This is a genomic window from Roseicyclus salinarum (assembly GCF_029624655.1).
In the GTDB taxonomy this organism is placed as follows: Bacteria; Pseudomonadota; Alphaproteobacteria; order Rhodobacterales; family Rhodobacteraceae; genus Roseibacterium; species Roseibacterium salinarum.
Genome location: NZ_JARRSA010000007.1, coordinates 55,835 through 164,907 on the forward strand (window position 1 = coordinate 55,835; position 109,073 = coordinate 164,907).

The window sequence follows — 109,073 nt, forward strand, 5'->3', positions numbered from 1 at the left end:
GGCCGACCTGACATCGGTCCTGTGCCTCGTGGGCTCCGTCTTCGCGGTGATCTCGCGCTATGCGCTCGTGTTCTGGAACCAGGGCCTGCACCAGGGCGCGACCCTGTCGCTCGACGCCGAGCAGAACATCGCCGACGTGTTCTGGTATCCGCTGGTGATCTCGCTCGCGGGCTTCGGCTTCCTGTTTCTCGCGCTGGTCCTGTTCCGCACCCGGACCGAGATCCGCGCCCGCCGCCTCAAGGCGCTGATCGCGCAGGAAAGGATGGCCTGATGCCCGATCTCGGACGCTACGCCGTGGAGGTCCTGTCGGCCTACGCCGCCTCGATCGCGCTTCTTGCCGTGATCGTGATCGCCTCGGTCTGGAAGGCGCGCCGCGTCCTGCGCAAGCTGGCATCGGTGGAAGAGCGGCGCGGAAAATCCTCATGAAGTTCAACTGGCTGATGGTGCTGCCGCTGATCCTGTTCCTCGGGGTCGCGGGAATCTGGTTCTGGCAGCTGCAGAACAACCAGTTCGCCCAGCAGCAGGGCGTGGACACCACCGCCCTGCCCTCCGCGCAACAGGGTCGTGCCGCGCCCGGCCTCGACCTCGAGCCGCTCGCCGACAACACGCTCCTGACCCGCGACATGCTGGAGGGACACGGCCTCGTCGCCGTCAACTTCTTCGCCAGCTGGTGCCCGCCCTGCCGGGCCGAGCATCCCGTCCTGACGGCGCTGGCCGAACAGGGGCTGCCGCTTTACGGCGTGAACTACAACGACCGCGTGTCCCAGGCGCTCGGCTTTCTCGACGAGCTGGGCAACCCGTACGACGCCATCGGCCGCGACGACCGCGCGGGCAACGGGCTGAACTGGGGCATCGTGGCGATGCCCGAGACCTTCTTCATCGACGACGCGGGCATCGTCGTCCTGCATTTCCGCGGCCCGGTGACGCGCCGCGCGATCGAGAACCAGATCGCGCCGCGGCTGGCCGAGGCCGGACATGCCCTGCCCGAGCTGCCGCCCCTGACCGAATGATGCCCCTTTCCGCAGCCGGCGCGCCGCGATAGATCCGGGCGCAGGCAAGGAACGGGACGCTCCATGGACAATCTCAAGGGCATGGGCTGGATGACGCTGGCCATGCTGGCCTTCGCGCTGACGGACATGGTCATCGTGATCCTGTCGCGCGAAATGCCGGTGGGGCAGATCCTGTTCCTGTTCGGCCTCGGAGGCGCGCTCGTCTTCGGCTTCATCGCACGGCTCTACGGCCATGTCTGGCTGTCGCCGATCCTGCTGACGCGTCCCGTCATGCTGCGCAACCTCGCCGAGGCCTTCGCCACGGCAAGCTTCGTGGCCGCGCTCGCGCTTATCCCGCTGTCGACGCTCAGCGCGATGATCCAGGCCAATCCGCTTCTGGTGACGCTGGGCGCAGCGCTGTTTCTCGGCGAGAAGGTGGGATGGCGCCGCTGGGTGGCGATCTCCATCGGACTTCTCGGCGTTCTCGTCATCATCCGACCCGGCACGGCGGCCTTCGACCCGTCGATCCTGCTGGCCGTCCTCGCCGTCATCGGCCTCAGCCTGCGCGACCTGGCCACGCGGCCCGTGCCCCGCAGCGTGCCGACGACGCTTCTGGCGAGCTACAGCTTCGCCGCCGTCGCGCTTACGGGCGTGGGCATCATGGCCGTCACCGGCACCTTCGGCCTGCCCCGGACGGAGCTCTGGTTCGTGACCGCGGGCGCGGTCGCCTTCGGGCTCGTGGCCTACTTCTCCATCACCGCCGCGATGCGGGTGGGCGACATCTCGGCGGTCACGCCGTTCCGCTACTCCCGCCTCGTCTTCGCGCTGATCATCGCCATCGTGGTCTTCGACGAGAACCCCGACGCCGCGACCCTGATCGGCGCCGGCATCGTGATCGCCACCGGGCTCTACACCTTCTGGCGCGAGGCGCAGATCCGCCGGGCGAACGCGGCCTGACGCCTTTTCTTGCCGCCCGCCCTCGTCTAGGAACGTCTCGACAGACAGCACCGCGAGGGACAAGGCCACATGAGCAGCATCATCGACATCCACGCCCGCGAGATCCTCGACAGCCGGGGCAACCCGACGGTCGAGGTCGACGTCACGCTGGAGGACGGGACCATGGGCCGCGCCGCCGTGCCCTCGGGCGCGTCGACCGGCGTGCACGAGGCGGTCGAGAAGCGCGACGGCGACAAGAACCGATACATGGGCAAGGGCGTCCGCGAGGCGGTGGCGAGCGTGAATGGCGAGCTGGCCGAGGCGCTGATCGGCTTCGACGCCGCCGAGCAGGAGGCGCTGGACGCCACAATGATCGAGCTCGACGGCACCGACAACAAGGGCCGTCTCGGTGCGAACGCCATCCTCGGCGTCAGCCTCGCGGTCGCCAAGGCCGCCGCGGAATTCACGACGCAGCCCCTTTTCCGCTACGTCGGCGGCACCGCGGCGCATGTCTTGCCCGTGCCGATGATGAACATCATCAATGGCGGCGAGCACGCCGACAACCCCATCGACATCCAGGAATTCATGATCATGCCCGTGGGCGCCGAGAGCATCTCGGAGGCGGTGCGCATCGGATCGGAAGTGTTCCACACCCTCAAGAAGGAGCTTTCGGCGGCCGGCCTGTCGACAGGCATCGGCGACGAGGGCGGCTTCGCGCCCAACCTCTCCTCGACCCGCGACGCGCTCGACTTCATCCTGCGCTCGATCGAGAAGGCGGGCTACACCCCAGGCGACGACGTCATGCTCGCGCTCGACTGCGCCGCGACGGAATACTTCAAGGACGGCCGCTATGTCATGGCGGGCGAAGGAAAGACGCTCTCCTCCGAGGAAAACGTCGCCTATCTCGGGGCGCTGGTGAACGACTACCCGATCCTCTCGATCGAGGACGGCTGCTCGGAGGACGACTGGGAGGGCTGGGCCATGCTGACCGAGGCGCTCGGGGACCGGGTGCAGCTGGTGGGAGACGACCTCTTCGTGACCAACCCCGCCCGCCTGCGCATGGGCATCGAGCGGAATTGCGGCAACTCCCTTCTGGTGAAGGTCAACCAGATCGGAACGCTGTCGGAAACGCTTGCCGCCGTGAACCTCGCGCATCGCAACAAGATGACCTGCGTGATGTCCCACCGCTCGGGCGAGACCGAGGACACGACCATCGCCGACCTTGCGGTGGCGACGAATTGTGGGCAGATCAAGACCGGCTCGCTCGCGCGATCGGACCGGCTGGCGAAATACAACCAGCTCATCCGCATAGAGGAGATGCTGGGCGAGACCGCGCATTACGCGGGCCGCTCGATCCTGAGGGGCTGATGAGCCTTCGCATCGTCGAGCCGCGGGGGGAGGCCGAGATGGCCGCCTTCCGCGCGCTCAACTGGGACTATCGCGCGTTTCTCCTGTCGCTGCCGGCGCCCGACGACGCGGCGGTCCTCGCGGCCTATCCCGAGGAGAAATACCGCGCCGTCCTCGACGCCGCCGGGACTGCGAACCGCCCGCCGCGGGGCATGATGCGCCTCGTCCTCGACGGCGACCGGCCCGTGGGCTGCGGCACGATCCAGACGTTCGCCCCCGGCGATGCCGAGATCAAGCGCGTCTTCATCGCCCCGGCCGCACGGGGCAAGGGCGCGGGCCGCCGCCTCGTGGAGCAGCTCGTCGCCGATTGCCGGGAACTCAGCTTCCGGCGGATCCTGATGGACACCGGCCGCGGCCTGACGGCGGCGCAGGCGCTCTATGACGCGATGGGGTTCGTGCGCCGGGGGCCCTATCACGACGCGCCAGAGGACATCGCCCGCCTTCTGGTCTTCTACGAAATGGCGCTCGACTGACACGGCTCCCCGTGCCACCGTCCGCGGCATGGTCAAGGCTCTCATCTTCGACGTTTTCGGCACCTGCGTGGACTGGCGCGGCTCGGTCGCGCGCGAAGTCGCCGCCGTGCTGCCGGGCGTGGACGCCACCGCCTTCGCCGTCGCATGGCGGGCGGAATACGACCCCGCAATGGCGCGCGTCCGCGAGGGCGGGCGGGGCTATGTGCCGCTCGACGTGCTGCATCTCGAGAACCTGCGCCGCGTGGCCGAGGCCTTCGGCGTGACCGCCCCCGATACCCTGAACGCGGCGTGGGAGCGGCTGGACCCCTGGCCCGACGTGGTTCCGGGACTGAGGGCGCTCAAGGCCGGTCGCATCGTCGCGCCCTGCTCGAACGGATCCATCGCGCTGATGACGCGGCTGGCGAAATACGGCGCCCTGCCGTGGGACTGCATCCTCGGCGCCGAGATCGCGCGCGACTACAAGCCCAAGCCGGCGGTCTATCTGGCGGCCTGCGCCGCGCTTCGCCTCGCGCCCGGCGAGGTGATGATGGTCGCGGCCCACAACGACGACCTCGCGGCGGCGCGGGCCGCGGGCCTCGCCACCGCCTTCGTCCCGAGGCGCGCGGAACATGGCCCCGGACAGACCACCGACCTTGCGCCTACCGCCGACTGGGACGTGGTCGCGGAGGATTTCCGCGATCTCGCCCGGCGCCTCGCCCCTTGACGCCGCGGACGGTTTGACAGCCTTGCGCGGCGCGGGAATGATGCGAGGCCGGAGGGCCGATCGATGAGCCTCGAGATCATGGCAGTCCTGGTCGTGGGCGGCATCGCGGCCGTCGCGGCCCTGCTTCAGCTTCTGGGATATTCCACGGCCGAGCCCTTCACCGTCGAGACCGCGCGCCGTGCCTGGACCCGTCAGGAGCCCGAGATCCAGCCCCTGAGGACGCATCTGTCGCGCGACGCCATGGCCGCCCTGATCGAGACCGACAGGGGGCCGGGGATCGTCTGGCGCATGGGTGCGGACCCCGCCGTTCACAAGCTCGACGGGGCGCGCGCCGTCACGACGCGGACGGGCCTGCGCATCGTGCTGAACGACTTCGCCGCGCCCGCGGTCCGCGTGAGCCTGACGCCCGAGGCCGCCGCGCTGTGGCGCGCGGCGATCGACCCGGCGCGCGGCGCCACCAAAGCCGCGACAGCGCCCGCCAGCGAAGGGGAGCCGCACGCCGCATGACCGAGGTGCCTAGCTATCCCGACGTGGTCCGGCTTGCCGTTCCCTTCTTCATCGCGGCGATCCTCGCCGAGCTTCTCTGGATCCACCTCGCCAGGCGCGGCGGCCGCTACGAGACGCGCGACGCCGTGACGTCGCTCGTGATGGGGGCGGGCAACGTGGCCTCGGGCATCGTGCTCGGGTTCGTGGCGTGGGGCTTCTTCATGACGCTCTGGGCGTTGACGCCGCTCGACCTGGGCACCTCGGTCTGGGTCGTGGCCCTGTGCTTCGTCCTCGACGACCTGCGCTACTACTGGGTGCACCGCTTCGGGCACCGCATCCGCTGGGTCTGGGCGAGCCATGTGAACCACCACTCTTCCCAGCACTACAACCTGACGACCGCGCTGCGGCAGACCTGGACGGGGACGTTCACCTTCATGATGGTCGTCCGCGCGCCCCTGATCCTTCTGGGCTTCCATCCCGCCATGGTCCTGTTCTGCGGTGGCCTGAACCTTCTCTACCAGTTCTGGATCCACACCGAGGCCATCGGCCGGATGCCGCGCTGGATCGAGGCGGTCATGAACACGCCCAGCCATCACCGCGTCCATCACGGGCGCAACGCGCGCTATCTCGACGCCAACTACGCCGGCGTCTTCATCGTGTGGGACAGGCTTTTCGGCACCTTCGTCCCCGAGCGCGACGACGAGCGGCCCGATTACGGGCTGGTGCAGAACATCGGCACGTTCAACCCGCTGCGGGTCGCCTTCCACGAATGGGTCGCCCTCGTGCGGGACGTCGCCCGCCCCGGCCTCACGCTGCGCGAGCGGCTGATGTATGCCTTCGCGCCGCCGGGCTGGAGCCATGACGGCTCGCGGCTGACCTCGGCCGAGATCAAGGCGCGCGACCTCGCCCTGTCCGACGTGGGTGCGCCCCGCGCCCCGCTCGCCCCGAAGGAGCCCGCCCAATGACGCCCCAGACGACCGCCGACGCGATCATCGAGACCCTCGGCCTGACGCCCCATCCCGAAGGCGGGCACTACCGGCAGACCTGGGCCGCCGCAGCCGAGGGGCGGCCCACGGCGACCTGCATCTACTTCCTCCTGAAGGCCGGCTAGGCGAGCCACTGGCACCGCGTGGACGCGGACGAGATCTGGCTCTGGCACGCCGGCGCGCCGCTGGTACTGTCCATCGCGGAGGCGGACGCGGGCCCCGCGCGCGACCACTTCCTGACCCCCGACCTCGGCCGCGGCCGCCCCCAGATCGTGGTGCCGAAGGACCACTGGCAGGCGGCACGCACCACGGGCGCCTTCACGCTGGTCTCCTGCACCGTGTCTCCGGGGTTCCGGTTCGAGGGGTTCGAACTGGCGCCGCCGGCCTTCGACATTCCCCGCACCGGCTGACGGCGGACCCGGCCGCCCGAGGCCCCGGCGAGCGGCAGGGCCATGCCGCCCGGCCCGCGAGCGGAGACGGGATCGATCACCACACGTGATCGCGTCCATTCCGATTTGCCTGTCGCGGCCCCCCGCGCGATCGGATACGCCCAATCCATGAGTGCCACCGCAGACCACGACGCCGCACCGGCGATCCGCACCTCCGGGGACACGCCCGCGGGCTTCGGCTTCGCGGTCTCGGCCTATGTGCTGTGGGGCGGCCTGCCCCTCTACATGAAGGCGATCGAGCACATCCCGGCGGTCGAGATCATCGCGCACCGCATCCTGTGGTCGGTGCCGGTGGCGGGGCTGGTGCTGGTTGCGCTCGGCCGCACCGCGGATCTGGGCCGCGCACTGCGCGATCCGCGCATGGTCGGCATGGCCGCGCTGACGGCTGCGATGATCAGCCTGAACTGGGGCGTCTACGTCTGGGCGATCGCCAACGACCACACGCTCGACGCGGCGCTCGGATATTACATCAACCCGCTGTTCTCGGTCGCGCTCGGCGCGATCGTCCTGCGCGAGAAGCTGTCGGCGGCGCAGTGGTCGGCGGTCGGCCTCGCGGTCGTGGCCGTGGCGATCCTGACGGTCGCGGCGGGCAAGCTTCCATGGGTCGCGCTGGTCCTCATGACGTCCTTCGGGATCTACGGCTACCTGCGCAAGACGCTGCCCATCGGCCCGAACCAGGGCTTCCTGCTCGAGGTGCTGCTGCTCTCGCCCTTCGCGGCGCTCTACATGGTCTGGCTGGGGCCCGAGGGGCATTTCCTGACCACGGGGGCGCCGGACACGTTGCTGCTTCTGGGCTGCGGCGTGGTCACGGCGATCCCGCTGATCCTCTATGCCAACGGCGCGAAAGGCCTGAAGCTCTCGACCATCGGCATCCTGCAATACATCGCACCCACGCTGATCTTCCTGGTGGCCGTCTTCGTCTTCGGCGAGCCCTTCGGACCGGCGCGCGCCGTCGCCTTCCCGCTGATCTGGCTGGCGCTGGTGATCTACACCGTCTCGATGGTGCGCACCGCCCGCGCGGCGCGCGCGGCCTAGGGAAGCGACCGCCGCCCGCCGCCCACGGGCGCGGCCACGCCCGTCGTGCCCGGCGCGCTTGTCGGCATCCCGTTCATCACCCGCGCCGCGAGATAGCCGAAGGCCTGCGCCTCGAGGAAATCTCCGTCCAGACCCACGGTCTCGACGGCGTGAACCGGGCATTTCAGCGCGGCGCGCAGGCCCGACATCATCGCGGCGTTCTTCCGGCCGCCCCCGGTGACGAGGACCTGGGCGGGCGGCTCGGGCAGATGCGCCATCCCGCGCGCCACGGCGGCGACGGCGATGGCCACGAGCGTGGCCACCGCGTCGGCGTCGGGAAGCGGGGCGAGCACGTCGAAGAGATCGGCGAAATCGTTCCGGTCGAGCGACTTCGGCGGCATCCTCGCGAAGTAGCGCGCGCCGAGGGCGGCCTGCACGATGTCGCGCTCCACGCGGCCCGCCTTCGCAAGCGCCCCACCCGCGTCGTAGTCGCCGAGCCCGCGGGCGCGCATCACGTCGTCGATGGGCGCGTTCGCGGGCCCGGTGTCGAAGGCGACGCAGGCGCCGGGCGCCTCGGGCGCCTCGGCGGCGGGGTCGGTCCACGTCAGGTTGCCGACACCCCCGAGGTTGAGGAAGGCCACCGGCCCGCCCGCGCCGATCCGCCGCGCGCAGGCCCAGTGGTAGAACGGCGCGAGCGGCGCGCCCTGCCCGCCCATCTCCATGTCGGTCGAGCGGAAGTCCCAGATGACCTGGCATCGCGTCGCCGCCGCCAGCCGCGCGCCATCCCCGGCCTGGTGCGTGCGCCGCTCGCCGGGGTCATGCGCCAGCGTCTGACCGTGGAAGCCGATGGCGTCGATGCCCTCCAGCCCCTCGCAGACCTGCGCGTGCGCAGCCTCGACGACGCGCGCGGCCGCCTCGGCGCGCCGATCGCCGGGCCACGTCCCCAGCGCCTCGCGGATCGTCGCGCGCTCGTCCGCCGAATAGGCGCGGTAGCGCGTCTCGCCAAGGTCGAGGATCTCGCGGCCGTCGGTCTCGATCACGGCGAGGTCGATCCCGTCCAGGGAGGTGCCGGACATCGTGCCCGCGATACGAAGCCTTGCGGCCCTGTCGTTGCCCTTCCCCTTCATGCCCCCGCCCGCTATAGCGCCCACGAGCCGAAGAATGGACGCGACGCGCATGACCTACCAGCCCAAATCCGACTTTCTCCGCGTGATGATCGAGCGTGGTTTCCTCGCCGACTGCACCGACATGCAGAGCTTCGACGAAGCCCTCATGGCGGGAATCGTGCCGGGCTACATCGGCTTCGACGCAACGGCGAAGTCGCTGCATGTCGGAAGCCTGATCCAGATCATGACGCTGCGCTGGCTGCAGAAGACGGGCCACAAGCCCATCACCCTGATGGGCGGCGGCACGACGAAGGTGGGCGACCCGTCCTTCCGCGCCGACGAGCGGCCGCTGCTGACCCCCGCGCAGATCAACGACAACATCGCCGGCATCAAGACGGTCTTCGCCAAGTATCTCGACTACGGGGAGGAAGGCGCCGGGGCGCTGATGCTCGACAACGCCGAGTGGCTCGACGAGCTGAATTACCTTGAATTCCTGCGCGACATCGGGCGGCACTTCTCGGTCAACCGGATGCTGTCCTTCGAAAGCGTGAAGTCGCGCCTCGACCGCGAGCAGAGCCTGAGCTTCCTCGAATTCAACTACATGATCCTGCAGGCCTACGATTTCCTCGAGCTGAACCGCCGCTACGGCTGCCTCGCGCAATTCGGCGGCTCGGACCAGTGGGGCAACATCGTGAATGGCGTGGACCTCACGCGGCGGGTGCTCGATCACGAGGTCTTCGGCCTGACCACGCCGCTTCTGACGACGTCGGACGGGCGGAAGATGGGCAAGTCGGCACAGGGGGCGATCTGGCTGAACGGCGACCTGCTCAGCCCCTACGAATTCTGGCAATTCTGGCGCAACACGACAGATGCCGACGTGGGCCGGTTCCTGAAGCTCTACACCGAGCTGCCCGTGGACGAGTGCGAGCGCCTCGGCGCGCTCGGCGGGGCGGAGATCAACGAGGCCAAAGTGGTGCTCGCCAACGAGGTCACCGCGCTCTGCCACGGGCGCGAGGCGGCCGAGACGGCCGAGGCCACGGCGCGCGAGGTCTTCGAGCGCGGCGGCGCGGGCGAGGACCTCCCGACGCTGGCGCTGGCGGCGGAGGAGGTCGGCGACGGCATCTCCATCGTGCAGCTCATCACCCGGTCGGGCCTCGCGAAGTCGGGCAAGGAGGCCAAGCGCCTCATCGCCGATGGCGGCGCGCGGATGAACGACGAGGCCCTGACCGATGCCGGCCTGATCGTGACGCCGTCCGACATGGCCGAGCCGATCAAGCTGAGCGCCGGACGCAAACGCCATGCGCTGGTCGTGCTGGAGCACCCGACACCGCGTTAACCGCAATTTCAGCGACGTCGGGCAAGGTGGGGTCATGGATGGCTCCACCTTCTTTCCCGCGCTTGGCGCCCTGCCCGACCGGCCGGCGGACACGCTGCCGCTCCAGCAGACCGTGACGTGGCTGCGGGCCTTGCGCCTGCTCGGCGCGGATGTCCGGCCGCTTCAGGGAACCGGCCTCGCCGGCCATGCGGTCATGCGCCGCCTGCCCCTGTTGGGCGACGTGGCGATGATCTCTCGCGGGGCCGGCGGCCTCAACGCGGGACAGGCCCGCGGGCTGCGCGACGCGCTTGGCGCGCGCCACCTCGTCGTGCACGCCGACACGCCCGAGGATGGCCTCGCGCTGCGACGGGCCGGGTTCCGCCGGATCGCCGCGCCGCGCCTCGCGGCCTCGCTCGCCATCGCCGCGCCCCCCGCACAACTTGCCGCAAGGATGGAGGGCAAATGGCGCAACCGGCTGCGCCACGGGTCCCGGCAGGGACTTGTCGTGCGACGCCGCCCGCTTCCGGCCGACCCGCGGCACTGGATCTTCGATACCGAGGCGCGGGCCGCGCGGCGGCTGCGCTACATGCCCCTTCCGCCGCAGGTGATCGCCGCGTTCTGCGCCGCCGACCATGGCGGAGGGCAGCTTTTCGTCGTCATGCGCGGGGCCGAGCGGCTCGCCGCGATGCTGTTCCTGCGCCACGGCGCGGGTGCGACCTACCAGATCGGCTGGATCTCGGACGCGGGACGGCGCGCCTCGGCCGGCAACCTGTGCCTGTGGCGCGCGATGCTTGAACTGCGCGAGCTTGGCGTGACCCGGATCGACCTCGGCGCGGCGGACGCCCGCTGCGCGCCGGGCCTCGCCCGTTTCAAGACGGGCGCGGGCGGCATCGTTCGTCCCATGGGCGGAAGCTGGCTCGACACGGCTTGCCTGCCCCGCGCACGGCCCCTGGCGGCGGCATCGCCCGTGGCCCCCGAGGCTGCGCTGACGCTTCTGCGGTAGGGGAAGACACGGCGCGCCGATCCCAGGGGGGGCAAAGGCCGCGATGGCCCTGCGCAGGCCTTGGCGGGGCTTGGGCGAACCTGCCGGAACGCCGGCCCGTCTGCGTGACCCGAGCCCCAGATGCTTGCCGACCGGGTTCGGCGACGGCGGAGCCGAACGCCCTGTCTGGCCGGCGAGTGACCTGAGCCGCGTCGCGGCGGCGGCGACGGCCCGCATGCGCGCTGGCAGGGCGCGCCACGTCATGATCCGTCGCAGAACCCGTGCCCGGCACGCCGGTAGAGCGGAAAGTGCGATCCGCATCGACCTGCACGCCACCAGCCGCGCCGCCTGAAAGCTGCGGCGCCTGAGCCACGTCGGGGCGCGCCGATAGGCATGGCTCGGGACAACAGGTCGGCCCGCATGTCGGAGGACGCCCACGCGGAAGGAGGAGGCGCTTGTCCCCGTTGCGGACGAAACACTTGCCCGAATGGCCGGTACGCGGAGGGCCTCGGGACTTTCAGGCGCCGCCCGCCCCCGCGTGGCAAGACCTCCGCGCCGCTCGGGCCCCTCCGGAGCGGCGGCCAAACGCACCTTCCGGCCAAGGAGACGCCCGCGCCGGCGCGGAAGGCGCGATGCCTGCCGGATGCCCCGCGCGCCTGCGACAGGCCCGCTCGCCTCCTTTCGAGGCGACGACCGTCCGCACGAGCGCGGCACCGGCTCGGCCCTTCTGCTTCCCGCAGGCCAACACCCGAGGAGACGCACGCGCCATGTAGGGGCCGAGCCTCGTTCGCGAACAACCTGCGCAGACGATCCAGGCGGGCGGCGGCTCGCCACCATTCGACGCAACGACAGTCGGGCCAAAGGCGGCTCCGCGCCCCGCCCGCGGCACGATGCAAGGGAAGGCCCACGCCGAAGCATTGCGCGATGGCGCTGGCCCACACCTGCCGCAAATGCCACGGGCATCGGTCGGCGGGGCACCGCTGCCCGTCTTTCGATGCGCCTTCCCTTCGCCCACGCGCGGCACCGAGGCGTCACGTTGGCGCGCCGACGCCATCGCGCGAATGCACGACCCGGCCCGGTCACGCCCGGCCGCATACTCCAAATTCGGGATTGTCCCGCCTGCCGTCGCACCTGCCCGGTCCCGTCGGCCCTGAAGCTTCGGTCCTTCCCCGAAGCTGCGGCCCTCGCGCCCCCGCCGCGCTCTACCCGCGGATGCCGTGACGGTGGCGCGCGGTCAGAGTTCCGTTCCCGCCTCTCAGCCCGGAGTGCCCGCGGGCCCTTGCCCCGCGCCGATCGTCCGCAGCAGGCGCGCGCGGCCCGGCGGCACCGCGCCCACCTCGAGCCCCGTGAAGACATGCAGCGTGCCAAGGTCGCGGTCGATCACCGCGTGATCCGACACCCACCCCCCCATCAGCAGGTAGGTGCGCAGGAGCGGCGGCATCCGGGCGGTGGCGCGTTTCAGGTCGGGCTTGCGCCGCAGGAGGCTGGCGAAGCGGAACACCGATGGCGCCTTGACCCGCGGCAGCCAGCGGGTCGGCGCAAGGTGACGCTGACGCAGGAGAGCGAAGGCGTCGTAGTAGTCGCGCGCCTCGGTGCCATGGAAGGACGAGCAGCCGAACAGCATCTGCACGCCAGCGGCATCGACATGGGCCGTCATCGCGCCCCATGCCACGCGCAGGATGTCGGGGTCGCGCCAGTCGGGGTGGATGCAGAACCGCCCCATCTCGACCATCGGCCCGTCGAAGCCCTTCAGCGCGGAAAGCTCGTAGAACTGGGCGGAATAGCTGCGCTCGATCTCGGCACCCGAGGGCAGGTGCAGCAGGCGGAAGCAGCACACCAGGCTTCCGGTCCGCAAGTCCTCGACCAGCACATGGTCGCAGGCGCCATCGAAGGCGTCCGTGTCGCGGCCCGAAGCCGCGCCCTCGCGCGGGGCCCGGAACGCGGTCCATCGCAGGGCCTGCGCCGCCTCGACGTCGGCCGGGCCCGCCGCGAGGCGCGCGCGATAGCGCCCGCGCGTGAAGGTCGTCATGCCCGGTCGTCCGGTATCTGCCGTCTTTGCGGTCGTCACATCGCGGAAACGGTCCGGCGACAGGTCCGGTTCCCCGGAGCGGTCGGGGCGGACTGGCGTGGCGCCTGAACCCTCAGCCGCCCAGCGCACCGAGGTCGACGCGGCCGAGGTTGCGCATGAGCTGCCGGAAGAAACCGAGATCGCGCACCGAGGTCTCGGTGACGCGGCGCGACAATTGCACGACGCGCCCGTCCTCGAGCCCGAATCGCTCGATGTTGGTGACGACGCCATTGCCGTCGAAGGAGATCGCGACGACGTCGCGCTCGATCACCTGCGGGGCCTGATAGGCGTAGTTGCGCACCCGGTAGGCCGAGTAGATCCAGGCCTCGTCGCGCAGGACCCCCGACGCTGCGGGCTGGCCGATCGTCTCGGCGATGGTCTCGCGGGTGTCGACGCCGACGGCGATCTGCGCAAGCTCGTCCTCCGGGGGGACGAAGCCGTGGTTGTCGATCGTCGCCGAGCAGGCGGCGAGGGCGACCGTCACCGCCGCCGCGGCCGCGAAGCGCCGGATGCCTCGGAACAGGCCGGAGGTGCTGGGGTTCGTCATGCTCATCTCGCCTCTGGCCGTCGTCTGGCAGGCGGGCGGCCCGTCCGCCCGGCCGGCCCGGCCTGGCGCGCCACCCCCGCTCAGGGTTTGTATCCGCTTGCGGAATGGGGTTATCCCATGAAACCGGTCGGGGCAAGTTCGGCCGGAGGCTGCGGCCGGCAACGCCCGGATCGGCCACGACATGGGAGAGCGAGATGACGACCCCGAAATCCCAGGGCACGCCCGGCCACGTCGTGCCGCTGGCGCGGCAGACCCGGCTCGACCTGGACTTCAGCATCGTGCCCGAGACCGAGGCGCGCCGCGCGGCCGCCGAGACGCTCGGGATCGAGGCGGTGCGCAAGCTGCGGTTCGAAGGCACGCTGCATCCTGTCGGGGCGCGGGACTGGCACCTGGAGGCACGGCTGGGCGCAACGGTCGTCCAGCCCTGCGTCGTGACGCTGGCCCCCGTCACCACGCGCATCGACACGGAGCTGGAGCGGCGCTACCTCGCCGATTTCGTCGAGCCCGAGGGCGACGAGGCGGAGATGCCGCAGGACGACACCGCCGAGGCGCTGCCCGAGCGTCTCGACCTGTCGGCGGTGATGCTCGAGGCGCTGGCGCTGGCCTTGCCCGACTATCCCCGCGCCGAAGGGGCCGAGCTTGGCGAAGCCAATTTCGCCGAGCCGGGCGTCGCGCCGATGACGGACGAGGACGCGCGTCCGCTGGCGGGACTGGCCGCACTGCGGGACCGGCTGCGGGGCGAGGACGAGGACGATTCCGACGCCTGAACAGGCCCTTGCGGCGTCATCCACGGGGCCCGCGCGGGGCCGCGGAAAGGGCCCGGAAAAGGGCTTGCATGGCGGGCAAATCGGAGTATGTTCCCGGCCTCATTCGCCCCCCGGATGTGACCATGTCACCTGCGCCCGAGATGGCGCGCGACGATCGGGACGGTTTGCGTCGCCGGTGCAGCGGCGGGCGGCGAATGCGAGAGAGAGACGAAACGGATTACATCGGGATGCCGTGCGCTTCGTGCCACGGCCATCCGCAACTTCGAGGTTGAGACATGGCTGTCCCCCAGAACCGAGTGACGCGGTCCCGCCGCAACATGCGCCGCGCCCACGATTCGCTCGACGGTGCGAACCCGAACGAATGCCCCTCCTGCGGAGAGCTGAAGCGCCCGCATCACGTCTGCCCGTCCTGCGGCTCCTACAACGATCGTGAGGTCGTGGCGCAGGCCGAAGAGGTCGATCTCGACGAAGACGCAGCCTGAGCGGCGGCAAGATCGGCGGAACGCAGATGACCGACGGGACGGCGCTCACCGGCGGCAGCATTCCGGGCACTGTCCTGTCGATCGATGCGATGGGCGGGGACCAGGGCCCCGCCGCCGTCGTGGGCGGGCTTGCCAAGGCCATCGAGAAGAATCCTGACCTGCGGTTCATCGTGCATGGCGACCGGCCAGAGCTGGAGCGCCTGATCGACAAGCGTCGCGGGCTTCTGGACAGGTGCGAGCTGCGCCATACGGACGGCGTCGTGCGCATGGACGAGAAGCCGTCCAACGTGCTGCGTCACGGCAAGAACACCTCGATGTGGTCCGCGATCGAGGCGGTGCGCGCCGGCGAGGCGCCCGTCACCGTGTCGTGCGGCAACACCGGCGCGATGATGCTTATGGCGATGACGCGCCTGCGCAAGATCGAAGGCGTGAACCGCCCCGCGATCGCCTGCCTCTGGCCGTCGCGCAATCCCTCGGGCTTCAACGTGATGCTGGACGTGGGCGCGGACATCCGCGCGGACGCCGAGGATCTTCTGCAATACGCCCTTATGGGGGCGAGCTACGCCCGCAACGGTCTCGACCTGCAGCGCCCGCGCGTCGGGCTGCTGAACGTCGGCACCGAGGAGCACAAGGGCCGCGCCGAGATCAAGGTCGCGGCAGACCTCATCGCCCGCGTGGCGCCGGCGGCCGATTTCGACTTCGTGGGCTTCGTCGAGGGCGTGGACCTGCCGTCCGACAAGGTGGACGTGGTGGTGACGGACGGCTTCACGGGCAACGTGGCGCTGAAAACCGGCGAGGGCACGGCGCGCATGATCCGCGAGCAGCTCGAGGCGGCGTTCAGGTATTCACCCCTCAGCCGGATGGCGGCATTGCTCGCCTATCCGTCGCTCAGGCGGCTGTCCAAGCGCATCGATCCGCGCCGGGTGAACGGCGGCGTGTTTCTCGGGCTCAACGGCACCGTCGTCAAATCGCATGGCTCGGCGGATGCCACCGGCGTCGCGGCCGCCATAAAGCTGGCCGCGCGGCTCGCGGCGACGGGCTTCAACCAGCGGCTTGCCGCACGCATCGCGCAGGCCGAGACCGCGGCTGCGGCCGCGATGCAGGACGCGGGAGGACGCGGCGGCGCGGGCACGCAAGGCGCCGGAGGCCGGACATGACGTTGCGCGCGGTGCCGGTCGGGATCGGCCATTACCTTCCCGCCCGCGTGGTGGAGAACGCCGAATTCGAGGCCTCTCTCGACACGACCGACGAATGGATCCGGTCGCGCTCGGGGATCGAGCGGCGGCATTTCGCGGCCGAGGGCGAGACGACGAGCGGCATGGCCGTGGCGGCGACGCTTTCGGCACTCGAGATGGCGGGCCTGACGGCGGGCGACCTGGACGCGGTGGTGGTCGCGACCTCGACGCCCGACCTCACCTTCCCCTCCGTCGCCACGATGGTGCAGTCGGGGCTTGGCATGACGGGGGGATTCGCCTTCGACGTGCAGGCCGTCTGCGCCGGTTTCGTCTACGCGTTGGCCAATGCGAACGCGCTGATCCTGTCGGGTCAGGCGCGGCGCGTGGCGGTGATCGGGGCCGAGACGTTCAGCCGGATCATGGACTGGACCGACCGCTCGACCTGCGTGCTGTTCGGCGACGGAGCGGGCGCGCTGGTGCTCGAGGCGCAGGAAGGCACGGGTGGCCCCGAGGACCGCGGCATCCTCGCCACGGACCTGCATTCGGACGGGCGCTACCGCGACCTGCTCTATGTGGACGGTGGCGTCTCGACCAGCGGATCGGCCGGCGTCCTGCGGATGCAGGGCCGCGAGGTCTTCCGCCACGCCGTTGAAAAGCTTGCGGAAACGGCCGAGGCTTCACTGGCCAAGGCGGGCGTCACGGCGGCCGACGTCGACTGGATCGTGCCGCATCAGGCCAACCTCAGGATCATCACGCGAACCGCGCAGAAGATGGGCGTGAGCATGGACCACGTCGTCGTCACGGTGCAGGACCACGGCAACACTTCCGCCGCGTCGATTCCGCTTGCGCTGTCGGTGGCGGTGGCCGACGGGCGGGTGCGCAAGGGGCAGCTTCTCGTGGCGGAGGCCATCGGCGGCGGCCTTGCCTGGGGCTCGGTCGTCCTGCGCTGGTAGCGCCGATCCGCCGGTCGAGGACCGCGCCGCAAACCCCTGCATTGACTTGAGAAAACCCTTCGCTCATCCTGTAGGCAGCAAAAGCCGGGGGTGTGGGAACTATGGCAGGCAAGACTCTGACGCGAATGGACCTCTCCGAGGCGGTGTTCCGCGAGGTCGGATTGAGCCGCAACGAAAGCTCGCAACTGGTCGAGCGCGTGCTGGAACTCATGTCGGACGCCCTCGTGGACGGCGAACAGGTCAAGGTGTCGTCCTTCGGCACCTTCTCGGTCCGCTCCAAGACCGCGCGCGTGGGCCGCAACCCCAAGACCGGAGAGGAAGTGCCGATCAGCCCCCGGCGGGTTCTGACCTTCCGCCCCTCGCACCTCATGAAGGACCGGGTCGCCGCCGGGAACCGGAGCTAGGGGCCGGGACATGCGCCGGCCTGAGACGGAAGGCGGGCCGACCCACCCCGCACCGGCAGCCCGATGAGCAAGTCGCCCGACGCGTTCCGCACGATCCGTGAAGTCGCGGACTGGCTGGGCGTGGCAGCCCACGTCCTGCGCTTCTGGGAGTCGAAATTCAGCCAGATCAGGCCGGTGAAGCGCGCCGGCGGCCGTCGCTACTATCGCCCTGCCGACATGGAACTGGTGGGCGGCATCAAGGTGCTTCTGCACGACCGGGGCATGACCGTGCGCGGCGTCCAGCGGATGCTGCGCGAAGAGGGCGTCGCCGCCGTCGCCGCCCTGTCGCCACCGCTCGAACGCATCGAGGCCGCGCAGGAACTGGTCGAAGGCATCGCCGAGGAAGCGGCCTGGCGGCAGGACGCGCGCGAGGACGCCGAGATCGTCGAGGACGCGGCAGCCCCGCCCGCCCCCGAGGCCGAATTCGCATCCGAGGACGCGCCCGCGCTGCCCGGTTTCATCCGGCACGCGGCCCCGGATCTCGAACCGACGCCGGACACTGCGGAAACCGGTCCCGCGCCGAAAGCGGGGGAGGAGGCCGTCGAAGGCGGTGACACGTCCGAAACCGACCCCGGCACGGTCGAGGGCTTGCCGCCCGAAGCGCACGAGGCCGCGCATACGGCGCCCGGCGCGGAGACCGCCGCCGAGGACGCCGCCGCAACGGACATGGCCGAAGGGAACGAGGATGAGGAAGCCCGCGCCGAGGTCGCGGAGCCTTCCGCAGAGCCAGCCCCGGAACCTGCCCCGGAACCCACGCCAGCGCCCGCCGCCGCCTCCCCCGCGGAGCGTGAAGACACCGCCGCCGCAGCGCCGCGCGGGGACGAGGCCGCGCCTCCCGCACCCGCCGAGGCGCGTGAAACGCCCGGTGCGGCGATTTCGCTCGACCGGCTTTCCGCCCTGGCGGCGCGGGCCGCCGCTGGCGATGCGGGCGACGCCGCGTCGCTGGAGACGGCCATCGCGGGCCTGCGTCAGCTGAAGTCGCGGATCGAACGGCCGCCCGAAGCCCGCTCGGGCTGAAACTCCTTTCTCCGCCCCCTTGCGCGTGTCTCCAAAATCGCTAGAACCGCCTTCAGTCGGGCTATGGCGCAGCCTGGTAGCGCGTCCGTCTGGGGGACGGAAGGTCGCAGGTTCAAGTCCTGCTAGCCCGACCAACATAGACCAATTCCCCCAAGCCGAAATCGGCCTTGCCCTCCGGTCGTTGCCGGTCTTTTCTGGCCGGCACACTGTCGCCGCGAAGGAAGGCCCGACATGACCGACAGCGCAGCCGCCGGGGTTCTGCCCGACCACGCCATCCGCGCGCTCGTCACGTCGGGCGCGATTGCCGCCGACCCGGCCGTGGACCCCGACCAGCTTCAGCCCGCGAGCCTTGATTTGCGTCTCGGCCATGTCGCCTACCGGGTGCGCGCCTCTTTCCTGACGGGGCGTGGCCGCAAGCTGTCGGACCGGCTCCCGGAATTCGAGATGCACCGCATGGCGCTCGATCACGGCGCGGTGCTGGAGAAGGGCTGCGTCTACGTCGTGCCCCTGATGGAGGCGCTGGACCTGCCCGGCGACGTCTCGGCCGTGACCAACGCCAAAAGCTCGACGGGGCGGGTCGACTGCCTGACGCGGGTGATCACCGACGACGGAACCGAGTTCGACCGCATCGGCGCGGGCTATCGCGGGCCGCTTTTCGCCGAGATCTGCCCGCGCTCCTTCTCGGTCCTCGTGAAGCCGGGATTGCGGCTGAACCAGATCCGCTTCCGCCGCGGCGAGGCCGTGCTCAGCGACGCCGAGCTTGCCCGCCGCCATGCCGAAAGCCCGCTGGTCGCGGGCGGCGACGGCGCGCTGATCGACGACGGGCTGGGTTTCTCGGTGGACCTGACGCCGGGACGCGACGGGCTGGTGGGCTACCGCGCGAAACCCCATGCCGGCGTCGTGGACCTGACCCGCATCGGCACCCACGCCATCCACGATTTCTGGGAGGAACTGCGCCCCGAGAAGGGCCACGTCATCCTCGACCCCGGGGCGTTCTACATCCTCGTGAGCCGCGAGGCCGTCTCGATCCCGCCCGACTGCGCGGCCGAGATGGCGCCCTATCTCGCGATGGTGGGCGAATTCCGGGTGCACTACGCGGGCTTCTTCGACCCCGGATTCGGCCACGGCGTCCCCGCGCGCGGGGTGCTGGAAGTGCGCTGCCACGAGGCGCCCTTCGTGCTGGAGCATGGCCAGGTCGTGGGCCGCCTGGTCTACGAACGCATGGCCGCCCTTCCCGAGCGGCTCTATGGCGCCGAGCTTTCCTCGAACTACCAGGGCCAGGGGCTGAAGCTGTCGAAACACTTCCAAGGCTGACCACGAACCGGCGCAGGCTGCGCAAATTCCGGGCAGCGTTGCGTGGGCGCGTGTCGGGGCGACCGTTTCTTTTGCCTTTGGTCCTCGCCGTGTTACTTTCTTCCCCACGACGACGACCAACCGATCTTTCCGACAGGAGACGCGACATGTCGATCAAGACCATACTGGCCGCCTTCGTCCTCGCCGCCGCGCCTGGCCTCGCCATGGCCGAGTGCAGCTGGGGCTCGATGCAGCAGACCACGATGAGCTGCAGCGACGGCACGAGCTGGGATGCCGCGACGCAGTCCTGCGTGCCCACCGCCAGCAGCTGAACCGCCCACAGAGGGCTTGAAACGACCCGCGCGCCGGCCGCGACCGGAGCGCGGGTTTTCCATGCAAGGTCCCCCGCATGATCCGCCAGCTTCCGGCCGTCCTTGCGCTCGCCGCGGCGTCCGCCGCCCACGCCATCGGCCCCGAGGACGACAGCCCGCCGACGCCTGGCCCGACCACCACCACCTGCGAGGCGGGCGAGGTCTGGGACACCGATGCCGCGGCCTGCGTCGCCATCGACGAAAGCCGGCTGCCCGAGGCCGACCTGCGCCGGACGTCGCGCGAGATGGCCTATGCGGGTCGCAGCGACGACGCCCTGGCGCTTCTGGGGCGTTCCACGGCGCCCGATGCCTCCGAGGTGCTGACCTTGCGCGCCTTCGCCAATGGCCGCGCAGGGCGGCTCGACGCGGCGCTGCCGCTTTATGCCGAGGCGCTGGCCGCCGACCCCGACAACCTTCTCGCGCGCGCCTACATGGGGCTTGCGCTGATCGCCGCGGGACGCCCCGACGATGCCGGTCGCCAGCTGTCGGAGATCCGCGACCGCGGCGGCGCGGGCGGCTGGCCGGATCGCGCGCTGTCGCGCGCGATCGCTGCGGGCGCACCGGTCGGCTACTGAGGCCGCGATCCGAACCGGTAGAATTCGCGGCGTTCACGCCCCCGCCGTAAAGCCATCCTTAAGCCCGCCGCGCCGATGCTGGCGCACGGATGCGACGTTTGCGCAGGCGGCGGCGCGGCAGAGGACGGGTGCACGGATGGGATTGCTGGAGACCTTCGTCACGGATGACGCCGTGGCGCAGATGACGGATGTCACGCCCGGCGCCCTCAACCGGCGCCAGAAGGCGGCCGTTCTCGTGCGGCTCCTGCTCAGCCAGGGCGTCTCGCCCGGTCTGGACAAGCTCACCCCGTCGCAGCAGGGGACCCTCGCCCGCGCGATGTCGGGACTGGGCCAGATCGACCGCGCCACGCTGGCGGGGATCGTGACCGAGTTCATCGAACAGCTCGACAACCTCGCGCTGACGATGCCGCGCGGGATGCACGCGGCGCTCGAACTGCTCGACCCGCATATTTCGGCGATGGCGCGCGACGGACTGAAGGCCGAGGCCGAGATCGGCGACGGCACCGACCCGTGGCTGCGGCTGGCCGGGATGGAATCCGACAGCCTGCGCCCCGTCCTGGACGAGGAAAGCGCGGAGATCTGTGCCATCCTGCTGTCGAAACTCACCGTCGCGAAGGCGGCGAAGCTTCTGTCCGGCCTGCCCCCGCACCGGGCAGAGCTGATCGCCCATGCCGTGTCCCTGACCGACACCGTCCTGCCCGAGACGATCCGCCGGATCGGCGAGCAGCTTCACGCCCAGATCGTCGCCGAGCCGAAGCCCGCCTTCAAGACAGCGCCCGTTCAGCGCGTGGGCGCGATCCTGAACGCAGTCAACACCACCGCCCGCGATGCCGTCCTCGCCGGTCTCGATGCGCGCGATGCGGACTTCGCGGGACGGGTGCGCCGCGCGATCTTCACCTTCCAGCACATCCCGCGGCGCGTGCAGCCGACCGACGTTCCGCGGATCGCCGCCGCGGTCGATCCCGCCGACCTCGGCAAGGCGCTGGCCGCCGGGATGGCGAAGGCGCCGCTCGCCGTCGAGTTCCTTCTCGAGAACATGTCGAAGCGGATGGCCGAACAGTTGCGCGGCGAGGCGGAGGCGATGGGCGCCCCCCGCGAGGAGGCGGGCGAAGCCGCAATGCAGGCCGTCGTCGCATCGATCCGCGCGCTGGAGGATTCAGGCGAAATCCGGCTTCAGATGGAGGACGGGGACTAGACGCGCGGGATCCCGCGGGACCGCCCCCCGCCGCGCGCGATCGCACCACGTGCCGTGTGGGGCACGGATGCGCCCCGCCGTCGCGCAACGATTTCGCTTCCCGCCTCGGCGCACCTATATCTGGGGCATGGTCCTCGAATTCAGAGAAGCCGGCATCTACTGCCCCGCCGCAGACGCCTACATCGATCCGTGGCGGCCAGTGCCGCGCGCGCTCATCACGCATGGCCATGCCGACCATGCCCGGCCCGGCCACGGCGCCTACCTCGCCACGGCCGAGGCCGCGCCGGTCATCCGCCATCGCCTCGGCGACATCAGGCTCGAGACGATCGGCTACGGCGTCACGCGCCGGATCGGCGACGCGGAGGTCAGTTTCCACCCCGCAGGCCATGTCCCCGGCTCGGCCCAGATCCGCGTCGAGGTCGGCGGCGAGGTCTGGGTCGCCTCGGGCGACTACAAGACCGTCGACGACGGTCTGTCGACCCCCTTCGAGCCGGTGCGCTGCCACACGTTCATCACCGAAAGCACCTTCGGCCTGCCGATCTACAGCTGGACGCCGCAGGACGAGCTTGCGCGCGACCTGAACGAATGGTGGACGCAGACCGCCGCCTCGGGCCGCCACGCCGTCCTTGGCGTCTACGCGCTGGGAAAGGCGCAGCGCATCCTGCGGCTTCTCGATCCCTCCGTCGGCCCGATCCTGACGCATGGCGCGGTCGAGGCGGTGACGCAGGTCCTGCGCGCGCAGGGCATCGCGCTGCCCGACACCCAGCAGATCACGCCCGAAACCGACCTCAAGGCGCTTCGTGGCGCGATGGTCCTCGCGCCGCCCTCGGCGCTTGGCTCGGCGTGGATGCGCAGGCTGGGGCCGGTCTCGACAGGGTTCGCCTCGGGCTGGATGCGGCTGAGGGGAGTGCGGCGGCGGCGGGCTGCGGACCGGGGCTTCGTCGTCTCCGACCATGCCGACTGGGACGGGCTGAACGGCGCGATCGCGGCCACCGGCGCCGAGCGCGTCTACGTCACCCACGGCTACACGAGTCAGTTCTCGCGATGGCTGTCGGAGCAGGGCTACGACGCGGGCATCGTCGAGACGGAGTTCGGCGGCGAAAGCCTCGAGGAAACCACCGAAGAGGCCCCCGGGACCGGCGGGGGTGAGGTCGTGGAATGAGCGGGCTCACCCTGACCGATCGCGCATGGCTGGCCTTCGCGCGCAACATCGAGCGTCCGACGCTCGCCCTTCTGGGCTCGCAGCGGGCGCTCGACCGCGTCTTCCGGCTGACGGCGCGGATGACGACGGGCACGCCGCGCGGAACGCAGACGCATCGGGACGCCGACGGCAGCCTGTGGCTGACGCCTCCCGGCGTCGCCCCCGACGCGCCGCTCCTGTTCTACATCCACGGTGGCGGCTTCACCATCGGCGCGCCGGAAACCCATGCGGGCCTCGCCGCGCATCTGGCGGCGGCGGCCGGATTGCGGGCCGTACTGCCGCGCTACCGCCTCGCGCCCGCCCATCCCTTCCCCGCCGCCCCGCAGGACGTCATCGCGGCCTGGACGCGCCTTTACGGGCAAGGTGCGGCACCCGTGGCCATCTGCGGCGACAGCGCGGGGGGCTGCCTCGCGCTTCTGCTGGCGATGCACATCCGCGACAATGGCCTGCCTGCCGCCGACGCGCTCGCGCTGATCGCGCCCATCGCGGACCTTTCCGGCGACATCGCCGCGCGCATCGAGGCCGCGCCGTCGGAACACCTGATCCCGGCACGCTGGGCCCGGCGGATCCGGCGCTGCTACCTGCCGGGCATCGACCCCGCCCGCGCCGACGTCTCGCCGCTTCTGGGCGACCTGCGCGGCCTGCCCCGCACCCTTGTCCAGGCCGCCGAGGGCGAGGCCCTGGCCGAAGACGCGCGCCGCCTCATCGCCGCGATGGACGACGCGACGCTGGAGCTGCACCCCGGACTGCAGCATGTCTGGCACCTGCACGCGGGCCGGTCGCCGGCGGCGGACGCGGCGCTGGCCGATTTGGGCCGCTTCCTGAAGGAGGCGCGGGCATGAAGCGGTTCGCGGAGCTCTTCAGCGCGCTGGACCAGACGACCTCGACGCGGAAGAAGACCGCGGCGCTGGCCGATTACTTCCGCGTGGCGCCCGAGGACGACCGCATCTGGTGCATCGCGCTTCTGTCGGGGCGCCGCCCGCGCCGGACCATCACCACCACCAAGCTGCGCGAATGGGCGGCCGAGCGCGCGGGCATCCCGGCGTGGCTGTTCGAGGCCTGCTACCCCGTGGTCGGGGACCTTTCGGAGACCATCGCCCTCGTGCTGCCCGAACCCGAGGGCGAGACCGACCTTCCGCTGGCGGAATGGATCGCGCGGCTGCGCGCCCTCGATGCGGGCGACGAGGAGACGCGCAAGGCCGCCATCCTTCAGGCGTGGGATGGCCTCGCGCCCACCGAACGGCTTGTGTTCAACAAGCTGCTGACCGGCGGCTGGCGCATGGGCCTGAGCCAGAAACTGATGACGCGCGCGCTGTCGCAGGCGACCGGCATCGACGAGGCGGAACTGACGCACCGCCTGATGGGCGACTGGACGCCCGACACGGTCAGCTGGCGCACCCTGATCGAGGCGCCGGACCCCACCGCGGATCTTTCGCGGCCCTATCCCTTCTACCTCGCCTACCAGGTCGAGGGCGATCCCGAAGACCTCGGCGATCCGGCCGACTGGCTGGCCGAGCGAAAGTGGGACGGCATCCGCGGCCAGCTGATCCTGCGCGGCGGCGAGCACTGGCTCTGGTCGCGCGGCGAAGAGCTGATCACCGGCCGCTTCCCCGAACTGGCGAGTCTGCGCGACTTCCTTCCCGCCGGCACGGTGATCGACGGCGAGGTCCTCGCCTGGGACAGCGGCGCAGCCGCCCCCCTGCCCTTCGCGCGGCTTCAGCCCCGGATCGGGCGCAAGACGGTGCCGAAGAGGCTTCTCGCCGAGGCGCCGGTGATCGTGATGGCCTACGACCTTCTCGAATGGCGGGGCGAGGACTGGCGGCAGCGCCCCTTGCGCGACCGGCGCGCCCGGCTGGAGGCGGCCCTTGAGGATCTGCCGCCCGATCTTCCGATCCGCCTGTCTCCCCGCGTGGAAGCGACGGATTGGGCCACCCTCGCCAAGGCGCGCGCCGAAAGCCGGGACATCGGCGCCGAGGGCTTGATGCTCAAGCGTCTCGACGCGCCCTACCTCTCGGGCCGCAGGAAGGGAGATTGGTGGAAGTGGAAGGTCGACCCGCTGTCGATCGACGCCGTGATGATCTACGCGCAGGCCGGGTCGGGCCGGCGCGCCACGCTCTATACCGATTTCACCTTCGCGGTCTGGAACGGCAACGAGCTGGTCCCCTTCACCAAGGCCTATTCCGGTCTGACCGACGCCCAGTTCAACGAGATCACCCGCTGGGTCCGGAAGAACACGACGGACCGATTCGGCCCCGTGCGCGCCGTTCGGCCCGAACACGTCTTCGAAATCGCCTTCGAGGGCATCCAGGAAAGCCCGCGCCACAAGTCCGGCGTCGCGCTGCGATTTCCCCGCATGGCCCGCTGGCGCAAGGACAAACCCGTGTCCGAGGCCAATACGCTCGACGACCTCAAGGAGATGCTCGCGCTTTACGGATGACCTGCGTCAAGGCGCGCGCGGCCGTTTCATGCGACAGATCCCAACCGTTTCGTGCTGATGGGAGATGCCGCGATGACCGACGTGAACGGACTTCTGAAGTCCACCGTGGAAGAACTCGACAAGCTTCTGAACGCCCGCAACGTGCTGGGCGACCCGATCGAGAAGGACGGCGCGACGGTCATCCCGATCGTCAGCTACGGCTTCGGCTTCGGCTCGGGCGGCGGCGAGGGCGGCAAGAGCGGCTCGCAGGGCACCGGCGGCGGCGCGGGCGCGGGCGGCGGCATCAAGCCGCTCGGCGCGATCATTTTCGACGCCAACGGCGCCCGCGTCGAGGCGGTCAAGGGCGCGATGTCCTCGGTCGCGCAGGTGGTCGCCGACGCCGCAGGCCGCGCGATGGGCTCGAGGGCCGCGGCCGAAAAGAACGACGAAGGCTGAGGCTGTGACCGCGCTGGCATGGCTGCTCGGCGCGGCGCTGGCCCTTGTGCTCGTGACGCTTCTCGCGCCATGGCATGTGCGTGCGCAGGGCCGCACCTCGCCGCCCCACCTTCGCATCGAGGTCCGGCCGCTCGCGGGCCACGCCCCGGCGATCCCGATCCCGGTGCCGCTGGGACGCCAGGGCCGCACGCCCCGCCCCAGGGCCACGCGCCGCCCCCGCGAAGACGTCCGGGCCCGCCGCCTGAGACCTGCGGGCCTCCGCGCGCTTGCCTTCGGCATCCTGCGCGCGATCCGGCTTCGGCATCTGGAGGTGCGCGGGCGGATCGGCCTCGACGACCCGGCCGACACCGGGGTGCTCTGGGGCCGCCTCGCACCCTTCGCCTTCGCGCTCTCGGGCCCCCGGCGGAGGATCGACGTCGCGCCCGACTTCTCGGAGGCCTGCCTCGACGTCGAGGCCGTGGCCGAGCTGGTGGTCCGGCCGCTGGGCCTCCTGCGGGCGGGCATGGCCTTCGGCTGGGCCAACGTCAGGGCGCCGGCATGACGACCCTGCGCAGCCTCTCGGCGATCCGCTCTCACGGGCCATGGCGCATCGCCGCCATCGAGGAGACCGAAACGGCCGTCCACGCCTTCGGGCACCGGGTCGCGGCGCAGGGCGGCAAGCGTCCCCTCGCCATCCTGATCGAAGGGCCGCAAGGACTGCATGGAACCGACCTTGAGGGACGCGCGCTCCCACTTGGGGACATCGAGGCGCTTCTGCCCGGGGCGCTGGATCGTTTAGCCGGCAGGGCGGGGCGCAACACCGGGCCGGACAACACGGAGGAGAACCGGACATGAAGATGCAGGACATCGCCCAGCACGCCCACGCGCTCTACCGGGCGCATGGCGACCGCGCCGAGGCGGAGGCCGCGCAGAAGGCCTCGAGCGAGGCCGCCGCCGGCAATGCCGCCGAGGCCGAGAAGTGGGAAAAGATCCGCCTTCACATCAAGGAGATGCGCGGACCCCGCTCGAAATAGGGGCCGGGTCAGGCCTCAGGCGACCTCGGCGACCGAAACGGGACGCCGCCCCGCCTTCCAGGACCGCGCCGCCACGCCGAAGGCCTCGAACAGCGGACGCGACACCGGGTCCTGCGCCGCGCGGTATTCGGGGTGCCACTGCACCGACAGGGTAAAGCCCGGCGCGCCCTCGATATAGGTCGCCTCGGGCGTCCCGTCGGGGGCGTGGCCGTCGATGACGACCCGCCCGCCCGGCCGCTTGATGCCCTGCCCGTGCAGCGTGTTCGTCATCACCTCGGTCGCGCCGAACAGGCGGTGAAACGGCCCGCCCTCGGTGAAGGTCACGGCATGGCGAAGGGCGAACTTCTCCTCGATCGTGCCGTCGGGAGGCATGCGGTGGTTCATCCGTCCCGGCAGGTCGCGGATCTCGGGATGGAGCGTTCCGCCCATCGCGACGTTCACCTCCTGAAAGCCGCGGCAGACGCCGAGAAAGGGCTGTCCGCGCTCGACGCAGGCCCGGATGAGCGGCAGCGCCACGGCGTCGCGCGCCCGGTCGAAGGCGCCGTGCGCCTCGGTCGCGTCCTCGCCGTATTCCTCGGGATGCACGTTCGGCCGCCCGCCGGTGAACAGGAAGCCGTCGAAGGTGTCCAGAAGCTCCGCGGTCGAGACGAAACGCGGATCCGACGGGATCAGAAGCGGGATGCAGTCCGCCACCTCGGCGATGGCCTCGGAATTCATCGTCCCGCCCGCGTGGGTGGAGTACTGATCGTTGATCAGGTGATGATTGCCGATGATGCCGATGACGGGCCGTGCCATGGGTGTCCCACTCCTCTCCGGGCAGGGCAGGATATAACCCACGCGGCCGCTAGGAGAAAGTGCTCCGGGGCACAAAGGCGCCGCCGCCTGCGCACGATCCGCGCAGATGCCGCAAATCTGGGCGCTCACGCCTGCCCAAGCTGCGCCGGACCCGCGGCCGGGATCCCCGGCGGGAAGGCCGCTCCCGTGCGGCACGGGATGCGCGCGCCGTGGAGGCCCTGCCCCGCCCGCGCAAGGACGCCCCGGCCCCGAGGCGCACCACCGAGGGTAAGGCGTCCGCTACGCGCTCGCCTCGAACCCCGCCGCCTCGATGCCCGCGACAGCCGCCGCCGCATCGTTGTCCGACGTGTCGCCGGTGACGCCCACCGCGCCCACGACGGCGCCGTTCTCCAGAACCAGAACGCCCCCGGGCACCGGCACGACCTTGCCGCCGAACGCCCCGTTCACCGCGGCCATGAAATAGGCCTGCCCCTCGGCCCGGGCCATCTGCGCCGAACCCGGCATCCCCAGCATCACCGCGCCATAGGCCTTCGCGCGCGCGATCTCGAAGCGCCCGGGGCTCGCGCCATCCTCGCGCTCGAACGCCAGGAGATGCCCGCCCGCATCCAGAACCGCCACCGACAGGGGCTTCAGCCCAAGGTCCCGGCCCTTGTCGCGCGCAACCTCGATCATCTTCCGCGCCGCATCGATCGTGATCATGTCATCTCTCCCGCATCGGGCCGTTGTCTCGGCCCCTCGCCTTCATCTTTCCCAAAATACCGCCGGGGGGTCCGGGGGGCTGGCCCCCCGGTATCCCTCAGGCGGCCTTCCATTCCAGCCGCCGGGCGTGAAGCACCGGCTCGGTATACCCGCTCGGCAGCTCGCGGCCCTTCATCACGAGGTCGAGCGCCGCGGCGAAGGCGATCCCGTTGAAGCCGGGCGCCATCGGCCTGTAGGCGGGGTCGCCCGCGTTCTGGCGGTCCACCACCTCGGCCATGCGGCGGAACGTGTCCACGACGTCCTTCTCGGACACCACGCCGTGATGCATCCAGTTGGCGATGTGCTGGGCGCTGATCCGGCAGGTCGCGCGGTCCTCCATCAGCGCCACGTCGTTGATGTCGGGCACCTTCGAACAGCCGACGCCCATGTCGATCCAGCGCACCACGTATCCCAGGATGCCCTGCGCGTTGTTCTCGACCTCGCGGGCGATCTGCGCGGGCGTCCAGCGGCGGTAGCTTGCCAGCGGGATGTCCAGAAGGCCGGTCACGTAGGCGCGCCGGCCGCCCTTCTCAAGCTTTTCCTGGACCGCGGCCACGTCCACGCGGTGATAGTGCAGCGCGTGGAGCGTCGCTGCCGTCGGCGAGGGCACCCAGGCGCAGTTGGCGCCCGCGCGCGGGTGCTCGATCTTGGCCTCCAGCATCGCGGCCATCGCGTCCGGCGCGGCCCACATGCCCTTGCCGATCTGCGCCCGCCCGCGCAGCCCGCATTCCAGGCCGATGTCCACGTTCTGGTTCTCGTAGGCGGTGATCCAGCCCTTGCGCTTGATGAAGTCCTTGCGGCTGAAGGGCCCGGCCTCCATCGAGGTGTGGATCTCGTCGCCGGTGCGGTCGAGGAACCCGGTGTTGATGAAGGCGACCCGGTGCCTGGCGGCGCGGATGCATTCCTTGAGGTTGACCGACGTGCGGCGCTCCTCGTCCATGATGCCGAGCTTGACCGTGTGCCGCTCGAGGCCCAGCACGGCCTCCACGTGGGTGAAGGCCTCGTCCGCGAAGGCCACTTCCTCGGGCCCGTGCATCTTGGGCTTCACGACGTAGACCGATCCCGCGACCGAGTTGCGCGCGCCCTCGTGCTTGCCGAGGTCGTGCAGGGCGATGAGGGTCGTGATCATCGCGTCCATCAGGCCCTCGTAGGCCTCCGAGCCGTCCTTGAGCAGGATCGCGGGGTTCGTCATCAGGTGGCCGACGTTGCGCACCAGCATCAGCGACCGGCCCTTGACGCTGAACTCCGAGCCGTCGGGCGCGGTGCAGACCTTGTCGCCCGACAGGCGCCGCGTCATCTGCCTGCCACCCTTCTCGAACGTCTCCTCGAGGTCGCCGCGCATCAGGCCCAGCCAGTTGCCGTAGGCCAGCACCTTGTCCTCGGCATCGACGCAGGCGACGGAATCCTCGCAATCCATGATCGCCGAGACGGCCGCCTCCATCCGCACGTCGGCCAGAAGCGCCTGGTCCCGCGCCCCGATCGGGTGCGCGCGGTCGAAGACCAGCTCCACATGCAGCCCGTGGTTGCGCAGAAGCACTGTGTCGGGCGCGCGCGGATGGCCGGTGAAGCCCACGAACTTCTCGGGCTCCATCAACGGCTTGTCGTCGGCCAGAAGCTGCCCCTTCTCGACGCGGTAGCGGTGCACGTCGGCATGGCTGGCGCCCGCGACCGGGAAGGCGTCGTCGAGGAACACCCGCGCCCGCGCCACGACCCGCGCGCCGCGGCCGCGGTCGTACCCGCCCGGCGGCGGCAGCGTCCCCATGGCGTCCGTGCCGTAGAGCGCATCGTAAAGGCTGCCCCAGCGCGCGTTCGCCGCGTTCAGCGCGAACCGCGCGTTGGTGATCGGCACGACAAGCTGCGGGCCAGCGACGGTCGCGATCTCGGGGTCGATCTTGGTCGTGTCGATACGGAAATCCGGCCCCTCGGGCAGGAGATAGCCGATCTCCTCGAGAAAGGCCTTGTAGGCGTCGGGATCGTGCGGCTTGCCGCGCCGGGCGATGTGCCAGTCGTCGATCTGCCGCTGCAGGCGCTCGCGCTTTTCCAGAAGCGCGCGATTGCGCGGCGCAAAGTCGTGCAGCAACTCCGAGAACCCCGACCAGAAGGCCGCGGGCTCCACGCCCGTTCCGGGCAGCGCCCTGTCCTCGAGGAAGGCGGCGAGTTCCTTCGCCACCTGCAATCCGTTCCGGTCGACGCGCTCGGTCATGCATCCCTCCGCTTGCGGTATCCGACGGTATTCCGCCGCGTCCCGGCTTAGGAAATAAGTTTCCAATAGGCAACAGGGGTGGTCAGGTTTTCTGACCAATGCCCCCCAATTTGCGCGCCTCCCCCCGGCACCGGTCCGAGCAGTAGCGCACCTCGTCCCAGACCCTGGCCCATTTCCTGCGCCACGCGAAAGGACGCCCGCACGTCGCGCAGGCCTTCTGGGGCAGGTCGGATTTCCGGCGCATCTTCGGCATGGAAGGCGAGATAGCGGCACGGCGCGAGCTTTCCATGGCCGCCACGCCGACCATTCCCCCGCCGGTCAGAGGTCGAGGCGCATCTGGCGGTCGTCCTTCGGCCTGCGCCTGCCCGCGCGGTCGTTCACGAAGTGCCGCCCCGCCCCGCCATCCTTGCGGCTCGCGTGCTTGTCCACGATCCGCGCCGCCTCGCTGCGGAAGGCGTCGCCCCGGCGGACGGCCCAGACCCTCTCGCGCGCTGCGCGCGCAGCGGCCGCCACGTCCACGACCGGCGCGGGATAGCGCCGGCCCAGAAGCCTGCCCGCGCCCTCCCACTCCCACGGGGATTGCAGGAAGCGGTCGGGCACATCGGCCAGTTCGGGCACCCATCTGCGCGTGAAGACGCCGTCGGGGTCCTGGTCCTGCCCCTGTTTCACGGGATTGTAGATCCTGACCGTGTTCATGCCGGTCGTGCCTGACTGCATCTGCACCTGAGGCCAGTGGATGCCGGGCTCGTAGTCGGTGAAGACCCGCGCAAGGTGCGGTCCCGTCGCGCGCCAGTCGAGCCACAGATGGTAGGAGGCCACCGCCACCAGCATCGCGCGCATCCGGAAGTTCAGCCAGCCGGTATGATCGAGAAAGCGCATGCAGGCATCGACGAAGGGAATGCCCGTCTCGCCCTGCTCCCACGCGGCCAGGCGCACGGCGTCGGGCGCGCGCGGGCGGAGGCCCTCGTAGGCGGGATGCAGGCACCGCGTTTCGATCGCTGGCTCGTCCTCGAGCTTCTGCATGAAGTGGTCGCGCCACGCGAGGCGGGCCTCGAAGCTTCTCATCGCACCGAGCCAGCCTTCGCGCGTGCCCTTCGCGGCCGCCTTGCGGCGCGCGGCGGCCTGCGCGGCCTCGCGCGGGCTCAGCGTGCCCCACGCGAGATGCGGCGACAGGCGCGAACAAGCGGCCTCGCCCTCCAACGGCGAGGACATGGCCCGCCGGTAGGTCTGGCCGCGCATTTCCAGAAAGGAGGCGAGCACCGCCTCGGCCTCGGCGCGCCCGCCCCGCTGCCGGCCCGGACAGGGATCGAAGGCGAGCCCGAGATCGCGCGCGTCAGGGATCGCGCCCGGGTCGAGGCCGAAGCCCCGCAGGCCCGCGGGCATGTCGCGCGCGCCCGCCCGCATCGCCGCGTCGCGCCGCGCGGCCCAGCCGTCGCGGCCCTTCAGCCGGCGCACGACGCCCATCTGCGCCACCTCGCTCCAGCGGATGCCGGCCTCGCGCGCCCAGGCCGCCACCTCGCGGTCGCGGGCATAGCTCCAGAGGTTGCCCGTCTCCTCGTGGCTGACGATCTCGCGGACGCCCGTCTCGGCGCAGAGCGCGGCCAGGACGTCGCGCGCGGGCCCCACCCGCACGACGAGCGGCGCGCCCAGCGCGCCGAGCGCTTCGCGGAGCGGCGCGAGGGATTCCGCGACGAAGCGATATTGCCGGGCGGAGGCGTCGGGCTGGGCCCAAGCCCCCGGTTCGACGATGAAAAGCGGCAGGACGCGCCCGCCGCGCAAGGCCGCCTCGGCCAGGGCCGGGTTGTCGCGCACCCGCAGGTCGCGCTTGAACCAAAGGAGAACATCGCCGCTCATGACGGGCGAGATAACCGACCCGGCGGCGAGGTCAAAGGCGGAACGCGCATGTCAGTCGACGGCCGCGCTCGCCTGACCTCCGGGCTCGAAGCTCGACGGCTCGCCGAAGGCTGCCTCGGGCGGGGGCGCGGGGGCGAACATCTGCCATGCCGCAAAGCCCAGAAGCGCAAGCGCCGCGGCGGCGATAAGCACCCGGAGCGTGACGAGGACGGGGCGGTGGCGGCGTTCCTGCGTCTCGAGATCGGTGTCTGGGGCGGACATGGTTCCTCCTTGCGTGGATCCTGGGGTGCGGCGCCGGCCTGCGCCGGCGGCCTCGGCCCATCACCTATCCCCGCCGGCCGAGACATCAACCTCGGCCTCGGGTCGGCCGCGGTCCGCGCGCGCCACCCGGCCGCTCCGCGCCTCCGCCTTGCAGCGGGCCGGAGTGCGGCCTAGCTTCCTTCATGCCGCCTGCCCCAGGAGCCCAGATGAAAGACGCCGTCCCCCAGCCCGTCCGGCTGTCCGACTATCGCCCGCCGAACCACCTCGTGGACGAGGTGCGGCTGACCTTCAGGCTGAAGCCGAAGGCGACGCGGGTGGTGTCCAACATCCGCTTCCGCCCCAACCCCGACGGCCTGACCGACGGCGATCTGCGCCTCGACGGCGAGGGCCTGCGCCTCATCCGCTGCTCGATCGACGGCAAGCCTTTGAACGCGCTGGATTACCTTCTGACGGCCGAGGGCATGACCGTGCCGTCCGGCCGCCTGCCCAAGCGCCCCTTCACATGGCAGGCCGAGGTCGAGATCAATCCCGAGGCCAACACCGCGCTCGAGGGGCTCTATACCTCGGGCGGCATGTTCTGCACCCAGTGCGAGGCCGAAGGCTTCCGCAAGATCATCTTCTATCCCGACCGTCCCGACGTCATGGCGCCCTTTTCGGTGCGGATCGAAAGCGACCTGCCGGTCCTGCTGTCGAACGGCAACCCGGTCGGGCGCGGCGCGGGCTGGGCGGAATGGCACGACCCCTGGCCGAAGCCGTCCTATCTCTTCGCGCTGGTCGCAGGCGACCTGGTGGCCGAGCGCGCGCCCTTCACGACGATGTCGGGCCGCGAGGTGGACCTCGCGATCTGGGTCCGCCCCGGCGACGAGGGCAAGTGCGACTACGCGATGGACGCGCTGAAGCGCTCGATGGCATGGGACGAGGAGGTCTACGGGCGCGAATACGACCTCGACGTGTTCAACATCGTGGCCGTGGACGACTTCAACATGGGCGCGATGGAGAACAAGGGGCTGAACATCTTCAACTCCAAGTTCGTCCTCGCCTCGCCCGAGACCGCGACGGACCGCGACTACGACCTGATCGAGGGGATCGTCGCGCACGAGTATTTCCACAACTGGACCGGCAACCGCGTCACCTGCCGCGACTGGTTCCAGCTGTGCCTGAAGGAGGGGCTGACGGTCTTCCGCGACCAGCAGTTCAGCGCCGACATGCGGTCGGCGCCCGTGCGGCGGATCGACGACGTCCTCGCGCTTCGCGCGCGCCAGTTCCGCGAGGACGCGGGGCCGCTGGCCCACAACGTGCGGCCCGACGCCTACATCGAGATCAACAACTTCTACACCTCGACCGTCTACGAGAAGGGCGCCGAGCTGATACGCATGCTGCGCCTGCTGGTCGGGGCCGACGCCTACCGCGCGGCGCTCGACCTCTATTTCCGGCGCCATGACGGGCAGGCCTGCACGATCGAGGACTGGCTGCAGGTCTTCGAGGACGTCACGCTGAGCGACCTGAGCCAGTTCAAGCGCTGGTACATGCAGGCAGGCACACCGAGGGTCACGGCGCGCTGGACGATCGAGGACGGCGAATTGCGCCTGACGCTGTCGCAGACGGTCCCGCCCACCTCGGGCCAGCCGCTGAAGGAACCCGTGGTGATCCCCGTCGCGCTCGGCTTCTACACGCCCGACGGCACCGAGTTGCTGCCCGAGACGCTCTGCGTGCTCGACGGCCCCGAGGAGACGCTGCGCTGGGACATCGCGAAACTGGCGGAGGGCGCGGATTGCCCGGTGCCGGAGCGCGTGATCCCATCGCTCCTGCGGGGATTCTCGGCGCCGGTGATCCTCGACGCGCCGCTCACCGCCGAGGACCGTCTGGTCCTGCTGGCCCATGACAGCGACCCCTTCAACCGCTGGGAGGCCGGCCGCAGCCTGATGCGCGAGACGCTTCTGGGGATGCTGAGCGGATCGAACGCGCCCGACCCCGCGCTTTTCGAGGCTCTTGGCAAGGCCGCGACAGACGAGACGGTCGACCCCGCCTTCCGCGCGCTGGCCCTCGCGCTGCCGTCCGAGGACGACATCGCGCAGGCCGCGACCGATGCACGCCTGGTGCCCGACCCCTCCGCGATCCACGCCGCGCGCCGCGAGCTTGCGCGGCGCATCGCCGAGGCGCTCCGGCCGTCGCTCGAGCGTCTTTACGACGATCTCGACCCCGGGCCCGTCTACAGCCCCGACGCCGAACAGGCCGCCCGCCGCGCACTGCGGAACACCTGCCTCGCGCTTCTGGCGCATGTCGAGGGGCCCGCGCGCGCGCAGGCGCAATACGACGGCGCTACCAACATGACCGACCAGATCGCGGCCTTCACCACGCTTCTGGAGCTTGACGACCCAGACATCGCCGGGCGCTTCTTCGAGCAGTGGAAGGGCGACCGCCTCGTCATGGACAAGTGGTTCATGGCGCAGATCGCCCACGCCCGTCCCGCCGACGCCGTGGCCGTCGCCGAGCGCCTGACCGGGCATCCGCAATTCGACTGGACCAACCCCAACCGCTTCCGCGCCGTGATGGCGGGCCTGACGGCAGGCAATCCGGCGGGCTTCCACGATCCGTCGGGGGCGGGCTACCGCTTCGTCGCCGACTGGATCCTGAAGCAGGACGCGAAGAACCCGCAGACCGCCGCGCGCATGTCCACGGCTTTCGAGACGCGCAAGCGCTACGATGCGGACCGCGTGGCGCTCATGGACGCCGAGCTTGCGAGGATCGCCGAGGCCGAGGGGATCAGCCGCGACCTCTCGGAGATGGTGGCGCGGATGCGCGCCTGAACGCGCGCCTCAGCGCAACAGGAACGTCGCCGATCCCACCAGCGCGATCAGCACCGGCTGGTGGGCGAGATAGACGATCAGCGAATGCCGCCCCGGCCATGCGAGACGCTGCGCCACGGGCGAGCCGCGCCAGGCCGCGAGGCGGTGCCACAGGCCCGTGGCGGTTCCGATCCGTCCCGCCGCGAGCCCGAGTAGGAACGGCCCGAGCCAGGGCGCGAGCGGGACGTAGTCGACCGAGCGGATCGGCACCGTCTGCAGGCCCGTCCACCACAGCCACCATGGATCGAACAGCTCGGCGCGCGCGACCTGCGGCGCGACGAAGGCAAGCGCCGCAAGCCCCGCGAGCGCCAGCGCGGGAAGCCGCAGCAAAAGCATCCCCACGAGGCTCGCCGCCGCGATGGAATGCAGGATGCCGAAAAAGATGAAGGCGTCGCGCAGCACCGGGAACGTCACGGCCGAGATCAGCGCGGCCGCGCCCGCCACCTTCGCGAAGCGCCGCCAGAATCCGCGCCACCTGCGACCCTGGCCCTGCGCCAGCCAGAGGCTCACGCCCGCGAGGAACAGGAAGCTGCCCGCCGTCGTCACCGCCAGCACCCGCCAGCCCCCGGAGGTAGAGGTGCCCTGCGCCACCCAGCCGAACATCTCGAGGTCGAAGACGAAGTGGAACACCGCCATCGCCACCAGCGCCGCACCCCGCGCGAGGTCGAGCGCCAGGATACGGCCCGGGCGCGCGGCGGACGGGGTGAATGACGCGCTGTCGCGCAGATCGACCGGGCTCATGGCATGGAACCTAACAGGTGCACAGGCGTTTGCCCATGTTGCGTGCCCGTCATCCGGGCGTTACGTTGGAGTGATTGCAGTCCGTCATGAACGTGCCCATGGACATGCAGAGCCGCATAGACCCGCTCATCGCCGAGCGCGCGCCCTGGCTGGCGACCCAGCATCCCGCTGCGGCCCTCGCGCGGGCGATCCTCGACCGCCTGCTTGGCCAGCGCCGCACCGTCGCCCTTGCCGAGGCGCTGGCGCCGCGCCCCGCCGAGGCGGTGATGGACACGGCCGCGCGCCTCATCGCGCGGCGCATAACGGCAAGCGGGCTGCAGAACGTCCCCTCGTCCGGGCCGGCCCTGATCGTCTCGAACCACCCCACCGGCATCGCCGACGGCCTCGTGCTGTGGCGCGTGCTCGCCCGGCGGCGGACAGACGCGTTCTTCTTCGCCAACTCCGACGTGCTGCGCGTCCTGCCCCAGCTCGACCGCGTGATCGCGCCGGTGGAATGGCGGCGCGACCGGCGGAGCCACGCCAAGGCGCGCGAGACGCTGGCCTATGCGCGCCACGCGCTGGTCGAGGAGGGGCGGCTGGGCGTGATCTTCCCGTCCGGGCGCCTCGCCAAGCGCAGGGGCCTCCGCCTGCACGAGCGGCCGTGGATGACCTCGGCCGCGACGCTGGCGCGCAAGCTTTCGGTGCCGGTGGTGCCGGTCCATGTCCGCGCGCGCAACTCGTCGCTGTTCTACGCCTTCGACGCGATCCACCCGACGCTGCGCGACATCACGCTGTTCCACGAGACGCTCAACAAGGCGCACACGCCCTACCGCGTCACGATCGGCGAGGCGATCGATCCCGCCACCCTGCCGCAAGATCCCGTCGAGGCGACCGAGGCGCTGCGCCGCGCCACCCTGTCGCTGGGAGAGACGGCGGACGGTCCGGGGATGCCGCTTCTCCCGCTCGACGTCCTGCGTCCCTCGGACGCGCGGGCCAGCGCGCCGCGCGCCTGAAAGTCTGCACCGAAGCGCCAGCGCCGCGCCCCCGGCAGGTCCAAGTTTGGCCCGAATCCGATGTCTTTGTCGCGGCATGGACAGCACATTCCAGCATGAAGCCCGCCCCGGAAACCTTCCGCTCAGCCTCTTCGCGCTGGCGGGCCTGATCCTTCTGGCGGCGCAGCTCTGGGCGATCATGCCGGGCTTCGTCATGCTGATCTTCATTCCCGCTCTTCTGGTCAGCATTGCACAGCTGATCGTCACGCCCGTCTACCGACTGCGCATGGCCGACGATGCGTGGCGGATCGAGGCCGGCGCGGAGGCGCGCGATTTCCCGTCGGCCGACATCGCCTACCTGCGCATCGTGGACCGGGGGCCGCATCCGCGCGGCTTCGTCGTGCTGTCCGACGGGTCCGAGACCGAGATGCCCCGCGACCTGGTGCCCGATCCGCTGATCCTGATCCGCGAAGCGACGCGGCGTGGCATCCCCGTGCGGCAGGACTGAACGCGCCTTCGCCGCGCGCGGCCGCCCGATCCGGCTCAGAGGGGGCTGAACGCCCTGCGCGTCACGACAGGTTCGGGCCGCACGAGGGGGCGCAGCCCCGGCAGCGGTGGCTGGCGGCAGAAATCCTGAGAGCTGACCCAGCTGCGCATCTGTTCGCGCTTGGCTCTGGAATGGAATGGCCCCCATTCGGCCGCGACCCCGCGCATCCCCTGCGACACGACCTGATCGCGGGGCACGTTCTCGCCCATGATGCGCATCGCGCAGCGCAGGTTGGCGGGCCCGTCCAGAAGCGCGTCGCCGGTGGTCGCCTCGCACCCCCTGCCCCGCGCGGTGCTGGGCGATATCTGCACCAGCCCGAACCACTGCCCGTTGCCCCCGACCGCCGTGGCGCGGTGCGTGCTTTCGTGCCATGCAAGCGCCGAGACGAGGCCCGCCCAGAACGCGCGGCGCTGGCTCGTGCCGCCGGCCGCGTAGCCGGGGCACCATTGGTCGATGTCGCGCGGAAGGGTCTGCGCCAGAGCGGCGCCGGGACCGCGCAGCGCCGCCATGACGGCGAGCGTCCAGGCCCGGTCACGCGGATGCCCTTCCCAGGCCAGCACCGGCGCGGCCCAGTCGTCGCGCGCGATCGGCCTGAGGCTGCGCAAGGGCGCAAGCGGCGCCATCGCGGTATCCGCCGGGCGCGGCGCGGGAAAGACCACCGCCCGCGGCCCCTCGCGCAGCGGCGTGACGATCTCGGGCGCGGTCGCAAGCGTCACCAGTTCCGAGGGACGCGACATGGCCGAGGACGTCACGAACACGGACGCCTCCTCCGCCGCAGCGGAGGAGGCCGAGGTCAGCGCGACGAGAATGGCCGCGGCCGCGCCCTTCGCATGTGACTGGATCTTCATGCACCGACACCCGGTTGCTGTTTTGCCGAGGGGCGGCCTAGACGCAGAACGCGCCCCTGCGCAACCCCGGGCGGCCGGAACGGCGTCCATCGGCCAAGATCGGCTCAGGCCGCGGCGCGATTCCGCCCGCCCTCGATCTCTTCGACGATCTTGTCGACAAAGGCCTCGAGATCTCCGGGATTGCGACTGGTGACGATGCCGCGGTCGACGACCACTGCCTCGTCCACCCATTCGGCGCCGGCGTTCGAGACATCCGTGCGGACAGAGGGATAGGAGGTCATGCGCCGCCCTTCGGCGAGCCCGGCCTCGACCAGAAGCCAGGGCGCGTGGCAGATCGCGGCGATGGGCTTGCCGGCCTCCGCGAAAGACCGCACGACCAGGAGCGCGCGGTCGTCCACGCGCAGGAGGTCTGGATTGATCTGGCCGCCGGGCAGCACGAGGGCGTCGTAGTCCGCCACCTCGATCCGGTCGAAGCCGAGATCCGCCTCGGCCTCGCGGCCCCAGTTGTCGGTATCCCAGCCCTTGACGGGCTTTCCGTTGGGCGTGGCCACATGGACCGTAGCACCCTTCGCGCGCAACGTGTCACGGGGCACTTCCAGTTCGGATTGCTCGAATCCGTGGGTCGAGATGATCAGGATCTTCGCGTTTTCGATATCGGGCATCGTTCGCCTCCTTCCAGGGGGCATGTCTTGCGGTTGGCCGCGAACCCGCGGCCGGCTCGGGGTCGCAACGCGGCCGGCGTCGCGCAGGTTCCTCGAGGGGTCCGCCCCCTTGCCGGGCACCGCCCGCTGACCTAAACGCTGGGAAGACACCGCACGGAGGCCGCCATGCTCGATCTGACCCCGGATCAGAAGAAACCGACGCCGAAGCCCAGGATCGTGTCGGGCGCGAAACAGGACTGGGAGCTGGTGATCGGCATGGAGGTCCATGCCCAGGTCGCCTCGAGGTCGAAGCTCTTTTCCGGCGCCTCGACGCAGTTCGGCGCCGAACCCAATTCCAACGTCGCCTTCGTGGACGCGGGAATGCCCGGGATGCTGCCCGTCATCAACGAGTTCTGCGTGGCGCAGGCCGTGCGCACCGGGCTGGGGCTGAAGGCCGACATCCACCTGCGCTCGGCCTTCGACCGCAAGAACTACTTCTATCCCGACCTGCCGCAGGGCTACCAGATCAGCCAGCTCTACCATCCCATCGTCGGCGAGGGGGAAGTGCTGGTGGAGATGGGCGACGGCACGGCGCGGACCGTGCGCATCGAGCGCATCCACATCGAGCAGGACGCGGGCAAGTCCATCCACGACATGGACCCCGCTATGTCCTTCGTCGATCTCAACCGCACGGGCGTCGCGCTGATGGAGATCGTTTCGCGGCCCGACATCCGCGGACCCGAGGAAGCCGCGGCCTATGTCGCGAAGCTCAGGCTCATCATGCTCTATCTCGGGACCTGCGACGGCAACATGCAGAACGGCAACCTGCGCGCCGACGTGAACGTGTCGATCTGCCAGCCCGGCGCATGGGAGAAATACCGCGAGACCGGCGATTTCTCGCATCTCGGCACGCGCTGCGAGATCAAGAACATGAACTCGCTCCGGTTCATCCAGCAGGCCATCGAATACGAGGCGCGCCGGCAGATCGCCATCGTCGAGGGCGGCGGCACCGTGGTGCAGGACACACGCCTCTACGATCCCGACAAGGGCGAGACGCGGTCCATGCGCTCCAAGGAAGAGGCGCATGATTACCGCTACTTCCCCGATCCCGACCTCCTCCCGCTCGAGATCGAGCAGGCATGGGTGGACGACATCGCGGCGAACCTGCCCGAACTGCCCGACGCCAAGAAGGCGCGCTTCATGGGCGAGCATGGCCTGTCGGACTACGACGCGAGCGTCCTGACGGCCGACCTCGCCGCGGCGCACTTCTTCGAGGCGACCGCCGCCGAGGCCGGCGACGGCAAGGCGGCCGCGAACTGGGTCATCAACGAGCTGTTCGGCCGCCTCAAGAAGGAAGAGCACGACATCACCGAAAGCCCGGTCTCCCCGCAGCAGCTGGGCGGCATCATCCGGCTGATCAGGTCCGGCGACATCTCGGGCAAGATCGCAAAGGACGTCTTCGAGATCGTCTACAGCGAAGGCGGCGACCCGGCGGCGATCGTCGAGGAGCGCGGCCTGAAGCAGGTGACCGACACCGGCGAGATCGAGAAGGCGGTGGACGAGATCATCGCGGCCAACCCCGCGCAGGTCGAGAAGGCCAAGGCCAACCCAAAGCTCGCGGGCTGGTTCGTGGGTCAGGTCATGAAGGCCACGGGCGGCAAGGCCAATCCCAAGGCGGTGAACGAGATCGTGTCGGCGAAACTCGGGCACTGAGGCGCGGCTGCCGAACGGACATCGGCCACGATCGGGCGGGGTCTGCGGCGATTGGCGCGCGCGGCACGGAAGGGATCGCCCCATCGCGGTGATCCGGGCTTCCGGCGGCGCGACCGTGCCCCCGTCAGGCCGCTTCACCCTTGCCCTCCTCCCCCCGCTGGACCTAAAGAACCCCGATCGCAACCGGAGGCTGTCCATGCCGTTCTACGAATACAAGGTCGTCCCGGCCCCCGAGAGGCTGCCGAAGGTCCGGGCGCTCAAGGGACCCGCGCGGTTCGCCCATGCGCTCGAGACGCTCATGAACGAGCTTGCGCAGGACGGTTGGGAATACTTGCGCGCCGAAACCCTCCCCGAGGAGGAGCGCAAGGGTCTGACCGGGCGCATCGAGGTCACGCGCAACATCCTCGTGTTCCGCCGCGAACTCTATTTCGAGGAGACCGGTGATGCCGGTTCCCACCAGGCCACCGCCGCGCCCGAGACGCCGCCCGCCGCCGCGCCCGGTCCGGGTCCGATCCGCGCGGAGACGCCAGCCCCGGCGCCCGCCCAGAACTTCGAACGCCGCCCGCTTTTCGCTGACAGGCGCGCCCCCGACGAGGACGCCTGAGCCGGACCGCCCGTCCCGGCGCGATGCGGACCGTTCGACGGTTGCGAAATCGCTCGGCCGCCGATGCACCTCGCGTGGGCCCCGGTCACTCCCGGATGGACAGGGACAGGGCGTGGATCTCGGCGACAAGCTCGCCGCCAAGCGCCTCGTGCACGGCGCGGTGGCGGGCGATCCTGCTGAGGCCCTTGAACTTCGCGCTCTCGATCGTCACCTGAAAGTGGCTTTCTCCACCCTCCTGATAGCCCGCGTGTCCCCTGTGGCGTTCGCTCTCGTCCACCACCTCGAGCACGCGCGGCTCAAAGGCCTCCGCCAGTCTCGACCGGATTTTTTCCGTCCGCGTCACGATTTCACAACCTCACCTCTTCACCTCGGTCGGCAAAACCCTAAACTGCCCGTTCCGAGTCGAGAAGGGCAGCCATCCATGACCGACAAAGACCCGTTCAACTTCGACCTTCGCGTCTCGACCGACAAGAAAAAGCGGCGCGGCGGGCGGCGTGGCATGTCCGGCGCCTTCGAAACCTCGCAGCGCCTCTGCGAGCACGAAGGCTGCGAGGAGCCGGGCCAGTACCGCGCCCCGAAATCGCCGGACAACCTCGAGGATTTCTACTGGTTCTGCCGCGACCACGTGCGCGAATACAACCTGAAGTGGAACTTCTTCGAGGGCACCACCGAGGCCGAGATGGAGGCGCAGCTCGACCGTGACCGCGTGTGGGACCGCTCCACCAAGCCGTTCAAGAAAACGGTCGAGGAAAAGGCCTGGGCCCGGCTCGGGATCGAGGACCCCCACCAGGTTCTCGGCGAGAACGCCACGCGCAATCCGGGCCGCAACGGCACCGGCAGCGCGGGGCGCAGGCTGCCCCCGACCGAACGGCGCGCCATCGAGATCCTCGACGCACGCGACAGCTGGAGCAAGACCGAGATCCGCAAGGCCTACAAGGCCCTGATCAAGGTGCTTCACCCCGACATGAACGGCGGCGACCGGTCCGACGAGGAGCGCCTGCAGGAGGTCGTCTGGGCCTGGGACCAGATCAAGGTCAGCCGCAACTTCCCCGACTGATCCCGAAGACCCGGCGGTCCGGTCGCGCTCAGGCGCGCCAGAACGCCGTGGTGAAAAGGACGAGCACCACGATCAGCTCGAGACGGCCGATCAGCATGGCCGCCGCGAGGATCCATTTCGCGGTGTCGTTGAGCGAACTGAAGTTCCCGGCCGGTCCGATCGTGTCGCCAAGCCCCGGCCCGATGTTCCCCAGCGCCGTCACAGCCCCCGAAACCGAGGTCACGACGTCGAGGCCCGTCAGGCCCAGAAGCACCGAGATCACGCCCAGCGAGACGAAGAACAGCACGAAGAAGGCCATCACCGAGGACAACACCTCCTCCGAGACGGGCCGCCCCTCGTAGCGGGGTTCGAACACGCCGTGGGGCGCGTAGAGCCTGCGCAGCTGCGTCGAGACGGAGGCGAAGAACAGCTGGTAGCGGAACACCTTGATCGAGCAGGACGTGGAGCCCGCGCATCCGCCGATGAGGCCCACGAAGAAGAAGATCACGACGGGGACCGGCCCCCAGAGCTGGTAGTCCACCGACGCGAAGCCGGTGCCCGAGATGATCGAGGTGACGTTGAAGATGCCCTCGCGGAACCCATGCTCGGGATTGTCGCCGTTCACGGCCACGCGGTAGGCCGCAAGCACCAGGGTCAGGACGAGGATGGTCGCGAGGTAGGCCCGGACCTGGCTGTCCACGAAGATCGGACGGGCGTTTCCGGCCACGAGCTGGATGTAGCGCACGAAGGGCAGGCTCGCGAGGATCATGAAGACCGAGGCGACGTATTCCAGCGGCCCCTGGAAGCTTCCGAACGAGGCGTCGCGGTTGGAGAATCCGCCCGTGGACATGGTCGTCAGCGCGTGCATCAGCGCATCGAAGGGCGGCATCCCGAGGGCGGCATAGGTCAGCCCGCACAGGATGGTCAGCGCGAGGTAGATGGCCGAGATGCGCGCGGCGATCTCGGTCGCGCGGGGCAGGATCTTGCCCATCGTGTCGAAGGCCTCGGAGCGGAAGATCTGCATCCCCCCCACCCGGAGTTCGGGCAGGAAGACCATCGCCACGACGATGACGCCGATGCCGCCGAACCATTGTAGAAGCCCCCGCCAGAGGTTGATGCCGATGGGAAGGGCGTCGAGACCGTTGAACACCGTGGACCCGGTCGTCGTCAGGCCCGACATGGCCTCGAAATAGGCGTCGACATAGCGCGCGCCGCTGCCATCGGCCTCTATCGCGCCGAACACGAAGGGCAGCGCCCCGAACAGCGGCAGCACGAACCAGACCCCTGTGGTCAGCAGGAACGTCTGCTGGATCGACAGGCCCGACGTCACGCCGTTGGCGCAGGCCAGCGTCAGCAGAAGTCCGAAGATCGCCGTGACGGCGGACGCCTCGGCGAAGGCGCCCCAATGCCCGTTGCCGGCGAGGATGTCGGCCCCCAGCGGCAACAGCATGGTGACCCCCAGCACAAGCACCAGGAGCCCCAGCACATAGCCCACTGGACGCATGTCGAACATGGCGCGGAGGGTTGGACGCAGGGTCCGCCGGTGTCAAGCGGGACCAGCCGGCGAACCCCGTGCAGCGTCCGTGTCCTTCCGCCTCAGCCCGCGTGGATCAGCGTGCCGAACAGGTGCGGATCGAGGCTTGCGGCCGCGAAGGTCTCGCCCTCGGTCAGGACGCTGACTGCGTCGTGGCTGTGCAGGCTTTCCTGATGGCTCGCCACCACGCGGAAATCGCCGACGCGCACGTCGCGCTCCAGTTGTTCGGCGAAGAGGCGCGCGGCGTCCTCCACGAAGATCGGGTTGGCCGCGTTCAGTTCGGCGAAGGCCTGCTCGTCCTCGCGCTTGACCATGACCTGGGTTTCCGTCGGGACGGCGGCGCGCGCCATCTCGATGAGGTCCTCGAACCACAGGCAGCCGGTGTCGGACTTCACCTCGACCGAGATGCGCGCGACCGAGCGCTGGGAATGCGGCGTGGCGAGCTGGCCGCGCGTCGATCGCGCGTGCTCGGACAGTTCCAGCGAGCATGGGCAGGTCGAGGAATAGACGTAGTCGAGATGGATCATCTTGCGGCGCACGCCGTCCCGCTCCACCAGTTCCAGCGCGATGTCGTAATACTGGTATCCGTGCAGGCCCGAGCGCAGGCTTTCCACGCGCATGGGGAAGCGCAGGCGCATCTGGATGCGCGCATCGAAGCTTTCGAGGTCGGCCTTGTAGTCGTCGAGCGCCGCCTCGATCACACCGAAGCTGAAGGTCTTGTCGGCATGGACGTAGAAGGACCGCATGATGCGGCTCATGTTGATGCCCTTCTTCTCGGCCTCGAGGCTGACGGTTCCGGTGACGGCCGCTTCGAGCGACACGTCGCCGTTGTCGCGCGTATGGAAGCGGATCGGCAGGCGGAAGTTGGAGATACCGACGTGCTGGATCTGCCGGTTGGCGCCCCGGATCAGCGAGGCGGGCCCGTTCTGAAGGTCGGGAAGGGTGTCCTTGTAGGCGGTGTCGGCGCGGAAGTCGGCCGGGTAGTCGCGCGCGAACTGAGGATAGCCGCCATCCCCGCGCAGAAGCCGCGCCACACCGGGATCGAGCGCCGCGACGTCCTCGGGCGCTGCGGTGTCCGCCCAGTCCCGCAGGAGGCGAAGCGCCTCGGCGGCGTCCTCGCGGGTGGGCATGTCGGTCTCGGTCGTCACTCGAATGTTCATGGCGGGTCCCCTTCAGCGGCTCTTCGATCCGTCCGCACCTCGGCGATATGGCGCGCCCGAACGAAAACCCAAGTCTTGTCTTTGAAACGCATTACGCTACCGCCGGGTTCGCGGATCAATTTTTCGCGCGCGGTCAAGCGGCTACGTCGCCATATCGCGTCACGAAACCGGCGAGGATCCGCTCGGGCACCGTGATGTCCTCGGCAAGGCACATCTCGGTCAGGCGACCGGCATCGGCCGGGTCGAAATAGCCGCGGTCGCGGTAGATGCGGATGCGCGTCGCGAAACTTTCGCCGTTGGCCTCGGGATGGAACTGCGTGGCGTAGACGTTGCGGCCCGTGCGCACCATCTGGACCGGGCAGGACGGCGCGGAGACGAGGTGCGCCACGCCCTCGGGCAGCGTCTCGACCGCCTCCTTGTGGCCAACCAGCGCGCGGAACGTGCCCGGAAGTCCCGCAAGCAGCGGATCGCGCGCGCCGTGCTCGGTCACGGTGCAATCGACGCCGCCGATGGGCTCGCCGAACCTGCCCTGCGCCACCCGCCCGCCCATGTGATGGGCAAGGATGCCGAGGCCGTAGCAGCAGCCCATGAACGGCATGTCCCGACCGACGATCGCTGGCATCAGTGACAGGATGTCGGCCTCGATCCGGGCCTCGAGGGCGGTCTTCTTCCCGGGCGGGTCCGACACGCAGCCCGGCCCGCCGCCCACGATGACGCCGGCGTAGTCGTCCAGAGACAGCTCGGGGATGGGCGCGCGGTCCAGCCGGATGCGGCGCACCTGCGCCTCGCCAAGCCCGCCCCGCGCGAGGAAGGCCGCGAATTCCTCGTCCGCCGCCTCGTCCTCGGGGCGCAGCTGCAGCACGAGGAAGCGCTTCACGCCGCGACCTCGCCGGCGGCGAAGGTCCGCTCCATCACCGCGTTGGGCAGGCTCAGGCCGTTGCGCCGGACCCTCTGCCGCTTGACCACGATCCAGCCCCTGGCGTCGAAGAAGGGCTCGGCCACGCGGCTCGCCTCGGTCTGGAGGCGCGTCAGGCCGGCCGCTCGCGCCCTGCCCTCGATCACGGCGTAGATCGCCGCTCCGACGCCCATGCCGCGCACGGAGGGATCGACATAGGCGAAGTCGAGGAAGCCGTCCGCGAGGTCCAGCGCCATGAAGCCCACCGGGCCCTCGCCGGTCTCTGCCACGACGGTCTCGATCTGCGACAGGCGCGTGTGCCATGCCTCGGGCGCCTGAACGCGCGGCGACCACGCGAGCCTCTGCGCCAGCGAGTAATGCGCCGAGGTGCCGCGCCGCACCGCGCGGTGGAAGACGCGCGCGATCGGCCCGGCGTCGTCGGGCCTGTAGTCGCGCACCACGAGGCCCCTCATGACGCTGCGTCCAGGGCCTGCGTCAGGTCGGCGATCAGGTCGTCGGCATCCTCGAGCCCCACCGAAAGCCGCACGAGGCCGCGCGTGATGCCCAGCGCCTCGCGGCTTTCCTCGCTCAGGCGCTGGTGCGTCGTTGTGGCGGGATGGGTGATGATCGACTTCGCGTCGCCGAGGTTGTTGGAGATCGTCACGAGACGCAACGCGTTGAGGAAGCGGAACGCCGCCTCCTGCCCGCCAGCCAGGTCGAGCGCGATGACCGTGCCCGGCCGCTCCATCTGGCGCGCGGCCAGCGCGGCCTGCGGATGCGAGGCGAGGCCGGGATAGATCACGCGGGCAAGGCCCGGCCGCCCCTCCAGCGCCTCGGCGATGGCCTGCGCCGTATCGGCCTGCGCGCGGCAGCGCAGTTCGACATGCTCCAGCGACTTCAGCATGACCCAGGCGTTGAACGGGCTCATCGCGCCGCCGGTGTGCTTGAGGTAGGGCTCGACCGTCTTGCGGATGATCTCGCGCGTGCCGAGGATCACGCCGCCGAGGCAGCGGCCCTGCCCGTCGATGTGCTTGGTCGCCGAGTAGATCACGACGTCCGCCCCCATCCCGATCGCATCCGAGAAGACGGGCGTGGCGAAGACGTTGTCGACGATGACAGTGGCCCCGGCGTCGTGCGCGATGGCCGAGACCGCCTCGATGTCGACGATCTCCAGGGTGGGGTTGGCCATCGCTTCGAAGAAGACGGCCCTGGTGCCGGGACGGACCGCCGCGCGCCATGCGTCGAGGTCGGTGCCGTCCACGAAGGTCACCTCGACGCCGTAGCGCGGCAGGATCTCCTCGAGGATGTAGAGGCACGAGCCGAACAGCGCGCGCGCCGACACGACGCGATCGCCCGCCCGCAGCATCGAGACGAGCGCGCCGTTGACGGCGGCCATGCCGCTTGCGGTGGCGAAGGCGTCCTCGGCCCCCTCCAGAGCGGCGATCCGGTCCTCGAACATGCGCACGGTCGGATTGCCGTAGCGGGCGTAGATGTATTCGTCCTCGCCCGCCTTGACGAAGCGCGCCTCGGCGGCCTCGGCGGTGTCGTAGACGAAGCCCTGCGTCAGGAACAACGCTTCGCTGACCTCGCCATACTGGCTGCGCCGGGTGCCTGCGTGGACCGCGCGCGTGCGTGACTTGAGCCTGGATCGGGATGTTCCGGTCGCGTCCTTCATGCCCCTGTCCTCCTTTGCCTGTCAGGGCCGGGTGTCGGGGGATGTCGGCACCCGTGGCCCCATTCGTGATGGCCGGGGGCGGGCGTCGCGGCGCTCTCCTCGACCTCTTTAGCGGTTTCTTTAGCGTGGCCCGCAATCCGGTTCACAAATCGCCACGTCGCGCGATTGCGTTACGCAAGCGCCAGCGCGCGGTCAAGACGGTTCCTTGGCGCAGGCGGGCATGGGGGCTTGCGTCCTCGAACGGACCGTCAGGGCGGGCCAATGGGGAGGGTGACCCGCCTTTTCCCCGCACATGGCGCTTGCATGGCGCGCGTCCCGCCCTCACCTCGATGGTGAATGGCGGGATTCCGGCATTCTCCCGCGCGCCGTCTGGTTTTCGGCAGGCAACCTGCCTATCGTGGCCGCACGAGGGGCGCCGGTAAAGACAGGGGTCGCATGAGTTCGAGTTTTCTTCAGGGCATCGCCTTCTTCGCGCTGAGCGTCATCATCGTCGTGGCGGCCTTCGGCGGTTTCGGGGTCCTGTGATGTCGCGGCGCTACGGCGGAGACTTCAGTCCCTCGGGACGTCGTGAAGGCGAGACGCCGCGCGAGACGGTCACGGCCGAGCGGCTGGAGCCGCCAAGCTTTCGCGGCCGCAAGCCGATGCGGCACGGCGCCAAGATCAATATCCTTTTCGTGCTGCCCCTCGTGGCCCTCGTGACCTCGCTGGTCCAGCCGGTGATGGCGCTCGCGGCGGACCTTGCGGGCGTCGCCGCGCTGTTTCTCGGCGCGTGGCTGACGCGCGACGGGGTGCGCGCCGAGGATGCCTTCGCCGAGCGCAGCGTCGCCCGCCGCCCCGCCATCCCGCGCAAGCTGTTCGGGTCGGTCGCCACCGGGCTCGGCACGGGACTGCTGGTCTTCGGCGGCAACTGGAACCCGGCCGGCGCCATCGTGGTCGGCCTGATCGCGGGCGGGTTGCACCTTCTGTCCTTCGGGCTCGACCCGATGCGCGACAAGGGGCTCGAAGGCGTGGACCGACGCCAGAGCGACCGCATCGCCCGCAAGATCGACGAGGCCGAGGGCGTGCTGGCCGAGATGACGGACGCCATCCGGCGCGCGCGCGACCGCCAGCTCGAGGCGCGCGTGGACAGTTTCGAGGCGACCGCGCGGCAGATGTTCCGCCAGGTCGAGGCCGACCCCCGCGACCTCGCGTCCGCGCGGCGCTACCTCGGCGTCTACCTAAAGGGCGCGCGCGACGCGACCGTGCAGTTCGCCGATCTCTACGCCCGCAACCGCGATCCCGGCATCCGCGCGGATTACATGGCGTTCCTCGACGATCTGGAGGACAATTTCGCAAAGCGCACCCGCGCGATGCTGACCGATGACCGGTCCAACCTAGACATCGAGATCGAGGTGCTGAGGGAGCGGCTCGACCGGGAAAACCTGCGCCTAGATGGATGAGGACAAGCTCATGAGTACGCAAAACCGCATACAGGCCGAGGAGGCCGCCAAACTGGTGGACGAGCTGAACGCCGTCGTCCTGCCCGAACCCTCGGCCGATCTGGTGCCTCTGCCGCAGGCCGACGCGCCGACCGCCGAGGAGATCGCGCGCCGCGTGGCCGAGATCGACCTGGGCGACACGAACTCGATCGTCTCCTTCGGGTCGGCCGCCCAGGCCGAACTTCAGCAGATCAGCCAGTCGATGCTTCAGGGCGTGAAGAACAAGGACGTGGGGCCCGCGGGCGACAGCCTGCGAGAGATCGTGGGCACGATCCGGGGCTTCTCGGTGGACGAGCTGGACCCCAACCGCAAGCAGAGTTGGTGGGAAAGGCTTCTGGGCAAGTCGCGGCCGCTGCACGACTTCATGGCGAAATACGAGGAGGTGCAGGATCAGATCGACCGCATCACCGACAACCTTCTGCACCACGAGCACGCCCTGATGAAGGACATCAAGTCGCTCGACCTGCTCTATGGCAAGACGCTCGACTTCTACGACGAGCTCGCCCTCTACATCGCAGCCGGCGAGGAGAAGCTGCGCGAGCTCGACCAGGAGACGATCCCGGTCAAGGAAGACGAGGTCATGGCCGCGCCCGAGGATGGACAGGTCCTCAAGGCCCAGGAGCTGCGCGACCTGCGCGCCGCCCGCGACGACCTCGAGCGCCGCGTGCACGACCTGAAGCTGACGCGGCAGGTCACCATGCAGTCGCTACCCTCGATCCGGCTGGTGCAGGAGAACGACAAGAGCCTCGTGACGAAGATCAACTCGACCCTCGTGAACACAGTGCCGCTGTGGGAGACGCAGCTGGCGCAGGCGGTGACGATCCAGCGCTCGACCGAGGCCGCGAAGGCGGTGCGCGAGGCGACCGACCTCACCAACGACCTGCTGACGCGCAATGCCGAGAACCTGCGCGAGAGCAACCGCATGGTCCGCCAGGAAATGGAGCGCGGCGTCTTCGACATCGAAGCGGTGAAGAAGGCCAATGCCGAGCTGATCGCGACGATAGAGGAAAGCCTCCAGATCGCGGACGAGGGCAAGCGCCGCCGGGCCGAGGCCGAGGCGGAGATGGAAAGGATGGAGACCGAATTGCGCGACACGCTGTCGGCCGCCTCGGCGCGGCGGCCCGCGCCCGGCGCCCCGGGCATGGCCACGGAAATTTGAAGGCCAGCGAAGGGAACGGCATGAAGCAGCTCTCGGCATGGCTCCTGGCCGCCCTGCCCCGTCTCGGGGCGGGGCTGACGGCATGTGCGCTTCTCGCAGCCTGCGTCACCGAGACCGCCGTTCCCGCCGCGCCGCCCGAACCGGTCGCCGAGCCCGAGCCGCAGGGCCCCTCGGCCGAAAGCCGCAGCTTCGCGCGATACTACGCCTCGGTGGAGGAGCGGCTTCTGTCGGACGGGCTTCTGCGCACCGACGGCGGCGGGCCCGACACGCCCTTCGGTGCGCGCGAGCTGGCGGCGAACTTCGAGCGCATCGCGCTTTACGACGAATACACGCTCTCGGGCGGGCGCTTCGTGGCCCAGCAGACGCCCTCGCGGCTGCGCCGCTGGGAGCAGCCGGTGCTCATGCAGGCGCATTTCGGCCCCCTCGTCGACGAGGAACAGCGCCGCACCGACCGCGCGCAGCTTGCCAGCTTCGCCGCGCGGCTTGCGCGCGTCACCCGTCACCCGATCCGCACCGTCACATCCTCGGGCAACTTCCACATCCTCTACATCGGTCGTGACACGCAGCGCGAGGTCGGCGGCCTCGTGCGCAGCCTCGTGCCCGGCATCAGCGCCGCGACCATCGCCGAGATCGAGCGGCTGCCGCGCTTCACCTTCTGCTCGGTCTACGCCTTCTCGGAGGCGGGCGGCGGGTCCAACTACGTCGCCGCCATCGCCATCATCCGCGACGAGCATCCACCGCTCCTGCGCCGCTCCTGCGTGCACGAGGAGATCGCGCAGGGTCTCGGCCTGCCCAACGACAGTCCCGCCGCGCGGCCCTCGATCTTCAACGACGACGAGGAATTCGCGCTTCTGACGCGCCATGACGAGCTGCTGTTGCGCATCCTCTACGACGACCGCCTCGAACCCGGCATGGAGCCCGACGAGGCGCGCCCGATCGTCCGCGAGATCGCCGAGGAGCTTGTCGGCGGCCCCGGCTGAGGCGCATAGAGCTTGTGGTTTCGAAGGAGTTGACCATGCCGATATTCGATTTCCTGTCCGGCCAGTTCATCGACGTCATCGAATGGACCGACGACACACGCGACACGATGGTCTGGCGCTTCGAGCGGCACGGCCACGAGATCAAGTACGGCGCGAAGCTGACGGTGCGCGAGGGGCAGACGGCCGTCTTCATCCACGAAGGCCAGCTTGCCGACATCTTTACGCCCGGTCTCTACATGCTCGAGACCAACAACATGCCGGTGATGACCACGCTCCAGCACTGGGACCACGGCTTCCGCTCGCCGTTCAAGTCCGAGATCTACTTCGTCTCGACCGCCCGCTTCACCAACCTCAAGTGGGGCACGAAAAATCCGATCATGCTGCGCGATCCCGAATTCGGGCCGACGCGCATCCGGGCCTTCGGCACCTATTCCGTGAAGGTCGCGGACGCGGGCCGCTTCATGACCGAGATCGTGGGCACCGACGGCGAGTTCACGACCGACGAGATCACCTTCCAGATCCGCAACATCATCGTGCAGGAATTCAGCCGCGTCGTGGCCTCCTCGGGGATCGCGGTCCTCGACATGGCGGCCAATACCGACGAGTTCGGAAAGCTCGTGGCGGCCCGCATCTCCGAGACGATCGCGGCCTACGGGCTGACGCTGCCAGAGCTCTACATCGAGAACGTCTCGCTGCCGCCGGCGGTTGAGGAGGCGCTGGACCGGCGCACCTCGATGGGTGTCGTGGGCGACCTGCACAAGTACCAGCAGTTCCAGACCGCCGAGGCGATGCGCGCGGCCGCCGAGAACCCCGGCGGCGACGGGGGCATGGGCGCGGGTCTCGGGATGGGAATGGGCATGGCGATGGCCAACCAGATGGCGCAGACGGGACCGTGGGGCGCGGCACCGGCACAGCCGCCGCAGCGCGCAGCACCGCCCCCGCCGCCGGTCGAGCATGTCTGGCACATCGCCGAGAACGGCCAGACGAAGGGCCCGTTTTCCAAGGCCTCACTGGGCCGGATGGTGACGGAGGGCAGCCTGAAGCGTGACACCTTCGTCTGGACGCAGGGCCAGGACGGATGGATGCGCGCCGAGGACGTGACCGAGTTGGCGCAGCTTTTTACCGTCATGCCGCCGCCCCCGCCACCTCCGCCGCCAGCCGGCTGAGCGGCCACCCTCCGGACCAGAACAGGGCGAGGCAGCCAGCACCGTGAGCGACGCAACGACACAGACCCGTCCCGAGGACGAACACCGCTTTCCGTGCGACAATTGCGGCGCGGACATGCGCTTCGCCCCGGCGGAGGGCAGGCTTGTCTGCGACCATTGCGGCAACGTCGAGGAGATCACGGACGACGCGCCCGAGGCGGGGCCGTGGGGCGAGGCGCCCGGCGGCATCCGCGAGCTGGACTTCCGCAGCGCGCTGCGCGACCGGCTCGATGCGTCCGAGATGGAAGAGACGCGCGTCACGCAATGCCCCTCGTGCGGGGCGCAGGTGACGCTTGCGGCCGACGTCCACGCGAAGGAATGCCCCTTCTGCGCGACACCCGTCGTGACCGATACCGGCACCCACCGGCACGTCAAGCCGCAGGGCCTGATCCCATTCCAGCTGACCGAGAAGCAGGCCCACGACGCGATGAACGACTGGCTCGGGCGGCTCTGGTTCGCGCCGAACGGCTTGCAGGACTATGCCCGCAAGGGCCGCAAGATGGACGGCATCTACGTCCCGTTCTGGACCTACGACGCGGATACGCGCACCGGCTACAGCGGCCAGCGCGGCACGGCCTACCACGTCACGGTGCGCGGCGCGGACGGCAAGACCCGGACCGTGCGGCGCATCCGCTGGCGCCACGTCACAGGGCGCGTCTCGCGGTTTTTCGACGACGTCCTCGTGCTTGCCTCGCGCTCGCTGCCAAAGGGGTTCACCGACGGCCTCGCGCCGTGGTCGCTCGAGGCGCTGCAGGAATACCGCCCCGACTACCTCTCGGGGTTCCGCGCCGAGGGCTACACCGTGGATCTCGACGAGGGGATGCAGGAGGCGCGCGCCATCATGGACGCGCAGATCCGGCAGGACATCCGCCGTGACATCGGCGGCGACGCGCAGCGCATCGGGGTCTACGACACCGACATCTCGGGCGTCACCTTCAAGCACATCCTGCTGCCCGTCTGGGTCGCGGCCTACCGCTACCGGGGCGAGCCCTACCGCTTCGTCGTCAACGGTCAGACCGGCAAGGTGCGGGGCGAGCGCCCCTGGTCGGCGATCAAGATCGCGATCGCGGTGATCCTCGCCATCATCCTCGGTGCGGCCGTGTTCTACGGGCTGCAAATTGCCGACGAGGGCGGCCTGGACTTCGGCGGACTGCAGGGCGGCGGCCCGCCGGGCCTGCCCCTCCCCGAGGGAAAGTAAGGCGGCGACCTAGGCTTTCTTTATCTTCACCTTGCGTGCGGTCTCGGCATCCGCGCCCGCCTTGCGGGGCACGAGGATCGTCAGAAGACCGTCCTTCAGCGTGGCCTCGATCTTTGCCTCGTCGGCGTCGGGCGGCAGGCGGAAGCTGCGCGAGAACGAACCGTAGGACCGCTCCGAGAAGAACCAGGTCTCGCCCTTCTCCTCCCGCTCGGACGACTTCTGGCCGGTCACGGTGACGACGCCGTCGCCGAGGGACACGTCTACATCCTTGTCCCGAACGCCCGGAAGCTCCACCGCGATGCGGTAGGCGGATCCGTCCGAGGACGCCTCGGAGGCCGGCGCGAACCAGTCGGCGATCTGGGACCCAATGCTGCGGAACGGGTCCCAGAGGGACGGCGTCTGGCCGGACTTGTGCGACGATTCAACCATGATGACCTCCTGTGGTTGCTCTGACGTGACGGTTCCATCCCTGGCCCGCCCCTGTCATTTACCTGCGTAAATGAGGCTGGCGGCGCGAGGACCGGATCGCTAGCAATGACCCGGCAACGAAAAGGGAGAAGCCGATGATCCTGTGCGCGGGCGAAGCCCTGATCGACATGCTGCCGCGCAAGACCGAGGGGGGCGAGGCCGCATTCGCGCCCTATCCCGGCGGATCGGTCTTCAACACGGCGGTGGCGCTTGCGCGGCTCGAGGCGCCTGTGGCGCTGTTCACGGGCCTGTCCGACGACCTGTTCGGCGAAAGGCTGTCGCGCGTGCTGACGGTCAACGGCGTGAACCATGCGCTCGCGGCGCGATCCTCGCGGCCGACGACACTGGCCTTCGTGTCGCTGACCGGCGGACAGGCCGCCTATACCTTCTACGACGAGAATACGGCCGGTCGGATGCTGTCGCCGGCCGACCTGCCCGAGATCCCGCAGGACTGCGCGGCGGGCTTCTTCGGGGGCATCTCGCTGGCGGTGGAACCCTGCGCCGAGGCCTATGTCGCGCTGGCCGAGGCGATGTCGGCCTCGGGGCGGCTCGTGATGCTGGACCCCAACATCCGCGCGGGCTTCATCGCCGACGAGGCGCGCTACCGCGCCCGGATGGAGCGGCTTCTGTCCATCGCGGACGTCGTGAAGGCCTCCGACGAGGATCTCGCGTGGCTCATGGGCGACGGCGATCTGGGCGCGCTGGCCGAGGCGGTGCGGTCGCGCGGGCCCGCGCTGGTGCTCGTGACCCGCGGGGCGGAGGGCGTCACGGCCTATTTCGGCAACGAGCCCGTCCAGGTGGCCGCGCCCCGCGTCGAGGTGGTCGACACGGTCGGCGCGGGCGACACGTTCAACGCGGGCTTCCTGGCCGGCCTCCACGATGGCGGGCGCCTGTCAGCCGACGCCGTGCGGGACGGCCTGTCCGAGGACGCGCTGCGCGCCGCGCTGGAGCTTGGCGTGCGCGCGGCGGCCGTCACGGTGTCGCGCGCAGGCGCGAACCCTCCGAAGCGCGCGGACCTGCCGTGAGGGCGCTGGTCCAGCGGGTCACGCAGGCGCGCGTGGAGGTCGGCGGCGAGGTGATCGGGCGCAGCGGACCGGGGCTGATGATCCTGGTCTGCGCGATGCAGGGCGACACCGAGGGCGCGGCCGACAGGCTGGCCGCCCGGATCGCGAAGCTGCGCATCTTCGAAGACGAGGCGGGCAAGATGAACCGCTCGCTGCTCGATACCGGGGGCGGCGCGCTGGTGGTCAGCCAGTTCACGCTGGCCGCCGACACCAGCCGCGGCAATCGTCCGGGCTTTTCCGCCGCCGCGCCGCCGGAGGAGGGCGAACGTCTCTACCGGCATTTCGCCGAGGCCCTCGCCGCGCTCGGGCCGCACGTCGAGACCGGGCGCTTCGGCGCGGACATGGCCGTCAGCCTGACCAATGACGGGCCGGTGACGATCTGGATCGAAGCCTGAGCCCCGCCCCAGCCGGGTCGTCGGGTGCATAAAAATGGGGCAAATCCGCCCAAAAATGTGTCAGCACCGCCCGCAAACCCCTGATTTTCAGGCACCTGCATATCGTGCTTTTCCTCAGCCGCCGCTCTGTTACGGTTTGCTCGGAGGCAGGATGAGCGACACGTCACGATATTTCGACGAGATGCTGGGGCCGGACGGGACACCGCGCTCGCCCTATGGATCCTATCACGGATGGTTCTCGGGCGAGGACATGCGGGATCTGCGGAAGAAGTCGGTCGAGGCCGAGACGTTCTTCCGGCGCACCGGCATCACCTTCAACGTCTACGGCGCGGCCGAGGCCGACGAGCGGCTGATCCCGTTCGACATCGTGCCCCGGATCATCTCGGCCCGCGAATGGGCGCGGCTGACGCGCGGCATCGAGCAGCGCGTGCGCGCCATCAACGCCTTCCTTCACGACATCTATCATCGCCAGGAGATCTTGCGCGCGGGCCGCATTCCCGTGGATCTGATCGCGCGCAACGACGCGTTCCTGCCGCAGATGATCGGCGTCGCGCCGCCCGGCAACGTCTACACCCACATCGTCGGCGTCGATCTCGTGCGCACCGGCGAGGACGAGTTCTTCGTCCTCGAGGACAACGCCCGCACCCCCTCGGGCGTCTCCTACATGCTCGAGAACCGCGAGACGATGCTGCAGATGTTCCCCGAGCTGTTCAGCCGCATCAAGGTCCAGCCGGTGCAGGACTATCCGCTGAACCTGCGCCGGTCGCTGGCGGCCTGCGCTCCCGTGAACTGCACGAACGAGCGCACCGTCGCGGTGCTGACGCCCGGCATCCACAACTCGGCCTATTTCGAGCACGCCTTCCTGGCCGACCAGATGGGCGTGGAGCTGATCGAGGGCCACGACCTGAGGATCATCGACGGCAAGGTGGCGATGCGCACGACGCAGGGCTACAAGCCCATCGACGTGATCTACCGCCGCGTCGACGACGACTTCCTCGATCCGATGAACTTCAACCCGGACTCGATGCTGGGCGTGCCGGGCATCATGGACGTCTACCGCGCGGGCGGCGTCACGATCGCCAATGCCCCCGGCACGGGCATCGCCGACGACAAGGCGATCTACAGCTACATGCCGGAGATCGTGGAATTCTACACCGGCGAGAAGGCGATCTTGCAGAACGTGCCGACGTGGCGCTGCTCGGAGGCCGACGCGCTGGCCTACGTCCTCGACAACCTCGAGGAGCTGGTGGTCAAGGAGGTGCACGGCTCGGGCGGCTACGGGATGCTCGTCGGCCCCGCCGCCTCGAAGAAGGAGATCGCGGCCTTCCGCAGGAAGCTCAAGGCGCGTCCCGGCAACTACATCGCGCAGCCGACGCTGGCGCTCTCCACGGTGCCGATCCTGACGAAGGCGGGCCTCGCGCCGCGCCACGTGGACCTGCGCCCCTTCGTGCAGGTCCGCCCCGACGGCTGCACGATCACGCCCGGCGGGCTGACGCGCGTGGCCCTCAAGAAGGGATCGCTGGTCGTGAACTCGAGCCAGGGCGGCGGCACCAAGGACACCTGGGTGCTGGAGGAATAGCGCGTGCCGTGGATGTTCGTCAGAATGCCGGGGATGAAGGGGCAGGTCTTCGCGGAAGACCCCGATTACGATGCCCGTGTTCCGATCGACACGAGAATTGCGCTGGGCACCACGTCCGCGCCCTTCAGGCCGGTGCATGAATTCGAGATCGATCCCGACTGCGTGCCCCGCGAGGTCCTCCTGGACCGGCCGTTGAAATCCTTCATGGACTTCTTCTTCATCAACAACGGGATCAACGTGGTCAGCACCCGGTTGCGGGAGATCCTCGAACGGCTCGATCCCGGTCTTCACCAGTTCTGGCCGATGAATTTCCGGACGAAGCGCGGCATCCGCACCGACGGGCAGTTCCACGGCATGGTCGTCATGGGATTCGCCAACGCGCTCAGCGAGGAAGGCAGCGATCTTCTGGTGGTCGGCCCCTCGATGACGCCCCTTCCCGGCGGCAAGTCCGTCCCCAGCAAGAGAAAGGCCATCCTCCGCCACACGGGCAACGCGGCCGTCCGGACCGATAGTCTGCCGGCCTGTCATCTCTGGTGGGACCATGGCCTCTGGCCGCACTACCTGCTGTGTTCGGACGCGCTGCGGCAGGAGATCGTCGATGGCGGCCTGAACGTCTTCAAAATGAAGAAGCTGAGGGCAGCGGAGCGATCCATGGAGGACGTGCCATGCTAGGCAAGACCGCCGGCGGTCTCTTCTGGATGTTCCGCTATCTCGAACGATCGGAGAATACCGCCCGGCTCATCGAGGCGGGGTTCCGGATCGCGCTGACGCGCCCCGACGGGGCCGACGATGAATGGGCGAGCGTGCTGCAGACCGCGGCCGTCGCCGACGCCTACCGCGCGCGGCACGGCGAGGTCGAGGGCGCGCGCGCCATCGACTTCCTGCTGCGCGACATGACGAACCCCTCCTCGGTGATGTCGGCCATCGCGGCCGCGCGGCAGAACGCGCGCCTCGTGCGCACCGCGCTGACCCGCGAGGTCTGGGAGGCGGTGAACGACGCCTACATGATCCTGAAGGACGAATTCGCCCGGCCCGTCGCCACACGGAACCTTCCCGAGGCGCTCGCCATGGTAAGGCAGCAATCCGCGCTGGTTCGCGGCGCGCTCCACGGGACGATGCTCAGGAACGACATCTTCGATTTCTGCCGCCTCGGCACGTTCCTGGAACGGGCAGACAACACCGCGCGCATCCTCGACGTCAAATACTACGTCCTGCTGCCCTCGATCAGCCAGATCGGCTCGAGCCTCGACAACGTCCAGTGGGAGACGATCCTGCGCTCGGTGGCAGGCCAGCGCGCCTATCGCTGGATCACGCAGGGCGAATCGAGCCCCATGGGAATCGCCGACTTCCTCATCTTCGACGGGCGGATGCCGCGCTCGCTGCGCTTCTCGGTGTCGAAGATCGCGACGAACCTCGCCTATCTCGAGGCGGGCTACGGGCAGCGCCTGCCCAGCCGCGACCAGATCGACGTGCTGAACGCGCGCCTCGGCACGCTCAACATCGACCGCGTCTTCGAGGACGGATTGCACGAGTTCATCACCGACTTCCTCAACGACATCGCCCGCCTCGGGCAGCAGATCGAAAAGGACTACCGTTTCTTCGGTTGACCCATCCCATGCGCCTCAGGATCCTGCACACGACCACCTATCACTTCGAGCAGCCCGTCAGCTACGGCCTGCAACAGCTGCGCCTGATCCCCAAGAGCCGCACGGGACAGGCCATCGTGCACTGGAACATGGAGATCGAGGGCGGCACGCGGCAGACCGAGTTCAACGACCATCACCAGAACCGCGTCACCCTGATCTCGTTCGACCCCTCGGCCACCTCCATCGTCGTGCATTGCGAGGGCGAGGTGGAGACGGCCGACCTGCACGGTGTCATCGGAAAGCACGCGGGCTTCGCGCCGCTGTGGTTCTTCCGCCGCTCGACCGAGCTGACGCGCGCGGGCCCCAACGTGCGCCGCCTCGCCAAGGGCCTGCGCGAGGAGAACGAGGACGACATCCCGCGCCTGCACGCGCTGTCGCACCGCATCCTCGAGGAGGTGCTCTGGGAGGTCGGCACGACCGAGGCCACGACCTCGGCCGAGGAAGCGATCGAGCATGGCCGCGGCGTCTGCCAGGATCACGCCCACATCTTCCTCGCCGCCGCGCGGTCCATGGGCTACCCGGCGCGCTACGTCTCGGGCTACCTGATGATGGACGACCGCGTGCACCAGGACGCCAGCCATGCCTGGGCCGAGGCCCATGTGGAGGGCGTCGGCTGGGTGGGGTTCGACGTCTCCAACCGCATCTCGCCCGACGCGCGCTACGTCCGGGTGGCGACGGGCCTCGACTACCGCGAGGCCGCGCCGGTCTCGGGGCTGCGCTTCGGTCTGGGCGGCGAGGCTCTGTCCATCGACATCCAGGTGCAGCAGCAGTAAGCCATCGGCGCGAGGACAGGCGGGAAATCGGAAAATGACCTATTGCGTGGGGCTGAAGCTCGACCGTGGGCTGGTGTTCATGTCGGACACGCGCACGAATGCCGGCGTCGACAACATCTCGGTCTTCCGCAAAATGTTCCTGTGGGAGGCCGAGGGCGAGCGGTCGATCACGCTGATGACGGCCGGCAACCTTGCCACGACGCAGGCCGTGGTGAGCCTTCTGAACGAACGCGCCAAGCCGGCCGACGAACGCGGCGCGCCCTCGATCCTCGAGGCGCCGTCGATGTTCCAGGTGGCGAAGCTCGTGGGCGAGACGCTGCGCGAGGTGATCGCGCGGGAATCGGGCATGGACGGACCGCAGGCCGACAGCCCCTTCTCGGCGACGCTGATCCTGGGCGGCCAGGTGCGCGGCGGCGCGCCCCGTCTGTTCCTGATCTACCCCGAGGGCAATTTCGTCGAGGCCTCGGACGACACCCCGTTCTTCCAGATCGGCGAGACCAAGTACGGCAAGCCGATCCTCGTGCGCGCCTACGACGCCGACATGGGGTTCGAGGAGGCGGTGAAGCTTCTGATGCTGAGCTTCGATTCGACACTGAAGGCCAACTTGTCAGTGGGCCTGCCGCTCGACCTGCACATCTACGAGGCGGACACGCTGCGCCACGGCCCGCTCAGACGGATCGAACGCGACGACGCCTATTTCGAGGCGATCTCGTCGGGCTGGGGCGAGGCGTTGCGCGAAGCCTTCCGCCGGATGCCGCCCTACTCGCTCGACTGAGCGCCTTTGCGGCGTCGTGCCGCCCACGCGGCGGCCGGAGCATCGGGAGGGGCTGTCTGCCCCTCCCGAACCCTCCCCGAGAGTTTTTTCAAGGATGAAGGCTCAGGTCCGCGTGACGTCGAAGCCGTGCAGCCAGTCGTAGCGCGCGGTGACGAGATGGGGCGCGGTGCGGGCGGCGAGGCGCAGGGCGCCGTGCGCCGCGAAGCGCAGCGGGCCCGGCCGCAGGTGGTAGGTCGTGGCGTTGTCCTGCGCGGCCTGCACGATCCGCGCGCAGCGGGGTCGGCGCGCGGCCTCGTAGGCCGCGAGCGCGTCCCCCGTCACGGGATCATCGGCCAGCCGCCGCACGAGGTCCCAGGCGTCCTCGAGCGCCATGTTGGCGCCTTGCGCGAGGAAGGGCAGCGTCGGGTGCGCGGCGTCGCCAAGAAGCGCAAGACGCCCCTCGGTCCAGACCTGCGCCACGGGGTGGCGGAAGAGGCCCCAGAGGTTGACGGTCTCGACCCGGTCGAGCAGCGCGCGCACCTCGGGGCAGAAATCCACGAAGGCGCGGCGCAGGGTCTCGGGCGCATCGGTGTGGTGCCAGCCCTCGGCTGCCCATTCGTCGCGCTCCTCGACGGCCACGACGTTCACGAGGCGTCCATGGCGCAGCGGGTAGCGCACGAGGTGGCGGCCGGGTCCCATGAAGACATGCGCCTCGGGCGGGAGGCTGCCGTCGTCGGGCACGGTGGCGCGCCAGGCCACCTGACCGGTGAAGAAGGGCCGCGACCGGGGGTTGAGCGCGGCCCTCGCGGGCGAGGTGAGGCCGTCGGCCGCGAAGGTCAGCCCGTGACGCTCGGTCGTGCCGTTCTCGAGGGTCAGGAGCGTGTCGCCGCCTTCGGTCGCGACGGCGGTGACACGCGTGCCGAGGCGGACGTTCACCCCCGCCTCGCGCGCGGCCCCGGCGAGGATGTCGACGAGATCGGCGCGGTGCACGAAATGCCACGGCCGGTCGGCGCGGGCGAGCGGCATCGCGAAGACCTCCGCGCCCCGCCGGAAGTCGCGCAGCCGCACGGCGTGCGACCTTGACGACGCGGCCGCCACCGCCTCCGCGAGGCCGAGGGCCCTCAGGACCACCCAGCCGTTGGGACTGATCTGGATGCCGGCGCCGATCTCCGCGATCGCGGGGGAGCGTTCGAGGACCGTGACCGCCGCCCCGCGCCGTGCGGCGGCAAGCGCCGCGGCAAGGCCGCCGATCCCGCCGCCGATCACCGTCACGCTTTCGCCCAGAAGCATCGTGCCCCCGTCGGTTGGAATGAAGAGGGGCGCCCCGGAGGGACGCCCCTGGCAATCGTCGTGCGCCGGGCGTAGCCGCCCGCCGCGATCAGTCGTCGCGATGGACCTTTTCGCGCCGTTCGTGCCGTTCCTGCGCCTCGAGGCTCATCGTGGCGATGGGTCGCGCGTCGAGCCGCTTGAGCGAGATGGGCTCGCCCGTCACCTCGCAGTAGCCGTATTCGCCCTCGTCGATGCGCCGCAGGGCGCTGTCGATCTTGGCGATGAGCTTGCGCTGGCGGTCGCGGGTCCTGAGTTCCAGCGCGCGGTCGGTCTCCTCGCTGGCGCGGTCGGCGACGTCGGGTATGTTGCGCGTCCCGTCCTGGAGGGTCTCGACCGTCGAGCGGCTTTCCTCGACGAGATCGTTCTTCCAGGTCAAGAGCTTGCGGCGGAAGTATTCGAGCTGCCGTTCGTTCATGAACGGCTCGTCCTCGGCGGGACTGTAGTCGTCTGGCAGAAAGACTTCGGCTTTCATTTTGCTCCCCTCACCGGAGCCAGTTTCGATCATCTGGTCTGGCATGAAAATCACCTCCGGTCTCCGCGGCCCGATTACAAGACCGGACCCGGCTTGTCACCTCTCTTGTGCGCCTGCCGCATGGAATCTGACCTGTGGAAAAGACAATTTGCGGAAAATGCAGCAGTTGCGGCATGGTTCGTGCGGCGCGGCGGGCGCGCGCCGCTGGACACGGCCCCGCGCTGCGCCTAGGTCGGGCTGTCACGAGGTTCGAGAAGGGGTAGCCCATGCGCTTCGAAGGCACCGGCGATTATGTCGCGACCGACGATCTGAAGGTGGCCGTCAACGCCGCCGTCACGCTGGAGCGACCGCTTCTGGTGAAGGGCGAGCCCGGCACGGGCAAGACCGAGCTTGCGCGCCAGGTCGCGACCTCGCTCGGGCTGCCGATCATCGAGTGGCACGTCAAGTCGACCACGCGCGCCCAGCAGGGCCTTTACGAATACGACGCCGTCAGCCGCCTGCGCGACAGCCAGCTGGGCGACGAGCGGGTGCATGACGTGCGCAACTACATCAGGCGCGGCAAGCTGTGGCAGGCCTTCGCCGCCGAGGGGAAGACGGTCCTGCTGATCGACGAGATCGACAAGGCCGACATCGAGTTCCCCAACGACCTGCTGCAGGAACTCGACCGGATGGAGTTCTTCGTCTACGAGACCGGCGAGACGGTGTCGGCGAAGGTGCGGCCGATCGTGATCATCACCTCCAACAACGAGAAGGAGCTGCCCGACGCCTTCCTGCGGCGCTGCTTCTTCCACTACATCCGCTTTCCCGACATGGAGACGATGAAGCGCATCGTGGAGGTGCATTTCCCCGGCATCAGGAACGACCTCCTCGGCACGGCGCTGACGCAGTTTTACGAACTCCGCGAACAGCAGGGGCTGAAGAAGAAGCCCTCGACCTCCGAGGTGCTCGACTGGCTGAAGCTGCTGCTGGCCGAGGATCTGTCGCCAGAGGACCTGCGCCGCGACGGGGCCTCGGCGCTGCCGAAGCTGCATGGCGCGCTTCTGAAGAACGAACAGGACGTGGCGCTGTTCGAGCGGCTGGCCTTCATGGCCCGGCGGCAGCGCTGAGACGCCGACGCCCGCGCCACACCCGACCGCAAATCCGGGCCTGCGCCGGCGGGAAATTGCTGCCTTGTTCACCGAATGATGCCAAACTTCGGGGACAAGGCATACGATGAGAATGTGCGGCACGAGCAAAAGGCGGGCCCTTGCGGCCCGGCAGGTTCCGGATTGAACGACGATATCGAAATAAGCCCCCTCTCGGCGGGGGACCGCGCGGAGTGGTCCGGGCTCTGGCGGGCCGACCTCGCGTTCTACGGGGCCGAACGCCCCGAGGCGGTGTTCGAGACGACCTTCGCGCGATACGCCGATCCCGGACGCGACGACATGCTGGGCTGGATCGCCCGATCCGGTGGCCGCGCGGTCGGGCTGGCGCATGTGATCGTCCATTCCCACGGCTGGCAGGACGCGCCCGTGACCTATCTTCAGGACCTCTACGCCGACGAGGCGGTCCGGGGCCGGGGCATAGGGCGCAGGCTGATCGAAACGGTCTATGCCGATGCCGACCTTGCCGGGCGTCCCGGCGTCTACTGGCTGACGCAGACCGGCAACACTGCGGCGCGGCGGCTTTACGACCGGATCGGCAAGGCCACCGATTTCATGAAATACAACCGGAGTTGAGCGCCCTTGCCCCTGCCCTTCCTGCGTCCCGGTCCCGCCTGTCGCCTGCTCGCCTGCCTTGTCGCGCTTGGCGCCTGCGCGCCCACCGTGCCCGCCTCGGGCGTGGCGGAACGGCGGATGGACGCGCTGCCCGGCGATCTGCCGGCGATGAACCGGTTCACCGGCGCGCAGCCCGACGCCCCCTCGCGCAGCAATGCCGAGATCGCGGCCGATTTCCTCGACCTCGGCTTCGCGATGGAATCGGGCCGCCCGATCGAGCGTATGAGCCGGTTCGAGGGTCCGATCACCGTCGCGGTCAACGGCACGGCGCCTGCCTCGCTTCTGGCCGACCTCGATGCGCTCGTCGCGCGGCTGAGGGCGGAGGCGGGCATCGACATCCGCCGCACTGACGCCGCCGACGGCCCGGCCGGCATCACGATCGAGACGCTGCCGAGGGCGCGGATGCAGCGCGTCGTGCCGCAGGCCGCCTGCTTCGTGGTGCCCCGCGTGAGTTCCTGGGCCGAGTTCCGGCGCGCGCGCAGCGGGCGCGACCTCGACTGGACGACGCTCGCCACCCGCGAGCGCGTGGCGGTGTTCATTCCCGGCGACGTCTCCCCCCAGGAGGTCCGCGACTGCCTCCACGAGGAGGTGGCGCAGGCGCTGGGGCCGCTCAACGATCTCTACCGCCTGCCGGATTCTGTGTTCAACGACGACAACTTCCACGCCATCCTGACCGGCTTCGACATGCTGATCCTCGGCGCCTACTACGACGACGCGCTGTCCAGCGGCATGACCCGCACCGAGGTCGCCTCGCGACTGCCCGCGATCCTCGCCCGCCTCAATCCGCGCGGCGAGCGGCGGGCGGGTGCTGCGGTGCGCCCCACCTCGCGCGCCTGGATCGAGGCCATCGAGACGGCGCTCGGCCCCGGCGCGTCGGAGGCGCGGCGCATCCAGTCGGCCGAGCGCGCGGTGACGATCGCCCACAACGCCGGATGGCGCGACACGCGCCTTGGCTTCAGCCATTTCGCCCTCGGCCGCCTGACCCTGTCGCGCGATGCGGACCGCTCGGTCGCCGCCTTCCAGACCGCGGCCGCAATCTTCGAGCGGGTGGCCCCCGGCGGCATCCAGTCGGCGCATGTGGACATGCAGCTTGCCGCCTTCTCGCTCTCGGCCGGACGGCCGGACGAGGCGCTTCGCCTGACCGAACGCGCGCTGCCCGCGGCGATGAAGGCGCAGAACGCGGCGCTTCTGTCGACGTTGCAGATGATCCGCGCCGAGGCGCTGGGCGCGACGGGCCGCAGCGCGGAGGGGCGCGTGGTGCGTCTCGACAGTCTCGGCTGGGGTCGGTATGGCTTCGGCTCGAACGCGGCGGTGGGTGCCCGGCTCACCGAGGTCGCGGCCCTCGCGCCCTGACGGAAAAGGCGAAACGGATGCTGAACCTGATCGGAGCCGCGGCAGGCGTGGCGCTCGGCCTCCTGGCCGCATGGCGGCGCGGTGGCAACAAGGCCGACATGGCGCAATACGCCGCCGTCTTCGCGATCATCGGCTTCCTGCTCGGCACCTTCGCGATGCTCGTGGTGCCCGGACCGGCCTGAACGCGGCCCTGTTCCGTTCGCCGCCGAACTGCCCTACCCTCTCCCACATGTTCCTGCCGTTCCTCGACGCCCTGCGCGCCGCGCGCCTGCCGGTGAGCCTTCGCGAATACCTCGCCTTCCTCGAGGGCGTGTCGTCGGGCCTCGTGACCTATGACGTGGACGGCTTCTACTACCTCGCGCGCGCCGCGATGGTGAAGGACGAGCGCCATCTCGACCGGTTCGACCAGGCCTTCGCCCATGTCTTCGGCGGCCTCGAGCAGATCACCGCCGAGGACGTGCTGGAGGCGACGGAGATCCCGCGCGACTGGCTCGAGAAATTCGCCGAGAAGCATCTCACCCCCGAGGAGCGGGCCGAGATCGAGGCGCTCGGCGGCTTCGACCGGCTGATGGAGACGCTGCGCGAGCGCCTGAAGGAGCAGCAGGGCCGCCACCAGGGCGGCAACAAGTGGATCGGCACCGCCGGCACCTCGCCTTTCGGCGCCTACGGCTACAATCCCGAGGGTGTGCGCATCGGTCAGGACGCATCGCGCCACCGCCGCGCCGTGAAGGTCTGGGACCGGCGCGAGTTCCGCAACCTCGACGACAGCGTCGAGCTGGGCACGCGCAACATCAAGGTCGCGATGAAGCGGCTGCGGCAATGGGTCCGGCAGGGCGCCCACGAGGAGCTGGACCTCGACGGGACGATCCGCGCCACCGCCGAGAACGGCTATCTCGACGTCAGGACGCGACCCGAGCGGCAGAACGCGGTCAAGGTGATCCTGTTTCTCGACGTGGGCGGGTCGATGGACGACCACGTCCGCATCGTCGAAGAGCTGTTCAGCGCGGCGCGGACCGAGTTCAAGCACCTCGAATACCACTATTTCCACAACTGCCTCTACGAGGCGGTCTGGCGCGACAACCGCAGGCGCTGGACCGAGCAGATCCCGACCCGCGAGGTGATGAACACCTACGGTTCGGACTACAAATGCATCTTCGTGGGCGACGCCTCCATGTCCCCCTACGAGATCGCCTTCGCAGGCGGCGCGAACGAGCACTGGAACGAGGAGGCCGGGCAGGTCTGGCTGGAGCGGGCGCGCGCGCAGTGGCCGGACCACCTGTGGATCAACCCGGTGCCCGAGCGCTACTGGGGCCATACCCAGTCGATCGGCATGATCCGCCAGATCTTCGAGGATCGGATGGTGCCGATGACGCTGGAGGGGATCGACCGCGGGATGCGGGTGCTGGGACGATGAGGCGCGGTGGCTAAGCGCCCGTACTCGGCGCTCGCGTTCCTGTGGGCGCGGCAGCGATGGGCGGTCCTCGCGCTCGGGGTGGCGCTCGTGCTCGCGGCGGCCTTCGCCGTCAGGCTTCTGGTCTTCACCGTCTACTGGTCCGATCCCGCGCACCGCGCCCAACCTCTCGAAGGCTGGATGACGCCGGGCTACATCGCACGCTCCCACGACCTCGACCGGGTCGCGCTGCGCGCCGCGCTCGGGGTCGACGCCGGCAACCGCGACACCCTCGCCGACATCGCCCGCGCCCGCGGCGTGCCGGTCGAGGACGTCATCGCCGAGGTCGAGGCCGAACTGGAGAAGGCGCGCGGACGATGACCGAGACGCTGCTGGCGCTCGTCCCGGTCTACGGGATCGGCCTCGTGGCGGTCGTGACCTTTCTGTCCTGCCTCGCGCTCCCGGTGCCAAGCTCGCTCGTGATGCTTGCTGCGGGCGGCTTCGCGGCCTCGGGGGACCTCGTCCTGTCGCAGGTGGCGCTTGCCGCGCTCGGCGGCGCGATCGCAGGCGATCAGGCGGGATACCAGCTCGGCCGGTTCGGCAGGCGGCTGCTGGCGGGCCGGCGCCTTCCGGCCTCGCGCGCGCGCCTTCTCGCGCAGGCGCGGCGGATGCTTCACGAAAAGGGTGCCATGTCCGTCTTTCTCAGCCGCTGGCTGTTCTCGCCGCTGGGGCCTTACGTGAACTTCGCGGGCGGGGCCGCGCACCTGCCCCTCGGCCGCTTCACCCGCGCCGCCGTCGCAGGCGAGGCGGTCTGGGTCGCGATCTACGTCGGCCTCGGCGCGGCCTTCGCCGAGGATCTCGTCGCGCTTGCGGACATCCTTGGCAGCGCCTCGGGACTTCTGGCGGCCCTTGCCGCGGCCGGTCTGCTCCTGCTGTGGCTGCGTGCGGCACTGCGCCAACGGGCCGGAGCGGCCCGATAGACCCGAGCCGGGGGGTTGTCCGATATCCATGAAGCCATAGCTGCCGCCCCATGGACCCTGAAGAAGGAGAGAGACACATGGCGATCAAGAAACACGGAAACGCCGTCTGGCAAGGCGATCTCAAGACCGGCACCGGCGAGGTATCGACCCAGTCGGGCGCGATGGACGCGGTGCCCTACGGCTTCAACAAGCGCTTCGCCGACGAGCCCGGCACAAACCCCGAAGAGCTGATCGGCGCGGCCCATGCGAGCTGTTTCGCGATGGCGCTGTCGATGATCCTCGGGCAGGAGGGCCTGACGCCAGAGCGGCTGGAGGCGACCTCGACCGTCTCGCTCGAGGAGAAGGACGGCGGCTTCGCGATCACGAAGGCGCATCTCGACCTCACCGCGCGCATCCCCGGCGCGGACGACGATACGTTCCGCCGCTGCGCGGAGGCCGCGAAGGAGAACTGCCCGGTCTCGAAGGTGCTGGCGGGCGCCGAGATCACCCTGGAGGCACGGCTCGCCTGACGATCCCGCCGCCCGCGCCGGCCGGCCGCCCGCGAAAAGGGCCGGCCGGCGCAGGTGCGACGGCGGCGCGGCGTTGCGGACATTGCCGCGCGGCCCGCCGGGCCCCATATCCCGGTCATGCTGAAGTTCACGCCCATCCTTCTCGCCGTCCTCTACGCGCTCGCGATGTACCAGTTCTCGAGCTGGCGCACCCGGCGAGAGCTGGACGCGCGATCGACCGAACTGGCCGACGCGCGGCTGAAGACGCTGACAGACAGGATGGCCACGGCGCTCGGGGTCGAGCGCATCCGCGTGAATCTCTACGAGGTCGATGTCGTGAACGGGCTGGCCGCGCCCGATGGCAGGATCTTCCTGACGCGCGGCTTCTTCGAGAAATACCGCCGCGGCGAGGTGAGTCCCGAGGAGATCGCAAGCGTCATCGCCCATGAACTGGGTCACGTCGCCCTCGGTCATTCGCGGCGGCGGATGATCGATTTCTCCGGGCAGAACGCGATCCGCGTCGCGCTGGCCAGCATTCTGGGGCGTCTCGTGCCCGGCATCGGGATCTGGATCGCCAACGCGCTGACGACACTTCTGGCCGCGCGCCTGAGCCGTCAGGACGAATACGAGGCCGACGCCTACGCCTCGGCCCTGCTGGTCAAGTCCGGCATCGGCACCGCCGGGCAGAAAAGCCTCTTCGCCAAGCTGGAGAAGCTTACGGGCGCGGGCGGCGCGGGCGTGCCGGCTTGGCTGATGAGCCACCCCAGCACGCAGGAGCGCATCGCCGCGATCGAGGCGCTCGAGGCGCGCTGGTCGCGCGAACTGCCCCGCGAGTAGCCCTTCAGCGGGTCAGCGCGCGGGCGAGCCGCGGCAGGCGCACCCGCTTGAGAACGCCGCGCAGATCGAGCGTGTCGCCCGACAGCCTTTCCGCCTCCTTGTGCACCGCCCCGACCACCTCCGCGACCGTGTCGGGCGCGCCCGCCATCAGGTCGAGCAGGAACGAATCGGGATGGACGGCCACGAGGTCATGGGCCGTCATCTCGGCGCGCGGGAAATCCCTGAGGTTCAGCGTCACGATGCCCCTCGCACCCGCGGCGCGGGCCGTGGCGAGGACATGGATGTCGGTCGCGTCGGGTAGCCAGAGGGCGGCCTCGTCCTCGGGGCGGTGCGCGACCTCGGCGCCGGGAAACTTCGCCCTGAGGCGCGCGATCTCCCCCCGCGCGAGGGCCGCATCCGCCGCGCCGCCCTGCCGCTCGGCCACCCGCGCCCATTCCTCCAGAAGCCGCGGCGACCATGCGGGCGCGAACATCCCCGCCGCCGCGCATCCCAGAAGGATCTCCCGCAGGACGGTGGGATAGAGCACGCAGGCGTCGAGCACCCAGCGCCCGCCAGGCCCCCTCACGGCATCAGCCGGAAGGCAAGGGCCTTGAGGTAACCCGTCTCGGTCAGGGCTGGGTGCTGCGGATGGTCCGGCCCGGCGAAGCCCGTGTGGATCAGCCGCGGGTCGCGCCCTGCCCGCCCGAGGCCCCTCAGGCAGGCCATGCGGAACTTGCCGAGATCGGCGGCATGGGAACAGGAGCACAGGATCACGACGCCGCCCGGCGCCACGAGGTCGGCGGCAAGGCGCGCGGTGCGCTCGTAGGCGCGCAGGCCCTGCTGCAGCGCCTGCCGCGACGGCGCGAAGGCGGGCGGGTCGCAGATCACGAGGTCGAACTGCGCGCCCTCGGCCCCGAGCGCGGTCATCGTGTCGAATGCGTCGCCCGCGCGGGTTTCGAACCGCTCCGCAACGCCGGTGATCGCCGCACCGTCGCGCGCCAGCGCAAGCGCCCCCTCCGAGGCGTCCACCGCCAGCGCCGAGTGCGCCCCCGCCGCGAGGCAGGCCAGCGCGAAGCCGCCCACATGCGAGAAGACGTCGAGCACGCGGGCCTCCCGCGCGAAGCGTGCCGCAAAGGCATGGTTCGGGCGCTGGTCGAAGAACAGGCCGGTCTTCTGCCCGCCCATCACGTCGGCCCTGTAGACCGCCCCGTTCATGGGCACGTCGATGGGCGCGGCGGGCGCGTCGCCCAGAAGGACCGCCATCTCGTCCGGCAGCCCCTCGGCCGCGCGCGCCCGCGCCGTTCCGTTCTTGACGATGCAGCGCGCCCCGGTCAGCTCGGCCAGGAGGTCGCGGATCGCCTCCAGCCGGTCCTCCAGCCAGACGGCGTTCGGCTGAAGCACGATCGTGTCCCCGAACCGGTCCGCGATCAGGCCGGGAAGCCCGTCGCCCTCGGCATGGACGAGACGGTAGAACGGCGCGTCGAAGGCGCGCTCCCTGAGGTCGAGCGCGGCTCGCAGGCGCGCGCGCAGCCAGTCGCGGTCGATGGCCGCCCCCGCGTCCCGGTCAAGAAGGCGCAGGCCGATCCGCGCCTCGACGGAGGCCACGCCGACCCCGAGGGGCTTGCGCTCGGCATCCTCGAGGATCGCGAGCGCTCCCGGCGCGATGTTGCGCGCGCGGCGGTCGAGGACGAGGTCGTCCGACCAGGCCCAGGGGTGGCCATGGCGGATGCGGCGGGCGTCGGCCTTGGGCTTCAGCCGCAGGACGGGAAGGGCGTCTTGGGTCATGCCGCATCCCATACGCCTGTCGCGCGGCGCGGGAAAGGGGCCGCCATCACCGCGCGCGGCTCAGCCGATGTCGCGGATCCCGGCCACGGCCTCGCGCGCGCCCTGCAGCATCCAGACATGCTCGGAGGCGATGAAGAACACCGTCACGCCATGCTCCGCGTGCAGCGCCCGCGCCCGCGCGGCATCGGCCACGAAGGTCATGAAGGCACGGCCGGCGCCGCGCGCCGCCGCGCCCGTGCGGGCGTAGGCGCGGGCCACGTCGTCATTGTCCTGCGCGGCGTGGCCATAGCCCACGGTCAGGTCGGCCGGTCCGAGGAACAGCGCGTCGATGCCGTCGGTCGCGGCGATCTCCTCCACGGCCTCCACGGCCTCGGGGTCCTCGATCTGGGCGATCACGAGGGTGTCGGCGGTCATGGCCAGAAGCTCGGGCATGGACCGCGTGGCGTAACCCGCCCACCGCGTCGATCCCGCATAGCCGCGCCCCCCCGGTCCGAAGCGCGCCGCGCGCGCCACGCGCGCCGCCGTCGCCGCGTCGGTGACATGCGGCACCACGATACCGTCCGCGCCCGCGTCGAGGGCCATCCCGATCTGCTCGGCGCTGCCCGATGGGACCCGCACCAGAAGCGGGAAGCGCGCCGCGCGGGCCACGGCGCACAGCGAATTGAGCGCGGCCCGGTCGAAGGGCGCGTGTTCGGCGTCGAGGCAGACGAAGTCGAGGCCGGCGAGGATCAACACCTCGAGCACGTCGACGGAGGCCGTCTTCATGAAGGTTCCGGCCAGTGGCTCTCCCGCCATAAGCCTGTTCCGAAATCCCTTTTCGTCCATCCTAGCCCTCCGTTCCGCTTCATGCCGAAGCCGCCGGCACAGTGGGACCGCGCGATGCCGATTGCAATCTCCGCGCGGCGCCGTTCGGGCCGAAGGGCGCGCCGCGCTCTCAGAGATCGCCCGAAAGCCCCGGCAGGTCGAGGTCGAGCGGCAGCGCGCCGGGACCACCGGGAAGGTCCGGCAACGCGCCTGGCAGGGGCGGAACCGCGCCGGGATCGAAGGCGGGCGCAGGGGCGAAATCCGGCACACCCGGCAGGTCCGTCACGCCCGCTCCGTGGTCAGCGGAAAGAGGATCTGCGGAAAGAGGATCTGCGGGAAACGGATCGGCGGGAAACGCGGCCGCGGGCAACGGATCGCCGGGCATTGCGTCGGCCCCCGGTTCGGGCCAGTGGCCGTCCGGGTCGGGAAGGCCGGCCGCGACGCCCGGAAGGCCGGGCACGGCGGCGCCAGCCATGTCGATGGTCTTTCCGCGCCCGGACGGGCCCGCGATCTTCAGCGCGCGCCGCCCGTTCATCTGCCCCAGCCGCCCGGACGCCACGCGACGCCCCTCGGGCGTTTCGAGCGTCACGGCGGCGAGGGCGGAGGGATCGAAGAACACGAGGTCGCCAGGCGCCATCGACCGCACCTCCTGCAGGCTGCGCGTCGTCCGGCACAGCACGGCGTCGAGCGTCATGGCGGCGTCCTGCAATGCGGCCTCCAGCCCGTCGCGCCACGCCGCGGGGCGGGCCGCGTCGCCCTCGCCCGCTTCCGGCGCGACCAGCGGCACCGCAAGCGCGACCTGCCCACGGCGTCCCTCCGCCGCGCCGAGCGTCACCTCGGCCGACAGGAGGTGATAGGCGCGTTCGGGCAACAGCAGGTTGAGTTGCGCGCGGTCGGGAAAGACGCTGCCGTAGGTCAGACGCTCGGGCCAGTCGCGGTTGCCGATCCCCTCGGTCTCCTTCGAGAAGGCGGCGAGCATCAGGTCGAGGAAATCGCGGCAGAGCGCCTCGTCGATGCGTGTGACGCGGCGCGGCGCCAGTCCCTTGGCGTCGACCCGTCCCGTCGTCTGGACCTCGATCAGCGCATCGACGAGGCCGTGCGACAGCGCGACCAGACCCCGGCGGCCGTCACGATCCTCCAGCACCGCGACGAGCCCGTGTTCGGGCAGATGGCCCAGCGCGTGCGTCAGGCCGACCTCCTCGCCCACCGAGACCTCGCCCGGCACGAGGTGGAGACCCTTGAACGGAACGGCGGCATGGCGGAGCGTCCGCACCCATGCGTGCGACAACTCGGGCGACCGCTCGCGCGCCGCGCGCGCGCCGCGAAGATGCGCCGCGACGATGCGCGCGAGGCCGCCGCCCTTCGGACGGGGCGCAAGATCGGGTGTTTCGAGCATATCTCGGGCGCCCCTGCGCGGGTGCTGGTTGCCCCCGTTCTGCCATGCGGAGGGTTAACAAACCCCTCAGGTCACGCCGCGCGCACCGCCCTCGCGGGCAGGCTCACGCAAAAGCGCGTGCCGGTCTGGGCCGGCTCGTAGGTCAGGCTGCCGCCCAGCCTGCCCATGATCTCCCGGCTGATCGCCAGCCCCAGCCCGGCGCCGGGCGCGCCCTTCGCGGTGTCGAGCCTCGCGAACTTCTCGAAGATGAGGGTGCGCTGCCGGTCGGGAATGCCGCCGCCGTTGTCGGTAAAGCCGACGTCGATCCGGGACGGCCCCTGCGTGACGTCGATCCGAAGCTCGGGCGTGCTTGCGTCGCAGTATTTCTGGGCGTTGGAGATGAGGTTGATGAAGACCTGCGCAAGCCGGTCGGCGTCGGTGTGCACGACGACGCGCTCGGCCTCGCGGTCGCGCCGGATCTCGAGGCGCCCGCCGCCCTCCAGCGCGCCGGCGGCGTGGACCGCGCGGTCGAGCACCTCCGACAGCTGAGCGGGCCCCTCGTGCAGGGTCACGCGGCCGTGCTCCAGCACGCTGAGGTCCAGAAGGTCGTCCAGAAGCCGCGTCAGCCGAAGGCTTTCGTCGTGGATGATCCGGCTGAAGCGCGCGCGCGCGCCATCGTCGAGCGCCTCGGTCTGCATCAGGATTTCCGAGAACGAACGGATCGAGGTCATTGGCGTCCTCAGCTCGTGGCTGATCTGGCTGAGGAACGCGTCCTTCTGGACGCTGAGTTCGGTCAGCTTCTGGTTGGCCTCGCGCAGGCGCGCGGCGGTGCGGGCGAGTTCCGAGGATTTCGCCTCGAGCTGGCTGGAGTATTCCATGATCTGCGCCGTCTCGTCGGCCACGGCCAGAAGGTCGCGCACCGACACGCTGGCCCCGCCGGTGATCTGGCCGACCATCGCGTGCGCCGTCGCCGCGCCGACCGAGCCTGCAAGCTCGCGCTCCAGCCTCTCGAGAAAGTCGGGCGTGGGTTCGGGCAGTCCGCCGTCGCGGCCCTGGCTGCTGGCCGCGTCCCGGAACAGCCGTCCGGCCCGTCCCGCGCCGAGGATGCGCTGCGCCATGGTCAGCAGATCGTCGGCCGTCCCCGCCGCCCCGCGCCAGCCCAGAAGCGCGCGGGAATGGTCGTAGACGTTGACGAACTGCGCGCCCTGCAGCCGTTCGAGGGGGCTGGGGAAGCTGAACAGCGACCCGAGGATGAACAGAAACGTGTTCAGCCCCAGCGACAGCATCATCGCCGTCAGGAGCGGATCGGTGGCCTGCAGCCCGAGCGGCGTCGAGGGGCTGAGCCAGCCGATGCCGAGCGGCCCGGTCTCGAGGATCGACGGCATCAGCCCGCCGGTCTCGGCGATGTTGGGGATCAGCAGGAGCCACGCCCAGATCGCGAAACCGGCCCCGATGCCGAGGGCCGCCCCCGCCCGCGTCGCGCCGCGCCACAGGATGCCGCCCAGAAGCGCGGGCAGGATCTGCGCGACGCCCAGAAACGCGATCAGGCCGATTTCGGCCAGCGCGTCCGCGCCCCCCGACAGGCGGTAGTAGCCGAGACCGAGAAACAGGATCCCGCCGATGGACAGGCGCCGCGCCATCAGCGCGACGCGCCGCATGTCGCCCGACATCGGGTCGTCGTGGCGCGTGGCCCGCAGCCAAAGCGGCACCAGGATGTGGTTGGAGACCATGGTCGAAAGCGCCAGGGCCGCGACGATGACCATTGAGGTGGCCGCCGAGAACCCCCCGAGGAACACGAGAAGCGCGAGGCCGTCCTGCCCGAGGCTCAGCGGCACGGTCAGCACGAAGAGGTCTGGGTTCGTCCCCGCCCCCGGCAGTCCCAGGCCGATGACCGCGATCGGCACGACGAAAAGGCTGATGAGCAGCAGGTAGAGCGGAAAGGCCCACGCCGCCGTGGCAAGGTGCCTCTCGTCGGAATTCTCGACGACCAGCACCTGGAACATGCGCGGCAGGCATAGGATCGCGAAGGCCGAAAGCGCCGTGAGCCCCAGCCAGCGCGCCCCGTTCCAGCCCGAGGCCGCCACGGGGCTGGCCTCGATGCGGGCCAGCATGTCGGACGGTCCATCGGCCACGCCCCAGACCACGAAGACGCCCACGGCGAGGATCGCGAAAAGCTTCACGATCGCCTCGAGCGCGATGGCCGAGACGAGGCCGGGATGCCGTTCGTTCACGTCGAGCGAGCGCGTGCCGAAGACGATCGTGAACAGCGCGAGGCCCAGGGCCACCCAGATCGCCGTCTGCCCGGTGTCGGGCGTGCCGAGCGCGCCTGGCCGCGCGAAGACCGAGAAGCTGAGCACGACGGACTGCAGCTGAAGCGCGATGTAGGGCGTTGTGCCGATCACCGCCAGCACGGTCACGAGCGCGGCCAGCCCGCCCGACTTGCCATAGCGGCTGGAGATCATGTCGGCGATGGAGGTGATCCGCTGCGCGCGCCCGATCCGCACCATCTTCCGCAGGAGCCAGTACCAGCCGATGAAGACCAGCGTGGGCCCGAGGTAGATCGTCAGGAACTCCAGCCCCGTGCGCGCGGCCGCGCCGACCGCGCCGTAGAAGGTCCAGGCGGTCGTGTAGATCGACAGGCTGAGCGTGTAGGTGAGGGGCGAGTTCAGCCAGCGGGCCTTGCCCTCCATGGCGCGCTTCTCGGCGAGGAAGGCGACGCCGAACAGCCCCGCGACATAGATGACGCAGACCGCGACGAGGCCATCGAAGCTCAGCATCTCAGGACCCCGGACGCGGCGCGGGGTCGTGGCCCGGTGCAGGCCCCGATGCGTCCACCGGCGCGAAGCGGGACGGCACGGCCTCGGCGCCTTCGGGGTCGGGGGCGTCGCGCGCCAGCGAACGGCTGACCAGCATCGCCACCACGATCAGGCACAGCCACGTCACGAACAGGTAGACCAGCCAAGCGGCAAGCCCCGCCCCCTGCCCGTCCTCTCCGGTGATGAAGACCGGCCCGAAGAACAGGATCATGCCAAGAACCGGCAGAAGCCGCGCGGCGTCCTGAAGCCGGTTCTTGCGGTAGGTCCTGCGTTCGAGAAATAGCCGCCGCGCCATCGTCGCCTCGCCGGGTCCGCGGCTCAGCCGCCGTCGCCGAGGCCGCCCGCCACCGCGCGCGCGACGCCGCCGCTGCCGGCCAGCTCGCGCACCGTCGCGATCAGCTCGTCGTTCGAGAACGGTTTGGTAAGAAAGGCGTCCGCGCCCAGCGCCATGGCCTGCTCGCGGTCCCGCGCCTGCCCCTTCGCGGTCAGAAGCAGGACCGGAAGATCCCGCGTCGCCTCGCGCCCGCGCAAGTCGCGCAGGATCTCGAGGCCCGACCGCCCCGGCAGCATGACGTCGAGAACAAGCACATCCGGGCCGACCCTGTCGATCTCGTCGAGCGCGGTTTCGCCCTTGCCGTGGCCACGCACGTCCCAGCCGTCTCTGGCCAGGATGAAACCGATCGCCTCGAGGATGTTGGCTTCGTCCTCCACAAGGAGAATGCTTTTCGCCAAAGGTCCGGCCTCCCTCCGGGATAGGCGTGCAGTTTGCAGATTGCACGTCCTTTAGGCAATGGGCATCTCAAGTCAGCGACGGGCGGGGCAGGCCTCGCGCGGGCAGAGCCCGCAGCCCGGCCCCGCCAGAACCGGCTTCGCGTCCGAGGCGCCGCCCTGCGGCTGTGGCGCGATGAGCATCGTCGCCTGCACCACGGGCGCCATGCCGAACCCGGTCTGCGCCACCGCCTGCGCCACCGCCCAGGCCCGGAAGCGGTTGCCCTGCGGCATCTCGATCATCGCGGTGTCGGGATGGCCGGGACGGACCAGCGCGGCATAGAGCGGCCAGAGCGGACAGCCGGGCCCGAAGCGCGGGATCGAGAACGACGCCAGCCTGCGCCGGAACAGAAGCGCGCCCGAGGCGTCGCAGATCGCAAGGCCGAAGGCGGGCGCGCCCTCGGTCGGGGGAAGGGCCGCGAGCCGGCGCAGGACGAGGGCCACGTCGCCCGCGGCGAGCGCCAGAAGCGCGGAGGGATCGAAGCCCGCCTCGCGCGCGGCGGGCAGAAGCTCCGCCAGCGGCAGGCGGCCCGCGTCCGCGGCATAGCTCTCCAGCATCTTGCGGCCAAGCGCGCGGGTCGCCGCGTCCTGCATCCCGGGGCTCCGGTCGAGGATGCCGGGAATGGCCGCCGCTCCCTGCGTTTCGATCTCGGGGAAATGGTGGTCCGCGGCGTCGAACATCGCCTCGACCGTTTCGATCGGCGTCGCCGACAGCGTCTCGCCGCTTGCGTCGGGCGCCTCGAAATGCCCCAGCATCGAGGTCGCCCGCGCCGAAAGACGCTCGGCCTCCTCGTGGAGGTTGCGGTGAAAGCGGCCGCGCCATGCCGGGTCGAGGTCGCGCTCGCGGGCGAGGATGTCGGCGGTCGAGCGGATCGCGGCGACCGAGGACAGGATCTCGTGCATCGCCTCGGACAGGACCGGGTCGTGGCTCAGGCGGTCGCGCAGTCCCTCGATCACTCCCTCGAGGCCCGCGATGCGCTTCTGCTGCAGCGCGATCAGCCCCGTCCATCCGGGAAAGCGCGCGGCGAGGTCGTCGATCCGGTCGGTCTCGGGCACGGCGCCGAACGCCTCGCCGGTGCCGCGCGCCGCCGTCTGGAGCGTGTCATGGATGGTGGCGTCCGCGCCCTCGGACAGGAACGCGGGATCGACCCCGAGCGTCCGGGCGAGCGCCAGCAGAAGCTTGCCGCCGATCTTCCTGCGGTTGTGCTCGATCAGGTTGAGATAGGACGCCGAGATCCCCGCGGCCTCGGCCAGCGCGGCCTGCTTCATGCCGACCAGAAGCCTGCGTTCGCGAATGCGGTCGCCCGTCAGACGCGCGGCGCGCGGCGATCCTTTCGTCACGTCCGGCAGTGCCGACATGATCCTGCTCCACCCTGATTTACACGCGATATTAACAGGTTTCCCCGGCAACTCCAACGGCTTGGCGCAGCAGGTTTACAAGGGGCCAGACCCGACGCCCGCACCCAAGACCCGCTTGCCTCGCAGGCGGCGATGCGGAACACTTGGCCCGATGGCCCGCGGCAACGCACCCGCCGGGCCGACGCTTCGAAGCATGGCTCGACACATGGGAGGAGACAGCCAGATGCCCGATGACATGACGCACCCGTCCGCCGATTTCGCCTCGAAGGCGCATATCGACGCGGCCCGCTACGACGAGATGTATGCCGCCTCCATCGCCGACCCCGACGCGTTCTGGGCGGAGCACGGGCGGCGGATCGACTGGATCAAACCCTACAGCCGCGTGAAGGACGTCAGCTTCGCGCCCGGCAACATCTCGATCAAGTGGTTCGACGACGGCACGCTGAACGTCTGCGCCAATTGCGTGGACCGCCACCTCGCCACCCGCGCGGACAAGACGGCGATCATCTGGGAGCCCGACGACCCGAACGACGAGGCGCGCCACATCACCTACGCCGAGCTGCACCGCGAGGTCTGCCGGATGGCCAACATCCTGGAGGACATGGGCGTCCGCAAGGGCGACCGCGTCGTGCTCTACCTGCCGATGATCCCCGAGGCGGCCTACGCGATGCTTGCCTGCGCGCGGATCGGCGCGATCCATTCCATCGTCTTCGCGGGCTTCTCGCCCGACGCGCTCGGGGCGCGGATCAACGGCTGCGACGCCAAGGTGGTGATCACCGCCGACGAGGCGCCGCGCGGCGGGCGCAAGACGGCGCTCAAGTCCAACACCGACGCCGCGCTTCTGAACGTGCTGCACGAGGTCAAGGTGCTGGTGGTCAAGCGCACCGGCGGCCAGACGACGTGGACGGAAGGCCGCGACCACGACTACAACGAACTTCGCCTCGAGGCCGACGACACCAGCCCGGTGGCGGAAATGGGCGCTGAGGATCCGCTGTTCATCCTCTATACCTCGGGCTCCACGGGCCAGCCCAAGGGCGTGGTCCACACCTCTGGCGGCTACCTCGTCTATGCCGCCATGACGCACGAATGCACCTTCGACTATCACGACGGGGACATCTTCTGGTGCACGGCGGACGTCGGCTGGGTGACGGGGCACAGCTACATCGTCTACGGCCCGCTCGCCAACGGGGCGACGACCCTGATGTTCGAAGGCGTGCCGACCTATCCCGACGCAGGCCGTTTCTGGGCGGTCTGCGAGAAGCACAAGGTCAACCAGTTCTACACCGCGCCGACCGCGATCCGCGCGCTGATGGGACAGGGCAATGAGTTCGTGGAGAAGTACGACCTGTCGTCCATCAAGCTTCTGGGCACGGTGGGCGAGCCGATCAATCCCGAGGCGTGGAACTGGTACAACGACGTCGTCGGCAAGGGCCGCGCGCCCATCGTTGACACATGGTGGCAGACCGAGACCGGCGGCCACCTGATCACCCCCCTGCCTGGCGCCATCCCGACGAAGCCGGGCAGCGCGACCAAGCCATTCTTCGGGGTGCACCCCGTGGTGCTCGATCCCCATTCGGGCGCCGAGATCCACGAGACGGCGGCCGAGGGCGTCCTGTGCATCAAGGACTCGTGGCCGGGCCAGATGCGCACCGTCTGGGGCGATCACGAGCGGTTCGAGAAGACCTATTTCTCGGACTACAAGGGCTACTACTTCTCGGGCGACGGCTGCCGCCGTGACGCCGACGGCTACTACTGGATCACCGGCCGCGTGGACGACGTCATCAACGTGTCGGGCCACCGCATGGGCACGGCGGAAGTCGAAAGCGCGCTGGTGGCCCATGCCAAGGTCGCCGAGGCCGCGGTCGTGGGCTACCCCCATCCGATCAAGGGACAGGGGATCTACGCCTACGTCACGCTGATGCGCGGGATCGACCCCTCCGACGAGCTGCGCAAGGAGCTGGAGGCATGGGTGCGCACCGAGATCGGCCCCATCGCCAAGCCCGACCTCATCCAGTGGGCGCCGGGCCTGCCCAAGACGCGCTCGGGCAAGATCATGCGCCGCATCCTGCGCAAGATCGCCGAGAACGACTATGGCGCACTCGGCGACACCTCGACGCTGGCCGAGCCGCAGGTGGTGGACGACCTGATCGAGAACCGGATGAACAAGGCCTGAGGGCCCTGCGGCCGCGGGGGCGAAGGCGCGCGGGACCGGGCGGGATCGCGCGCGCCTTCCGCCGCGCCGGCCTATTTCGTCAGCCGCCCGCCAGCAAGCGCGGCGGGGTCCGCGCAGACAACGATGTCGAAGGCCCCCGGCGCAAGGCCCATCCGCGAACACACCGCCTCGGACGGGGCGTTGCCCGCCTCGATGCCGGTCATGAAGTCGCGGATGCCGAAGCGTTCCTCCATGTCGAGCATGACATGGGCGCCGAGGATCCGCGACAGCCCCTCGCCCCTGCGCGAGGGGTCGGTTGCGAGCATCCCCCACCACGCCTGCCTGCCATAGGTGCCGTGATCCTCGTGGGCATAGCTCGACGATGCCGCGCAGGACACGACGTTCATCCCGGCGTCGAGGGCCGCGATGCAGCAGGCGCGCCGGAACCCGCCCCGCAGCACCTCGCCGATCAGGGGCATCACGCCGCAGCCAAGCGACATCGCGGCCAAAGAGGCCATGTGCTCAGCCGGCGTCGCGCCGTCGATGCGCACAAGCGTCAGGTCCTCCGGCAGCGGGCGGGTCGCGACGATCTCGCGCGCGGCGGCGAGGGCAGATGCGCCGCCGGTCCACTTGACGTAGTGCATGGGCGACAGGCCATGCGCCTTCAGCGCGGCCTTCATCCCGGCGGTGCGGTCACGGGGCACGGCGGCGCAGCTGGAATTGCCCTGCACGACCGCAAGGGTCGCGACGTCGTCCGCGTCGCCGTCATCGGTCGAGGCGATGCCCACGGTCCGCCCGTAGTAATGGTAGCGCCTGTCGCCGCAGATCAGTCCGGCCAGCGCCCGCCCGCGCCTCAGAAGCGCGCGCTGCTGGTCATTTCCGAAGAATTCCCCTTCCGCCGTCACGGCACCGTCCCCCCTCGTCCGCCGAAGCGGATCGTTGGCGAAAGCGCAGCGAAGCGCAAACGAAACCAGCAGGCCGCGTTCAGAGCGTCTTGAGATATTCCAGCAGCGCCTCGGCCGCACCCGCGTCTAGGTCCTCGCCGTATCGGTGGCCGCCGTTCCCGTAACCCGTTCGCGTGGTGTCGTAGATGCGGCGCCGAAGCTCGGGGTCGGCCTCGGCGTCCTGCCCGGCCTCGAGGGCTTCGTGCCGCCAGCCGATGGCGTCGGGATCGTAGGCGCGCGGCAGGATATGGCGCCAGTAGGCCGGGCGGCGTTCGGGGTCGATCAGGCTCGCCATGTCGGGCACCGAGCCGTTGTGCAGGTAGGGCGCGGTCGCCCACACGCCGTCGAGGGGCGGCGCGATGTAGCCTTCCGCCGGGGCCGCGCTGTCGGCGTCGCCATAGGGCGAGCGCGCGATCCACTCGTAGAAACGATCCCGCGAGCCGTCGGTCGCGGCCCGCGCATAGGCGGGGTCGGTCCCGATCTCGTCCAGCGCGTAGACGCGGTTGGGATAGCTCGCCCCCTCGCCATAGGTGCCGTGGCATTCGCTGCAGTCCCGCGCGAAGATCGCGGCCCCCTCGGCGGCGAGTTCGGCGTCGATGGCGAAGGGATAGTCCGGCGGCTCGATCGAGGCGAGATAGGCGCGGATGTCCGCGGCGTAGCGGTCGACCTGCTCGAACTCCGCCACGCTCTCGACGCAGAGCATCGAGGCGAGCAGCATGAAGGTCGCGTGATCGCCCCGCCCCACGGTCGTGTAGAACATCGCGCTCTTGTCGCGCATCCCCCACCACGGCGGAACGCTGATCGGAAGGGGCTCGGCCGGGGGTGGCTCGATCAGGGGCGTGTCGGACCATTCCAGCGTCTCGGGATCGCGATGCGCCATCAGGGCCCAGGTCAGGTTGGGGGCCGGGTTCACGCCGACGGTCGCGGTGCGGATGTAGGGCGCGATGCCCTCGATGCGGTCGGCCCAATGCTCCCACGCCTCGGTCTCGGCCGGGCCGCGCACATAGGTGCCGGCCTGCAGCGCGAGACGGCCGGGATCCTGCGTGAAATCGGCGAACTCGTTGCCGAGGCCGATCACCAGCTCGTCCCCGATCGTCGTGGCGTGACAGGTCAGGCAGTTGCTTGACACCACCGTGACGCCGTCCTCGTTCTCGTGCGCCGTGAAGGCGTAGGGCAATCCGGCGTTCAGTCCCCGGCGGCCCGCGACGCGGGTCTCGGCGTCCGTCTCGGGGACGAGCCTGCGGAAGGCGTCGTAGGGGATCCCGCACGAGACGTAGGGCGCGTTCACGAGCGCGTCGTAGCCCGCTTCGGGATCGCCCGGCCGCTGCTCGGCCACCGGGACCGGGCCGATGTCGGAACGATGCGCCGCGCCCTCCTCGTCGCGGCAGGCGCCCAGAAGCGCCAGAGCGAGGATCGCGGCGATGCGGGCAGGCATGGCAAGGGTCGGGCAAAGCGTCATCGCGCCTCGTATCCTGTCAGCAAAAGCGTTCCGGCGCCATCCACGGGCGCGCCGTCGTAGGTGCCCTCGACCCTGACGGGCCCCAGCCACACCGGCGAGAGGAAGTCGCGTCCCTGACCACCGCCCGACGCCACGGCCCGAAGGTCGAAGCCCGCCCCGGTCAGGCGCCAGCCGACAGGATAGGCCGCGCCGCCTTCGACCTCGCGGCGTTCGATGATCTCGAGCGTGGCCGCCGCGCCGTCGAAGGCCCGCGTCGCGCCCGACGCCTCGACGATGAGGCCATCGACCGTCCCTGCCCCGTCCGAGCCCACGCGCCGCGTCCTGACGGCGGAGATATCCACGCCGTCGGGCAATTGCATTACCAGGCGATCGTAGGCGATGGGGCCGCCCGGAACGGGCAGATCGCCCCAGAGCCGGTCGATCCATGCCGTGCCGGTCACCTCGGCGGCGTCGGCGCCCACGCCGATGGTCCCGCTCACGTCCATGCGCGGCATCACGAAACCGCGCGTCGGCGCCTCCTGCGCGCCCTGGGCCACGACTGCCTCCTTGGACGGCGCGAGCGACAGGCGGACCGGCACGCCCTCGACCGTCGCCGCGAGTGTCAGGCCCTGCCCCCCGGCGCCGGTGCCGTAGGCGAGGGTCCAGTCGTCGAGCCAGACCTGCCGCGAGGCGGGGTCATGCCCCGCGATCCCGTCGCCGCGGCCGAAACGCTCCTCGGAGGCGCTGGCGATGGCGCCCTCGCCCGACAGCGCGATCTGCGCGGTGTGAAGCGTGGCCAGCGTCCAGGGCGCGTCCCGCGCAGGGTCGTCCGGCCCAATCAGGCCGTAGCGCGACAGCGCGAAACTGAGGCCGACGCGCGCGCCATCGAGGCCCCGCAGATGCGCCGTGATCGTCCAGGTCTCGGCCCGCGCCGCGTCATGCGCTCCGAAGTCGGCTGGAAGGCTCAAGGTCCATGCGCCGGCGAGCGGTTCGAACCCGTCCCCGCCAGCCTCCGCGAGAAACGCCTCGAGCGCGTCGGTGCCGGTCGCGTCGCCGGTTCCGGTCGCGGCCTCCTCGGGGCGCTGCAGGAGCAGCGCGCCCGCGACGGCAATCGCGACGGCGACGCCGAGGGCGAGGGCCAGACCGCGCATGCGCCGCGCGCTCATGGCGCCACCTCGCCGCCGGCCGGGCCAAATTCCAGCTCCACCGCGCCGGGCAACGCGGGCCAGACGCCCCCGGCGACCGCGCGGCCGTCCTCGAAGGCAACGAAGCTCTGGCCGGTGTAGTAGCGCAGCGCCCCGAAATCGCGCGCGAGGTCTTCGAGCCGGTCGAAGGAGAGGAACGCCCAGAGCTTGCCCTGCCCGTCCCGCTCGAGCCAGAGCCGCGATCGGCCCTGCGCGGCCACGCCGGGCAACGGCCCGAGATGCGTGGGCCTGAGGGCCGCGACATCCTCGGGCAGGCCCGCGATCAGGACGGAGGTCCGGTCGCCCGCGTCGCCCTGCGCGGCGCCCCATGACAGGCCCGGCGCGATGCCCGCAAGCGCCGCCTCCACGCCCGCCCGCAGTCCCTCCAGCGGCGACGCGGCCACGGCCCTGACCCGCCCTGCGTCGAGCGCGCGGAGGATCGGCGCCAACTCGCCCTCGAAGGGCTGCCGCGCGAGGTCGAATTCGGGGTCGATAACGGCGGTGCGCGGGGCATCGGGAAGCGTGAAGCGCAGCGTGGAGACCTCGCCCTCGATCTGCGCCACGCGGCGCACCTCGCCCGCGCGCGTGCGGAACACCACCGGAAGCCGCAGGCGATAGGCGGGGGCCGCTTGCCGGATCGTCAGCGTCACCTCGTGCGCGCCGTCGGGGGCCTCGCGCCACCCGGCCTCGGCCACGCGCAGGCCGGGCAGGCCCGCCCGATCGATCCACTGATCGAAGAACCATCCCAGATCGCGGCCTGACGACGCCTCGAACGCGGCGCGCAGGTCGCCCCAGCCCGCGACGCGGTTGCGGTTGGCGGCATAGAAGCCGCGGATGCCCTCCGCGAAGGCCGCTGCCCCGATCTCGTCCCGCAGCATGTGGAACACCAGCGCGGCCTTGCCGTAGCCCTCGCTCTGGCCGCCGGCATGGGAGGCCGAACGGAACGCGGCGAGCGGCGTCATCCGGCCCGCGTCCAGCCGCGCAAGTTCGCGCACCCAGCCGATTCGCATCTCGCGCGCGGCCCCGTTGCCCGCCTCCTCGGCCAGCGCGTAATCGGCCTGGAAGGTCGTCAGCCCCTCGGCCCAGTTGCCCGTGGCGTAGTCCACGCCAACCGCGTTGCCCCACCAGCTGTGCAGGACCTCGTGGGCGAGCGAGCGGCCCGTCATGTAGGGATGGGACAGGATGTCCCGGCTGACATAGGTGAGCCCCGCGAAGCCCAAGCCCACCGGGATCGGCGCGGACACCACCGAGAAACCGTGGTGGGGGTAGTCGCCGATGGCCTCCTCGTAGCGGTCGAGCCACGTCGCCACCGCCGCGAGGTAACGCTCCGAAAGCGCGGCGTCGGCGTCCTCGAAATAGGTGCGGAGCCTGAGATCGCGGTGGCGCGTTTCGCCGATTGCGTAGGGCCCGACGAACAGGGCCACGTCCACGCTGGGCCCGGTGAAGGCGAAGCGCGCCTCGCGCATCGCGCCGTCCACGGCCTCGGACACGACGCCGCCGGTGGCCGCGACCTCCTGCGGGCGCGCGACCGAGACGCGGATGTCATGGTCGCGGATGGCCGTGCCGTCTCGCGGAAACCAGTCCGCGCCGACGGCATAGGTGGCCGAGGGGCTCCAGGCGACGGCGCCGATCGGGGCGCGCGGCGCGGGGAACCGGCCCGAGACGGTGACGCGCAGATCGCGGGACCGGTGCAGGCCGGGGCCGATCACGCCGCCGCCTTCCCGTGCCGCGCGGGTGGCGTCCCGCCCCGCGAGGGTCACGCCCTCGACGCGCAGCCAGTCGGCGCGCGGAAGGACGACGTCACCCCGTGGCGCCTGCAACAGCGCCTCGGCAGAAAAGGCCCCGGTCGCGGTATCGATCTCGATGCTCAGAACGATGTCCGGCGGGTCGGCGCGCGCGGCGGTCTGCGCAGCCGCCGCCACGGGCGCGAGCGCCGCCCCGATGGCGAGGGCGCAGGCGAGCGTCAGCAGCCATGCGCGGGCGGTATGTCGAACTGGGGTCATGCCGATGCGCCGTGGTTTCGCGGGATCTCGAGGCATCCCGCCGCCTTCGGGATCATAGCCCGCCCGCGCGCATGGGAAAGCGCCGCCCGCATCGCACGGCGGGGGCCGCGTCGGAGGCGACGTCAGGGAACCCGCCGCCGCGCCAGCACGATCGGCATCAGGACGCTGAGCACCACAAGGCGGAAGACGTGGTGCGCCGCCACGAAGGCGGGCTCGAGGCCCGTTTCGACGGCGAGCGCGGCCATCACCTCGACCCCGCCGGGCGCGAAGGCCAGAAGAAGCGCGGCCGGCGGCAGGTCCACGATCCTGGCGGCGAGGACGGCCCCCGCGGCGGCGACGGCGCAGGCCACGAAGGTCGCAGCCGCCCCTGCCGCGAAGGCGCCCAGAAGCCCGCGCCGGTCGAGGCCGCGAAACCGCGTGCCGATCAGGCTTCCCATCACGACGAAGGCCACGGTCGTCGCCCATGGCGGAAGCGCGCCGGGCGTCAGGTTGGATCCGTGCCCCGCCGCGGAGGCCGCCATCGCGCCCAGAAGCAGCGGCGCAGGCACCCCGAAGCGCCGGAAGACCAGCCCCAGCGCCACGGCGAGGCCGAAGACCGCCAGCGCCGAGACGGGCGACATCGTCCCGCGATCCGGCAGGTAGGCCGTGCCCTCCGCCCCCCAGAGCGAGATCAGGACCGGCACGAGAAGCGTCAGGAGCAGGACCCGCACCGATTGCACCAGCGCCACGCGCGGCACGTCGGCCTTGAGATCCGTGGACAGCCCCAGGACGTAGCTGAGGTGGCCCGGCGTCGCCGCGAGCAGGGCCGTCAGCGGGTCGTATCCGAAGCCGTGCGCGAGGATGGCCCGCACGAGGACCAGCACCAGGACCAGCGTTCCCGTCAGGATCGCGAGCGACACCGGCCAGGCCAGCGCCGTTGCCACGACCTCGGGCGTCACCGTGCTGCCGATGGAGATGCCGATCACGAGGAAGACGGCGTCGCGCAAGCCCAGCGGCACCCGGCTGCGCAGGCCCAGAAGCGTGGCCAGCGACACCGCCGCCGCGGGCCCCGTCAGGACGGCCGCGGGAAACCCGATCGCCCAGAACAGGGCAGCCCCGGCGGCGCCGATCAGAAGCGTTGGCAGGACCTCGGTCAGGATCCCTTCAGTCTCCGTCATAGGTCCACCGATAGGCGGGCGGCGTCGGTCCCTTGTTGCGCCCCCCCTGCTCGGTCTGTTCCCAGGCGTGGGCGAGGATGCCGACCGTCCGCGACAGGCCGAAGAAGCCGCGTGCGAGCGGCGGGGGACAGCCGAGTTCGGCGTAGATCACCGCCGTCGCGCCGTCGATGTTCATGGGCACGGGCTTGCCGCGCTCGGTGGCGAGATGCGCCTCGATGGCGCGCGCGATCTGGGCGTAGGCGCCGCTCACCGCGCCCGCCTCGGCCGCCTCGTCGACCAGCGATAGAAGCCGCGGGGCGCGCGGATCGACCGGCTTGTGGAAGCGGTGGCCGAAGCCCGGAAGGTAGCGGCCGCGTTCCGCCCGCCATGCGTCCAGCGCCGTGGCCAGCCCCTCGGGGCCGCCGCGTTCCACGAAGCGATACATCTCCACCGCCTGCTCGCCCGCCCCGCCATGCACGTCTCCCAGCATGTTGAGGCCGGTCGCCATCGCGGATTGAAGGCCGACACCGCAGGTGGCCGCCATGCGCGCGGCGGCGATGGAGGGCGCCTGCGGCCCGTGATCGACCGCGGCCACGAGGGCGGCCTCGAACAGCTTCGCGCGATGGCCCGCGATCGGCGCGCCCATGACCATAAGCCAGATCATCTCGGCGAAGCCCGTGGTGCCGATCAGCTCCTGCACAGGCCGGCCGCGCAGATGGATGCGCCCCGGCTCCATGTCGATGATCCCGGTGCGCCACCAGTCCGCGACGTCGTCGCCTCCGCTCATGTCACGCCCTCCGCCTGCATCTCCCCGATCTCCTCAGGGCTGTATCCCAGTCCCGAAAGGATGTCCCGCGTATCCGCACCCAGCGCCGGCGGCGGGGTGCCGACGGAGGGCCGCACGCCGTCGAACATCGCGCCGACGCGCACGAGGTCGATCGGCCGCCCGACGCCCGGCGTGTCGTCGAACCGGGCGAGAAAGTCGCGCCCGGCGACCTGGGGATGGGCGAGGATCTCGGGCACGCTCATCACCGCGCCCGCGGGCACGCCAAGCGCGTTCAGCTCGCGCGCCCAGTCGCGCGCAGCCCGCGTCGTCAGCACCGTCTCCAGCTCCGCCTTGAGCCGCAGGCGGTTGCGCTTGCGGTCCTCGCGCGTGGCGAAGTCCGGCGCGGCCAGCAGGTCCTCGCGGCCGAGGTGTCGGGCCAGCGCCTCCCATTGCTCGTCCTTGTTGGCGGCGATGTTGATCGGCGCGTCGGCGCACTGGAACGTGCCCGAGGGGGCGGACGTCGGGTTCTCGTTGCCCTGCGGCAGCGGCTCGACCCCGCCGATCAGGTGGTTCGAGACGACCCAGCCCATCGTGGCCAGCACGGCCTCCAGCATCGAGACGTCGATGAAGGCGCCGCGCGGCGTGGCGTTCAGCGCCGCCGAGATCGCCATGGCCGCCGTCAGCCCGCCAACCGTGTCGGCAAGGGGATAGCCGACCCGCAACGGCGCGCTGTCCGCGTCGCCGGTGATCGACATGACGCCCGAGGCGCCCTGCACGATCTGGTCGTAGGCGGGGCGGCCCGCCCACGGCCCGTCCTGCCCGAAGCCCGAGATCGCGCAGTAGACGAGGCGCGGGTTCACCGCCCGCAGGGCCTCGTAGCCCAGCCCGAGGCGGTCCATGACGCCGGGGCGGAAGTTCTCGACCAGAACGTCCGCCGTCGCCACGAGCCGCCTCAGCGCCTCGGTGCCGCGCGGGTCCTTGAGGTTCAGCGTCAGGGACTTCTTGCCCGCGTTCTGCGCGAGAAAGCTGATGCCCATGCCCCTGGCCGACAGCGCGGGATCCGCCCCGAGGTTGCGGGCGAGATCGCCGCGCCCCACGGCCTCGACCTTGATGACCTCGGCGCCCAGATGCGCAAGCTGGTGGCAGGCGAAGGGCCCGGCCAGCACGTTGGTCAGGTCGAGCACCCGCACCCCCGCAAGGGGCGCGGACGCGGCCCGGTCAGTCGCCATCGGCGACCCCTTCGGCGCGCCTGCGGGCGCGGCGGGCGCGGAAGCTCGGCAGAAGCACCAGAAGCAGCGCCAGCACCAGAAGCGCCAGCGTCATCGGACGCTCGAACACGAAGTCCACCCCGCGATAGAGCTGCATGGAGCGCGCGAAGTTGTTCTCCAGCATGGTGCCGAGGATGAACCCGATCAGAAGCGGCGCGAGCGGGTAGTCGGCGAAGCGGAACACCGTCGCCAGCACGCCCAGGCCCACCAGCATCAGAAGCTCGGTCGAGTTGTTCTGCCCGATGTAGGCCCCCATCAGCGTGAAGAAGAGGATGAAGGGGATCAGGTAGTTTCGCGGGATCGAGAGGATCTTGGCGATGTAGGGGATAAGCGGCAGGTTCAGGATCAGAAGGACGACGTTGCCGATGAACATCGAGGTGATGACCGCCCAGAAGATCTGCGGCTCGTCCACCATCAGCCTCGGGCCCGGCGTGACGTTCAGTGCGATGAGCGCGCCCAGAAGGATCGCCGTGGTGCCCGAGCCCGGGATGCCCAGCGTCAGGAGCGGCACGAAGGAGCCGGTGCAGGCGGCGTTGTTCGCCGTCTCGGGCGCGGCGAGCCCCTTGACCGAGCCCTTGCCGAACTGCGCCTGCTCCTCGCTGGTGGCGATGTTGCGCTCGACCGCGTAGCCGAGGAACGACGCGATGGTCGCGCCCGCGCCCGGCAGCACGCCGATGAAGAAGCCCTGCACCGACTGGCGGCCGATGACGGGCAAGATCGCGCGCCCCTCCTCGCGAGAGAAGCGCAGGCCGGTGATCTTGCCCGACCCCGCCGTCTCGCTGCCCCGGCTGGAGCGCGCGGGGTTGAGGACGAGGAAGATCGCCTCGGGCAGCGCGAACATCGCCATGGCGAGCGTGATGAAGTTGATGCCCGACTGAAGGTCCATCATCCCCATCGTGAAGCGCGGCATGTTGAACAGCGCGCCTTCGCCGACCGTGGCGAGGATCAGGCCGAGCACCGTCATCATCAGCGCCTTGGCGACCTGCCCCGTGCCCGCGAAGGCCGCGATGGCCGACAGGCCCACGACCATGAGCGCGAAGTATTCCGCCGAGTGGAACAGAAGCGCGACCGAGGACAGCGCGGGCGCGAAGACCGCCAGCAGGATCGCCCCGATCGTGCCGCCCGCGAAGCTGGAGACGGCGGCGATGGTCAGGGCCTTGCCCGCCATCCCCGCGCGCGCCATCGGGTAGCCGTCGAAGCTGGTCGCCACGGTGCCCGCGACCCCCGGCGCGTTCAGCAGGATCGACGAGGTCGAGCCGCCGAAGATCGCGCCGTAGTAGACGCCCGCAAGCAGGATCAGCGCGGCTGTGGGATCGCCGAGCGTGATCGCGACGGGGATCATGATCGCGATGATCGACATCGGCCCCAGCCCCGGCAACATGCCGATGAAGGTGCCGATCAGGCAGCCCGCGACCACCATCAGGAGGTTCTGGACCGAGAACGCGGCCGTGAGGCCGATCAGGATGCCTTCGATCATGTGCTTACCTCAGGAAAAAGGGCAGTGGCCGCAGGAAGATGCCCAGCACCTCCTGCACGAGGTACCAGACCGATCCAGCCGCGATGACCGCGACGAGGATCATGGTGATCCACCGCCGCTCGCCCAGGATCGCGGCGCCGCCCGCCAGGAATACGGTCGTCGACAGCAGGAAGCCCGCCGAGCGCAGCGTCAGCGCGTAGACGACCATCAGGCCCAGAAGCATCAGCGCCTGGCCGATATTGTAGTCTTGCAGCCTGCGGTAGTTGATGTCGACCGCCGAGGGCTCGTCCTCGCCGCTCGGCTTCTCAAGTCCGAAGACGACGATGAGGCCGATGACGATCCCGAGCACGGACAGGATCTTGGGAAAGGTCGAGGGCCAGACGGGGTTGCGCTGCATGAACGGCGGCAGAAGCTGGTCCATCGTGAAGAAGGCCGCGTAGCCGTAGACGCAGCAGAACATGATGAAGATCAGCGCGATCCAGCGATCGAGCGCCATGGCGTCCCCTCCCCTTCGGATGCCGGATGATGGGGCACCGCCCGCGCCGGGGCGGGCGATGCCGTTGGCAGAAGGCGTGCGCCGCGCGCAGCCTTCGTGCGTGTCAGAGGAACCCGAGCGTGCGCATCAGGTCGCCGATCTCCTGCTCCTGCGCCTCGAGGAAGGTGCGGAAGTCGTCGCCGGGGTTCCAGATGTTCACCCAGCCATTGCGCGAGCGGACATCTTCCCAGGCCTCGGTGTCGTAGAGCGCCTCGAACGCGGCGATGTATTGCTGGCGCTGCGCCTCGTCCATGCCGGGCGGGCCGAAGAAGCCGCGCCAGTTCACGAACTCGGTGTCGATGCCCTGCTCCATGAAGGTCGGCGCCTCGCTGTAGGCCGGCACGCGCTCGGAGGCGGTGACGCCGAGGATGCGGACCTCGTCCTGCTCGGCCAGCGCGATGGCCTCGGAGAAGCCGGTCGACAGCGCGTCGATCTCGCCCGACAGAAGGCCCGCCATCGCCTCGCCGCCCGCGTCGTAGGGGATGTAGTTGACCGCCGCCGGGTCCTCGCCCGCCGCCTGCATGACCATCGCGGCCACGAGGTGGTCCATGCCGCCCGGAACCGAGCCGCCGCCGACGGCGAAGTCGGTGCCCTGCTCGGCGTAGGCCTCCAGAAGTCCCGCCATGTCCTGGATCGGGCTGTCCACGGGCACCACGAGCGCCGCGTAGTCGCCGATCGTGCCGGCCACCAGCGTCAGGTCCCGGAAGCTCTGCGGGAACACGCCGGTCAGCGAACGGATCACGATGGGCGTGGAGTTCACCATCAACGTGTTGTCGAGGCTGTCGGCGTTCTCGATCATGTAGCCGATGGCGACACCGCCGCCGCCGCCCGACATGTTCTCGTAGGTCGCCGTGCCCACGAGGCCGCTTTCGGTCAGCGCCTCGCCGGTGCCGCGCGCGGTGCCGTCCCATCCGCCGCCGGCGCCGCCGGGGACGATGAAGTGCAGCTGGTCGATCATCTGCTCGGACTGCGCGTGCGCCGCGCCGCCGACGGCAAGGGTCGCGGTCGCCGCGGCGACCAAAGCGCGGCGGGTCCACCCAAGGGTGTTCATGAAGTATCCTCCCATTTGACAGGCGGTCCTCCGCCGCCCATGCTCCATCCTCACCACACGAAACTGACAGAAGCCTGACACGGGGGGAGAACGTCGGCGGGAACCGGCGTCGAGGGGGAGGATCGGGTGCGCTATCTTCTGGTCGAGGACAATCTCGAACTGGCCGAGGCCGTCGTGAGCAGGCTCGCGCTCGACGGGCACGCCGTGGATCACGCGCCAAGCCTCGCGGCCGCCGAGGATTGCCTCGCCGCGGCCGAATACGACCTGATCCTGCTCGACGTGATGCTGCCCGACGGCGACGGACGCGACTTCCTGATCCGCAGCCGGGCGCATCTGGAGGTGCCGGTGATCGTCCTGACCGCGCGCAGCCAGGTGTCGGACCGGGTCGTGGCGCTCGATCACGGGGCGGACGACTACATCACCAAGCCCTTCGACTTCTCCGAACTCGAGGCGCGCTGCCGCGCCGTCCTGCGCCGCCGCGGCGGCTCGGCGCGCAACGAGATCGCATTGGGCGACGCGATCTTCGATCCGATGGGCGGAACGCTGCGCTTCGGGACCGAGGCGGTCGAGCTCAGGAGCCGCGAGATCCGGCTTCTGGAGGTCTTCGCGCGCCACCCGGGGCAGATCCTCTCGAAGGGGCAGCTGATGGACCGCCTGTTCTCGCACGACACATACGTCACCGAGAACGCGATCGAGGTCTATGTCGGCCGGCTCAGGCGCCGCATCGAGGGGATGGGCCTCAGGATCGAGACGGTGCGCGGGCTGGGCTACCGGATGGAGACCGGCGGCCCATGACGGCCACCGGGTCGATCGGACGCCGGCTGACGCTGCTGCTTGCCGGGATCGCGGCGCTGCTGTCGCTGATGTCGTGGGGCATGGTCACGGGGCTTGCGCGGCAGGCGGCAGAGCGGACGCAGGACAACGTCCTCGCCGCTTCGGCCACCGCCATCGCCGAGACGCTGCGCACCGAGCAGGGCGAGCTCAGGCTGGAACTGCCCTACTCGGCCTTCTCGATGCTTGGCGCCATAAGCGAGGACCGCGTGTTCTACCTCGTCACCGCGCGCGACGAGATGCTGACGGGCTATCGCGACCTGCCGGTGCCCGCCCTCGAAGCCTCCACGCCGGGTCGCGTCGCCTTCGACACCGGCGCCTATCGCGGCGAGGAGGTGCGCATGGCGACCCTCACCCGCGTCGTGCTGGCCGGCGCCGGGCCGGTGCCCGTGACCGTCACCGTCGCGCAGACGCGGAACGGTGTCGGCGTCATCGTAGGCGAGCTCTCGCAGCTTGCCGCGATGCTCTCTATCGCGTTCTTCGTGGTCGCCGTCGGCCTTTCGTTCTTCGCGGCGCGCACCTCGCTGCGGCCGCTCAACGAGATCGCGCAGGCGGTCTCGAGGCGCGGCCCCTCGGACCTGCGTCCGCTGCGCCGGGCCGCGCCGACCGAGCTTGCGCCGCTGATGAGCGCCCTCGACCGGCTGATGGAGCGCCTCGGCCAGTCGATCCGGCGCTCGGAGGATTTCATCGCCGAGGCCGCCCACCGCGTGCGCACGCCGCTCGCCACGGTGCGCACGCAGGCCGAGATCGCCCTGCGCTCGATCGAGGACGAGACCGAGCGGCAGCGCCTGCGCCGGATGATCCGCGCCGTGGACGAAAGCTCCCGCTCGGCCGGCCAGCTTCTGGACCACGCCACGGTCGCCTTCCGCGCCGAGGATCTCGCGCGGGACCGCGTCAACCTCGCCGATCTCGCGCGGCAGACCGCCGAGGCGCTGGAACCGACGGCGGCGATGAAGGACATCGACATCAGGCTTCGGGCCGAGCCGGCCGAGGTCGACGGGGACGCCGTGCTTCTGGACAACGCGCTGCGCAACGTGCTCGACAACGCGATCAAGTACTCGGCGGAGGATACCGTGGTGACGCTCGAGGTGACCAAGGGCGCGGGCGGGGCGCGCATCACCGTGACCGACGAGGGCCCGGGCCTCGGGGACGGGCCGGCCGAGCGCCTGACCGAACGCTTCCAGCGCGGCGGCAACGTTCAGGACATCGTGGGCTCGGGCCTTGGGCTGACCATCGCGGACGACGTGCTGCGCGCACATGGCGGGACGCTGGAGCTGGGCGAAGGACCCGGAGGGAGGGGTGCATGCGTTTCGCTTGTCTTGCCGTCGTCCTGAGCCTCTGGGCGACGCTGGCCGCCGCGCTCGACGTCGAGGACCACCGCCGCTACGAGGGCAGCGGCCCGCGCGAGCTGCGCATCCTGTCCACCGCCGACCTCGAGGTCTTCGCCCCGTTCCTCGAAGCCTTCCACGCGGCCAACCCGCAGATCACGCTGGATTACACCGTCGCCTCCTCTGCCGAGTTGCACCGCGCGATCCGCGATGGCGCCGCCTTCGACCTCGCGATCTCGTCGGCGATGGACCTCCAGTTCCAGCTGGTGAACGACGGCTTCGCCCGGAGCCACCGGTCGGCCGTCACCGACGCCCTGCCCGACTGGGCGCGCTGGCGCGACCTCATATTCGCCTTCACGACGGAGCCTGCCGTCGTCGTGATCTCGACCGAGCGTTTCGCCGGCCTGCCCGTCCCCGCCACCCGGCAGGAGCTGATCGCGGTCCTGCGCGACCATCCCGACCGGTTCCGGGGCGCCGTGGGCACCTACGACGTGCGCGAAAGCGGCCTCGGCTACCTCTTCGCCACGCAGGAGGCCCGCGCGACGGATGCCTACTGGCGGCTTTCGGAGGTCATGGGACGGCTCGATCCCCGGCTCTACTGCTGTTCGGGGCAGATGATCGACGACGTCGCGAACGGGCGGCTCGCGCTGGCCTACAATGTCCTCGGCAGCTACGCCGCCGAACGGCTGGCACGCGATTCCGAGGGCCGCGTGCGCATCCTGCGGATGACCGATTTCTCGAACGTGATCCTCAGGACGGCCATCGTGCCCGCCGTCGCGGCCGAGGCCCAGGAGGCCGGGCGCTTCATCGACGCGCTTCTGGCGACAGGCATGCGCGACGCGGCCGGGGACTGGCCGCTGCCGCCGCTGGGCGAGACGCCGGATATCGCGGGCGCGGGCTTCGGGCCGATCCGCCTCGGGCCCGCCCTGATGGTCTATCTCGATCCGCTGAACCGGCGCGCCTTCCTCGACGAATGGGCCAACGCGATCGAGCAGCAGTGAGGCCCCGGCCGCGTGCCGCACGGGAAAATGCGTGGCATTTTACCCAACCCATTGGGCAGGCGGGCGAACCGTGGCATGTTCTCTGCGCGGTGGGGGCTTCTTGAGATGGAGCGCTGGTGATGACACCGACCGCACCCTCCAGCAGCGTCGCAGCCTTAGGCCCCGCGCCTCAGGCCGGCGCCCAAAGGATGAGCCCCACGGGGGCAGAGGCGCCCGCGGCGCCCAAACCGGATATCGGCCGTGCGGCCGTGACGCAGGCGCAGGCCACCGCGAAGGCCGCCCTCGGCGCTCCGGGCCATGCGAAACGGCCCGTGCCACAGATCCCGCCCAACCCGCCGCCGGTGAAGGGGTTGGGCGTGCCACCCCTCGACATGCGCGCGGTCGGGGACGCCGACGAAGCACGCAACGCGCCACCGCAGAAGATGAGCGACCTTCTGGGCGCACTGCGGCCGCCGGGAGCGAAAGGTCTCGACCTGCGCGTCTGACACCCGGCGGGCGCGGCGCGGGACAGGCGGGTGACGGACGCCTGGCGTCCGGCGCCGGGCGGGCGCGGCTCCGGCGCGGGACACTGCGCGCACCGTGGGACGAGCCGGCCCCCGTGCTGGATACCATGCCTTCGGTGCTGGGCAGGTGCGCGGGGGAACGGAGCCTTTGCGTCCGCCCTTTGCGCACAGCGCCGGACGGGCGCGGCGAGAACCGGACGGACACGGATGATCCCTTCGCACGCGAGCACCTTCCCACCTGCCTCCCGACACAGCGCCGCGAGCGACTGGAACGCGCCTGCAATGAAACGGGGGGATCGAGCCTCGGCGCTATGGACGGAACGATCACCGCGCCCGCAATACATCGACCCCCCGGACCCATGCGCCCTCGACCACGCCGTCAAGAAAACGGCCCCGGCGCGGGACGCCGGGGCCGTGTCGTGTCGTATCTGCGTCGGACTTACTGGGCGAGGGCCGCGTCCGTGATCTCGTGCGTGAAGGCACCTTCGGGCACTTCCGAAATCACCGGGTCCGAGCCGCCGGCAAGCAGCGTATCAACCGTGCGCTGGTAGGCGGCCTCGTCGAGAGCGCCGTCACCGCCTTCCACCAGAAGCGCGATCTCGCCCATCATGCGAAGCTGGTGCTCCTCGGTCTGGGCGCCGGTCTCGTCGTAGTCGAGCACGATCATCGCCGCCTCGTCCGGGTTCTCGGCCGCCCACTGCCAGCCACGCATCGAGGCGCGCACGAAGCGGACCATCTTGTCCACGAAGGCCGGATCCTCGAGGTTCTCCTCGAGCGTCCAGATGCCGTCCTCGAGGGTGGCGACGCCGTAATCCTCGTATTTGAACGTCACCAGCTCGTCGGGCGACACGCCCGCGTCGATGATCTGCCAGTACTCGTTGTAGGTCATGGTCGAGATGCAGTCGGCCTGACGCTGCAGAAGCGGATCGACGTTGAACCCGGCCTGCAGCAGTTCCACGCCCTCTTCCGATCCGTCCACGGGGATGCCGAGCTGCGCCATCCACGACAGGAACGGATATTCGTTGCCGAAGAACCAGTGCGCGACGGTGTGGCCGGCGAGGTCGGCCGGCTCCTCGATGCCGCTGTCCGCCCAGCACGACAGCATCAGGCCCGAACGCACGAAGGGCTGGGCGATGTTCACGACCGGCAGACCCCGCTCGCGCGCGGCGAGCGCGGAGGGCATCCAGTTCAGCATGACATCGGCCGCGCCGCCCGCGAGCACCTGCGGCGGCGCGATGTCCGGACCGCCGGGCATGATGTTCACCTCGAGGCCTTCCTCGTCGTAATATCCGTTCTCGAGCGCGACGTAGTAGCCCGCGAACTGGGCCTGCGTCACCCACTGCAGCTGCAGGTTGACCGTGTTGTCCTGCGCCTGCGCCGCGCCCGCGAGGCCGAGACCGGCCGCCAGCGTGGTCATCATGATCGTCTTCATCGTCTTCCTCCTTGTTGGACTTGCCGTCCCTTGTTTTCGGTCTCTCATATGCCGCGCTGCGACGGGTGCCAGAAGGTCAGCCGCCGCTCTATCAGGGCCACGAGCCCGTAGAATGCCGTGCCGGACATCGCCGCCACGGCAATTGACGCCCAGACCATGTCCATGGCCAGACGCCCAACCTCGATTTTTATCCGAAAGCCCATGCCGACGACCGGAGAGCCGAAAAATTCGGCGACGATTGCCCCGATCAGCGCAAGCGTGGTGCAGATCTTCAACCCGTTGAAGACGAAGGGAAGCGCCGTGGGCAGGCGCAGCTTCACGAGGCTTTGCCAGTAGCTTGCCGCATAAGTGTGCATCAGGTCGCGTTGCATCGCCTCGGACGCCTTCAGCCCCTGCACGGAATTGACCAGCATCGGGAAGAAGACCATCGCCACGACGACGGCGGCCTTGGACTGCCAGCCGAAGCCGAACCACATCACGAGGATCGGCGCGGTGCCCACGATGGGAAGGGCAGCGATGAAGTTTCCGACCGGAAGAAGCCCGCGCTGCAGGAAGGGCGAGCGGTCGATGGCGACCGCGGTCAGGAAGGCTGCCGCGCATCCGATCAGGTAACCAGACAGCGCGCCCTTCAGGATCGTCTGGCGGAAATCGGCCCAGAGCGTCTCGGTATTGGCCGCGAAGGTCGCCGCGATGGAACTGGGCGCGGGAAGGATGATGGGCGACACCTCGTAGAGACGTACCGTCGCCTCCCACAGCCCGAGCAGCGTGAAGCCGAAGATCACCGGCACGAGGAACCGCGCCCCCGCGCCCCGCGCCCGCCCCGCCAGAACGGCGTTCAGCGCCCATGCGCCAAGCCAGATCGCCAGGATCGCGCCGAGGCGCCAATCCAGCACGAAGCCCAGCGCGACCAGCCCCGCGCCCAAGCCCGGCAGGGCCCAGCCCGGCAGGGCGACGCGCGATGCGCCCGCCGCGCTCATGCGCCAAGCCCCATGCGGCGCAGCGTGATGCGTTCGATCAGCCCCAGAAGCCCGACGAGCGCCGCGGCGCAGATCGCCGCCATGAAAAGCGCCGACCAGATCTGGATCGTCTGGCCGTAGTAGCTTCCGGTCAGAAGGCGCGCGCCGAGGCCGAAGCGCGCGCCGGTCGGAAGCTCGGCCACGATCGTGCCGACCAGCGCCGCGGCGATCCCCACCTTCAGAGAGGCGAACAGGAACGGCACCGAGGCCGGAAGGCGCAGCTTCCAGAAGGTCTCGGCCGCCGTGGCCGAGTAGGTGCGCAACAGGTCGAGGTCCATCATGCCGGGGCTGCGCAGGCCCTTCACCATGCCCACGACCACCGGAAAGAAGCTGAGATAGGCCGAGATCAGGGACTTGGGGACAAGCCCCTCGAGCCCGATGGAGTTCAGGACGACGATGATCATCGGCGCGATGGCGAGGATCGGGATCGTCTGGCTTGCGATCGCCCAGGGCATCACGCTGAGGTCCATCGCCCGATTGTGGACGATGCCCACGGCCAGCAGGATGCCGGCAAGCCCGCCGATGGCGAAGCCCAGAAGCGTGGGCGCAAGCGTCTGCCAGGCATGGAAGAACAGGCTGCGCGGGTTCGGACGATACTCGCCCCGCCGCTCGCGCAGGATCGGCTCGCCGATGGTGGTGTTCCAGAGCTCGGCGGCGACCTGGTGCGGCGCGGGCAGCACCGGACGCTCCTGGGTCATGGCGTCGGCGATGATCCCGGTCGCGCTCATCTCGAGGCCCTGCCGCCCGATCTGGTCGAGGGTCCATGCGCGGTTGAGCCCGATGGCGGCGGCATACCAGACCGCGACGATCACGGCGACGACGGTCAGCACCGGCAGCACGGCGCCCGAGACTGCGCCGAGGCCGCGGCCCAACGCGCCGACGCCGCCGCCGGGCGCACTGTCGGCGGTCGCGCTCATGGTGTCGCCTCAGTCGTCATAGGCATGTCCCGCCCTCAGCCCTTCGCGCACCCGGTGGGCGATGGCGAGGAACTCCGGAGTGTCGCGAATGTCGAGCGGACGATCGGGCCCGAGATCGCTTTCGATCACGTCCGTGATCCGGCCGGGCCGCGGGCTCATCACCACGATCTTGGTCGAGAGATAGACCGCCTCGGGGATCGAATGGGTGACGAAACCGATGGTCTTTTCCGTCCGCCGCCACAGCGCGAGAAGCTGCTCGTTGAGGTGATCGCGCACGATCTCGTCCAGCGCGCCGAAGGGTTCGTCCATCAGGAGGAGGTCGGCGTCGAAGGCGAGCGCCCGAGCGATGCTGGCACGCTGCTGCATTCCGCCCGAAAGCTGCCAGGGAAATTTCTTTCCGAACCCTTCGAGATCAACGAGTTGCAGAACGTTCTTTGCGCGCCGTTCCTGCTCGGCGCGATCAAAGCCCATGATCTCGAGCGGCAGCTTCACGTTGTTCTCGATGGTTCGCCACGGATAAAGCCCCGCGGCCTGGAAGACGTAACCGTAAGCGCGCGCGCGCCGCGCCTCGTCAGGCGTCATCCCGTTGACGGTGATCGCGCCGCCGGTCGGCTCCTCCAGCGCCGCGACCACGCGAAGAAACGTGGTCTTGCCGCAGCCAGAGGGGCCGATGAAGCTTACGAAATCGCCCTTCCGGATGGTCAGGTTCACGTCCCGCAGCGCCTGCACGGGCCCGTCCGCCGTCCGGAAGGTAAGGTCGAGGCCGCGCGCCTCGATCACGGGATCGGCCAGCTTCGGCGTCTCGGCCACGGTCTCCGGCGCTGTCCTCAAACGGATTGCTCCCACTCTGGCGCCCGCACTTCAGGAACGGGTCGCATGCCTCTGTTCGGTTTATCTTTTTCCGGCCTCAAACGCCACTCACCGGGATGCCGGACCGCTCGACCGGACGCGGCGCGGTCAGGTCCTTCCACTGGCTCAGTGCGCGGTTGACCGCACCGTTCGGCGGGCGCTTCACGAACTTGCCGTGGCCCTCCCGCGTCCTGATCTCGCCGTCGTGGATCGCGACATGGCCGCGGGTCAGCGTGAAGCGCGGCAGGCCCTTCACCTCCTTGCCCTCGAACACGTTGTAGTCGATCGCGGACTGCTGCGTTCCGGCCGTGATCGTCTTGGACTTCTCGGGGTCCCAGACGACGATATCGGCGTCAGCGCCAACAAGGATCGCGCCTTTTTTCGGGTATGTATTCAATATCTTGGCGATGTTCGTTGATGTAACCGCGACAAACTCGTTCAAGGTCAGCCGACCGGTGCCGACGCCATGCGTCCAGAGCATCGGCATCCGGTCCTCAAGGCCGCCCGTGCCGTTCGGGATCTTGGTGAAATCGCCGAGGCCGGTGCGCTTCTGCTCGGTCGTGAAGGCGCAATGGTCGGTCGCCACCACCGAGAGCGACCCCGACATCAGCCCCGCCCAGAGGCTGTCCTGATGCTGCTTGTTGCGGAAGGGCGGGCTCATCACGCGGCGGGCGGCGTGGTCCCAGTCGGGGTGGAAATACTCGCTCTCGTCCAGCGTCAGGTGCTGGATCAGCGGCTCGCCCCAGACGCGCTTGCCCTGCTGCTTGGCGCGCCGGATCGCCTCGTGCGCCTCCTCGCAGCTGACGTGCACGACATAAAGCGGGACGCCCGCCATGTCGGCGATCATGATCGCGCGGTTCGTGGCCTCGCCCTCCACCTGGGAGGGCCGCGAATAGGCGTGCCCCTCGGGGCCGTTATTGCCCTCGGCCAGCAGCTTTTGCTGGAGTTCCGCCACGACGTCCCCGTTCTCGGCGTGCACCATCGCCGTCGCGCCAAGCTCGGACAGGCGCCGGAACGACGCGAAAAGTTCGTCGTCGTTGACCATCAGGGCGCCCTTGTAGGCCATGAAGTGCTTGAAGGTGTTGATGCCGCGCTCGCGGACGACGCCCTCCATCTCGTCGAAGACCTGCTCGCCCCACCACGTCACGGCCATGTGGAACGAGTAGTCGCAATTTGCCCGCGTCGACTTGTTGTCCCACATCTGCAGCGCGTCGAAGAGGCCCTGGCCCGGCGAGGGCAGCGCGAAGTCGACGACCATCGTCGTGCCCCCCGCGAGCGCCGCGCGCGTGCCGCTTTCGAAATCGTCGCTCGAGTAGGTGCCCATGAAGGGCATCTCGAGATGCGTGTGGGGGTCGATCCCGCCGGGCATGACGTAGCACCCCGTCGCGTCGAGCACCTCGTCGCCCTTCAGGTCGGGGCCGATCGCGGTGATGACGCCGCCCTCCACGAGGACGTCCGCCTCGTAGGTCAGGTCCGCGGTCACGACCGTTCCGCCCTTGATCACCGTGCTCATCGTCGAACTCCCCTTGTGGTTTCACGCCTATTGCGGGCGCGTGCAGATCATCCGGCCGTCCCGCGTCAGAAGCGGCAGGTAGGTAATCTCGACCGGCCCGGCATAGCGGTACCAGTAGCATCCGTCGCTTTCGATGCGGACGTTGCGCATGTCCTGCCCGGGCGCCACGAGCGCCAGGATCTGCTCGTTGATCGTCTCGGTCTCGCCCTCCGGCGTCGGCGGCGCGCCGCAGGCCGCAAGGGCCAGCACCATGGGCAGCGCCCGGCATGTCGTTCGGATCATTCCACTATCCCCGCAGTTTCAACCACGGCATGGAATAGCACATCGGTTCCCGCTGTCGCCCACTCTGGCGATATTTCCTCGGCTTCGTTGTGCGAAAGTCCGTCGACACAGGGGCACATGACCATAGCGGTCGGCGCGACGTCGTTGATCCAGCATGCGTCATGGCCCGCGCCCGAAACGATATCCATATGGGAATACCCAAGCCTTTCAGCGGCTTGCCGGATGGCGCTCACGCAGTTCTCGTCGAAAGCGGGCGGGTCGAACTGCCCCACGATCTCGGCCTCGAAGCCCACGCCGATTTCCTCGCAAAGCTTCGGCGCACGCTCCATCAGCTCGTCGACCATGCCGTTCAGCTTGTCGAGAAGATGCGTTCGCAGGTCTACGGTGAAGACGACCTTGCCCGGAATGATGTTGCGCGAATTGGGGTAGACGTCGATGTGGCCGATCGCGCCAACCGCGTTCGGCTGGTTCTTCATGGCGATCTCGTGGACCAGCTCCGTCACGAGCGCGAGACCCCGTCCGGCATTGCGGCGCATGTTCATCGGCGTGGAACCCGTGTGGCTTTCCTTGCCCGTCACCGTGCACTGGATCCAGCGGAGGCCCTGTCCGTGGGTGACGACGCCGATGTCCTTGCCTTCCGCCTCGAGGATCGGGCCCTGCTCGATATGCAGCTCGAAGAAGGCGTGCATCTTTCGGCCGCCGACCTTCTCCTCGCCCTTCCAGCCGATCCGCTCCAGCTCGTCCCCGAAGCGTTTGCCCTGCGCGTCGACCTTGTCATACGCCCAGTCGAGGGAATGCTTGCCCGCGAAGACGCCGGAGGCCAGCATAGCGGGGGCGAAGCGCGTCCCTTCCTCGTTCGTCCAGTTGGTGACGACGATGGGGTGCTTCGTCCTGATGCCCAGATCGTTGAGCGTGCGCACGATCTCGAGCCCGCCGAGCACGCCAAGAACGCCGTCGAACTTGCCGCCCGTCGGCTGCGTGTCGAGATGCGAGCCGACATAGACCGGAAGCGCCTCGGGGTCCGTGCCCTCGCGGCGGGCGAACATGTTGCCCATCTCGTCGACGCCCATGCTCATGCCGGCGTCTTCGCACCACGCCTGGAACAGCGCGCGGCCCTCGGCATCCTCGTCGGTCAGGGTCTGGCGGTTGTTGCCGCCCGCGACCCCGGGCCCGATCTTCGCCATCTCCATGAGCGACTCCCACAGCCGCTCTCCGTTGATCTTCAGGTTCTCGCCGGGTGCGGGCATCCGTGTCGTCCCTTCGTCTTTCGGTCAGTGCAGCCGTTTCAGGATGTCGCGCAGCGTCCCGAACAGGACGTCGATATGCGACTTCTCGATGATCAGCGGCGGGGACAGCGCGATGATGTCGCCCGTGGTGCGGATCAGCACGTTGTTCTCGTAGGCGTCGAGGAAGGCGCTGAACGCGCGCTTCGTCGGCTCGCCCGCGATCGGCTCCAGCTCGATCCCCGCGATGAGGCCCATGTTGCGGATGTCGATGACGTGCGGGCAGTCGGCCAGCGAGTGGACGGCGTCCTCCCAGTAGCCGGCAAGGTCGGCCGCGCGCTCGAAGAGGCCCTCCTCCTTGTAGGTCTCGAGCGTGGCGAGGCCCGCGGCGGAGGCGATGGGGTTGCCCGAGTAGGTGTAGCCGTGAAACAGCTCGATCATGTGCTCGGGGCCCTGCATGAACGCGTCGTGGATCTCCTTCGTGGCCAGCACGGCGCCCATCGGAATGACGCCGTTCGTCAGACCCTTGGCGCAGGTGATGAGGTCGGGCATCACGTCGAAGTGGTCGGCCGCGAAGGGCGATCCAAGCCGCCCGAAGCCCGTGATGACCTCGTCGAAGATCAGGATGATGCCGTGCTTCGTGCAGATCTCGCGGAGACGCTGGAGGTAGCCCTTGGGCGGGATCAGCACGCCGGTGGAGCCCGCCATCGGCTCGACGATGACCGCCGCGACCGTCTCGGGGCCGTGCAGCGCCACGATGCGCTCCAGATCGTCGGCCAGATCGCCGCCATGCTCGGGCTGGCCGCGGGTGAAGGCGTTGCTGTGCGGCAGGTGCGTGTGCGGCAGATGGTCCACGCCCGTCAACAATGAGCCGAAGAACTTGCGATTGTTGACGATACCGCCAACCGAGATCCCGCCGAAATTGACCCCGTGATAGCCGCGCTCGCGCCCGATCAGGCGGGTCCGCGTCCCCTGCCCGATGGCGCGCTGGTAGGCGATGGCGATCTTCAGCGCCGTCTCGACGCTTTCGGAGCCGGAATTGGTGAAGAAGACATGCTCGAACGGCGCGGGCGCCATGTCGGCGAGGCGGCTGGCAAGCTCGAAGGCCTTGGGGTGACCCATCTGGAAGGCGGGCGCGTAATCGAGCTCGGCCGCCTGCGTCTGGATCGCCTCGACGATCTTCGGGCGGTTGTGGCCCGCGTTGCAGCACCAAAGGCCCGCCGTGCCGTCCAGCACCTCGCGTCCGTCCGCAGTCTTGTAGTGCATCCGGTCGGCCGACACGAACATCCGGGGCGTCTTCTTGAACTGCCGGTTCGCGGTAAAGGGCATCCAGAACGCCGAAAGATCGTTCGGGACCGGGTTGGAACGGTCGAGGGCCATGAGGTCTCACCCTGTCTTGCGGTCGGGCCGCGCGCCGCCCGTCCCGCCGGATTGCTGTTTTGACCATCTGGTCAAGATCACGCTAGCAGAGGCGCTGTGCCAGTCAACGGATTGAACGCCGAGGCAGGCCCGACCGCAAGGCAAATGATGCCGTATTGGCCCCGGACGGCGCGTCCTTGTGCGCTGCGGAAAGGCCGCTTGCCCCGGCCCGCGCCAAGGTGCCATGCTGGCGGCCATGAACGTCCAGCCGCCGCGCACGCGCATCCAGAAGAAGAACCGCAAGACCATCCTGGACGCGGCGCTCGACGTCTTCTCTGCGCATGGCTTCCGCGGCGCGACGCTTGACCAGATCGCGGCCGAGGCGGGGCTGTCCAAGCCCAACCTGCTCTATTATTTCCCGTCGAAAGAGGCGATCCACGTCGCCCTCCTGAGCGCGCTGATGGACACGTGGCTCGATCCGCTGCGCGCGCTCGACCCCGCGGGCGACCCCACGGGCGAGCTTCTCGCCTATGCGCGGCGCAAGCTTCAGATGAGCCGTGATTTCCCGAGGGAATCGCGGCTCTTCGCAAACGAGGTGCTGCAGGGTGCGCCCCGGATCGGCGAAGCGCTTGCGACCGACCTGAAGACGCTCGTGGACGAGAAGGCCGCCGTGATCCGCGGCTGGGCCGAGGCCGGGCGGATCGCGCCGGTCGACGCCCACCACCTGATCTTCTCGGTCTGGGCGCTGACGCAGCATTACGCCGATTTCGACGTGCAGGTGCGCGCCGTGCTCGGCCCCTCGCGGGACCCCCTCGACGAGGCGGAGAGGTTCCTCGAAACGCTCTTCTCGCGTCTCATCGCGCCGTGACCCGGCCAGGGCGCGCGGCCCGGTCCCCGTTCCGTCCCCGTCAGACCAGCAGCAGGCGCCCATCCGCGTCCGCCTCAAGCGGGGCGGGATCCATGATCTCGCCGACGAAAACGCCCTCGGGCCGGTCCGCGAACCCCATGAGACGCAGGCCCTCCTCCGTCTCCAGGACGCGCGAGGCGTAGCGGGCGCAGGGCTGCGCGCCGTCGAGAAACGGCAGCGGCGCAAGCCGCCACGGGCCGCGCGGATCATCGGCCACGAGGTAATGGGTGCCGGTCACGGGGCCGCCGGGCGACGCCTCGGCCGTGTCCCTCGCGTAGTCGTGCGCCGCCGTGCAGAACAGCATGCACCACCGCCCGCCGGCCCGGAAGACCTGCGGCACCTCGAGCTGGCCGAAGCCGCCGGTGAACACCGGCTCGCGCAGCGTCCACCGCTCCAGGTCGGGCGAGGTCGCCCGCGCGATCGCGCCGCCCGCGTTCGGCTCGTCGATCCCGCTGGCGCGCGCGGTCAGATACATCAGCCAGCCCTCGCCCTCGGGGTCGCGCATCACCCAAGGGTCGCGGAAGGCGCGGTGCGACCAGAGCGCCTGGCCAAGATCGGCCTCGTAGGCGTGCGCAGCGGGACCCTCGATGTCGAGGACCGGATCGGACGAGACCCGCGTCCAGTTGTGCAGGTCCTCCGACGTCGCGTGGCCGATCCGCTGAACGAGGCCGTCCTCGGCCCGGCAGATGCCGGTATAGAACAGGTGCCAGGGGCCGCTGTCATCGCGGACGACAGAACCGGTCCAGATCGCCATGTCGTCGAAGGCGGGCCCCGCGGACGGCGCGAAGCACTCGCCCAGATGCTCCCACGACACGAGGTCCCGCGACACCGCGTGTCCCACCCGCGCGTTGTGGTGGCGAAGCTCGGGGTCGCCGAGGGATTTCGGAGCCTGCAGGAAGAACGCGTGCCAGGTGTCGCCGTCGCGGGCGTACCAGCTGTCCCAGATCCAGTGCGTTTCGCTTGCGATGCCCATGATCGGCCTCCGGTTCGGGTTTGGCCCGCCGTCTCTCAGGTGGCGCGGCGGGATGCAAGCGGCCAGTGGCCGGCGGCATTCTGCCGCCCCCGCAGGCACGGAACCCGCGGCCGCTCCATGCCGTTGGGGCTGCGAAAGGGCCCCACCGTACGAGGTTGCCCGACGCAAAGGAGGAAACGTCATGAGCTATCCCTTCACGCTGACCTTGCGCGAAGTGACGCCCGTCACCCACGACACGCGCCGCTTCCGTTTCGACAGACCCGAGGGCTTCGAGTTCGAGGCCGGTCAGGCGACACATCTCGCGATGGACCGCGCCGGATGGCGCGAGCAGGACAGGCCCTTCACGATGGTCTCCGATCCCGGCGCGGAAGAGCTCGACTTCATCATCAAGATCTATCCCGACCATGACGGGGTCACGGCACGGATGGACGACCTGACACCTGGCGACCAGGTCCTGGCGGACGATCCCGAGGGCGCTATCACGGATCACGGGCCGGGCACGTTCCTGGCTGCGGGCGCGGGCATCACGCCGTTCATCCCGATCCTCGACCAGCGCGCGAAGCGCGGCGAGATCGCGGGCTGCCGGCTGATCTTCTCCAACCGGAGCGCGCGCGACATCATCCTGCGCGAGCACTGGGAGGAGATGGAGGGGCTCGACACCGTCTTTCCAACCGACCAGCCGGGCGACGGGATGCCGGACGGGCCAATCGACCGGGAGTTTCTTGACGGGCGGCTGGTGCCGGAGGGCCATGTCTACCTCTGCGGCCCCGGCGGCTTCGTGGACGCGATGCGCGACGCGGCGCGCGCGATTGGCGTGCCCGACGAGCGCATCGTCACCGAGGCCGGCTGGTAGGAACGACGCCGGGGCCCGTCGCGGCCCCGGCGCCCGTCGTCACTCCGCCGCCTTCGCCGCGGCGGGGTTGTTGGGATGCGTGGTCCAGTTGGCGTAATCGTCCGACACCGTGCGCCCGGTGCGCAGGTCGACGGTGCCCGCCTCGAGCCGTTCCATCGTGATGCAGTCCTCGACCGGGCAGACGTTCACGCAGAGGTTGCAGGCGACGCATTCCTCGTCGATCACCTCGAACACGCGGTCCTCCGACATCGAGATCGCCTGGTGCGAGGTGTCCTCGCAGGCCGCGTAGCAGCGGCCGCACTTGATGCAGGCGTCCTGGTCGATGCGCGCCTTGGTGACGTAGTTGAGGTTCAGATACTGCCAGTCGGTGACGTTGGGCACGGCCCGGCCAACCAGGTCGTCCAGCGTCATGCCCTTCTCGTCGAGGTAGTTCGACAGGCCGGACTTCAGCTCTTCCACGATCTTGAAGCCGTAGGTCATGGCCGCCGTACACACCTGTACGGTTCCCGCGCCCAGCGCCAGGAACTCGGCCGCGTCGCGCCATGTGGTGACGCCGCCGATGCCGCTGATGGGCAGGCCGTGCGTCTCGGGATCGCGGGCGATCTCGGCCACCATGTTGAGCGCGATGGGCTTCACCGCCGGGCCGCAATAGCCGCCGTGGCTGCCCTTGCCGTCGATCGAGGGCTCGGGACTGAAGTCGTCGAGGTTGACGCTGGTGATCGAGGAGATCGTGTTGATCAGGCTGACCGCGTCCGCGCCGCCGGCCTTGGCCGCGCGCGCCGGAAAGCGGATGTCGGTGATGTTCGGCGTGAGCTTGACGATCACGGGCATCCGCGTGTGCGCCTTGCACCAGCGCGCGACCATCTCGATGTATTCGGGCACCTGCCCCACGGCCGACCCCATGCCGCGCTCGGACATGCCGTGCGGGCACCCGAAGTTCAGCTCGATCCCGTCCGCGCCGGTCTCCTCGACCAGCGGCAGGATCGACCGCCAGCTTTCCTCGTCGCAGGGCACCATGAGCGAGACCACCATGGCGCGGTCGGGCCACTCGCGCTTGACCTTCTTGATCTCGCGCAGGTTCACCTCCAACGGGCGGTCGGTGATCAGCTCGATGTTGTTGAGGCCCAGAAGCCTGCGGTCGGCCCCCCAGATGGCGCCGTAGCGCGGGCCGTTCACGTTCACGACATGCGGGTCGAGGCCCAGCGTCTTCCAGACGACGCCGCCCCAACCCGCCTTGAAGGCGCGCACGACGTTGTATTCCTTGTCCGTCGGCGGCGCGGAGGCGAGCCAGAACGGGTTGGGCGACTTGATGCCCAGGAACTCGGTGGAAAGGTCTGCCATTCTTGGATCCTCCGTCAGTGCGGCCGCGTCGGGCCGGAGCCTGGGTGGCGGGATGTGGGACGGCCGCGCATCACGCGGCCTTCTGGTGAGTGTCGCAGAAATGGGCGGCGCGGCCGCCCACGGTTTTATTGCGGATCGTTCCCCTGCATCGGGCGCGCGGGAAATCCGCGACGCGGCGCGTCAGAAGGTGCACCGTGCGGTCGTGCATGGTTCGTGTCGCCGTCTCCGACAGGCCATGCGCCCCGGAAGACACTTCTGTATGGAGCAGGATCCAGTCCGACCCGTTGGTGCCGATCCCGACTGTATTCCCTTGGTCCAACGGCACCGGTTCGATCGCCCCCCGTTCGCCACCGACCCGTGCGGCGAAGACGCGCCCGCCGAAGACCTCGACGCCGATCTCCGGCGCGTCGGGTCCGAGGCCCGTCGGCGCGGCGTGCGCAGGCGGCGGCGCCTCGATGTGGCGGCGGGTCGCCTCGGCTTCGGGAAGCTCGGGCATCGGCCCCGCTATTCCGCCGCCGCCGAAGGACCGGCAAGCGCCGCATGGATGTCCTCGGCCGCGTCGCGCCCCTCGGCCACTGCCGTCACGGTCAGGTCCTCGCCGCCCGCGGCGCAGTCGCCGCCCGCCCAGACGCCCGCGACGCTGGTGCGCCCGGCGCCGGTGACCGCGATCTTTCCGCCGGCAAGTTCCAGCCCCTCGGGCGCGCCCTCCAGCGTCTGGCC

114 protein-coding genes, 1 tRNA gene, 1 pseudogene and 1 riboswitch (2 of these 117 running past the window's edge) are annotated in these 109,073 nt (G+C 69.9%); of the genes and pseudogenes, 65 read left to right on the forward strand and 51 right to left on the reverse strand.

Going from position 1 to position 109,073, the window contains the following annotated elements; all coding sequences use genetic code 11:
* The 11 genes and pseudogenes from P6F26_RS06295 to rarD all read left to right on the forward strand — a co-directional run.
* Positions 1-271, forward strand: partial view of a heme ABC transporter permease gene (locus P6F26_RS06295; protein WP_278027808.1) — the 3' end only. Its footprint begins 461 nt before the window's first position; only the last 271 of its 732 coding nucleotides appear in the window; the start codon falls outside the window, past its left edge; its stop codon occupies positions 269-271.
* A complete protein-coding gene (gene ccmD / locus P6F26_RS06300; protein WP_278027929.1) occupies positions 268-426 on the forward strand; it encodes a heme exporter protein CcmD in 159 nt (52 codons plus the stop codon). Before P6F26_RS06295 ends, ccmD begins: the two co-directional genes overlap by 4 nt.
* Positions 423-1,010 (forward strand): DsbE family thiol:disulfide interchange protein, encoded by a 588-nt coding sequence (locus tag P6F26_RS06305; protein ID WP_278027809.1) that lies wholly within the window; start codon positions 423-425, stop codon positions 1,008-1,010. The genes ccmD and P6F26_RS06305 overlap by 4 nt, the downstream gene beginning before the upstream one ends.
* A 63-nt stretch (positions 1,011-1,073) precedes the next feature.
* On the forward strand, positions 1,074-1,946 hold the full coding sequence (locus tag P6F26_RS06310) for a DMT family transporter (protein ID WP_278027810.1): 873 nt from the start codon (positions 1,074-1,076) through the stop codon (positions 1,944-1,946).
* Positions 1,947-2,015: 69 nt separating this feature from the next.
* Positions 2,016-3,293, forward strand: coding sequence for a phosphopyruvate hydratase (eno, locus tag P6F26_RS06315; protein WP_278027811.1), 1,278 nt, complete (start codon positions 2,016-2,018; stop codon positions 3,291-3,293).
* On the forward strand, positions 3,293-3,805 hold the full coding sequence (locus P6F26_RS06320) for a GNAT family N-acetyltransferase (protein WP_278027812.1): 513 nt from the start codon (positions 3,293-3,295) through the stop codon (positions 3,803-3,805). Before eno ends, P6F26_RS06320 begins: the two co-directional genes overlap by 1 nt.
* Before the next feature lie 28 nt (positions 3,806-3,833).
* Positions 3,834-4,508, forward strand: coding sequence for a haloacid dehalogenase type II (locus tag P6F26_RS06325; protein WP_278027813.1), 675 nt, complete (start codon positions 3,834-3,836; stop codon positions 4,506-4,508).
* A 63-nt stretch (positions 4,509-4,571) separates the two neighbouring features.
* Entirely contained in the window at positions 4,572-5,015 is a 444-nt protein-coding gene (locus tag P6F26_RS06330; RefSeq protein ID WP_278027814.1) for a hypothetical protein, read from the forward strand.
* Positions 5,012-5,959 (forward strand): sterol desaturase family protein, encoded by a 948-nt coding sequence (locus tag P6F26_RS06335; RefSeq protein WP_278027815.1) that lies wholly within the window; start codon positions 5,012-5,014, stop codon positions 5,957-5,959. Before P6F26_RS06330 ends, P6F26_RS06335 begins: the two co-directional genes overlap by 4 nt.
* A pseudogene (locus tag P6F26_RS06340) lies at positions 5,956-6,390 on the forward strand (cupin domain-containing protein). Before P6F26_RS06335 ends, P6F26_RS06340 begins: the two are co-directional and overlap by 4 nt.
* A gap of 147 nt (positions 6,391-6,537) precedes the next feature.
* Positions 6,538-7,464, forward strand: coding sequence for an EamA family transporter RarD (gene rarD, locus P6F26_RS06345; protein ID WP_278027816.1), 927 nt, complete (start codon positions 6,538-6,540; stop codon positions 7,462-7,464).
* On the opposite strand, the gene P6F26_RS06350 is transcribed toward rarD, so the two are convergent.
* Entirely contained in the window at positions 7,461-8,570 is a 1,110-nt protein-coding gene (locus P6F26_RS06350) for an anhydro-N-acetylmuramic acid kinase (protein WP_278027817.1), read from the reverse strand. The two genes, rarD and P6F26_RS06350, sit on opposite strands and share 4 nt — an antisense overlap.
* A gap of 49 nt (positions 8,571-8,619) precedes the next feature.
* Here P6F26_RS06350 and tyrS point away from each other — a divergent pair, with 49 nt between their 5' ends.
* Positions 8,620-9,885 carry a tyrosine--tRNA ligase gene (tyrS, locus tag P6F26_RS06355; RefSeq protein ID WP_278027930.1) on the forward strand — a complete coding sequence of 422 codons (1,266 nt, stop codon included), beginning with the start codon at positions 8,620-8,622 and terminating at the stop codon, positions 9,883-9,885.
* Between the two features lie 34 nt (positions 9,886-9,919).
* Positions 9,920-10,867: a GNAT family N-acetyltransferase gene (locus P6F26_RS06360; protein ID WP_278027818.1), complete on the forward strand. Its 948-nt coding sequence runs from the start codon at positions 9,920-9,922 to the stop codon at positions 10,865-10,867.
* A gap of 1,234 nt (positions 10,868-12,101) precedes the next feature.
* Here the strand turns inward: P6F26_RS06360 and P6F26_RS06365 are convergent.
* On the reverse strand, positions 12,102-12,875 hold the full coding sequence (locus P6F26_RS06365; protein ID WP_278027819.1) for a GNAT family N-acetyltransferase: 774 nt from the start codon (positions 12,873-12,875) through the stop codon (positions 12,102-12,104).
* Positions 12,876-12,987: 112 nt separating this feature from the next.
* Positions 12,988-13,461: an outer membrane protein assembly factor BamE gene (locus P6F26_RS06370; RefSeq protein ID WP_278027820.1), complete on the reverse strand. Its 474-nt coding sequence runs from the start codon at positions 13,459-13,461 to the stop codon at positions 12,988-12,990.
* A gap of 194 nt (positions 13,462-13,655) precedes the next feature.
* Between P6F26_RS06370 and P6F26_RS06375 the strand changes: the two genes are divergently transcribed.
* The 18 genes from P6F26_RS06375 to P6F26_RS06460 all read left to right on the forward strand — a co-directional run bounded on the left by P6F26_RS06375 (position 13,656) and on the right by P6F26_RS06460 (position 26,818).
* Complete coding sequence (locus tag P6F26_RS06375) at positions 13,656-14,228, forward strand: YceD family protein (RefSeq protein WP_278027821.1); 573 nt, start codon at positions 13,656-13,658, stop codon at positions 14,226-14,228.
* Between the two features lie 275 nt (positions 14,229-14,503).
* Positions 14,504-14,710 carry a 50S ribosomal protein L32 gene (gene rpmF, locus P6F26_RS06380; protein WP_278027822.1) on the forward strand — a complete coding sequence of 69 codons (207 nt, stop codon included), beginning with the start codon at positions 14,504-14,506 and terminating at the stop codon, positions 14,708-14,710.
* A gap of 26 nt (positions 14,711-14,736) precedes the next feature.
* Positions 14,737-15,867, forward strand: a complete 1,131-nt coding sequence (plsX, locus tag P6F26_RS06385) for a phosphate acyltransferase PlsX (protein WP_278027823.1) — start codon at positions 14,737-14,739, stop codon at positions 15,865-15,867.
* The gene (locus tag P6F26_RS06390; RefSeq protein ID WP_278027824.1) at positions 15,864-16,838 is read left to right on the forward strand and encodes a beta-ketoacyl-ACP synthase III; all 975 of its coding nucleotides are present in this window, start codon (positions 15,864-15,866) and stop codon (positions 16,836-16,838) included. Before plsX ends, P6F26_RS06390 begins: the two co-directional genes overlap by 4 nt.
* Positions 16,839-16,939: 101 nt before the next feature.
* On the forward strand, positions 16,940-17,242 hold the full coding sequence (ihfA, locus tag P6F26_RS06395) for an integration host factor subunit alpha (RefSeq protein WP_278027825.1): 303 nt from the start codon (positions 16,940-16,942) through the stop codon (positions 17,240-17,242).
* A gap of 63 nt (positions 17,243-17,305) precedes the next feature.
* A complete protein-coding gene (locus P6F26_RS06400) occupies positions 17,306-18,298 on the forward strand; it encodes a MerR family transcriptional regulator (protein ID WP_278027826.1) in 993 nt (330 codons plus the stop codon).
* A gap of 57 nt (positions 18,299-18,355) precedes the next feature.
* Positions 18,356-18,432 (forward strand) — tRNA-Pro (locus tag P6F26_RS06405).
* A 97-nt stretch (positions 18,433-18,529) separates the two neighbouring features.
* Positions 18,530-19,612, forward strand: coding sequence for a 2'-deoxycytidine 5'-triphosphate deaminase (locus tag P6F26_RS06410; RefSeq protein ID WP_278027827.1), 1,083 nt, complete (start codon positions 18,530-18,532; stop codon positions 19,610-19,612).
* Positions 19,613-19,758: 146 nt separating this feature from the next.
* On the forward strand, positions 19,759-19,923 hold the full coding sequence (locus tag P6F26_RS06415) for a carbohydrate-binding module family 14 protein (protein WP_278027828.1): 165 nt from the start codon (positions 19,759-19,761) through the stop codon (positions 19,921-19,923).
* Between the two features lie 77 nt (positions 19,924-20,000).
* Positions 20,001-20,537 (forward strand): tetratricopeptide repeat protein, encoded by a 537-nt coding sequence (locus tag P6F26_RS06420; RefSeq protein WP_278027829.1) that lies wholly within the window; start codon positions 20,001-20,003, stop codon positions 20,535-20,537.
* Positions 20,538-20,673: 136 nt separating this feature from the next.
* The gene (locus tag P6F26_RS06425; protein WP_278027830.1) at positions 20,674-21,732 is read left to right on the forward strand and encodes a FliG C-terminal domain-containing protein; all 1,059 of its coding nucleotides are present in this window, start codon (positions 20,674-20,676) and stop codon (positions 21,730-21,732) included.
* Between the two features lie 127 nt (positions 21,733-21,859).
* A complete protein-coding gene (locus tag P6F26_RS06430) occupies positions 21,860-22,894 on the forward strand; it encodes a ligase-associated DNA damage response exonuclease (protein ID WP_278027831.1) in 1,035 nt (344 codons plus the stop codon).
* Positions 22,891-23,775, forward strand: a complete 885-nt coding sequence (locus tag P6F26_RS06435; RefSeq protein WP_278027832.1) for an alpha/beta hydrolase — start codon at positions 22,891-22,893, stop codon at positions 23,773-23,775. The genes P6F26_RS06430 and P6F26_RS06435 overlap by 4 nt, the downstream gene beginning before the upstream one ends.
* Positions 23,772-25,370 carry an ATP-dependent DNA ligase gene (locus P6F26_RS06440; protein ID WP_278027833.1) on the forward strand — a complete coding sequence of 533 codons (1,599 nt, stop codon included), beginning with the start codon at positions 23,772-23,774 and terminating at the stop codon, positions 25,368-25,370. Before P6F26_RS06435 ends, P6F26_RS06440 begins: the two co-directional genes overlap by 4 nt.
* Positions 25,371-25,442: 72 nt before the next feature.
* Positions 25,443-25,805 carry a spore germination protein GerW family protein gene (locus P6F26_RS06445; protein WP_278027834.1) on the forward strand — a complete coding sequence of 121 codons (363 nt, stop codon included), beginning with the start codon at positions 25,443-25,445 and terminating at the stop codon, positions 25,803-25,805.
* Between the two features lie 4 nt (positions 25,806-25,809).
* On the forward strand, positions 25,810-26,346 hold the full coding sequence (locus tag P6F26_RS06450) for a DUF2953 domain-containing protein (protein WP_278027835.1): 537 nt from the start codon (positions 25,810-25,812) through the stop codon (positions 26,344-26,346).
* Complete coding sequence (locus P6F26_RS06455; RefSeq protein ID WP_278027836.1) at positions 26,343-26,639, forward strand: hypothetical protein; 297 nt, start codon at positions 26,343-26,345, stop codon at positions 26,637-26,639. The genes P6F26_RS06450 and P6F26_RS06455 overlap by 4 nt, the downstream gene beginning before the upstream one ends.
* Positions 26,636-26,818 carry a hypothetical protein gene (locus tag P6F26_RS06460; RefSeq protein ID WP_278027837.1) on the forward strand — a complete coding sequence of 61 codons (183 nt, stop codon included), beginning with the start codon at positions 26,636-26,638 and terminating at the stop codon, positions 26,816-26,818. Before P6F26_RS06455 ends, P6F26_RS06460 begins: the two co-directional genes overlap by 4 nt.
* Positions 26,819-26,833: 15 nt before the next feature.
* Here P6F26_RS06460 and P6F26_RS06465 read toward each other — a convergent pair whose 3' ends face one another.
* From P6F26_RS06465 to P6F26_RS06490, 6 genes are all read right to left on the reverse strand, one after another.
* Positions 26,834-27,613 (reverse strand): gamma-glutamyl-gamma-aminobutyrate hydrolase family protein, encoded by a 780-nt coding sequence (locus P6F26_RS06465; RefSeq protein WP_278027838.1) that lies wholly within the window; start codon positions 27,611-27,613, stop codon positions 26,834-26,836.
* A 279-nt stretch (positions 27,614-27,892) separates the two neighbouring features.
* The gene (locus P6F26_RS06470; protein WP_278027839.1) at positions 27,893-28,312 is read right to left on the reverse strand and encodes a GlcG/HbpS family heme-binding protein; all 420 of its coding nucleotides are present in this window, start codon (positions 28,310-28,312) and stop codon (positions 27,893-27,895) included.
* A 97-nt stretch (positions 28,313-28,409) separates the two neighbouring features.
* Positions 28,410-30,554: a malate synthase G gene (locus P6F26_RS06475; RefSeq protein WP_278027840.1), complete on the reverse strand. Its 2,145-nt coding sequence runs from the start codon at positions 30,552-30,554 to the stop codon at positions 28,410-28,412.
* A gap of 82 nt (positions 30,555-30,636) precedes the next feature.
* On the reverse strand, positions 30,637-30,807 hold the full coding sequence (locus P6F26_RS06480) for a DUF2256 domain-containing protein (RefSeq protein ID WP_278027931.1): 171 nt from the start codon (positions 30,805-30,807) through the stop codon (positions 30,637-30,639).
* Between the two features lie 65 nt (positions 30,808-30,872).
* Positions 30,873-32,408 carry an FAD-binding domain-containing protein gene (locus tag P6F26_RS06485; RefSeq protein WP_278027841.1) on the reverse strand — a complete coding sequence of 512 codons (1,536 nt, stop codon included), beginning with the start codon at positions 32,406-32,408 and terminating at the stop codon, positions 30,873-30,875.
* 51 nt (positions 32,409-32,459) lie between these two features.
* Positions 32,460-32,669 carry a hypothetical protein gene (locus P6F26_RS06490; protein WP_278027842.1) on the reverse strand — a complete coding sequence of 70 codons (210 nt, stop codon included), beginning with the start codon at positions 32,667-32,669 and terminating at the stop codon, positions 32,460-32,462.
* Positions 32,670-32,875: 206 nt separating this feature from the next.
* On the opposite strand from P6F26_RS06490, the gene pepN reads away from it, so the two are divergent.
* On the forward strand, positions 32,876-35,476 hold the full coding sequence (pepN, locus tag P6F26_RS06495) for an aminopeptidase N (protein ID WP_278027843.1): 2,601 nt from the start codon (positions 32,876-32,878) through the stop codon (positions 35,474-35,476).
* Between the two features lie 9 nt (positions 35,477-35,485).
* Here the strand turns inward: pepN and P6F26_RS06500 are convergent, their stop codons facing one another.
* On the reverse strand, positions 35,486-36,256 hold the full coding sequence (locus P6F26_RS06500) for a heparan-alpha-glucosaminide N-acetyltransferase (protein WP_278027844.1): 771 nt from the start codon (positions 36,254-36,256) through the stop codon (positions 35,486-35,488).
* 86 nt (positions 36,257-36,342) lie between these two features.
* Between P6F26_RS06500 and P6F26_RS06505 the strand changes: the two genes are divergently transcribed.
* Together P6F26_RS06505 and P6F26_RS06510 are read left to right on the forward strand one after the other, a co-directional pair.
* Positions 36,343-37,248, forward strand: coding sequence for a 1-acyl-sn-glycerol-3-phosphate acyltransferase (locus tag P6F26_RS06505; RefSeq protein WP_278027845.1), 906 nt, complete (start codon positions 36,343-36,345; stop codon positions 37,246-37,248).
* Between the two features lie 76 nt (positions 37,249-37,324).
* Complete coding sequence (locus P6F26_RS06510; RefSeq protein ID WP_278027846.1) at positions 37,325-37,735, forward strand: hypothetical protein; 411 nt, start codon at positions 37,325-37,327, stop codon at positions 37,733-37,735.
* A gap of 35 nt (positions 37,736-37,770) precedes the next feature.
* On the opposite strand, the gene P6F26_RS06515 is transcribed toward P6F26_RS06510, so the two are convergent.
* Positions 37,771-38,622 carry a transglycosylase SLT domain-containing protein gene (locus P6F26_RS06515; protein ID WP_278027847.1) on the reverse strand — a complete coding sequence of 284 codons (852 nt, stop codon included), beginning with the start codon at positions 38,620-38,622 and terminating at the stop codon, positions 37,771-37,773.
* A gap of 104 nt (positions 38,623-38,726) precedes the next feature.
* Complete coding sequence (locus P6F26_RS06520) at positions 38,727-39,284, reverse strand: type 1 glutamine amidotransferase domain-containing protein (protein ID WP_278027848.1); 558 nt, start codon at positions 39,282-39,284, stop codon at positions 38,727-38,729.
* Positions 39,285-39,449: 165 nt separating this feature from the next.
* Between P6F26_RS06520 and gatB the strand changes: the two genes are divergently transcribed.
* Positions 39,450-40,976 (forward strand): Asp-tRNA(Asn)/Glu-tRNA(Gln) amidotransferase subunit GatB, encoded by a 1,527-nt coding sequence (gatB, locus tag P6F26_RS06525; RefSeq protein WP_278027849.1) that lies wholly within the window; start codon positions 39,450-39,452, stop codon positions 40,974-40,976.
* 196 nt (positions 40,977-41,172) lie between these two features.
* Complete coding sequence (locus tag P6F26_RS06530; RefSeq protein ID WP_278027850.1) at positions 41,173-41,580, forward strand: DUF4177 domain-containing protein; 408 nt, start codon at positions 41,173-41,175, stop codon at positions 41,578-41,580.
* 85 nt (positions 41,581-41,665) lie between these two features.
* On the opposite strand, the gene P6F26_RS06535 is transcribed toward P6F26_RS06530, so the two are convergent.
* Complete coding sequence (locus P6F26_RS06535) at positions 41,666-41,923, reverse strand: BolA family protein (protein ID WP_278027851.1); 258 nt, start codon at positions 41,921-41,923, stop codon at positions 41,666-41,668.
* A gap of 78 nt (positions 41,924-42,001) precedes the next feature.
* Between P6F26_RS06535 and P6F26_RS06540 the strand changes: the two genes are divergently transcribed.
* Entirely contained in the window at positions 42,002-42,637 is a 636-nt protein-coding gene (locus tag P6F26_RS06540; RefSeq protein ID WP_278027852.1) for a DnaJ domain-containing protein, read from the forward strand.
* Between the two features lie 28 nt (positions 42,638-42,665).
* On the opposite strand, the gene P6F26_RS06545 is transcribed toward P6F26_RS06540, so the two are convergent.
* The 5 genes from P6F26_RS06545 to metZ form a co-directional block, all read right to left on the reverse strand.
* Positions 42,666-44,129, reverse strand: a complete 1,464-nt coding sequence (locus tag P6F26_RS06545; protein WP_278027853.1) for a TrkH family potassium uptake protein — start codon at positions 44,127-44,129, stop codon at positions 42,666-42,668.
* Positions 44,130-44,212: 83 nt separating this feature from the next.
* Complete coding sequence (gene folE2 / locus P6F26_RS06550; RefSeq protein ID WP_278027854.1) at positions 44,213-45,310, reverse strand: GTP cyclohydrolase FolE2; 1,098 nt, start codon at positions 45,308-45,310, stop codon at positions 44,213-44,215.
* A gap of 133 nt (positions 45,311-45,443) precedes the next feature.
* Positions 45,444-46,187, reverse strand: coding sequence for a glutamine amidotransferase (locus P6F26_RS06555; protein ID WP_278027855.1), 744 nt, complete (start codon positions 46,185-46,187; stop codon positions 45,444-45,446).
* On the reverse strand, positions 46,184-46,678 hold the full coding sequence (locus P6F26_RS06560; protein WP_278027856.1) for a GNAT family N-acetyltransferase: 495 nt from the start codon (positions 46,676-46,678) through the stop codon (positions 46,184-46,186). The genes P6F26_RS06555 and P6F26_RS06560 overlap by 4 nt, the downstream gene beginning before the upstream one ends.
* Positions 46,675-47,880 (reverse strand): O-succinylhomoserine sulfhydrylase, encoded by a 1,206-nt coding sequence (gene metZ, locus P6F26_RS06565; RefSeq protein ID WP_278027857.1) that lies wholly within the window; start codon positions 47,878-47,880, stop codon positions 46,675-46,677. Before metZ ends, P6F26_RS06560 begins: the two co-directional genes overlap by 4 nt.
* An 87-nt stretch (positions 47,881-47,967) precedes the next feature.
* Positions 47,968-48,046: riboswitch (SAM riboswitch) on the reverse strand.
* 358 nt (positions 48,047-48,404) lie between these two features.
* On the opposite strand from metZ, the gene P6F26_RS06570 reads away from it, so the two are divergent.
* The 5 genes from P6F26_RS06570 to P6F26_RS06590 all read left to right on the forward strand — a co-directional run bounded on the left by P6F26_RS06570 (position 48,405) and on the right by P6F26_RS06590 (position 53,900).
* Positions 48,405-49,319 carry a 5-bromo-4-chloroindolyl phosphate hydrolysis family protein gene (locus P6F26_RS06570; RefSeq protein ID WP_278027858.1) on the forward strand — a complete coding sequence of 305 codons (915 nt, stop codon included), beginning with the start codon at positions 48,405-48,407 and terminating at the stop codon, positions 49,317-49,319.
* A 10-nt stretch (positions 49,320-49,329) separates the two neighbouring features.
* Positions 49,330-50,517, forward strand: a complete 1,188-nt coding sequence (locus tag P6F26_RS06575) for a toxic anion resistance protein (protein ID WP_278027859.1) — start codon at positions 49,330-49,332, stop codon at positions 50,515-50,517.
* 20 nt (positions 50,518-50,537) lie between these two features.
* A complete protein-coding gene (locus P6F26_RS06580) occupies positions 50,538-51,497 on the forward strand; it encodes a DUF2927 domain-containing protein (RefSeq protein ID WP_278027860.1) in 960 nt (319 codons plus the stop codon).
* A 35-nt stretch (positions 51,498-51,532) separates the two neighbouring features.
* Complete coding sequence (locus P6F26_RS06585) at positions 51,533-52,663, forward strand: SPFH domain-containing protein (RefSeq protein ID WP_278027861.1); 1,131 nt, start codon at positions 51,533-51,535, stop codon at positions 52,661-52,663.
* 115 nt (positions 52,664-52,778) lie between these two features.
* The gene (locus P6F26_RS06590; protein ID WP_278027932.1) at positions 52,779-53,900 is read left to right on the forward strand and encodes a TFIIB-type zinc ribbon-containing protein; all 1,122 of its coding nucleotides are present in this window, start codon (positions 52,779-52,781) and stop codon (positions 53,898-53,900) included.
* A 9-nt stretch (positions 53,901-53,909) separates the two neighbouring features.
* On the opposite strand, the gene P6F26_RS06595 is transcribed toward P6F26_RS06590, so the two are convergent.
* Complete coding sequence (locus P6F26_RS06595; RefSeq protein ID WP_278027862.1) at positions 53,910-54,329, reverse strand: Hsp20/alpha crystallin family protein; 420 nt, start codon at positions 54,327-54,329, stop codon at positions 53,910-53,912.
* Between the two features lie 134 nt (positions 54,330-54,463).
* Between P6F26_RS06595 and P6F26_RS06600 the strand changes: the two genes are divergently transcribed.
* The 7 genes from P6F26_RS06600 (at position 54,464) to P6F26_RS06630 (ending at position 60,600) form a co-directional block, all read left to right on the forward strand.
* Positions 54,464-55,393 carry a carbohydrate kinase family protein gene (locus tag P6F26_RS06600; RefSeq protein WP_278027863.1) on the forward strand — a complete coding sequence of 310 codons (930 nt, stop codon included), beginning with the start codon at positions 54,464-54,466 and terminating at the stop codon, positions 55,391-55,393.
* Positions 55,390-55,827 (forward strand): D-aminoacyl-tRNA deacylase, encoded by a 438-nt coding sequence (gene dtd / locus P6F26_RS06605; RefSeq protein ID WP_278027864.1) that lies wholly within the window; start codon positions 55,390-55,392, stop codon positions 55,825-55,827. Before P6F26_RS06600 ends, dtd begins: the two co-directional genes overlap by 4 nt.
* A gap of 151 nt (positions 55,828-55,978) precedes the next feature.
* On the forward strand, positions 55,979-57,406 hold the full coding sequence (locus P6F26_RS06610; protein WP_278027865.1) for a circularly permuted type 2 ATP-grasp protein: 1,428 nt from the start codon (positions 55,979-55,981) through the stop codon (positions 57,404-57,406).
* 33 nt (positions 57,407-57,439) lie between these two features.
* Complete coding sequence (locus P6F26_RS06615; protein ID WP_278027866.1) at positions 57,440-58,078, forward strand: imm11 family protein; 639 nt, start codon at positions 57,440-57,442, stop codon at positions 58,076-58,078.
* Complete coding sequence (locus tag P6F26_RS06620; RefSeq protein WP_278027867.1) at positions 58,072-59,013, forward strand: alpha-E domain-containing protein; 942 nt, start codon at positions 58,072-58,074, stop codon at positions 59,011-59,013. The genes P6F26_RS06615 and P6F26_RS06620 overlap by 7 nt, the downstream gene beginning before the upstream one ends.
* A gap of 8 nt (positions 59,014-59,021) precedes the next feature.
* Complete coding sequence (locus tag P6F26_RS06625) at positions 59,022-59,825, forward strand: transglutaminase family protein (protein WP_278027868.1); 804 nt, start codon at positions 59,022-59,024, stop codon at positions 59,823-59,825.
* Positions 59,826-59,859: 34 nt separating this feature from the next.
* On the forward strand, positions 59,860-60,600 hold the full coding sequence (locus P6F26_RS06630) for a proteasome-type protease (protein ID WP_278027869.1): 741 nt from the start codon (positions 59,860-59,862) through the stop codon (positions 60,598-60,600).
* Positions 60,601-60,702: 102 nt separating this feature from the next.
* On the opposite strand, the gene P6F26_RS06635 is transcribed toward P6F26_RS06630, so the two are convergent.
* Both P6F26_RS06635 and dksA read right to left on the reverse strand, forming a co-directional pair.
* Positions 60,703-61,869 (reverse strand): FAD-dependent monooxygenase, encoded by a 1,167-nt coding sequence (locus P6F26_RS06635; protein WP_278027870.1) that lies wholly within the window; start codon positions 61,867-61,869, stop codon positions 60,703-60,705.
* Positions 61,870-61,957: 88 nt separating this feature from the next.
* Entirely contained in the window at positions 61,958-62,413 is a 456-nt protein-coding gene (gene dksA, locus P6F26_RS06640) for an RNA polymerase-binding protein DksA (RefSeq protein ID WP_430736724.1), read from the reverse strand.
* A 233-nt stretch (positions 62,414-62,646) separates the two neighbouring features.
* Between dksA and P6F26_RS06645 the strand changes: the two genes are divergently transcribed.
* The 9 genes from P6F26_RS06645 (at position 62,647) to P6F26_RS06685 (ending at position 69,185) form a co-directional block, all read left to right on the forward strand.
* Positions 62,647-63,486: an AAA family ATPase gene (locus P6F26_RS06645; RefSeq protein WP_278027872.1), complete on the forward strand. Its 840-nt coding sequence runs from the start codon at positions 62,647-62,649 to the stop codon at positions 63,484-63,486.
* A gap of 162 nt (positions 63,487-63,648) precedes the next feature.
* Positions 63,649-64,098, forward strand: a complete 450-nt coding sequence (locus P6F26_RS06650) for a GNAT family N-acetyltransferase (protein WP_278027873.1) — start codon at positions 63,649-63,651, stop codon at positions 64,096-64,098.
* A 6-nt stretch (positions 64,099-64,104) separates the two neighbouring features.
* Complete coding sequence (locus P6F26_RS06655; protein ID WP_278027874.1) at positions 64,105-65,490, forward strand: DUF2927 domain-containing protein; 1,386 nt, start codon at positions 64,105-64,107, stop codon at positions 65,488-65,490.
* Positions 65,491-65,507: 17 nt separating this feature from the next.
* The gene (locus P6F26_RS06660; RefSeq protein WP_278027875.1) at positions 65,508-65,672 is read left to right on the forward strand and encodes a hypothetical protein; all 165 of its coding nucleotides are present in this window, start codon (positions 65,508-65,510) and stop codon (positions 65,670-65,672) included.
* Positions 65,673-65,719: 47 nt separating this feature from the next.
* Positions 65,720-66,904 (forward strand): vWA domain-containing protein, encoded by a 1,185-nt coding sequence (locus P6F26_RS06665; RefSeq protein WP_278027876.1) that lies wholly within the window; start codon positions 65,720-65,722, stop codon positions 66,902-66,904.
* 6 nt (positions 66,905-66,910) lie between these two features.
* Entirely contained in the window at positions 66,911-67,261 is a 351-nt protein-coding gene (locus tag P6F26_RS06670; RefSeq protein WP_278027877.1) for a hypothetical protein, read from the forward strand.
* Complete coding sequence (locus P6F26_RS06675) at positions 67,258-67,860, forward strand: DedA family protein (RefSeq protein ID WP_278027878.1); 603 nt, start codon at positions 67,258-67,260, stop codon at positions 67,858-67,860. Before P6F26_RS06670 ends, P6F26_RS06675 begins: the two co-directional genes overlap by 4 nt.
* 83 nt (positions 67,861-67,943) lie before the next feature.
* Entirely contained in the window at positions 67,944-68,369 is a 426-nt protein-coding gene (locus tag P6F26_RS06680; RefSeq protein ID WP_278027933.1) for an OsmC family protein, read from the forward strand.
* Between the two features lie 117 nt (positions 68,370-68,486).
* Entirely contained in the window at positions 68,487-69,185 is a 699-nt protein-coding gene (locus P6F26_RS06685; protein WP_278027879.1) for a M48 family metallopeptidase, read from the forward strand.
* 4 nt (positions 69,186-69,189) lie between these two features.
* On the opposite strand, the gene P6F26_RS06690 is transcribed toward P6F26_RS06685, so the two are convergent.
* The 8 genes from P6F26_RS06690 to P6F26_RS06725 form a co-directional block, all read right to left on the reverse strand.
* Positions 69,190-69,750: an RSP_2648 family PIN domain-containing protein gene (locus tag P6F26_RS06690; RefSeq protein WP_278027880.1), complete on the reverse strand. Its 561-nt coding sequence runs from the start codon at positions 69,748-69,750 to the stop codon at positions 69,190-69,192.
* Positions 69,747-70,949: an RSP_2647 family RNA methyltransferase gene (locus P6F26_RS06695; protein ID WP_278027881.1), complete on the reverse strand. Its 1,203-nt coding sequence runs from the start codon at positions 70,947-70,949 to the stop codon at positions 69,747-69,749. The genes P6F26_RS06690 and P6F26_RS06695 overlap by 4 nt, the downstream gene beginning before the upstream one ends.
* Before the next feature lie 60 nt (positions 70,950-71,009).
* The gene (locus tag P6F26_RS06700; RefSeq protein WP_278027882.1) at positions 71,010-71,774 is read right to left on the reverse strand and encodes an HpcH/HpaI aldolase family protein; all 765 of its coding nucleotides are present in this window, start codon (positions 71,772-71,774) and stop codon (positions 71,010-71,012) included.
* A gap of 109 nt (positions 71,775-71,883) precedes the next feature.
* The gene (locus P6F26_RS06705) at positions 71,884-73,149 is read right to left on the reverse strand and encodes a flagellar motor switch protein FliM (protein ID WP_278027883.1); all 1,266 of its coding nucleotides are present in this window, start codon (positions 73,147-73,149) and stop codon (positions 71,884-71,886) included.
* A gap of 71 nt (positions 73,150-73,220) precedes the next feature.
* On the reverse strand, positions 73,221-75,905 hold the full coding sequence (locus P6F26_RS06710; protein WP_278027884.1) for an ATP-binding protein: 2,685 nt from the start codon (positions 75,903-75,905) through the stop codon (positions 73,221-73,223).
* 1 nt (position 75,906) lies between these two features.
* Positions 75,907-76,239, reverse strand: coding sequence for a hypothetical protein (locus P6F26_RS06715; protein WP_278027885.1), 333 nt, complete (start codon positions 76,237-76,239; stop codon positions 75,907-75,909).
* 23 nt (positions 76,240-76,262) lie between these two features.
* Positions 76,263-76,676 carry a response regulator transcription factor gene (locus P6F26_RS06720; RefSeq protein ID WP_278027886.1) on the reverse strand — a complete coding sequence of 138 codons (414 nt, stop codon included), beginning with the start codon at positions 76,674-76,676 and terminating at the stop codon, positions 76,263-76,265.
* A 72-nt stretch (positions 76,677-76,748) separates the two neighbouring features.
* Positions 76,749-78,071 (reverse strand): helix-turn-helix domain-containing protein, encoded by a 1,323-nt coding sequence (locus tag P6F26_RS06725; protein WP_278027887.1) that lies wholly within the window; start codon positions 78,069-78,071, stop codon positions 76,749-76,751.
* Positions 78,072-78,294: 223 nt separating this feature from the next.
* Between P6F26_RS06725 and acs the strand changes: the two genes are divergently transcribed.
* Entirely contained in the window at positions 78,295-80,244 is a 1,950-nt protein-coding gene (gene acs, locus P6F26_RS06730) for an acetate--CoA ligase (RefSeq protein ID WP_278027889.1), read from the forward strand.
* A 71-nt stretch (positions 80,245-80,315) separates the two neighbouring features.
* On the opposite strand, the gene P6F26_RS06735 is transcribed toward acs, so the two are convergent.
* The 10 genes from P6F26_RS06735 to P6F26_RS06780 all read right to left on the reverse strand — a co-directional run bounded on the left by P6F26_RS06735 (position 80,316) and on the right by P6F26_RS06780 (position 92,025).
* The gene (locus tag P6F26_RS06735) at positions 80,316-81,128 is read right to left on the reverse strand and encodes an N-acetyltransferase (RefSeq protein WP_278027891.1); all 813 of its coding nucleotides are present in this window, start codon (positions 81,126-81,128) and stop codon (positions 80,316-80,318) included.
* Between the two features lie 79 nt (positions 81,129-81,207).
* Positions 81,208-82,626 (reverse strand): c-type cytochrome, encoded by a 1,419-nt coding sequence (locus P6F26_RS06740; protein WP_278027892.1) that lies wholly within the window; start codon positions 82,624-82,626, stop codon positions 81,208-81,210.
* Positions 82,623-83,771: a lipocalin-like domain-containing protein gene (locus P6F26_RS06745; protein WP_278027894.1), complete on the reverse strand. Its 1,149-nt coding sequence runs from the start codon at positions 83,769-83,771 to the stop codon at positions 82,623-82,625. Before P6F26_RS06745 ends, P6F26_RS06740 begins: the two co-directional genes overlap by 4 nt.
* The gene (locus tag P6F26_RS06750) at positions 83,768-85,792 is read right to left on the reverse strand and encodes a M1 family metallopeptidase (RefSeq protein ID WP_278027895.1); all 2,025 of its coding nucleotides are present in this window, start codon (positions 85,790-85,792) and stop codon (positions 83,768-83,770) included. Before P6F26_RS06750 ends, P6F26_RS06745 begins: the two co-directional genes overlap by 4 nt.
* 122 nt (positions 85,793-85,914) lie before the next feature.
* The gene (locus P6F26_RS06755) at positions 85,915-86,949 is read right to left on the reverse strand and encodes an AbrB family transcriptional regulator (RefSeq protein ID WP_278027896.1); all 1,035 of its coding nucleotides are present in this window, start codon (positions 86,947-86,949) and stop codon (positions 85,915-85,917) included.
* Positions 86,936-87,715, reverse strand: coding sequence for a citryl-CoA lyase (locus P6F26_RS06760; protein ID WP_278027897.1), 780 nt, complete (start codon positions 87,713-87,715; stop codon positions 86,936-86,938). Before P6F26_RS06760 ends, P6F26_RS06755 begins: the two co-directional genes overlap by 14 nt.
* Positions 87,712-88,923 carry a CaiB/BaiF CoA transferase family protein gene (locus P6F26_RS06765; RefSeq protein WP_278027898.1) on the reverse strand — a complete coding sequence of 404 codons (1,212 nt, stop codon included), beginning with the start codon at positions 88,921-88,923 and terminating at the stop codon, positions 87,712-87,714. The genes P6F26_RS06760 and P6F26_RS06765 overlap by 4 nt, the downstream gene beginning before the upstream one ends.
* On the reverse strand, positions 88,913-90,439 hold the full coding sequence (locus P6F26_RS06770; protein ID WP_278027899.1) for a tripartite tricarboxylate transporter permease: 1,527 nt from the start codon (positions 90,437-90,439) through the stop codon (positions 88,913-88,915). Before P6F26_RS06770 ends, P6F26_RS06765 begins: the two co-directional genes overlap by 11 nt.
* A gap of 4 nt (positions 90,440-90,443) precedes the next feature.
* Entirely contained in the window at positions 90,444-90,935 is a 492-nt protein-coding gene (locus tag P6F26_RS06775; RefSeq protein WP_278027900.1) for a tripartite tricarboxylate transporter TctB family protein, read from the reverse strand.
* Between the two features lie 103 nt (positions 90,936-91,038).
* A complete protein-coding gene (locus tag P6F26_RS06780; protein ID WP_278027901.1) occupies positions 91,039-92,025 on the reverse strand; it encodes a tripartite tricarboxylate transporter substrate binding protein in 987 nt (328 codons plus the stop codon).
* Positions 92,026-92,151: 126 nt separating this feature from the next.
* Between P6F26_RS06780 and P6F26_RS06785 the strand changes: the two genes are divergently transcribed.
* The 4 genes from P6F26_RS06785 to P6F26_RS06800 all read left to right on the forward strand — a co-directional run bounded on the left by P6F26_RS06785 (position 92,152) and on the right by P6F26_RS06800 (position 95,670).
* On the forward strand, positions 92,152-92,820 hold the full coding sequence (locus tag P6F26_RS06785; protein WP_278027902.1) for a response regulator transcription factor: 669 nt from the start codon (positions 92,152-92,154) through the stop codon (positions 92,818-92,820).
* The gene (locus tag P6F26_RS06790) at positions 92,817-94,190 is read left to right on the forward strand and encodes a sensor histidine kinase (protein WP_278027903.1); all 1,374 of its coding nucleotides are present in this window, start codon (positions 92,817-92,819) and stop codon (positions 94,188-94,190) included. Before P6F26_RS06785 ends, P6F26_RS06790 begins: the two co-directional genes overlap by 4 nt.
* A complete protein-coding gene (locus P6F26_RS06795; protein WP_278027904.1) occupies positions 94,160-95,185 on the forward strand; it encodes a substrate-binding domain-containing protein in 1,026 nt (341 codons plus the stop codon). Before P6F26_RS06790 ends, P6F26_RS06795 begins: the two co-directional genes overlap by 31 nt.
* A 188-nt stretch (positions 95,186-95,373) precedes the next feature.
* Positions 95,374-95,670, forward strand: coding sequence for a hypothetical protein (locus P6F26_RS06800; RefSeq protein WP_278027905.1), 297 nt, complete (start codon positions 95,374-95,376; stop codon positions 95,668-95,670).
* A 457-nt stretch (positions 95,671-96,127) separates the two neighbouring features.
* On the opposite strand, the gene P6F26_RS06805 is transcribed toward P6F26_RS06800, so the two are convergent.
* The 8 genes from P6F26_RS06805 to aptA form a co-directional block, all read right to left on the reverse strand.
* The gene (locus tag P6F26_RS06805) at positions 96,128-97,120 is read right to left on the reverse strand and encodes an ABC transporter substrate-binding protein (protein ID WP_278027906.1); all 993 of its coding nucleotides are present in this window, start codon (positions 97,118-97,120) and stop codon (positions 96,128-96,130) included.
* Between the two features lie 44 nt (positions 97,121-97,164).
* Positions 97,165-98,097 carry an ABC transporter permease gene (locus P6F26_RS06810; protein ID WP_278027907.1) on the reverse strand — a complete coding sequence of 311 codons (933 nt, stop codon included), beginning with the start codon at positions 98,095-98,097 and terminating at the stop codon, positions 97,165-97,167.
* Positions 98,094-99,053 carry an ABC transporter permease gene (locus tag P6F26_RS06815; protein ID WP_278027908.1) on the reverse strand — a complete coding sequence of 320 codons (960 nt, stop codon included), beginning with the start codon at positions 99,051-99,053 and terminating at the stop codon, positions 98,094-98,096. Before P6F26_RS06815 ends, P6F26_RS06810 begins: the two co-directional genes overlap by 4 nt.
* A 9-nt stretch (positions 99,054-99,062) precedes the next feature.
* Positions 99,063-99,884 carry an ABC transporter ATP-binding protein gene (locus P6F26_RS06820; protein ID WP_278027909.1) on the reverse strand — a complete coding sequence of 274 codons (822 nt, stop codon included), beginning with the start codon at positions 99,882-99,884 and terminating at the stop codon, positions 99,063-99,065.
* A 76-nt stretch (positions 99,885-99,960) separates the two neighbouring features.
* Positions 99,961-101,415: a dihydropyrimidinase gene (hydA, locus tag P6F26_RS06825; RefSeq protein WP_278027910.1), complete on the reverse strand. Its 1,455-nt coding sequence runs from the start codon at positions 101,413-101,415 to the stop codon at positions 99,961-99,963.
* A 27-nt stretch (positions 101,416-101,442) separates the two neighbouring features.
* A complete protein-coding gene (locus P6F26_RS06830; RefSeq protein ID WP_278027911.1) occupies positions 101,443-101,697 on the reverse strand; it encodes a hypothetical protein in 255 nt (84 codons plus the stop codon).
* On the reverse strand, positions 101,694-102,944 hold the full coding sequence (locus P6F26_RS06835) for a Zn-dependent hydrolase (RefSeq protein WP_278027912.1): 1,251 nt from the start codon (positions 102,942-102,944) through the stop codon (positions 101,694-101,696). Before P6F26_RS06835 ends, P6F26_RS06830 begins: the two co-directional genes overlap by 4 nt.
* 24 nt (positions 102,945-102,968) lie before the next feature.
* Positions 102,969-104,300, reverse strand: coding sequence for an omega-aminotransferase AptA (gene aptA, locus P6F26_RS06840; RefSeq protein ID WP_278027913.1), 1,332 nt, complete (start codon positions 104,298-104,300; stop codon positions 102,969-102,971).
* 223 nt (positions 104,301-104,523) lie between these two features.
* Here aptA and P6F26_RS06845 point away from each other — a divergent pair, with 223 nt between their 5' ends.
* Positions 104,524-105,147 (forward strand): TetR family transcriptional regulator C-terminal domain-containing protein, encoded by a 624-nt coding sequence (locus P6F26_RS06845; RefSeq protein WP_278027914.1) that lies wholly within the window; start codon positions 104,524-104,526, stop codon positions 105,145-105,147.
* Positions 105,148-105,187: 40 nt separating this feature from the next.
* On the opposite strand, the gene P6F26_RS06850 is transcribed toward P6F26_RS06845, so the two are convergent.
* A complete protein-coding gene (locus tag P6F26_RS06850) occupies positions 105,188-106,159 on the reverse strand; it encodes a glycoside hydrolase family protein (RefSeq protein WP_278027915.1) in 972 nt (323 codons plus the stop codon).
* Between the two features lie 181 nt (positions 106,160-106,340).
* Between P6F26_RS06850 and P6F26_RS06855 the strand changes: the two genes are divergently transcribed.
* Positions 106,341-107,012 carry an FAD-binding oxidoreductase gene (locus tag P6F26_RS06855; RefSeq protein ID WP_278027916.1) on the forward strand — a complete coding sequence of 224 codons (672 nt, stop codon included), beginning with the start codon at positions 106,341-106,343 and terminating at the stop codon, positions 107,010-107,012.
* Between the two features lie 39 nt (positions 107,013-107,051).
* Here P6F26_RS06855 and preA read toward each other — a convergent pair whose 3' ends face one another.
* The 3 genes from preA to P6F26_RS06870 form a co-directional block, all read right to left on the reverse strand.
* Positions 107,052-108,353 carry an NAD-dependent dihydropyrimidine dehydrogenase subunit PreA gene (gene preA / locus P6F26_RS06860; protein WP_278027917.1) on the reverse strand — a complete coding sequence of 434 codons (1,302 nt, stop codon included), beginning with the start codon at positions 108,351-108,353 and terminating at the stop codon, positions 107,052-107,054.
* A 70-nt stretch (positions 108,354-108,423) separates the two neighbouring features.
* Positions 108,424-108,849, reverse strand: a complete 426-nt coding sequence (locus P6F26_RS06865) for a hypothetical protein (protein WP_278027918.1) — start codon at positions 108,847-108,849, stop codon at positions 108,424-108,426.
* Between the two features lie 8 nt (positions 108,850-108,857).
* A protein-coding gene (locus P6F26_RS06870; RefSeq protein WP_278027919.1) for an NAD(P)-dependent oxidoreductase crosses the window boundary here: on the reverse strand, positions 108,858-109,073 show its end. Its footprint extends 1,137 nt past the window's final position; only the last 216 of its 1,353 coding nucleotides appear in the window; its start codon lies beyond the right edge, outside the window; the stop codon is at positions 108,858-108,860.

Bases quoted from the DNA above. Each gene is read 5' to 3' on its own strand.
- P6F26_RS06305 (WP_278027809.1), top strand. From the start codon at position 423: ATGAAGTTCAACTGGCTGATGGTGCTGCCGCTGATCCTGTTCCTCGGG.
- P6F26_RS06310 (WP_278027810.1), top strand. From the start codon at position 1,074: ATGGACAATCTCAAGGGCATGGGCTGGATGACGCTGGCCATGCTGGCC.
- eno (WP_278027811.1), top strand. From the start codon at position 2,016: ATGAGCAGCATCATCGACATCCACGCCCGCGAGATCCTCGACAGCCGG.
- P6F26_RS06320 (WP_278027812.1), top strand. From the start codon at position 3,293: ATGAGCCTTCGCATCGTCGAGCCGCGGGGGGAGGCCGAGATGGCCGCC.
- P6F26_RS06325 (WP_278027813.1), top strand. From the start codon at position 3,834: ATGGTCAAGGCTCTCATCTTCGACGTTTTCGGCACCTGCGTGGACTGG.
- P6F26_RS06330 (WP_278027814.1), top strand. From the start codon at position 4,572: ATGAGCCTCGAGATCATGGCAGTCCTGGTCGTGGGCGGCATCGCGGCC.
- P6F26_RS06335 (WP_278027815.1), top strand. From the start codon at position 5,012: ATGACCGAGGTGCCTAGCTATCCCGACGTGGTCCGGCTTGCCGTTCCC.
- rarD (WP_278027816.1), top strand. From the start codon at position 6,538: ATGAGTGCCACCGCAGACCACGACGCCGCACCGGCGATCCGCACCTCC.
- P6F26_RS06350 (WP_278027817.1), bottom strand. From the start codon at position 8,570: ATGAAGGGGAAGGGCAACGACAGGGCCGCAAGGCTTCGTATCGCGGGC.
- tyrS (WP_278027930.1), top strand. From the start codon at position 8,620: ATGACCTACCAGCCCAAATCCGACTTTCTCCGCGTGATGATCGAGCGT.
- P6F26_RS06360 (WP_278027818.1), top strand. From the start codon at position 9,920: ATGGATGGCTCCACCTTCTTTCCCGCGCTTGGCGCCCTGCCCGACCGG.
- P6F26_RS06365 (WP_278027819.1), bottom strand. From the start codon at position 12,875: ATGACGACCTTCACGCGCGGGCGCTATCGCGCGCGCCTCGCGGCGGGC.
- P6F26_RS06370 (WP_278027820.1), bottom strand. From the start codon at position 13,461: ATGACGAACCCCAGCACCTCCGGCCTGTTCCGAGGCATCCGGCGCTTC.
- P6F26_RS06375 (WP_278027821.1), top strand. From the start codon at position 13,656: ATGACGACCCCGAAATCCCAGGGCACGCCCGGCCACGTCGTGCCGCTG.
- rpmF (WP_278027822.1), top strand. From the start codon at position 14,504: ATGGCTGTCCCCCAGAACCGAGTGACGCGGTCCCGCCGCAACATGCGC.
- plsX (WP_278027823.1), top strand. From the start codon at position 14,737: ATGACCGACGGGACGGCGCTCACCGGCGGCAGCATTCCGGGCACTGTC.
- P6F26_RS06390 (WP_278027824.1), top strand. From the start codon at position 15,864: ATGACGTTGCGCGCGGTGCCGGTCGGGATCGGCCATTACCTTCCCGCC.
- ihfA (WP_278027825.1), top strand. From the start codon at position 16,940: ATGGCAGGCAAGACTCTGACGCGAATGGACCTCTCCGAGGCGGTGTTC.
- P6F26_RS06400 (WP_278027826.1), top strand. From the start codon at position 17,306: ATGAGCAAGTCGCCCGACGCGTTCCGCACGATCCGTGAAGTCGCGGAC.
- P6F26_RS06410 (WP_278027827.1), top strand. From the start codon at position 18,530: ATGACCGACAGCGCAGCCGCCGGGGTTCTGCCCGACCACGCCATCCGC.
- P6F26_RS06415 (WP_278027828.1), top strand. From the start codon at position 19,759: ATGTCGATCAAGACCATACTGGCCGCCTTCGTCCTCGCCGCCGCGCCT.
- P6F26_RS06420 (WP_278027829.1), top strand. From the start codon at position 20,001: ATGATCCGCCAGCTTCCGGCCGTCCTTGCGCTCGCCGCGGCGTCCGCC.
- P6F26_RS06425 (WP_278027830.1), top strand. From the start codon at position 20,674: ATGGGATTGCTGGAGACCTTCGTCACGGATGACGCCGTGGCGCAGATG.
- P6F26_RS06430 (WP_278027831.1), top strand. From the start codon at position 21,860: ATGGTCCTCGAATTCAGAGAAGCCGGCATCTACTGCCCCGCCGCAGAC.
- P6F26_RS06435 (WP_278027832.1), top strand. From the start codon at position 22,891: ATGAGCGGGCTCACCCTGACCGATCGCGCATGGCTGGCCTTCGCGCGC.
- P6F26_RS06440 (WP_278027833.1), top strand. From the start codon at position 23,772: ATGAAGCGGTTCGCGGAGCTCTTCAGCGCGCTGGACCAGACGACCTCG.
- P6F26_RS06445 (WP_278027834.1), top strand. From the start codon at position 25,443: ATGACCGACGTGAACGGACTTCTGAAGTCCACCGTGGAAGAACTCGAC.
- P6F26_RS06455 (WP_278027836.1), top strand. From the start codon at position 26,343: ATGACGACCCTGCGCAGCCTCTCGGCGATCCGCTCTCACGGGCCATGG.
- P6F26_RS06460 (WP_278027837.1), top strand. From the start codon at position 26,636: ATGAAGATGCAGGACATCGCCCAGCACGCCCACGCGCTCTACCGGGCG.
- P6F26_RS06465 (WP_278027838.1), bottom strand. From the start codon at position 27,613: ATGGCACGGCCCGTCATCGGCATCATCGGCAATCATCACCTGATCAAC.
- P6F26_RS06470 (WP_278027839.1), bottom strand. From the start codon at position 28,312: ATGATCACGATCGATGCGGCGCGGAAGATGATCGAGGTTGCGCGCGAC.
- P6F26_RS06475 (WP_278027840.1), bottom strand. From the start codon at position 30,554: ATGACCGAGCGCGTCGACCGGAACGGATTGCAGGTGGCGAAGGAACTC.
- P6F26_RS06480 (WP_278027931.1), bottom strand. From the start codon at position 30,807: ATGCCGAAGATGCGCCGGAAATCCGACCTGCCCCAGAAGGCCTGCGCG.
- P6F26_RS06485 (WP_278027841.1), bottom strand. From the start codon at position 32,408: ATGAGCGGCGATGTTCTCCTTTGGTTCAAGCGCGACCTGCGGGTGCGC.
- P6F26_RS06490 (WP_278027842.1), bottom strand. From the start codon at position 32,669: ATGTCCGCCCCAGACACCGATCTCGAGACGCAGGAACGCCGCCACCGC.
- pepN (WP_278027843.1), top strand. From the start codon at position 32,876: ATGAAAGACGCCGTCCCCCAGCCCGTCCGGCTGTCCGACTATCGCCCG.
- P6F26_RS06500 (WP_278027844.1), bottom strand. From the start codon at position 36,256: ATGAGCCCGGTCGATCTGCGCGACAGCGCGTCATTCACCCCGTCCGCC.
- P6F26_RS06505 (WP_278027845.1), top strand. From the start codon at position 36,343: ATGAACGTGCCCATGGACATGCAGAGCCGCATAGACCCGCTCATCGCC.
- P6F26_RS06510 (WP_278027846.1), top strand. From the start codon at position 37,325: ATGGACAGCACATTCCAGCATGAAGCCCGCCCCGGAAACCTTCCGCTC.
- P6F26_RS06515 (WP_278027847.1), bottom strand. From the start codon at position 38,622: ATGAAGATCCAGTCACATGCGAAGGGCGCGGCCGCGGCCATTCTCGTC.
- P6F26_RS06520 (WP_278027848.1), bottom strand. From the start codon at position 39,284: ATGCCCGATATCGAAAACGCGAAGATCCTGATCATCTCGACCCACGGA.
- gatB (WP_278027849.1), top strand. From the start codon at position 39,450: ATGCTCGATCTGACCCCGGATCAGAAGAAACCGACGCCGAAGCCCAGG.
- P6F26_RS06530 (WP_278027850.1), top strand. From the start codon at position 41,173: ATGCCGTTCTACGAATACAAGGTCGTCCCGGCCCCCGAGAGGCTGCCG.
- P6F26_RS06540 (WP_278027852.1), top strand. From the start codon at position 42,002: ATGACCGACAAAGACCCGTTCAACTTCGACCTTCGCGTCTCGACCGAC.
- P6F26_RS06545 (WP_278027853.1), bottom strand. From the start codon at position 44,129: ATGTTCGACATGCGTCCAGTGGGCTATGTGCTGGGGCTCCTGGTGCTT.
- folE2 (WP_278027854.1), bottom strand. From the start codon at position 45,310: ATGAACATTCGAGTGACGACCGAGACCGACATGCCCACCCGCGAGGAC.
- P6F26_RS06560 (WP_278027856.1), bottom strand. From the start codon at position 46,678: ATGAGGGGCCTCGTGGTGCGCGACTACAGGCCCGACGACGCCGGGCCG.
- metZ (WP_278027857.1), bottom strand. From the start codon at position 47,880: ATGAAGGACGCGACCGGAACATCCCGATCCAGGCTCAAGTCACGCACG.
- P6F26_RS06570 (WP_278027858.1), top strand. From the start codon at position 48,405: ATGTCGCGGCGCTACGGCGGAGACTTCAGTCCCTCGGGACGTCGTGAA.
- P6F26_RS06575 (WP_278027859.1), top strand. From the start codon at position 49,330: ATGAGTACGCAAAACCGCATACAGGCCGAGGAGGCCGCCAAACTGGTG.
- P6F26_RS06580 (WP_278027860.1), top strand. From the start codon at position 50,538: ATGAAGCAGCTCTCGGCATGGCTCCTGGCCGCCCTGCCCCGTCTCGGG.
- P6F26_RS06585 (WP_278027861.1), top strand. From the start codon at position 51,533: ATGCCGATATTCGATTTCCTGTCCGGCCAGTTCATCGACGTCATCGAA.
- P6F26_RS06590 (WP_278027932.1), top strand. From the start codon at position 52,779: ATGCGCTTCGCCCCGGCGGAGGGCAGGCTTGTCTGCGACCATTGCGGC.
- P6F26_RS06595 (WP_278027862.1), bottom strand. From the start codon at position 54,329: ATGGTTGAATCGTCGCACAAGTCCGGCCAGACGCCGTCCCTCTGGGAC.
- P6F26_RS06600 (WP_278027863.1), top strand. From the start codon at position 54,464: ATGATCCTGTGCGCGGGCGAAGCCCTGATCGACATGCTGCCGCGCAAG.
- P6F26_RS06610 (WP_278027865.1), top strand. From the start codon at position 55,979: ATGAGCGACACGTCACGATATTTCGACGAGATGCTGGGGCCGGACGGG.
- P6F26_RS06615 (WP_278027866.1), top strand. From the start codon at position 57,440: ATGAAGGGGCAGGTCTTCGCGGAAGACCCCGATTACGATGCCCGTGTT.
- P6F26_RS06620 (WP_278027867.1), top strand. From the start codon at position 58,072: ATGCTAGGCAAGACCGCCGGCGGTCTCTTCTGGATGTTCCGCTATCTC.
- P6F26_RS06625 (WP_278027868.1), top strand. From the start codon at position 59,022: ATGCGCCTCAGGATCCTGCACACGACCACCTATCACTTCGAGCAGCCC.
- P6F26_RS06630 (WP_278027869.1), top strand. From the start codon at position 59,860: ATGACCTATTGCGTGGGGCTGAAGCTCGACCGTGGGCTGGTGTTCATG.
- P6F26_RS06635 (WP_278027870.1), bottom strand. From the start codon at position 61,869: ATGCTTCTGGGCGAAAGCGTGACGGTGATCGGCGGCGGGATCGGCGGC.
- dksA (WP_430736724.1), bottom strand. From the start codon at position 62,413: ATGATCGAAACTGGCTCCGGTGAGGGGAGCAAAATGAAAGCCGAAGTC.
- P6F26_RS06645 (WP_278027872.1), top strand. From the start codon at position 62,647: ATGCGCTTCGAAGGCACCGGCGATTATGTCGCGACCGACGATCTGAAG.
- P6F26_RS06660 (WP_278027875.1), top strand. From the start codon at position 65,508: ATGCTGAACCTGATCGGAGCCGCGGCAGGCGTGGCGCTCGGCCTCCTG.
- P6F26_RS06665 (WP_278027876.1), top strand. From the start codon at position 65,720: ATGTTCCTGCCGTTCCTCGACGCCCTGCGCGCCGCGCGCCTGCCGGTG.
- P6F26_RS06675 (WP_278027878.1), top strand. From the start codon at position 67,258: ATGACCGAGACGCTGCTGGCGCTCGTCCCGGTCTACGGGATCGGCCTC.
- P6F26_RS06685 (WP_278027879.1), top strand. From the start codon at position 68,487: ATGCTGAAGTTCACGCCCATCCTTCTCGCCGTCCTCTACGCGCTCGCG.
- P6F26_RS06695 (WP_278027881.1), bottom strand. From the start codon at position 70,949: ATGACCCAAGACGCCCTTCCCGTCCTGCGGCTGAAGCCCAAGGCCGAC.
- P6F26_RS06700 (WP_278027882.1), bottom strand. From the start codon at position 71,774: ATGGACGAAAAGGGATTTCGGAACAGGCTTATGGCGGGAGAGCCACTG.
- P6F26_RS06705 (WP_278027883.1), bottom strand. From the start codon at position 73,149: ATGCTCGAAACACCCGATCTTGCGCCCCGTCCGAAGGGCGGCGGCCTC.
- P6F26_RS06710 (WP_278027884.1), bottom strand. From the start codon at position 75,905: ATGCTGAGCTTCGATGGCCTCGTCGCGGTCTGCGTCATCTATGTCGCG.
- P6F26_RS06715 (WP_278027885.1), bottom strand. From the start codon at position 76,239: ATGGCGCGGCGGCTATTTCTCGAACGCAGGACCTACCGCAAGAACCGG.
- P6F26_RS06725 (WP_278027887.1), bottom strand. From the start codon at position 78,071: ATGTCGGCACTGCCGGACGTGACGAAAGGATCGCCGCGCGCCGCGCGT.
- acs (WP_278027889.1), top strand. From the start codon at position 78,295: ATGCCCGATGACATGACGCACCCGTCCGCCGATTTCGCCTCGAAGGCG.
- P6F26_RS06740 (WP_278027892.1), bottom strand. From the start codon at position 82,626: ATGACGCTTTGCCCGACCCTTGCCATGCCTGCCCGCATCGCCGCGATC.
- P6F26_RS06745 (WP_278027894.1), bottom strand. From the start codon at position 83,771: ATGAGCGCGCGGCGCATGCGCGGTCTGGCCCTCGCCCTCGGCGTCGCC.
- P6F26_RS06750 (WP_278027895.1), bottom strand. From the start codon at position 85,792: ATGACCCCAGTTCGACATACCGCCCGCGCATGGCTGCTGACGCTCGCC.
- P6F26_RS06755 (WP_278027896.1), bottom strand. From the start codon at position 86,949: ATGACGGAGACTGAAGGGATCCTGACCGAGGTCCTGCCAACGCTTCTG.
- P6F26_RS06760 (WP_278027897.1), bottom strand. From the start codon at position 87,715: ATGAGCGGAGGCGACGACGTCGCGGACTGGTGGCGCACCGGGATCATC.
- P6F26_RS06765 (WP_278027898.1), bottom strand. From the start codon at position 88,923: ATGGCGACTGACCGGGCCGCGTCCGCGCCCCTTGCGGGGGTGCGGGTG.
- P6F26_RS06770 (WP_278027899.1), bottom strand. From the start codon at position 90,439: ATGATCGAAGGCATCCTGATCGGCCTCACGGCCGCGTTCTCGGTCCAG.
- P6F26_RS06775 (WP_278027900.1), bottom strand. From the start codon at position 90,935: ATGGCGCTCGATCGCTGGATCGCGCTGATCTTCATCATGTTCTGCTGC.
- P6F26_RS06780 (WP_278027901.1), bottom strand. From the start codon at position 92,025: ATGAACACCCTTGGGTGGACCCGCCGCGCTTTGGTCGCCGCGGCGACC.
- P6F26_RS06790 (WP_278027903.1), top strand. From the start codon at position 92,817: ATGACGGCCACCGGGTCGATCGGACGCCGGCTGACGCTGCTGCTTGCC.
- P6F26_RS06795 (WP_278027904.1), top strand. From the start codon at position 94,160: ATGCGTTTCGCTTGTCTTGCCGTCGTCCTGAGCCTCTGGGCGACGCTG.
- P6F26_RS06800 (WP_278027905.1), top strand. From the start codon at position 95,374: ATGAGCCCCACGGGGGCAGAGGCGCCCGCGGCGCCCAAACCGGATATC.
- P6F26_RS06805 (WP_278027906.1), bottom strand. From the start codon at position 97,120: ATGAAGACGATCATGATGACCACGCTGGCGGCCGGTCTCGGCCTCGCG.
- P6F26_RS06810 (WP_278027907.1), bottom strand. From the start codon at position 98,097: ATGAGCGCGGCGGGCGCATCGCGCGTCGCCCTGCCGGGCTGGGCCCTG.
- P6F26_RS06815 (WP_278027908.1), bottom strand. From the start codon at position 99,053: ATGAGCGCGACCGCCGACAGTGCGCCCGGCGGCGGCGTCGGCGCGTTG.
- hydA (WP_278027910.1), bottom strand. From the start codon at position 101,415: ATGAGCACGGTGATCAAGGGCGGAACGGTCGTGACCGCGGACCTGACC.
- P6F26_RS06830 (WP_278027911.1), bottom strand. From the start codon at position 101,697: ATGATCCGAACGACATGCCGGGCGCTGCCCATGGTGCTGGCCCTTGCG.
- P6F26_RS06835 (WP_278027912.1), bottom strand. From the start codon at position 102,944: ATGCCCGCACCCGGCGAGAACCTGAAGATCAACGGAGAGCGGCTGTGG.
- aptA (WP_278027913.1), bottom strand. From the start codon at position 104,300: ATGGCCCTCGACCGTTCCAACCCGGTCCCGAACGATCTTTCGGCGTTC.
- P6F26_RS06845 (WP_278027914.1), top strand. From the start codon at position 104,524: ATGCTGGCGGCCATGAACGTCCAGCCGCCGCGCACGCGCATCCAGAAG.
- P6F26_RS06850 (WP_278027915.1), bottom strand. From the start codon at position 106,159: ATGGGCATCGCAAGCGAAACGCACTGGATCTGGGACAGCTGGTACGCC.
- P6F26_RS06855 (WP_278027916.1), top strand. From the start codon at position 106,341: ATGAGCTATCCCTTCACGCTGACCTTGCGCGAAGTGACGCCCGTCACC.
- preA (WP_278027917.1), bottom strand. From the start codon at position 108,353: ATGGCAGACCTTTCCACCGAGTTCCTGGGCATCAAGTCGCCCAACCCG.
- P6F26_RS06865 (WP_278027918.1), bottom strand. From the start codon at position 108,849: ATGCCCGAGCTTCCCGAAGCCGAGGCGACCCGCCGCCACATCGAGGCG.